104 protein-coding genes and 1 tRNA gene (2 of these 105 only partly in view) are annotated in these 114,601 nt (G+C 68.5%); 48 read left to right on the top strand and 57 right to left on the bottom strand.

Going from position 1 to position 114,601, the window contains the following annotated elements; all coding sequences use genetic code 11:
- The 7 genes from ACQEV1_RS45965 to pglX all read right to left on the bottom strand — a co-directional run.
- Positions 1-856, bottom strand: partial view of a hypothetical protein gene (locus ACQEV1_RS45965; protein ID WP_433403629.1) — the 5' portion only. It extends 74 nt beyond the left edge of the window; 856 of the gene's 930 nt are visible here — the first part of the coding sequence; it begins with the start codon at positions 854-856; its stop codon lies beyond the left edge, outside the window.
- 14 nt (positions 857-870) lie between these two features.
- Positions 871-1,773 (bottom strand): hypothetical protein, encoded by a 903-nt coding sequence (locus ACQEV1_RS45960; protein ID WP_433403627.1) that lies wholly within the window; start codon positions 1,771-1,773, stop codon positions 871-873.
- Between the two features lie 320 nt (positions 1,774-2,093).
- Entirely contained in the window at positions 2,094-4,193 is a 2,100-nt protein-coding gene (locus ACQEV1_RS45955) for a DEAD/DEAH box helicase (protein WP_433403624.1), read from the bottom strand.
- On the bottom strand, positions 4,190-5,515 hold the full coding sequence (brxD, locus tag ACQEV1_RS45950; RefSeq protein ID WP_433403621.1) for a BREX system ATP-binding protein BrxD: 1,326 nt from the start codon (positions 5,513-5,515) through the stop codon (positions 4,190-4,192). The genes ACQEV1_RS45955 and brxD overlap by 4 nt, the downstream gene beginning before the upstream one ends.
- Entirely contained in the window at positions 5,512-8,244 is a 2,733-nt protein-coding gene (gene pglZ / locus ACQEV1_RS45945) for a BREX-2 system phosphatase PglZ (RefSeq protein ID WP_433403618.1), read from the bottom strand. The genes brxD and pglZ overlap by 4 nt, the downstream gene beginning before the upstream one ends.
- Positions 8,241-12,074: a PglY protein gene (locus ACQEV1_RS45940; RefSeq protein ID WP_433403615.1), complete on the bottom strand. Its 3,834-nt coding sequence runs from the start codon at positions 12,072-12,074 to the stop codon at positions 8,241-8,243. The genes pglZ and ACQEV1_RS45940 overlap by 4 nt, the downstream gene beginning before the upstream one ends.
- Positions 12,071-15,718 (bottom strand): BREX-2 system adenine-specific DNA-methyltransferase PglX, encoded by a 3,648-nt coding sequence (pglX, locus tag ACQEV1_RS45935; protein WP_433403612.1) that lies wholly within the window; start codon positions 15,716-15,718, stop codon positions 12,071-12,073. Before pglX ends, ACQEV1_RS45940 begins: the two co-directional genes overlap by 4 nt.
- 354 nt (positions 15,719-16,072) lie before the next feature.
- Here pglX and ACQEV1_RS45930 point away from each other — a divergent pair, with 354 nt between their 5' ends.
- On the top strand, positions 16,073-16,282 hold the full coding sequence (locus ACQEV1_RS45930; RefSeq protein ID WP_433406117.1) for a helix-turn-helix domain-containing protein: 210 nt from the start codon (positions 16,073-16,075) through the stop codon (positions 16,280-16,282).
- 19 nt (positions 16,283-16,301) lie between these two features.
- Here ACQEV1_RS45930 and pglW read toward each other — a convergent pair whose 3' ends face one another.
- Positions 16,302-20,741 (bottom strand): BREX system serine/threonine kinase PglW, encoded by a 4,440-nt coding sequence (gene pglW, locus ACQEV1_RS45925; protein ID WP_433403609.1) that lies wholly within the window; start codon positions 20,739-20,741, stop codon positions 16,302-16,304.
- Positions 20,742-21,380: 639 nt separating this feature from the next.
- Between pglW and ACQEV1_RS45920 the strand changes: the two genes are divergently transcribed.
- Together ACQEV1_RS45920 and ACQEV1_RS45915 are read left to right on the top strand one after the other, a co-directional pair.
- Positions 21,381-21,740: a MazG-like family protein gene (locus ACQEV1_RS45920; protein WP_433403606.1), complete on the top strand. Its 360-nt coding sequence runs from the start codon at positions 21,381-21,383 to the stop codon at positions 21,738-21,740.
- The gene (locus ACQEV1_RS45915) at positions 21,737-22,246 is read left to right on the top strand and encodes a flavoprotein (RefSeq protein ID WP_433403603.1); all 510 of its coding nucleotides are present in this window, start codon (positions 21,737-21,739) and stop codon (positions 22,244-22,246) included. The genes ACQEV1_RS45920 and ACQEV1_RS45915 overlap by 4 nt, the downstream gene beginning before the upstream one ends.
- 30 nt (positions 22,247-22,276) lie before the next feature.
- On the opposite strand, the gene ACQEV1_RS45910 is transcribed toward ACQEV1_RS45915, so the two are convergent.
- The 8 genes from ACQEV1_RS45910 to ACQEV1_RS45875 all read right to left on the bottom strand — a co-directional run bounded on the left by ACQEV1_RS45910 (position 22,277) and on the right by ACQEV1_RS45875 (position 29,521).
- Positions 22,277-22,768, bottom strand: a complete 492-nt coding sequence (locus ACQEV1_RS45910; protein WP_433403601.1) for a hypothetical protein — start codon at positions 22,766-22,768, stop codon at positions 22,277-22,279.
- On the bottom strand, positions 22,765-23,727 hold the full coding sequence (locus ACQEV1_RS45905) for a nucleoside 2-deoxyribosyltransferase (protein ID WP_433403598.1): 963 nt from the start codon (positions 23,725-23,727) through the stop codon (positions 22,765-22,767). The genes ACQEV1_RS45910 and ACQEV1_RS45905 overlap by 4 nt, the downstream gene beginning before the upstream one ends.
- A gap of 16 nt (positions 23,728-23,743) precedes the next feature.
- Entirely contained in the window at positions 23,744-24,559 is an 816-nt protein-coding gene (locus ACQEV1_RS45900; RefSeq protein WP_433403596.1) for a PfkB family carbohydrate kinase, read from the bottom strand.
- Positions 24,560-24,565: 6 nt separating this feature from the next.
- The gene (locus ACQEV1_RS45895) at positions 24,566-25,378 is read right to left on the bottom strand and encodes a hypothetical protein (RefSeq protein WP_433403593.1); all 813 of its coding nucleotides are present in this window, start codon (positions 25,376-25,378) and stop codon (positions 24,566-24,568) included.
- Positions 25,375-26,106: a maleate cis-trans isomerase family protein gene (locus ACQEV1_RS45890; protein ID WP_433403591.1), complete on the bottom strand. Its 732-nt coding sequence runs from the start codon at positions 26,104-26,106 to the stop codon at positions 25,375-25,377. The genes ACQEV1_RS45895 and ACQEV1_RS45890 overlap by 4 nt, the downstream gene beginning before the upstream one ends.
- Complete coding sequence (locus tag ACQEV1_RS45885) at positions 26,075-27,622, bottom strand: hypothetical protein (protein WP_433403588.1); 1,548 nt, start codon at positions 27,620-27,622, stop codon at positions 26,075-26,077. The genes ACQEV1_RS45890 and ACQEV1_RS45885 overlap by 32 nt, the downstream gene beginning before the upstream one ends.
- Positions 27,595-28,155, bottom strand: a complete 561-nt coding sequence (locus ACQEV1_RS45880; RefSeq protein ID WP_433406115.1) for an ATP-binding protein — start codon at positions 28,153-28,155, stop codon at positions 27,595-27,597. The genes ACQEV1_RS45885 and ACQEV1_RS45880 overlap by 28 nt, the downstream gene beginning before the upstream one ends.
- Positions 28,156-28,300: 145 nt before the next feature.
- Positions 28,301-29,521 carry a helix-turn-helix domain-containing protein gene (locus tag ACQEV1_RS45875; protein WP_433403585.1) on the bottom strand — a complete coding sequence of 407 codons (1,221 nt, stop codon included), beginning with the start codon at positions 29,519-29,521 and terminating at the stop codon, positions 28,301-28,303.
- A 353-nt stretch (positions 29,522-29,874) separates the two neighbouring features.
- Here ACQEV1_RS45875 and ACQEV1_RS45870 point away from each other — a divergent pair, with 353 nt between their 5' ends.
- Both ACQEV1_RS45870 and ACQEV1_RS45865 read left to right on the top strand, forming a co-directional pair.
- On the top strand, positions 29,875-31,179 hold the full coding sequence (locus tag ACQEV1_RS45870) for a helix-turn-helix domain-containing protein (RefSeq protein ID WP_433403583.1): 1,305 nt from the start codon (positions 29,875-29,877) through the stop codon (positions 31,177-31,179).
- A 17-nt stretch (positions 31,180-31,196) separates the two neighbouring features.
- On the top strand, positions 31,197-31,757 hold the full coding sequence (locus tag ACQEV1_RS45865; protein WP_433403580.1) for an N-acetyltransferase family protein: 561 nt from the start codon (positions 31,197-31,199) through the stop codon (positions 31,755-31,757).
- Between the two features lie 73 nt (positions 31,758-31,830).
- Here ACQEV1_RS45865 and ACQEV1_RS45860 read toward each other — a convergent pair whose 3' ends face one another.
- The 4 genes from ACQEV1_RS45860 to ACQEV1_RS45845 form a co-directional block, all read right to left on the bottom strand.
- Positions 31,831-32,832, bottom strand: a complete 1,002-nt coding sequence (locus ACQEV1_RS45860; RefSeq protein WP_433403577.1) for an RNase H family protein — start codon at positions 32,830-32,832, stop codon at positions 31,831-31,833.
- Between the two features lie 93 nt (positions 32,833-32,925).
- Positions 32,926-33,282, bottom strand: coding sequence for a helix-turn-helix domain-containing protein (locus tag ACQEV1_RS45855; protein WP_378194261.1), 357 nt, complete (start codon positions 33,280-33,282; stop codon positions 32,926-32,928).
- A gap of 117 nt (positions 33,283-33,399) precedes the next feature.
- Positions 33,400-33,915, bottom strand: coding sequence for an ATP-binding protein (locus tag ACQEV1_RS45850; RefSeq protein WP_433403575.1), 516 nt, complete (start codon positions 33,913-33,915; stop codon positions 33,400-33,402).
- Between the two features lie 188 nt (positions 33,916-34,103).
- Positions 34,104-34,538, bottom strand: a complete 435-nt coding sequence (locus ACQEV1_RS45845; protein ID WP_433403573.1) for an ATP-binding protein — start codon at positions 34,536-34,538, stop codon at positions 34,104-34,106.
- Between the two features lie 390 nt (positions 34,539-34,928).
- Here ACQEV1_RS45845 and ACQEV1_RS45840 point away from each other — a divergent pair, with 390 nt between their 5' ends.
- From ACQEV1_RS45840 to ACQEV1_RS45830, 3 genes are all read left to right on the top strand, one after another.
- Complete coding sequence (locus tag ACQEV1_RS45840) at positions 34,929-35,741, top strand: helix-turn-helix domain-containing protein (RefSeq protein WP_433403570.1); 813 nt, start codon at positions 34,929-34,931, stop codon at positions 35,739-35,741.
- 17 nt (positions 35,742-35,758) lie between these two features.
- Complete coding sequence (locus tag ACQEV1_RS45835; protein ID WP_433403567.1) at positions 35,759-35,965, top strand: DUF397 domain-containing protein; 207 nt, start codon at positions 35,759-35,761, stop codon at positions 35,963-35,965.
- Between the two features lie 493 nt (positions 35,966-36,458).
- On the top strand, positions 36,459-36,698 hold the full coding sequence (locus tag ACQEV1_RS45830; protein ID WP_196204854.1) for a hypothetical protein: 240 nt from the start codon (positions 36,459-36,461) through the stop codon (positions 36,696-36,698).
- 87 nt (positions 36,699-36,785) lie between these two features.
- On the opposite strand, the gene ACQEV1_RS45825 is transcribed toward ACQEV1_RS45830, so the two are convergent.
- Positions 36,786-37,319: a hypothetical protein gene (locus ACQEV1_RS45825; RefSeq protein ID WP_433403564.1), complete on the bottom strand. Its 534-nt coding sequence runs from the start codon at positions 37,317-37,319 to the stop codon at positions 36,786-36,788.
- Between the two features lie 118 nt (positions 37,320-37,437).
- Between ACQEV1_RS45825 and ACQEV1_RS45820 the strand changes: the two genes are divergently transcribed.
- Entirely contained in the window at positions 37,438-38,358 is a 921-nt protein-coding gene (locus tag ACQEV1_RS45820; protein ID WP_433403561.1) for a tyrosine-type recombinase/integrase, read from the top strand.
- A 216-nt stretch (positions 38,359-38,574) separates the two neighbouring features.
- On the opposite strand, the gene ACQEV1_RS45815 is transcribed toward ACQEV1_RS45820, so the two are convergent.
- The 10 genes from ACQEV1_RS45815 to ACQEV1_RS45770 form a co-directional block, all read right to left on the bottom strand.
- Entirely contained in the window at positions 38,575-39,234 is a 660-nt protein-coding gene (locus ACQEV1_RS45815; RefSeq protein WP_433403558.1) for a hypothetical protein, read from the bottom strand.
- The gene (locus ACQEV1_RS45810) at positions 39,231-40,469 is read right to left on the bottom strand and encodes a hypothetical protein (protein WP_433403555.1); all 1,239 of its coding nucleotides are present in this window, start codon (positions 40,467-40,469) and stop codon (positions 39,231-39,233) included. Before ACQEV1_RS45810 ends, ACQEV1_RS45815 begins: the two co-directional genes overlap by 4 nt.
- A gap of 835 nt (positions 40,470-41,304) precedes the next feature.
- On the bottom strand, positions 41,305-41,535 hold the full coding sequence (locus tag ACQEV1_RS45805; protein WP_433403552.1) for a hypothetical protein: 231 nt from the start codon (positions 41,533-41,535) through the stop codon (positions 41,305-41,307).
- A gap of 177 nt (positions 41,536-41,712) precedes the next feature.
- Positions 41,713-43,659, bottom strand: coding sequence for a UvrD-helicase domain-containing protein (locus ACQEV1_RS45800; protein WP_433403549.1), 1,947 nt, complete (start codon positions 43,657-43,659; stop codon positions 41,713-41,715).
- Positions 43,656-45,839 carry an ATP-dependent endonuclease gene (locus ACQEV1_RS45795; protein WP_433403546.1) on the bottom strand — a complete coding sequence of 728 codons (2,184 nt, stop codon included), beginning with the start codon at positions 45,837-45,839 and terminating at the stop codon, positions 43,656-43,658. Before ACQEV1_RS45795 ends, ACQEV1_RS45800 begins: the two co-directional genes overlap by 4 nt.
- Positions 45,840-46,382: 543 nt before the next feature.
- A complete protein-coding gene (locus tag ACQEV1_RS45790) occupies positions 46,383-46,778 on the bottom strand; it encodes an integrase core domain-containing protein (protein ID WP_433403543.1) in 396 nt (131 codons plus the stop codon).
- Complete coding sequence (locus ACQEV1_RS45785; protein ID WP_433403541.1) at positions 46,754-47,329, bottom strand: helix-turn-helix domain-containing protein; 576 nt, start codon at positions 47,327-47,329, stop codon at positions 46,754-46,756. Before ACQEV1_RS45785 ends, ACQEV1_RS45790 begins: the two co-directional genes overlap by 25 nt.
- Before the next feature lie 520 nt (positions 47,330-47,849).
- Positions 47,850-49,646: a prolyl oligopeptidase family serine peptidase gene (locus ACQEV1_RS45780; RefSeq protein ID WP_433403538.1), complete on the bottom strand. Its 1,797-nt coding sequence runs from the start codon at positions 49,644-49,646 to the stop codon at positions 47,850-47,852.
- 45 nt (positions 49,647-49,691) lie between these two features.
- Complete coding sequence (locus ACQEV1_RS45775) at positions 49,692-50,303, bottom strand: LuxR C-terminal-related transcriptional regulator (protein WP_433403536.1); 612 nt, start codon at positions 50,301-50,303, stop codon at positions 49,692-49,694.
- A gap of 698 nt (positions 50,304-51,001) precedes the next feature.
- Positions 51,002-51,073 (bottom strand) — tRNA-Arg (locus ACQEV1_RS45770).
- A gap of 210 nt (positions 51,074-51,283) precedes the next feature.
- Here ACQEV1_RS45770 and ACQEV1_RS45765 point away from each other — a divergent pair.
- From ACQEV1_RS45765 to ACQEV1_RS45730, 8 genes are all read left to right on the top strand, one after another.
- Positions 51,284-51,673 carry a response regulator transcription factor gene (locus tag ACQEV1_RS45765; RefSeq protein WP_285579612.1) on the top strand — a complete coding sequence of 130 codons (390 nt, stop codon included), beginning with the start codon at positions 51,284-51,286 and terminating at the stop codon, positions 51,671-51,673.
- Positions 51,674-51,710: 37 nt separating this feature from the next.
- Complete coding sequence (locus tag ACQEV1_RS45760; protein WP_433403532.1) at positions 51,711-52,469, top strand: DALR anticodon-binding domain-containing protein; 759 nt, start codon at positions 51,711-51,713, stop codon at positions 52,467-52,469.
- Between the two features lie 16 nt (positions 52,470-52,485).
- Positions 52,486-53,865, top strand: a complete 1,380-nt coding sequence (gene lysA / locus ACQEV1_RS45755; RefSeq protein ID WP_433403530.1) for a diaminopimelate decarboxylase — start codon at positions 52,486-52,488, stop codon at positions 53,863-53,865.
- Positions 53,862-55,163 carry a homoserine dehydrogenase gene (locus ACQEV1_RS45750; protein WP_285626389.1) on the top strand — a complete coding sequence of 434 codons (1,302 nt, stop codon included), beginning with the start codon at positions 53,862-53,864 and terminating at the stop codon, positions 55,161-55,163. Before lysA ends, ACQEV1_RS45750 begins: the two co-directional genes overlap by 4 nt.
- A gap of 280 nt (positions 55,164-55,443) precedes the next feature.
- On the top strand, positions 55,444-56,484 hold the full coding sequence (gene thrC / locus ACQEV1_RS45745; RefSeq protein WP_433403527.1) for a threonine synthase: 1,041 nt from the start codon (positions 55,444-55,446) through the stop codon (positions 56,482-56,484).
- Positions 56,481-57,380 (top strand): homoserine kinase, encoded by a 900-nt coding sequence (thrB, locus tag ACQEV1_RS45740; RefSeq protein ID WP_433403524.1) that lies wholly within the window; start codon positions 56,481-56,483, stop codon positions 57,378-57,380. The genes thrC and thrB overlap by 4 nt, the downstream gene beginning before the upstream one ends.
- Positions 57,381-57,743: 363 nt before the next feature.
- A complete protein-coding gene (gene rho, locus ACQEV1_RS45735; RefSeq protein WP_433403521.1) occupies positions 57,744-59,699 on the top strand; it encodes a transcription termination factor Rho in 1,956 nt (651 codons plus the stop codon).
- A gap of 219 nt (positions 59,700-59,918) precedes the next feature.
- Positions 59,919-61,220, top strand: a complete 1,302-nt coding sequence (locus ACQEV1_RS45730; RefSeq protein ID WP_433403519.1) for a sensor histidine kinase — start codon at positions 59,919-59,921, stop codon at positions 61,218-61,220.
- 42 nt (positions 61,221-61,262) lie between these two features.
- On the opposite strand, the gene ACQEV1_RS45725 is transcribed toward ACQEV1_RS45730, so the two are convergent.
- Both ACQEV1_RS45725 and ACQEV1_RS45720 read right to left on the bottom strand, forming a co-directional pair.
- Positions 61,263-61,694, bottom strand: a complete 432-nt coding sequence (locus ACQEV1_RS45725; protein WP_433403516.1) for a PPOX class F420-dependent oxidoreductase — start codon at positions 61,692-61,694, stop codon at positions 61,263-61,265.
- Positions 61,691-62,284, bottom strand: a complete 594-nt coding sequence (locus tag ACQEV1_RS45720; RefSeq protein ID WP_433403513.1) for a dihydrofolate reductase family protein — start codon at positions 62,282-62,284, stop codon at positions 61,691-61,693. Before ACQEV1_RS45720 ends, ACQEV1_RS45725 begins: the two co-directional genes overlap by 4 nt.
- Positions 62,285-62,375: 91 nt before the next feature.
- Between ACQEV1_RS45720 and ACQEV1_RS45715 the strand changes: the two genes are divergently transcribed.
- Positions 62,376-62,831: a winged helix-turn-helix transcriptional regulator gene (locus ACQEV1_RS45715; protein WP_285626398.1), complete on the top strand. Its 456-nt coding sequence runs from the start codon at positions 62,376-62,378 to the stop codon at positions 62,829-62,831.
- 34 nt (positions 62,832-62,865) lie between these two features.
- Entirely contained in the window at positions 62,866-63,513 is a 648-nt protein-coding gene (locus ACQEV1_RS45710; RefSeq protein WP_285579626.1) for a response regulator transcription factor, read from the top strand.
- A 15-nt stretch (positions 63,514-63,528) separates the two neighbouring features.
- Here ACQEV1_RS45710 and ACQEV1_RS45705 read toward each other — a convergent pair whose 3' ends face one another.
- Positions 63,529-64,176 carry a LuxR C-terminal-related transcriptional regulator gene (locus ACQEV1_RS45705; protein ID WP_285579627.1) on the bottom strand — a complete coding sequence of 216 codons (648 nt, stop codon included), beginning with the start codon at positions 64,174-64,176 and terminating at the stop codon, positions 63,529-63,531.
- A gap of 16 nt (positions 64,177-64,192) precedes the next feature.
- Positions 64,193-65,461, bottom strand: a complete 1,269-nt coding sequence (locus tag ACQEV1_RS45700; protein WP_433403509.1) for a sensor histidine kinase — start codon at positions 65,459-65,461, stop codon at positions 64,193-64,195.
- A 186-nt stretch (positions 65,462-65,647) separates the two neighbouring features.
- On the opposite strand from ACQEV1_RS45700, the gene ACQEV1_RS45695 reads away from it, so the two are divergent.
- The 5 genes from ACQEV1_RS45695 (at position 65,648) to ACQEV1_RS45675 (ending at position 71,157) form a co-directional block, all read left to right on the top strand.
- Positions 65,648-67,861 (top strand): MMPL family transporter, encoded by a 2,214-nt coding sequence (locus tag ACQEV1_RS45695; protein WP_433403506.1) that lies wholly within the window; start codon positions 65,648-65,650, stop codon positions 67,859-67,861.
- Between the two features lie 175 nt (positions 67,862-68,036).
- Entirely contained in the window at positions 68,037-68,261 is a 225-nt protein-coding gene (gene rpmE / locus ACQEV1_RS45690; protein WP_285579632.1) for a 50S ribosomal protein L31, read from the top strand.
- Between the two features lie 91 nt (positions 68,262-68,352).
- Positions 68,353-69,408, top strand: coding sequence for a peptide chain release factor 1 (prfA, locus tag ACQEV1_RS45685; RefSeq protein WP_433403503.1), 1,056 nt, complete (start codon positions 68,353-68,355; stop codon positions 69,406-69,408).
- A gap of 11 nt (positions 69,409-69,419) precedes the next feature.
- On the top strand, positions 69,420-70,283 hold the full coding sequence (gene prmC, locus ACQEV1_RS45680; protein WP_285579636.1) for a peptide chain release factor N(5)-glutamine methyltransferase: 864 nt from the start codon (positions 69,420-69,422) through the stop codon (positions 70,281-70,283).
- A 43-nt stretch (positions 70,284-70,326) separates the two neighbouring features.
- Positions 70,327-71,157: an L-threonylcarbamoyladenylate synthase gene (locus ACQEV1_RS45675; protein ID WP_433403499.1), complete on the top strand. Its 831-nt coding sequence runs from the start codon at positions 70,327-70,329 to the stop codon at positions 71,155-71,157.
- Here the strand turns inward: ACQEV1_RS45675 and ACQEV1_RS45670 are convergent.
- A complete protein-coding gene (locus ACQEV1_RS45670) occupies positions 71,151-71,552 on the bottom strand; it encodes a hypothetical protein (RefSeq protein ID WP_433403496.1) in 402 nt (133 codons plus the stop codon). The two genes, ACQEV1_RS45675 and ACQEV1_RS45670, sit on opposite strands and share 7 nt — an antisense overlap.
- Before the next feature lie 236 nt (positions 71,553-71,788).
- On the opposite strand from ACQEV1_RS45670, the gene ACQEV1_RS45665 reads away from it, so the two are divergent.
- The 14 genes from ACQEV1_RS45665 to ACQEV1_RS45600 all read left to right on the top strand — a co-directional run bounded on the left by ACQEV1_RS45665 (position 71,789) and on the right by ACQEV1_RS45600 (position 82,725).
- Positions 71,789-72,049 carry a hypothetical protein gene (locus ACQEV1_RS45665; RefSeq protein WP_285626415.1) on the top strand — a complete coding sequence of 87 codons (261 nt, stop codon included), beginning with the start codon at positions 71,789-71,791 and terminating at the stop codon, positions 72,047-72,049.
- A gap of 153 nt (positions 72,050-72,202) precedes the next feature.
- Positions 72,203-73,351 (top strand): glycosyltransferase family 4 protein, encoded by a 1,149-nt coding sequence (locus ACQEV1_RS45660; protein ID WP_433403494.1) that lies wholly within the window; start codon positions 72,203-72,205, stop codon positions 73,349-73,351.
- A gap of 107 nt (positions 73,352-73,458) precedes the next feature.
- Positions 73,459-73,887 carry a hypothetical protein gene (locus tag ACQEV1_RS45655; protein WP_285579646.1) on the top strand — a complete coding sequence of 143 codons (429 nt, stop codon included), beginning with the start codon at positions 73,459-73,461 and terminating at the stop codon, positions 73,885-73,887.
- A gap of 150 nt (positions 73,888-74,037) precedes the next feature.
- The gene (locus ACQEV1_RS45650; RefSeq protein ID WP_349497992.1) at positions 74,038-74,166 is read left to right on the top strand and encodes a hypothetical protein; all 129 of its coding nucleotides are present in this window, start codon (positions 74,038-74,040) and stop codon (positions 74,164-74,166) included.
- A gap of 82 nt (positions 74,167-74,248) precedes the next feature.
- Positions 74,249-75,037: a F0F1 ATP synthase subunit A gene (atpB, locus tag ACQEV1_RS45645; protein ID WP_285579649.1), complete on the top strand. Its 789-nt coding sequence runs from the start codon at positions 74,249-74,251 to the stop codon at positions 75,035-75,037.
- A 67-nt stretch (positions 75,038-75,104) separates the two neighbouring features.
- Positions 75,105-75,344, top strand: a complete 240-nt coding sequence (gene atpE / locus ACQEV1_RS45640; RefSeq protein WP_285626421.1) for an ATP synthase F0 subunit C — start codon at positions 75,105-75,107, stop codon at positions 75,342-75,344.
- Positions 75,345-75,382: 38 nt separating this feature from the next.
- Positions 75,383-75,940, top strand: coding sequence for a F0F1 ATP synthase subunit B (locus ACQEV1_RS45635; RefSeq protein WP_432705982.1), 558 nt, complete (start codon positions 75,383-75,385; stop codon positions 75,938-75,940).
- Positions 75,941-76,756, top strand: coding sequence for a F0F1 ATP synthase subunit delta (locus ACQEV1_RS45630; protein ID WP_433403487.1), 816 nt, complete (start codon positions 75,941-75,943; stop codon positions 76,754-76,756).
- A gap of 35 nt (positions 76,757-76,791) precedes the next feature.
- The gene (gene atpA, locus ACQEV1_RS45625; protein ID WP_285626430.1) at positions 76,792-78,429 is read left to right on the top strand and encodes a F0F1 ATP synthase subunit alpha; all 1,638 of its coding nucleotides are present in this window, start codon (positions 76,792-76,794) and stop codon (positions 78,427-78,429) included.
- Positions 78,430-78,432: 3 nt separating this feature from the next.
- Positions 78,433-79,356, top strand: coding sequence for a F0F1 ATP synthase subunit gamma (locus ACQEV1_RS45620; RefSeq protein WP_285626433.1), 924 nt, complete (start codon positions 78,433-78,435; stop codon positions 79,354-79,356).
- Between the two features lie 8 nt (positions 79,357-79,364).
- Complete coding sequence (gene atpD / locus ACQEV1_RS45615; RefSeq protein WP_285626436.1) at positions 79,365-80,804, top strand: F0F1 ATP synthase subunit beta; 1,440 nt, start codon at positions 79,365-79,367, stop codon at positions 80,802-80,804.
- Positions 80,805-80,830: 26 nt separating this feature from the next.
- A complete protein-coding gene (locus tag ACQEV1_RS45610; RefSeq protein WP_285626438.1) occupies positions 80,831-81,220 on the top strand; it encodes a F0F1 ATP synthase subunit epsilon in 390 nt (129 codons plus the stop codon).
- Between the two features lie 34 nt (positions 81,221-81,254).
- Positions 81,255-81,692 (top strand): DUF2550 domain-containing protein, encoded by a 438-nt coding sequence (locus tag ACQEV1_RS45605; protein ID WP_285579657.1) that lies wholly within the window; start codon positions 81,255-81,257, stop codon positions 81,690-81,692.
- Between the two features lie 52 nt (positions 81,693-81,744).
- Positions 81,745-82,725: a HEAT repeat domain-containing protein gene (locus ACQEV1_RS45600; RefSeq protein ID WP_433403482.1), complete on the top strand. Its 981-nt coding sequence runs from the start codon at positions 81,745-81,747 to the stop codon at positions 82,723-82,725.
- Here the strand turns inward: ACQEV1_RS45600 and ACQEV1_RS45595 are convergent.
- Together ACQEV1_RS45595 and ACQEV1_RS45590 are read right to left on the bottom strand one after the other, a co-directional pair.
- Positions 82,722-83,315 carry a cob(I)yrinic acid a,c-diamide adenosyltransferase gene (locus tag ACQEV1_RS45595; protein WP_285626442.1) on the bottom strand — a complete coding sequence of 198 codons (594 nt, stop codon included), beginning with the start codon at positions 83,313-83,315 and terminating at the stop codon, positions 82,722-82,724. The genes ACQEV1_RS45600 and ACQEV1_RS45595 overlap by 4 nt on opposite strands.
- Before the next feature lie 204 nt (positions 83,316-83,519).
- Positions 83,520-85,019 (bottom strand): M20/M25/M40 family metallo-hydrolase, encoded by a 1,500-nt coding sequence (locus ACQEV1_RS45590; RefSeq protein ID WP_285626444.1) that lies wholly within the window; start codon positions 85,017-85,019, stop codon positions 83,520-83,522.
- A gap of 196 nt (positions 85,020-85,215) precedes the next feature.
- On the opposite strand from ACQEV1_RS45590, the gene ACQEV1_RS45585 reads away from it, so the two are divergent.
- Positions 85,216-87,054 (top strand): GMC family oxidoreductase N-terminal domain-containing protein, encoded by a 1,839-nt coding sequence (locus tag ACQEV1_RS45585; RefSeq protein ID WP_433406111.1) that lies wholly within the window; start codon positions 85,216-85,218, stop codon positions 87,052-87,054.
- 335 nt (positions 87,055-87,389) lie between these two features.
- Here the strand turns inward: ACQEV1_RS45585 and ACQEV1_RS45580 are convergent, their stop codons facing one another.
- Positions 87,390-88,271, bottom strand: a complete 882-nt coding sequence (locus ACQEV1_RS45580; protein WP_285626448.1) for a LysR family transcriptional regulator — start codon at positions 88,269-88,271, stop codon at positions 87,390-87,392.
- Between the two features lie 83 nt (positions 88,272-88,354).
- On the opposite strand from ACQEV1_RS45580, the gene ACQEV1_RS45575 reads away from it, so the two are divergent.
- Positions 88,355-89,080 carry an SDR family oxidoreductase gene (locus tag ACQEV1_RS45575; RefSeq protein WP_433403477.1) on the top strand — a complete coding sequence of 242 codons (726 nt, stop codon included), beginning with the start codon at positions 88,355-88,357 and terminating at the stop codon, positions 89,078-89,080.
- 59 nt (positions 89,081-89,139) lie between these two features.
- Positions 89,140-90,054, top strand: coding sequence for an SDR family oxidoreductase (locus tag ACQEV1_RS45570; protein WP_433403475.1), 915 nt, complete (start codon positions 89,140-89,142; stop codon positions 90,052-90,054).
- Here the strand turns inward: ACQEV1_RS45570 and ACQEV1_RS45565 are convergent.
- Together ACQEV1_RS45565 and ACQEV1_RS45560 are read right to left on the bottom strand one after the other, a co-directional pair.
- The gene (locus tag ACQEV1_RS45565) at positions 90,045-91,028 is read right to left on the bottom strand and encodes a helix-turn-helix transcriptional regulator (protein WP_433403472.1); all 984 of its coding nucleotides are present in this window, start codon (positions 91,026-91,028) and stop codon (positions 90,045-90,047) included. The genes ACQEV1_RS45570 and ACQEV1_RS45565 overlap by 10 nt on opposite strands.
- 112 nt (positions 91,029-91,140) lie before the next feature.
- Complete coding sequence (locus ACQEV1_RS45560; protein ID WP_433403469.1) at positions 91,141-91,740, bottom strand: DUF4126 domain-containing protein; 600 nt, start codon at positions 91,738-91,740, stop codon at positions 91,141-91,143.
- A 178-nt stretch (positions 91,741-91,918) separates the two neighbouring features.
- Here ACQEV1_RS45560 and ACQEV1_RS45555 point away from each other — a divergent pair, with 178 nt between their 5' ends.
- The gene (locus ACQEV1_RS45555; protein ID WP_433403466.1) at positions 91,919-92,896 is read left to right on the top strand and encodes an SGNH/GDSL hydrolase family protein; all 978 of its coding nucleotides are present in this window, start codon (positions 91,919-91,921) and stop codon (positions 92,894-92,896) included.
- A 17-nt stretch (positions 92,897-92,913) separates the two neighbouring features.
- Here ACQEV1_RS45555 and ACQEV1_RS45550 read toward each other — a convergent pair whose 3' ends face one another.
- Both ACQEV1_RS45550 and ACQEV1_RS45545 read right to left on the bottom strand, forming a co-directional pair.
- Complete coding sequence (locus ACQEV1_RS45550; RefSeq protein WP_433403463.1) at positions 92,914-93,957, bottom strand: LLM class flavin-dependent oxidoreductase; 1,044 nt, start codon at positions 93,955-93,957, stop codon at positions 92,914-92,916.
- Positions 93,924-94,298, bottom strand: a complete 375-nt coding sequence (locus tag ACQEV1_RS45545; RefSeq protein ID WP_433403460.1) for a VOC family protein — start codon at positions 94,296-94,298, stop codon at positions 93,924-93,926. The genes ACQEV1_RS45550 and ACQEV1_RS45545 overlap by 34 nt, the downstream gene beginning before the upstream one ends.
- Positions 94,299-94,410: 112 nt before the next feature.
- Here ACQEV1_RS45545 and ACQEV1_RS45540 point away from each other — a divergent pair, with 112 nt between their 5' ends.
- Positions 94,411-95,043: a TetR/AcrR family transcriptional regulator gene (locus ACQEV1_RS45540; RefSeq protein ID WP_433403457.1), complete on the top strand. Its 633-nt coding sequence runs from the start codon at positions 94,411-94,413 to the stop codon at positions 95,041-95,043.
- Positions 95,044-95,318: 275 nt separating this feature from the next.
- Here ACQEV1_RS45540 and ACQEV1_RS45535 read toward each other — a convergent pair whose 3' ends face one another.
- Positions 95,319-96,818: an aldehyde dehydrogenase family protein gene (locus ACQEV1_RS45535; protein ID WP_433403455.1), complete on the bottom strand. Its 1,500-nt coding sequence runs from the start codon at positions 96,816-96,818 to the stop codon at positions 95,319-95,321.
- A gap of 327 nt (positions 96,819-97,145) precedes the next feature.
- Here ACQEV1_RS45535 and ACQEV1_RS45530 point away from each other — a divergent pair, with 327 nt between their 5' ends.
- The gene (locus tag ACQEV1_RS45530; protein ID WP_285626468.1) at positions 97,146-97,814 is read left to right on the top strand and encodes a CHAP domain-containing protein; all 669 of its coding nucleotides are present in this window, start codon (positions 97,146-97,148) and stop codon (positions 97,812-97,814) included.
- Here ACQEV1_RS45530 and ACQEV1_RS45525 read toward each other — a convergent pair.
- The 10 genes from ACQEV1_RS45525 to ACQEV1_RS45480 form a co-directional block, all read right to left on the bottom strand.
- Positions 97,811-102,613: an HD domain-containing protein gene (locus ACQEV1_RS45525; RefSeq protein WP_433403451.1), complete on the bottom strand. Its 4,803-nt coding sequence runs from the start codon at positions 102,611-102,613 to the stop codon at positions 97,811-97,813. The two genes, ACQEV1_RS45530 and ACQEV1_RS45525, sit on opposite strands and share 4 nt — an antisense overlap.
- A 10-nt stretch (positions 102,614-102,623) precedes the next feature.
- Positions 102,624-102,971, bottom strand: a complete 348-nt coding sequence (locus ACQEV1_RS45520; protein WP_433403448.1) for a Pepco domain-containing protein — start codon at positions 102,969-102,971, stop codon at positions 102,624-102,626.
- 82 nt (positions 102,972-103,053) lie between these two features.
- Positions 103,054-103,680: a response regulator gene (locus ACQEV1_RS45515; RefSeq protein ID WP_285579697.1), complete on the bottom strand. Its 627-nt coding sequence runs from the start codon at positions 103,678-103,680 to the stop codon at positions 103,054-103,056.
- Entirely contained in the window at positions 103,677-104,840 is a 1,164-nt protein-coding gene (locus ACQEV1_RS45510) for a sensor histidine kinase (protein WP_285626474.1), read from the bottom strand. The genes ACQEV1_RS45515 and ACQEV1_RS45510 overlap by 4 nt, the downstream gene beginning before the upstream one ends.
- Complete coding sequence (locus ACQEV1_RS45505) at positions 104,837-105,649, bottom strand: ABC transporter permease (protein ID WP_285579699.1); 813 nt, start codon at positions 105,647-105,649, stop codon at positions 104,837-104,839. Before ACQEV1_RS45505 ends, ACQEV1_RS45510 begins: the two co-directional genes overlap by 4 nt.
- Positions 105,646-106,491 (bottom strand): ABC transporter ATP-binding protein, encoded by an 846-nt coding sequence (locus tag ACQEV1_RS45500; RefSeq protein ID WP_433403443.1) that lies wholly within the window; start codon positions 106,489-106,491, stop codon positions 105,646-105,648. Before ACQEV1_RS45500 ends, ACQEV1_RS45505 begins: the two co-directional genes overlap by 4 nt.
- Positions 106,492-106,569: 78 nt before the next feature.
- The gene (locus ACQEV1_RS45495) at positions 106,570-107,364 is read right to left on the bottom strand and encodes a site-2 protease family protein (protein WP_285579703.1); all 795 of its coding nucleotides are present in this window, start codon (positions 107,362-107,364) and stop codon (positions 106,570-106,572) included.
- 11 nt (positions 107,365-107,375) lie between these two features.
- Complete coding sequence (locus ACQEV1_RS45490) at positions 107,376-107,948, bottom strand: TetR/AcrR family transcriptional regulator (protein WP_285579705.1); 573 nt, start codon at positions 107,946-107,948, stop codon at positions 107,376-107,378.
- A 283-nt stretch (positions 107,949-108,231) separates the two neighbouring features.
- On the bottom strand, positions 108,232-108,630 hold the full coding sequence (locus ACQEV1_RS45485) for a DUF3224 domain-containing protein (RefSeq protein ID WP_285626479.1): 399 nt from the start codon (positions 108,628-108,630) through the stop codon (positions 108,232-108,234).
- A gap of 52 nt (positions 108,631-108,682) precedes the next feature.
- The gene (locus ACQEV1_RS45480) at positions 108,683-109,486 is read right to left on the bottom strand and encodes a TetR/AcrR family transcriptional regulator (protein WP_285626481.1); all 804 of its coding nucleotides are present in this window, start codon (positions 109,484-109,486) and stop codon (positions 108,683-108,685) included.
- A gap of 71 nt (positions 109,487-109,557) precedes the next feature.
- Between ACQEV1_RS45480 and ACQEV1_RS45475 the strand changes: the two genes are divergently transcribed.
- A complete protein-coding gene (locus tag ACQEV1_RS45475; protein ID WP_285626484.1) occupies positions 109,558-110,427 on the top strand; it encodes an NAD(P)H-binding protein in 870 nt (289 codons plus the stop codon).
- Positions 110,428-110,453: 26 nt separating this feature from the next.
- Here the strand turns inward: ACQEV1_RS45475 and ACQEV1_RS45470 are convergent, their stop codons facing one another.
- The 3 genes from ACQEV1_RS45470 to nucS are packed head-to-tail and all read right to left on the bottom strand — an operon-like array spanning position 110,454 to position 111,993.
- Positions 110,454-110,609 (bottom strand): hypothetical protein, encoded by a 156-nt coding sequence (locus tag ACQEV1_RS45470; RefSeq protein ID WP_433403438.1) that lies wholly within the window; start codon positions 110,607-110,609, stop codon positions 110,454-110,456.
- Positions 110,609-111,298: an NAD(P)-dependent oxidoreductase gene (locus ACQEV1_RS45465; RefSeq protein WP_433403435.1), complete on the bottom strand. Its 690-nt coding sequence runs from the start codon at positions 111,296-111,298 to the stop codon at positions 110,609-110,611. Before ACQEV1_RS45465 ends, ACQEV1_RS45470 begins: the two co-directional genes overlap by 1 nt.
- Positions 111,299-111,333: 35 nt before the next feature.
- Positions 111,334-111,993, bottom strand: coding sequence for an endonuclease NucS (gene nucS / locus ACQEV1_RS45460; RefSeq protein ID WP_433403432.1), 660 nt, complete (start codon positions 111,991-111,993; stop codon positions 111,334-111,336).
- 255 nt (positions 111,994-112,248) lie between these two features.
- Here nucS and ACQEV1_RS45455 point away from each other — a divergent pair, with 255 nt between their 5' ends.
- The 3 genes in view from ACQEV1_RS45455 to ACQEV1_RS45445 are tightly spaced (at most 35 nt apart) and all read left to right on the top strand, a layout consistent with a single transcriptional unit that may run on beyond the window.
- Positions 112,249-113,889, top strand: a complete 1,641-nt coding sequence (locus ACQEV1_RS45455; protein WP_433403429.1) for a 3-hydroxybutyryl-CoA dehydrogenase — start codon at positions 112,249-112,251, stop codon at positions 113,887-113,889.
- A 35-nt stretch (positions 113,890-113,924) separates the two neighbouring features.
- Entirely contained in the window at positions 113,925-114,236 is a 312-nt protein-coding gene (locus ACQEV1_RS45450) for an ATP/GTP-binding protein (RefSeq protein WP_285579718.1), read from the top strand.
- A 10-nt stretch (positions 114,237-114,246) separates the two neighbouring features.
- Positions 114,247-114,601 carry the start of an alpha/beta hydrolase gene (locus tag ACQEV1_RS45445; RefSeq protein ID WP_285579719.1) on the top strand. The gene runs 356 nt beyond the window's last position, so only the first 355 of its 711 coding nucleotides appear in the window; its start codon is at positions 114,247-114,249; its stop codon lies beyond the right edge, outside the window.

The following is a 114,601-nucleotide window of genomic DNA, read 5'->3' as shown; positions in this document are numbered from 1 at the left end:
GACACCGAGATGGGACGGATTGCGCCATCATTAAAACGCTCCGCCGCCGGCGGGTCATAGAGTACTGGATTTTTCTCCAGTGTTTGCAGCAGTTTTTGCATTCCGGCCGCGCCGTTGTTGCCCCACCAGAATCGGTCGAGGAACAGCCGCCGCTTCTCGCGGTTGCCGAGCGGGACCGCCATGTTCCCCAGGCTCGGGCGCCGAGCAGCATGGTGGCCTGCTCCAGGAAATGCGATGTCTCCCCGTACCACTCTTCACCGATCGCACCGAGCGCGGGAAGCTCTGCGGTGATGTTCTCGACGGCAGCATTGTTGGACGAAGCGACGACGATCTCAAAACCGGTCAGGTTCGGGTCAAGTGCCCGTACGCTCCGACTCATCCCATCGTCGGTCGACCACGAGAAGCGATTCTCAAATGCCTGGTCGGGGCTGGCGAATTCGGACATGCGTACGGCGCGTTCCATCACGATCGCGGCGATCAGATCGCGAAGAAGGGTGGTCTTTCCGGTGCCGGGTGGGCCGTTTACGGAGAACAGCCCGGCGTCGTGCATCAGTTCGGCGGCGATGCCGTTGACCGCGAACTGCTGGCTCAGAGCAAGAGGCTGATCAATGCTGGCCGGCCAACGGCCGAGTGTTAACGCCGAGGGGCTCACTCCGTCGAGCACCACGTCGGGCCTCTCGCGTACGTCGATGCGGTCGTCGGCCGGTACGGCCGAGGGTGCGGTGAGGTGACGCGTCAGGGCTGCACCGTATCCATCGGAGGCCGCGGTCACGACCCGCTCGAGATCGTCAGGGAGAAGGCTGTTAAGGAACGGTGGTTCGGGGTCGGGCAACGAGCCGTCCTTTTTCTTCGACACCGGCCAGCTGTGGATCAGGAACCGCCGATGGCTACCAGGTGCGACACGCCGCATACGTCAGCCACGTGAGCGGCAAAGGCGACCAGGTCCGGGATCTGCAGTGGCCGCCCCGGTCCGCTACCTTGCTCCTTCTCTTCTTCCTGACGCTTGTCCTCCTCCTGCGCCGGCTTCTCGCCCTTTGCGCCGGCCTCGTCATCCTTTCCGGCGAGATGCTTGTTGACTTTGCTCATTACGGGCTTAGCCGCACCGGCGAGCGCGCCGACGCCTACGGCACCGACCACCCCGGTCAGCGAGGCAATCAGCGCGTTCACCGCGCCCTCGGCAGCCGATCCGAGGATCTCGCCGACTGGCTTTCCTCCGCCGCCCGATGCAGGCGAATCCGGGTGTGGCTCATAGGGGATGTACCGGTGTGTGAGGTGGCTGATCGCGATCGCGCATGCCCTCGCGAAGGCTTCGAATCCGTCGAGCCAGCCGCTTTCTCCTGGCCCGGGATCGAGTAGCCGGCCGGTGGCCCATGCGCAGGAGGAGGAAACTACGGTGTCTTCGAGAAGGAGGCCCCGTTCATTGACGGTGAAGGCGAAGATGGCCGTATCACCGGCCTTGCGCTTCCCGCTGTAGTCCTTTTCCTGCGGGAAGCCGAACCTGTCGGCCAGCGTCTTGCGGACGATGTCGAGCGGGAATACGCCACCGTAAACAGTGTGTCGCCACGATGCGCCGTACCGGCCGCCCTTGGGTCGCTCCTCGGACAGTAGGTGACCTGGCTGCCATGGCAGTTCTGGGAAAGGCCTCCCGTCGCGCACAAGTACGGGCTGGACCCACTCCGTGCCCGCTTTGCGCTCGCTGATCTTCGTCGGCCTGGCAAGCGCAGGTGGCGCGAACAGCTCGACGGTGCGCCAGTACTCCACAAGGTCCGCCATGCGCCGCTGCTCTCGCCGCACCGAGCCCCCTCCGTGTCGACCAGCGATCGGCAGCCCATCACGATACGGGGAGAACTCCCGTTAGGTGCCCAACTTCCGGCAGCTCCCGGTGCGGGTGCATCACGCCGACACATTCCCTGAGTACGGAAATCGCTGATCATGCCCGTAGTTCATCGAGCGGCTGGTCGTCGGCTGTACACATGCCGGTCACGACCGTCTGACAGTGAAGACAACTCCGTCACTCCGGAGCCGTAATCGTCACGGCCGGTCGCGCGGTCCGCTGATCGGTCACTGCCGTGTCCGGGCCCTGTGTCGGAGTCTCACGTCTCGTGGGTGAGGAACCTGACTAGTTCGGAGAGTGTGGCTGCGGCGCCGTCGAGGTCGGCGAGTCTGGCGGCGAGGGTGGCGATTGCGAGCCGATCGGGCAGTGCCTCGTTGAACTTCAATCCTCGCAGTGCTCGGTCGTCGATGTCGGGGAGACAAAGACGGTCGCTGGCGTCGGTGGTTCCCTCGCGCCACATGTCCGGTGTGAGATCGCTGCGCAGGCGCACCCATTCGTCAGTGAATCGCTGTTTTTCGTCCGCCAGACCCGACAGGGTGGCCGCTAGGGTTGCGTTGGCGCGGAATCCTGCCCACGTCCACCAGCGGACGTCATCGCCCTTGCGGACGATGACGGTCCCTCCCGGATGTACCGTGCCGACGTTGGCCTCCCGGGCCTCGGCGAGCGCACGAATGGCCCGCCGCGTGAGCCGGACCGGTGGGTCGGCGCCCAGCAGTACATCGCGGCAGGCACGAGTCAGGGCGAAGTCAGCACCGGAGTAGGCCACGGTGAGCCAGCGGGCCTTGCCGTGTAGGTCCGAGGGCTCGACGAAGCAGCGCCGTCGCTTCCAGTCGATCCAGGTAACCTTCCAGCTACGGCCGCCGAGTAGCAGGACGCGTGGTCCGTCGATCTTCTCGGTGAGCAGCATCGGGTCCGCCCGGCCGATCTCGTGTCTGCCGGACAGGACGGTGAACTGCGGTGGGGAGGTAAAGACGGACGTCATCTCCATGAAGTGGCGGCGGCCGAACTTGGCTTCGGCCTCGGGCCCGATGAAGAGGAACTCGCCGTCTTGGTCCACGAAGCCCTTCTCGACCAGGAACGCGACGATGGGCGCAGCGCTCTGGCCGAATGGTGCGAGCCCGTTCCACTGCTCGACCCACAATCGGCTTCCTACCTTGTGCTTCTGAAGGCACAAGGCGAGGAACTGCTGCGCCACGATATGCCTCGGCTCCGGTGGCGCGTCGACCGGTTCGACGTAGCGGCGGCTCCACAGAAGAAGCAGGCCAGCGGCCCAGACCAGGGAATCGCGGTCGAGAGCGAGAAACAGGCAGTTACGGGTGCTTCCCGGCCGCCGGCCGGTCCGGCCGAGGCGCTGCAGAAACGCGGCGACCGTCGCTGGGGCGTTGATCTGGATGACGCGGTCCAGGTCTCCGACGTCGATGCCCAGCTCAAGCGTGCTGGTGGAGACGATCACGCAGTCTCGGGCTTCGGCGAACGCCTGCTCCGCGCGTCGGCGTTCGTCCAGGGACAACGACGCATGCGACAGGAACGTGGTCACCCCGCGCGTCCGAAGAGCCGCCCCGAGCTCTTCGACGACCTGCCTGGAGTCGCAGAAGACCAGTCGTTTCTCGCCGCGATGCAGCCCGGCGATCACAGTAGCCGCGTTGGACACCGATCCCACGTAGTCGACTTCGATGTCTCCGGACGGTGCCGCAGAACCACTTATCCCAGGGGCCACGACCTCGGCGGACCGGCGCCCGGCATTGGAGCCTTGTAGCCACTTCAGCAGGTGAGATGGATTACCGACGGTCGCCGAAAGCCCGACGCGCTGGACCGGACGGCCGGCGATCCGGGTCAGGCGTTCGAGGACCGCGAGGAGATGCCATCCGCGGTCGTCCCCCGCGAAGGCGTGCACCTCGTCGATGACGATCGCCTGGAGACCGGAGAAGAGCAGCTTGTGATCGACATTCGCGCTGACCAGCATCGCCTCGATCGACTCGGGAGTGGTAAGCAGGATGTCGGGCGGATCTCGGAGAATCTTCTGCCGCGACCGTTGGGTGACGTCGCCGTGCCACAGGCCGACGCTGCGGCCCAGCCATCCGGCGTAGGACTCCAACCGGGGCAGCAGGTTGTTGAGCAGCGCCTTAAGCGGGCAGACGTAGAGCACCGACAACCCGGTCCAGCGCCGCTGTTCCATCGCCGACAGCAGTGGGAAGGCTGCGGCCTCGGTTTTGCCGCCGGCCGTCGGCGCGAGCAGGATCGCGTCCGCCCCGTCCATCAGCGGCCCGATCGCCTCTTTCTGAAGCGGCCGCAGCGACCGCCAGTTCAGGGTGTTGACGATGTGATGGATCACGACGGGCGAAAGGCGGTCCAGGTTCACGAGATGTCCAGGTCGATGTCCCCGGCGGAAGCGGCGTTGCGCTCGGTCTCACTGAGTTCGGCGCTGGACAGTGTCAGGGCGTAGTGCAGCCGAGGGTCGAAGTCCTCGAAGGCGTCGACACGGTCCAGGACGTCGGCGACCAGCTTCCGCAGGAACAACCGTGGCGCGATGCCCACCTTGCCCCCGAGCCCGCCCGTGACAGCGGTGGCCAGCTCCGCGACATAGGCGTCGTCGACCCGCTCGACGATCCGCGCGGATTGCCGCGTGGCACCGGCGTACAGGTCGCGTACGGACCGGCCCAGCTCGCCCAACCGCGCAAGGTCGAATCCGTTCAGGCGTAGTTGCACGGCTCGTGGTGAATCGAACCGGGGATCGGTGGTGAAGTCGGTGGCGAGCCGTTGCGCGAGCGGAGGAAGCCGCTGGACGCCCTGCTGCCCGTCGTAGAAGGCGGGCGTTCCGGTGATCACGAGGAACAGTCCGGGGAACCGACCGGTGTCGATCTCGTCGAGGAGCTGGCGAAGTGCGTTGAGCCCCTTCTCTCGTACGTCACCGCGGACCCGTTGCAGCGTCTCGATCTCGTCCAGTACGACCAGCAGCCCCGGATGGCCGCAGTCGCGCAGCACGGTCAACAGCCCTTGCAGGAATCCGAGGGCGCCGAAGTGGTCGAGATCCCCGCGTACTCCCGCCGAACGGCGCGCTGAGGCCGCCACTGACTTCTGCCCGCCCAGCCATGCGATCAGGGCCTCGGCCGTCGCGGTGTCCCCGGTTGATCTTGCCTGGTGATAGCCGCGCAGGGCCGCCGAGAAGGCAGGCGTGGTACGGGCGACGTCGGCCAGCCGCTGCTCCATCAAGGTGTCGACGGCCGCCGTCAGGGCTGTCTCGTCGGACTCGTCGACCTCACCGGCGTCGAGGACTTCTTCTTCCAGCGTGTAGAACCACGAGTCGATGACCGCGCGCAGCGCGCTCGCCTGATGGGTGGCCGTGGTGAGGCGTTCGGTGAGCCGCCGGTAGACGGTCTCCAGCCGGTGCAGTGGCGTCTCGGTCTCAGAGATCTGGATCTCCGCGGTGGCCAGCCCCATCCGCTTGGCGCGTTCGCCGAGCCAGCGTGCGAAGAACGTCTTACCCGATCCGTACTCGCCGCGGATGGCATGGAACGCGGCGCCACCCTTGCTGACCGTGGTGAGTTCCTCATCTAGCGCGTCGGCGAAGCGGTCCAGCCCGACCGCGAACAGGTCGAGCCCGGACTGCGGCACCGTGCCCCGGCGCAGCGCGTCGATGACCTCCCGCCGCCGGGCGGCGCTGACCGGCACGGCCCCAGTCATGAGTTCACTCCGAACTGCTCCCGCAGCAGGGCCACGTCGAGTTCGACGGTACGGCCGGAGTCGATGAGCCCGAGGACGAGGTACCCCTCGACGTTGAGCAGACGCTGCAACATGGTGACGAACAGGTCCGGGTCCCGGGGCGCCCGGCCGCCGGCTTCAGCGGCGGCGGAATTGACCGCCGCCGGGGAAAGCCGCGCGTCAGCGGCGGCGAGCGCGTCGATCACCGCGGCGACCTGCGCGGCGTCCGGTGCCTTGCGGACGTACTTCTTCTGCTCGGCGTAGATCGGTGACCCGACGACCTTCATGCCGAGGGTCGATGGAGCGGGCGTCGCGACGGCGAACAGCGTCTCTTTTTGCTGCCGTCCCCGGGCCGGTGTGGGAGAGGGCAGCGGAGCGGACTGGACGGCGTCGCGCCCCGTCCACCACGCCGGTGTGACCTTTTCGGGTGGGAGCACCGTCCATCCGCTCGGTAGCAGATCGATGCCGGGAAGCATGACGAGGACGGGCACGGTCATCTCGGCGAGTGAGGCACCGCCGTGATAGCCGGCTTTCCGAGGGGTGTAGCGGATGTCCTCGCGCCACGGCACGGTGATCCGCCCGGCGTTTTCCAGCACGCGGGCACCGGAGAGTTCCACTTCCCCTTCCACCGGGGTGCCGGTTCGCCAGCGCGACGACTGCGCACCGGGGACGTCCAGGGGCTTGGATCCAGAGCCGCCGAGTTCGAGGACGTGCCCGTGGTCGGAGACGAGAACGACGGGACGCCCTGCCCCGCGCGCCGCGGCCAGAAGGTCCACCAGGTGCGTGATGTCCTCGACCTGCCAGTCGATCCTGGGCCCCTGGCGCCCGTGGTCAAGGGCGTCGTCGATGGTGTTGAGAATGACGCCGACGACTTGTTCTCCGGCCAGGGCGTCGAGGAGCGGTTGTGCCAGCCGGCGCCCGGCGGCACCGGGGATGTCTGACTTGTGGACGAGCAGCGCCTCGTGGCGGTGCCGAGCCCAGAAGGTCGTGAATCCTTCGGTCTCGAGCGTCTGTCCGCCGGAGACGGGCTTGCCGGAGAGCAGCGAGGCACGGCTCGCCGTCGTCACCGAGGGGATCATCGAGACGGCGGCACGGCGGCCTCCCGGCGCGGCGGTGGCCTCGATCCAGCCTTGGCGTGTGAGCTGCTCGCCGAGCTGGGTGGCGACGGCGCCGCTCATGCCGTCCAGTACGACGATGAGCGGGGCTCGTACTCCGGCTAGAGGTACGGCGACCTGCGCCAGCACCTCTTCGATGAGGAGGCAGCCTTCCGGCGCCTGGGCACTCGCCCTCGGCGTCCAGGTCGCCAGCCGATCGGCGAAGACACGGTCGAGTTCCGCGCGCCGCGCTCGCACCTGTTCGAAGATCGCGTGATACGCCTGGCCCACGACCGGATCACCACCCGGGTCACCGGACCACAGGACCGCTTTGGCACGGTCCACCCATCCGAGCGAACCCAGATGTTCTCGTACGCCTGCGGCGACCGACTCGGGGACTTCCAGCGGGGTGGCGAGCCAGCGGCGCAGGCACACGGCCATTCGAGCCACGTGACAGCGATCGCCGTACAGACCGGCGAGTCGATGGTCGGTGAGCCGTTGCAATGCTTGCTCGGCGGCCTGCGGGGAGACTGAGAGCGCGGCGGCCAGGCTCCGCAGCCGTTCCTCCAGCGCGGACGGCAGGAACGGGTCATCGGCCAACGCTGCGCTCAGGCCCGCACCGGAAGCCAGCTCGTCGGCCCGGTCGAGTACGGCCATGACGCGGGCCCGGGCCGCCTCGTGACCGGATCGCCCCGTCTCCGCCTCGGTGATCCAGCGGGCAAGAGTGCCGTGCACGGCGGCGGTGAAGGCGCGCAGTTCGTCGGGCCGGGCGGAGACACCTGCGAACAGGCCGCCGACCGCCAGCGCGGCGTCGGCGGAGGCGTGCGGGTCGGTGAGGACGGCACCGACGACACCGAGCGCCATCGCGTCCGTGCCGCGCCCGGCCGCCGCCAGCGTCAGCAGGACCGTCACGGCTTCGCCGACGGTCTCCCGTAGCCAGGCGGTGAGACCCTCGCGTTCGGCTGGCGGCAACTCGGCGAATCGGGAGGCCCCGGCAGGCGTACGCGACCATGCAAGCAGCGTGTCGGCGTCCAGACTGCGTTCCGGGGCGGCGTCGGCGGCGAAGAGTCGGGCCTGGATCAGGGAACGTACGGCGGCGTCGCGCGTCAGGACGGCACCGCCGCTGCGCCGCCAGGCGCCGGCTGCCGGCGCCGTACGCCATCCCTCGGCGGGCTCGGCGTCCAGCAGCGCATCGATGAGCCAGCTCTCCCGGCGAATGCGGGGGTCGAGGTCGGCGGCACCGAACCGTTGCTTGACGATCTCCCCGCGGTCGACGCTCAGGACCCGGCGTTCGAGGGCGTGCCCGCGCAGGTCGACACCCAGCAGTTCATCGTCGACCCCCGTCGTCACGACGAGTACGGCCGTGTCGTCGGCCCCGGCTGAGGCGCGATGGCTCTGCCAGGCATCGACGATCCCCAGCACTGACGTCTGATCGCTGACCCGGACGCTGAGCTGGTCGGCGCCGATCCGGGTGGTGAACTCCGGAGGCGCGACCGGGTCGTACCTTCCGTGGACGAGCACCAACCGGCGTTCCCGGCCGTGCTCCCGCGCCTCGGGCAGGCGGTTTTCCAGCAGCGCCTCCAGGATCCGCCGGTTGACGAGAGGGGGAGCACTCATCGCGTGTCGCCTTCACGGTCCGCCTCGGCGGCACGCCAGATGATGTCGAAGACAGCGCCCGGATGCTCTTCGGCGTACCGTCGCATCTCCTCCCGTACCAGTGCGAGGGTGCTCTCCACCTGGCTCGACGCGGCGCGTCGTTCCCCCTGTGCGGCGGTGGTGATGCCGGAGTTCTCCGACGACGATCGGGGCTGTGGTGTGGAGGGGACTCTCGGTTCGCCGGTCTGGGTCAGGCTCACCTGTTCGGCGCTGCCACGCGGTGTATCGGGTTGAGCCGGCCGTTCCGGAGGTGTCGGCGGTGTCTGGGCGGCGAGCCGACCAGCCTCGGAGATCAGGTCCACGGCCTGGCTCCTGACACTGGTGAGCACCGGGGCGAGCCGCCGGGTGAACTCGTCGTCCTTCGCGGCCTCGGCGAGCTCGGAGAGGAGCCGCTCGGCCCGTTCGCCGATGACGTCGGTCCGGCCGACGAATCCGCGCACGCTCCGCAGCAGCGACCAGTCCGCCACGTCGAGCGCGCCCAGCACCTCGGCCGCGGAGCTGATCGCGGCGCCCAGCACCTCGTCGGACACGTCGTACGCGGCGGCGGCCAGGGCCGTTACCAGCTCGGTCGGAGACGCATCTGCCCGTGACAGCCGGGCGAGAAGGTCGGAGGCATGCCGTACGGAGCGGGCCCGAGGCGTCTGCTCGGCCACCCCCAGGTCCGTCGCGTGACGACCCAGTGCGTGGCGAAGCCCGTTGACGGCGGCTTCGCGCGCGGACGCCGCGTCCCGCAACTGGGCGGCGAGCTTGGCGACGTTTCCCGCCGACACACCAGCCGGGACGGCCATGCCGAAGATCCTCGCGGCGCGGTCGCGGGCCGCCGCGAAGTCATCCTCGGTCGGCATCGGCTGCGCGCGCAGGGCCCAGCCGGTGCCGATGCGCTCCAGCTCGGGCGGCTCGGCGACGGGCGAGCCGTTGAGTACCCAGGCACGGTTGGACAGCAGCGCGTACGTGGCGATGATCAGATTGGCGACCGGCTTGTCCAGACCGGTCCAGCCGAGTTCCTCGATCCAGCTGCGGATCTCCTCGACGCCGTAGTCGGGACCGCTGTTCCGGTGGGCGGCGGCCTGCTGGTCGATGCGGCGCTGCCACTCGCGTGAGACGTTGAGCGGTCCGTCGTGGACCTCACCGAGTTCGAGGGGATGCACGATCTGCCGGAGCAACGCCAGCTTGTCGCGCTCGACGACGGTGCGCAGCGAACCGTCCTCCGTCGCCTTGGTGATCCAGGCCAGGACGGTCTTCAGCTCGCCGGTTGTCACGGCCCGGCCTCGACCGGCGAGGTCGAGGTCGGGGTGTTTGGGATAGATCTGCTTCAGGAGGCCGTCGGCCAGCGCCTTCAGGTTGTACTCGAAACCTGCGCCCCCGTGCAGCCGGGGACGCTGGTAGTCGAGGTTGAAGGAGAAGATGTGCCGTCCTTCGGGCACCTCGGCCGACACGTTCCCCTCGTCACCGCCTGAGATCCCGTACAGCTGCTGGAGCACGCTGGTGAGCTCGGAGGTGAGCGTGTCGAGCTGGGCCTGAAGCTGATGCTGAACACGGATGCGCTGATCTTCGGCCAGGTGACTGGCGTAGTCGGAGAGCCGGTCGCGCTCCAGCAGATACTTGATCTTCAGGAGCCGCCCGAGCTGGGTCGATCGCTGGCCGGACAGGAAGTCGGGAAGCCAGACCAGGGTGTCGGCGGTGAAGCCGTCCCGGCGCATGCGGTCCACTCGGCCGAGGTCGTCGCTCGGATACTTGTCGGGGGCGTCGAACGGGTAGTCCAGAACGAAGCGGATCCGGCCTTCAACCCCTGGTCTGAACTGCACCTCCGGAAGCGCGGACTCGTCCCGTACGTTCTCGAAGACGAACTCCGCCGTACGCCGGCTGCCCCGCCACACCAGCTCACGCTCGCATACGAACGCGCCGCTGTCCTTGACGCCGAGGGCCTTCCAGAGCAGGTCCTTCACCCAGATCCGGCGAGCCCCCATGTTGTCTTGTTCGCCGACCCGGTCCAACAGCGGTTCCACATCCAGATCGGTCAGGTGGAGGCTGAACACCGGGTCGACGTCACCGTCGGCGCGGATCTCCCCGAACCCGGCACCGATCAGCTCCCGCAGCCGAGCGCCGACGACCTTCCCGGGCGTGACCGTGCGGGACCGGATCGAGCCGAGGTTGAGCGCGGCCAGCCGGTCGCCGGTGAGCCGGGCCAACGCCGACACGTCGGGAGCCAGCGCCGACAGGATGAGCGTCTTGACGATCCGCTCGTCGGCGCGGAACCGCTCGTCGGTCTCGCTGCCGTACTTCTCCAGGAGGTACGCGCGAACCTTGGCGTACAGCCGGGTCGCGGCCTCCGACTCCTGCCGCAGCTCGTTGGTGAACGCCTCGCCGATGCCGGTGGACAGCACATCCCACAGGTCGCCCAAGGGAATGATCTGCCCGATCTTCATGTCGTCGCGGCGTTGCCGCAGCATCTCGCTGAGCAACTTGAGACCCGTACGCTCGCGCTGGAGCGCGCCGGACAGGGCGACCAGGACGTTGAGAAGCGCGGGCGACAGGGGGTAGACGTCGCGGAAATCGCTCCAGTCGGCGTGCGTGGCGCCGTGCACGTCCAGCAGCACGTCTTTCACCCGCGCGTTGCTGGACTCCACGCCCTTGAACGCCTCGTCGAGGACGGCCTCCTGCCCGGGCTTGGGCTTGAGGACCCGCTTCTTGATGATCTCGGGGAGGTTCGTGTCCTCCAGCTCGATCACGGTGAATCGGCCGGCGAGGTATTCGACCTGGGTTTCGAGGTTCTTCGCGTCCGCGCCGATCACGTCGGCGCCGACGAGCTGGGAGAGGTTCCGCTGCCGGGAGATGAACGACACGATCGGGACGGGACGGTCGGTGTCGCCTGACTCGATCAGCTTGACCAGCTTGCCGACCTCGTTGTTCACCATTTCCTGGTTCGACATGTGCGCCTGGAGCCACAGGATCAGCTCGTCCAGGAAGAGGATCAGCCCGTCGTAGCCGTTTTGCTGGGTGTGCCGGCTCATCACGGCGAGGCCGTTCTCCAGCGGCAGGAAGGCGCTGGAGGCCCCTCGCGTGCCCGTGGCGTAGGAGCTCATCGGCCCGTCGAGCAGCGCCGACTCCAGCGCCGTACGGAGCGGATCGCCGAACGGCGCGCTGAGTGCCTGGTCCAGCTTCGCGCCGCTCCAACCGCCGGGGCCGAGGCTGTCCAGGTCCTCTAGATCGTCCTCGTCGGGCTGTGGAGCGCTTCCTTCGGCGCCGAGCCACGCGACGAACTTCGCGTCGTCGGCGAGGAACTCTCGCTGTCGACGAGCGTCCGCCAGCATCGCGTCGGACCGGTAGACCGGGGGAGTGGACAGGCCCAGGCGGCGGGCGGCGGCGACGTAGCCGCCGAGAATGGCCGAGTCCAGGTCGGCCGAGCCGACGAGGTGGAACGGCACCATCATGAACCGGCGGCCCCGCAGCCACTCGTCGTGCGCGGCGATGACGTCCTGAAGCTCCGGCTTGCTCCGCGCCGCCGGGTCGTTGTCGAGCACGGCGTGCAGCACGGTCATGAAGTGGCTCTTACCGGAGCCGAACGAGCCGTGCAGGTAGGCCGCCTCGGACTTGCCGTCCCGTACGCCGGCCTTCACCATGTTCAGCGACCTGCGGAAGGCTTCCTTGAGCTGCGGCGTGACGACGTACTCGTCGACCCGCTGCCGCGCCTCGCCGAACCCACCGGAAAGCTCGATCTTGAAGTCACCGGCGTGGACGTCCTCGGGGATGTCGAAGACGTCACGTAGGTAGAGCTCGGCGGGACTCGTCATGACCTCTTCTTCCTCCCACGACCGGCGGCCGGCCGCCAGGCGCGCAGCTTCTCCTCGGTCAGCCCGTGCCTGCCGCGCTGGTCGTCCAGAAACGCCTGGAACTCTTCGGCGGGCACGCCCTCCCAGTCGGCATCGTATTCACCGTGCCACTGATGCACCCAGGGCATGACCTCAAGCAACCCGGCGAGAATCGGCGTCAGCCGCTCGGTGTCCCAGGCGGCCTGCTCGGTCCGGTCGTTGACAAGGTTGACGAGCGCCTGCGCCTGATCCTTGTGATCCCACCCGGCCCAGCCGAGCAGCAGCGTGTCGTCGGCGTCCGGGCTCGCGCCGGGGTAGGAGATGAACCGCTCCTTGGGCACGTCCAGCTTCCCGCGGTTGCTCCAATACGAGGGTTTCTTGAAGTCGGCGCTGGTGTACTTCGGCGGTATGGCGATGTCGAGCCGCTTCCCGGTACGGTCCTCCTCGCGCTGAAGCTCCCAGACCTGCTCCCAGTCGGCGCGCTTGCTCAGCCCGGCGTCCTTGTAGCGGAGGGCGGCGAGGTACGGGACGTGCTCATCCTTGATGACCTCCTCCAGCACCTCGACCAGAGGCATGTCCCGCTTACCGAGATGGTTGGTGGCGTAGAGGTCGGCGACGCTCAGCATGTCCTCGTCGTTCCGGAATTGGTCGGCGAGCTGGCTGACGGTCAACGTCCGCGGATGCCTGAGCCCGTCCCGCAGCCCAAACCAGAGGTTCCCCCGCTCACACTGATTGAGCAGCCAGGTGCGCAGCGCTGCTTGCTCTCTCTTCTCCCACGGTTCTGTTGCCCAGCGACGTTTAAACTCCGGCCGTTCAATTAGGCCAATATCGCGTTTGCGCTTTTCGATTATAGCGACTCGAGATTGAACTATTCGCTGATATTCATATGGCCATTCTGTCGGAACATATCTGATTGGCTTTGAGTCGTGTCGGTCAAACCATTCACCGGCCGAATCGTCGTCATCGAGTGTTCGGGCGAGAGATATTTCGAATGCGCGTTCGCCAAGCTGTATATCAGGTATTGCCCCGATGTTTGAGGCGGTCAATTTAGCGGCGTCTTCTTTGGAGATCAAAGCATAGGCGGCATAAATCTGCCAATCCAATTCTTCTTGAAGTGAAATCATGCGGGACCGTATGGCTTCTTGGTGCTCACGCGCACTCGCAAGGCTCTTGCGTGTGGGTATCGATGACATGAAGTAGACGGCGGGCTCATATTTTACGTATTCTTCGGCTAGTGCGTCGATGACCCGACTGCATTCTAGGGGCAATCGGCCTGGAATTGGAAACCGATGAAGCTTTGTAGTATTGAATTGATAGAATCGCTCCCAGCTGTTGCTGGTGAAGCCGCCTCCTTCTCCGCGAATTCCTTTATCGTGACTGACTTGCTTTAGCCAAAAGCATCCGGTGGATGAATTGAGCAATCCCAAGAGTTTTAGATGGTCATCCTCTGTGGAACTCTCCGGCAAGTTGATGACGGGTGCGGTGCGAATATAGACAACTCCACCGCGATCGAGTTTGAAATGATTATGAGTGGAAACTTCTGCGTATGATATTCTGAGATTAGAAGTCCAACGTTCCGGGTAGAAGTCGGAGTATTCGTACCAAGTTAGACCTCGGTCTTCTTGTGTTCCCGAGAGCGCTCGACGGTCGGCTAGCAGGCGACGATATCTCCAGAGGTGGCGCAGAACGCCTGCCGACGCACGAGCTACTGTTCCTTCTGTATTGTATGGAAAGATAGTAAACGTCTCTGGTGATATACTCCAGTCTCGTAGTTTTGCGCCTCCGCCGACGGGCAGTATCTCTGATTCGGGGAGTCCTAGTCTCCGTGCCGCATCACCTCCGATGAAATATGCTTCATCCTCTCGCGTAACTGCCATAAATCCTGCAGAGATAATATGGGCTGACAAATAATCGGCGGCACTATCTTCGAGTTGACTCGTCAGGTCGCTAGCCCCACCTCCACTAAGACTCCATGGGAATGATGCCAAGCGTTGGCGAGGCAAGTCGTCAACGCTTATCCAGTTGGATTCACTTCCGGGTAGGTTAATCTGTTCCTTTATGGCCGACCAGACATGGCCATTAGCCGCGATTGCAGGCTGAGATGGCTCGCCGCGAACGCCCAGCACGGCGCGAATTGGGTCGCTCTGATATGGGGTTCGATGCCGACCAATGAGAATCACTGTAGGTGTGCCATGGCCAGGAATATAGGCGCCTGAGGTATCAATGACATGAGTCAAATCTACAGAGGTGAAGAACGGGTTTATTAGCTTCTTTCCGAACTCTCGCTTCATAAAAGAATTCGCGGTAATCTGGCCAGTGAAACCGGCTGACCGGTCAGCTCCTCCAGTTTTGATCGCAAGCTCGAAAATGCGCTGAGCGAATGGTATCGACAGTGCATATGCTCCTGCGCAAGCGTCGTAGATTCGGTAGTTCTCTTTCTCCTGCTTATCTTTAACCGTTATGTAGGGGGGGTTTCCGACCACCACGTGATACGAAGCTTTGCCGAGGAGGTCGCATCGAGCGGTGAAATCGTATATATCCTCGGTGGCGTACGTGAAGGGCTCATTTGCGGAAAATAGGCCCTCGGAGACTGATTCAGCACCGCGGCCGTGCAACAACGAGTCGCCGACGGCGATGTTGATAGGGAAGATGGGAGCTCGATCGAGTCGAATTTCGTCTGCTGCTCGGAGGGCGGCGAGGAGTAGGCGGAAGCGGGCGATGGCGACGGCGAAGGGGTTCTTATCGCAGCCGTGGACGGACTCCAATGTGCGGCGGATGAGTTCCCAGCGGTCGGTTCCGGGCTCAGTCTCCTCCCATTTCGCGAGGAGCCGGTGGAAGATGCCCAGGAGGAAGTGGCCGGAGCCGCAGGCCGGGTCGATGGTGCGCAGGCCGGTCGGCATCTCGCCCTCGGGGCCGGGCCACTTCGACGGCCGGTACCGCCACTCCGGCGACAGGCCGAACTCCTTGATCGCCGGCTTCAGCGTCAGGTCGAGGATGAACTCCTCAACGAACTCCGGAGTCTGGAGCAGTGCATAGGTCTTGCGAGCGCTCTCGCTGAGGTTCTGGTAGAGGTCGCCGAGGAAGCGGGTGTTCCACTCGCGGTCTGTGAAGCTGTGGACGGTCTCGCCGTCCGGGCCGATCCGACGCCAGAAGGCCAGCAGAGCGCTCGCCGCATCGTAGGAGATGTCCATCTCCCAGAGCGGGTTGTGTGCCTCGTCGAACAACCCGGCTACGGTCTCATTCGTCGAGGCCAGGTGCCGGATCGCGGCGATCAGCCAGTCCCGGTCGTTCTGCTCGGGATGCTGTTGGAAGTGGGCGTTGTGTCGGTCCTCGGCCTCACGGAGCCGCTCGCCAGGGCCGGCGATCCACGCCGCCTCGATCAGCTCGTTGTCCTCACAGAACCGCACGAAGACGGTGGCCAGCACCCAGGCCACCGCGATCTGAGTGACCCGCTCGTCACGCCAGGCGGTGTACGTGGCGGCGATCCGCTGTGCTTCACGAGCCGCCGCGTACTCTGCCGTAAGCGCGGAACGGTACTCCTCGACCGTCTCGCTTCGCTCACGCAGATCAGCCTCAAGAGCAGCGACCTGCCCACGAAGATCCTTCAGCAGTGCCGCCTGATTCATTCCGCGCCCCCATGGTGCCGCCCGTAACCGCCTGCAGATACTGGCCGATCGTAGTGTCGGCAGCGGGAAGAAAAGACCTTAGACGACGCACGACCGCAAGTGGTCGTCTGTCCGGTGTACGGGTGGCACCCCCAGCACGCCGGCGGCCTGGCAACTCCACGCGAAAGCGTCGGCGCTGCAAACCGGCATGAGGATCCCCTCGGATGCAAAATGATCAATTACTAACCCTGTGAAGCTTCTCGGTACCTCGCTGTCACCGTTACGACGTTGGCGAGTGGGCATGGGCCAGACGCCTGCCAGCGACATGTACTCCCGGTGGCCACTGTCGCTACTGTCTGTCCGATTTAGACGGACCTGGCCGAACGCGCACGTGAGCGCTCCGAGCCAAAGAACTGGGAGTACGACGCCGTAAAGCTCTACGCGCAAGGCTGGTCGATTCGGCAGGTAGCCCAGCGGATCGGCTGCGATTACGGCACGATACGGCGCGTGTTGATCTGGCCAGCCACCTTACGGACTCGTGGCAGCGTCCCACGCAGGACGGCCGCGCTCGCCTTCGAGATATAAGCCTCGGCGCATCACAAGATCAGCCTGACCGGGGAAGACTCTCTTCTCTGAGCTGCGCAAGGAAGGACCGGCTCAGCACGACCCACTCCGCGTCGCCGCCGATCGCCTCGACGATCCTGCCGTCCAGGCTGGGGGCGGCCCTAGCGTTTTCGGATGGGCACAGCAGCCAGAGCCCGTGCGGTTCCTCGTCAGGCCGGCGGGCGGCCTGCTGCAACCGCGTGAGCAACTCATGCCCACCCACGTCGAAGTAGCGCGCGAGCGGTCCCGCGTTGTGCAGCAACAGCACAGTCTTCTCAGACCCCTCTGAGGACAGCAGGCGCTCGGTCACCCGGGGGAACACGCGGGTGACGTACGAGCGCAGCCCGCCAGGCATCTCGCCGGTACGGGTCAGCTTCTCGTCGGCCTTCAGTACTTTCTCCCACGCGGTGCCGTGCTCGGCAGCCAGCGACCGGAACTCCTCCAGGAACATTGAAGTGACGTCTACCGGGACGACCGGGTACGCCGTCGCCAGCAGCTGCGGCGCGTCCGGCAGATAACGCACGTGCAGGGTCAGGGCGACGAATCCGCCCTGCTGGGAAGCAGCGATAAGCCTGGCGTCGATCGAGTCGGCGGGGGTCTGGGCACCGGGAGCGGCCTGTGCGCCGAACAGACCGGTGAGCGTTCCGGTGGAGGACTTCCACGACGTCGCCGACGCCGGCGGCCGGAAACGCTGGTCCTCGGTGTCGTAGTCGAACGGGAAGCCCGCCTCCTTCAGCGCCTCCTCGACCACCACGTACGTCGGCGTCGGCCGGTACACGGCCAGGTCGGGGAAGCGGGCCTGGACGCGGGCGAGCAGGTCGGCGACCGTAATGCCGTGGTCGGCCCGGACGCCCGCGGCGGCCTGGGAGATCCTCAGTGCCTCGGCCAGCGACAACCCGCGCGGGTAAAGCTCCAGGCGTGGCGAGGCCACAGCGTCCTGGGCGACGGCGGAGGCGAGTGCCACCAGCCGGGTGTCGGCCAGCGGCGTCATCCCGTGCGGCGGCGTGACCGATCGCAGTTCCCGGATCACCTCCGCTCTGCCCGGCAGGGGTTCGCGGGTCGCGAGGATGTCGGCTCGAGCGCCGAGAGCGAGAGCGTAGTCGGTCAGCTCGCGCGGGACTGGGTCGTCGGTGCCGGGCAGTGACTCCAGGGCGATGATGACCCGCGAGCCACGCCGCGAGACAGCCAGTCGGGGTTCGTGGCCCTCGGCCTGACCGGGTCCGATGAACGTCTCGGTGTCCACGGCCGCGCGTACAACGGCCAGCGCCTTGACCAGCTCTTGTCCGGGCTCCTGGTCGGCGGCGCCGCGCCGGGCGCGCAGATCGGCCGCGAGCTCGGTAGCCGTCATCACCCGGCCCGCACCAGTGAGGGTCGCGACCAACTCGTCCCGTACGGCGCCGAGGCGGGGATCGGCGATCCACATCTTGATCGCATCGATGTGGTGGCGGGACACAGTCGATTGCTTGACTTCGAGCCTGCGCGCGATCTCCGTCTGCGTGGGCCAAAGGTCAAGGTCGCTAGGGTCCCCGGCGTCCGGGTCGGCCATACCCAGGGTCAGTCGTACGACGGACGCCTTGCTGGAGTTCCTGCGTCCGCTGGCCGGGATGAGTAGCGCGGCGAGCTCGTCTACCCGCAGCCAGCCTGGGGCGTCGGCGTCACCCGGGGCCTCGGACGCGTTCAGCACCTCACCCGGCTCGGCCCGCCGGGTCCCGCCCGGGCCGCGCAGCGCGGCCGTCCACTGCTTGTGCCGGCGGTTGAGCTCCTTGCGTACGACGGCCCCGGCGCCGCGAGCCCGGGCGATCAGGTAAAGCGGCACGTCGATGAGCTGACCGACGGTAGCCGCCTGGAACGACGCCGCCACCGACACCGCCCGTGGAGATAGACCCGCGGCGTCCAGGTTCGTTTCAAGCTGTGCCTTCGAAGCGGCCTCGTCCCGACGCCGCTCCAGTTCCGCCGGATCGAGGTCGCCGTCCGCCTGGACGGACGCCGTCTCCTGGGTGCTCGCCGGAGCCGTGGCGTCGGCGCTGCGGAAGATCTCCCGCCACGCCTCCTCCATGAGCCGCAACGTGTCGAAGCGGCTGGCGACATCCGGATGCAGAGCCTTGGTGAAAAAGGCGGTCAGGCCCTCGCGCAACGCCGGCTCGAACAACTCCACGGCCAGGTACAGCGGAGGGTCCGCGACGGTGCGCGGGTCGGTGGCATCGTCACCCCAAACCGGCCGCTGCCCCGACGCCATCTCGTGCAGCGTCACCGCGGCGGCGTAGCGTTCGGCATGGTCGTCGAAGTCCGGCCGCCGTGATGTGCCCAGGAACGGGTCGAGGTAGCCGCGCGTGCCCGTCGTGACGTCCCGGTCGGAGACGGCCGCGTGGGAGAAATCGAAGAGCTTCAGCTCCCAGGTCCGATCATTCCGTCGCAGGACGCCGAAGTTGTCCGGCTTGAGGTCCCGGTGGCGAACCCCCTTCCCGGACAGATCCTTGAGCGCGCGGAACAGATCGTCTCCGAACTCCGCGAGCTGGTGGTAGGTGAGCTTGCCCTCGGCGCTCAGCAGCGCCCGCAGCGAACGGTCCCCGGCGAACTCCAGGTCCAGAACCGTGCGCTCGGCCAGCGTCCGCGGCCCGGCCAGTAGCCGTACGATCGCCCCGCCACCGACCCGCTCCAGGATCTGAGCCTCGCTGCGGAGTTGCGCGGCCCTCCTTTCGTCGAGCGCGACCTTGAGAACACGGTCCTGGCGAGCCTTTGTACCGTCTTCGTTCTCGACCATACGGGCGACCAGCAACGCCCGCGCGGTGGCACCCGTACCGAGGACCCGCTCCACCATCCACGTGCCGTCGGCGTCGCCGTCCACGGCTTGCCCCGGAAGCACGGAGAGCGGGTCGACGCCGACCCAGGAGTCCTCCGGACCGGCGCCCTCCGCCGCGGCGATGTCCTGCTCGATCCGGTCGAGGGCCGCGAGGAAGCTGTCGGCGGACGCCAGCCGGTCGTTGGTCTCACCGCGTGTGGCCTGGAAGACGAGGTCGTCGAGGTCACCTGCCAGCCCGTCGGCCACGCCGATCGGATGGAGCCCGCCGTGCCTCTGGACCTGGTCGATCAACCCCGACCGGTTCGCCGCCGGCGGCTGACCGGTGAGGACCAGGTAGGAGACGGCTCCCAGGCCGAACACGTCCATGTCCACCGGGTCGGCGTGCGGCATGTCGAATTCTGGAGCGAGATACGCCTGCGCGCTGTCCTCTAGGTGTTCCGCGTTGGCCGGGCTGTTGCCGATCGTCCGGCCGCCCGTGGTGTCGAAGTCGCGGGCGGCGGTCTGCCAGTCGGTGATCCGGAGCACGGGCTGTGAGCCGTCGTCCCTCGCCGAGACGTAGACGGATCGGGCCGCCAGTGCCCGGTGGTACAGCGACCGGTTGTGGGCGTAGCGGACGGCCTCTGCGAGCTGCCGGACCATGTCCAGCCGCACTTCCGGGGTCAGGCTTGGCGAATCGGCGTGCACGTCGAGGTAGGAGTCCAGCCGCAGGTCGTCATGGCGATGCCGGAACAGGATCGCCGGGCCGCCCTGGTGCTCGCGGATCTGTACGGCCTCGGCGATGCCGCGGTGATTGATGCCCTGGAGCACCTGGTACTCGCGCCGCGCGGCTCGGTCCACCGACAGCCGGATCGTCTCGGGTGCGGTGTGGTCGACGAGATAGACGCGGACGCGGCCTTCCTCGCGCACGATGTCGTCGCGCCGGGCGAGGCGGTCTTCCCACGTCGGCCCGGCGTCCATCGGCCGTGGTTCGAGCTTCCAGCCGTCGCCGAAGTCCAGATGTGCCTGCGACTGGGAGATGCCGATCCGGCGCATCAGCTCGGGGAGTAGCCGGGAGAACTGCGGGGTGATCCGCCGGTTTTCGCGCTGCGGGGCCCTGCCGAGCAGGTCCGTCCAGATCTGGCTCAGGCCGGTGTCCACGTCTTCCCGGCCGTACACATTGATTCGCTGGATTTCGTCCAGCTCGGAGACCAAATGGGGATCGCTGAGGAACACCGCGGGCTGGATCCGGGGTATCTCCATTCCGCGCGCGGCCGCCATTTGATCGGCCGCCCACCTGAGCTGGCTCCTGAGCTCCTTGGACTTCAGATCGGTGAGATTCAGCGGGTTGTTGATCGTCCGGACCCGGTCCCGACCATGAAAACGCCAGGTCGAGCCGTTGTTGACCACCCTGCCGGGGTGTCCCTTCAGCTCGACCAGGTACAGGCCTCCCGGCGTGACCATGAACAGGTCACACTCGTTGACCCGGCCGGACCTGGCCGTGAAGGAGAAGGTGGCCCAGGCGCGATACGGCTCGTTCTTGGGCATGAGCTTCTCGACATGGTCGAGAGCGTCCTGCTCCCATGGATACGGGGACCGGCGTGACTGGAACCAGCGCCGCGCCGAAGGCGGCGGACCCGGCCTCGGCCTGTCAGATGCCGGCACTCTCCGCCCCCAACTCACACGCTCGCAACCAATCCCCGAAGGGGTCGATGGTACCGGGAGTTCTAGTCACTTGATAGGCACGGGTTATCCCCAATCGGACTACATCCTACTGCGAAGCTTTTCGCCAGGTTTGGGCATCACGCAGCCTGACGGGGCGGGGTAGCCGCAGCGGCGCTGCGGTGGCCGGGCGGTAACGCATTTCAGGAGAATCTGCTGGACCGAATTTAGGGATCTGGGCGATGACAAGGTGGGATCGTATGCGGTAGCGCAACGAGGTCGTGGGATAAGCCTGGTAGCTCAGTGGCTGGCGCCAGCACCGATCGCTTATAAGCCCTGCCGTGGACGCAACCCAGGTCGTCGGCGGAGTTCCGAGGATCGCGGGGTGGTCTCCCGAGCCATCGTACGTCTCTGAGGTCGGCTGGTCCGGTGCGGGACGGATGCGGCGAACGTTTAGACGGTGGCCCTCCCGCCGCCGCTCCCGGCCAAGGTGTGGATCAATCAGCCACTTCCAGCACTGCAGACCGACAGTTCACCTCAGTAAGAACTCTAGCGATCCTTGTCTATAGCCTCCCACGTGACCGATAGGCTCGGGCCTCGAAGCATGGCCCATCTTCATCGGCAGTCACGTATGTCCCGCAGATGACGACGAACGGGTGCGGAGGAGCGGTGGACGTCCGGTCAGCGCAAAAGCTCGTGATGGAGAACAAGCACGTCAAGGGCTTCAACACCACCGATGTCCCGTTGGAGTTCTGCCTGCTGCAAGGCGAGATCGCCGAGGCGTTCGACGCGTGGCGTAAGGATCGCCCAGATGTGGGCGAGGAGTTGGCGGACGCCGCGATCTACCTGTTGGCGCTGGCTGACATGATCGGGGTCGACCTCCAAGACGAGGTCGAGGCGAAGATGGTTAAGAACGCTGGGCGGTCGTACCGCCGGTTGCCTAACGGTGTTCTGGTCAAGGCTGGTGATTCGGGCCGGATCGAAGATGGCCCAAACGCGTGAAGGAGGGCGTCGTCTACGTCGTTGCATGCGCGGCGCCGGCCGCCCTGCGTATCCGTACCTTGATCGACAAGGTCCACGATCGCGGCTTCGATGCCTGTTTGATCTGTACTCCGACCGCCGCGCGCTGGATCGAAGCAGACGTTGAAGCGCTGGCTGAGCTGACCGGGTATCCCGTCCGTAGTACCTACAAGCTGCCGACCGAACCGGACGTGCTGCCGCCAGCTGATGCGATGTTGGTGGCGCCGCTGACGTTCAACACGTTGAACAAGTGGGCGGCCGGTATCAGTGACACTCTGGCCCTTGGGCTGATCAATGAGGCCATTGGCAAGCGCATTCCGATCATCACCGTTCCGTACATCAATGACGCCTTGGCCGCGCATCCCGCGGTGGCGCCCAACATCGGGTCACTACGCGCGGCCGGGGTCACGGTGCTTGACGGCGATCGCCGCCACGCGGCTGAGGCATATCTGTGGGATCTGCTTCTCGACGTCCTGGCTCGGGCGTAGAACCACGAGGTCGCCACGGCTCGATGGCGGTTAGGCCGCTGCGGCGGCAGGCACGGTGATGACCGGTGCGCAGGTCGCGAGCCAGGCGAACACTTCGCTATAGCCGGCGATGAGGGCACCGATTTCCATCAGCGAGGGGGCGTGACCGTCGCGGGCCGTAAGCCGGGCGGCGATCTGTTCGGGGGTGCCCGTGAGATGTACGAAGACGCCATTGCGTGCGGTCACGATGGCCGCCAGCTTGGCGGCTTGGGTGCGGTTGAGTCGGGACCGGCCGTGTCGCAGAGGGCCGTAGACCAGTTCGCTGACGAAGCTGCGATCGAGCACCAGCCGACCGGGCCGGGCGAGGATCGTGCGGTATCGCTCGGCCAGATCCGTTCCTTCGGGAGTGCGGGCGGCGTGCACCATCGTGTAGCCGTGATCGGTGGCGAGTGCGACGGCCTGGGTGGTCTTGCCTGCTCCGTCGCATCCCTCTAATACGACGATGTCGTAGCGCGTGGCCCAGGCCGTTAGATCGGCGGTCATCGTGCTTGGACCAGGTTGGTGAATTCGCCCAGATTGGTGAATCGTCCGTGGACGGCGTATTGGATCATCAGGTTTCTCCAGTTCGGCTCCCGGCCATCGGCGAAGGTCCACCAGCCGTCGGCGGCGGCTAGGACCGGTTGGCCGGTGGCGGCGCTGGCACCGATCAGGAGCGCGGCTCCAGGCGGTGTCTCCGGTCCTCGGACATCGACGACGGTCAGGCTGGCGCGGCAGAAGGCATTCCAATCCGATTGGGCGGTTTTCAGCGGGTCATCCTGATCGCGGAACCTTCGAGAGACATGGACCCGCCATCCCGCAGCAAGCAGGTGATCGACGACCTGAGACCAGAGATCAGCGGGCAGGTACGGCGAGGGCTCAATGAACGCCAAGCGCTGCCCGTCGACCGCGTCGGGCAGAGGCGCCGGAACCTCGATGGGACGGGCTGCAAGTAATGCCTCTGCGGCGTGTTCGGCGGCGGTGGCGATCGTCCGCAGGTTCTGGTTCAAGAACACGCTGAGGCGGTCAGGCCCGTCGACCGGCAGCTGGGGCGCACTCAGCCTGTGTTGGCGCACAATCGTGGCGGCGACCGTCTCGATCAGGGGATCCGGGAACGCCATGGCCGACGCCTCTGGGCCAGGGCTGTAGGTCTGGAAATCGGTAGTGAGGATGACGGTGGGCACGCCGAGGGCGGTGGCGTAGCCGATCTCCATGCACACGCCGTCGTCCAGGCTTGGCCCGTGCAGTACGGCGATCATCCCGTCGATGCGGCGCAGTCGCATCGCATCTAACTCGTACAGGCGCCGACCTTTGACGTCGGCGATCAGGTTCTCCTCGTCGGTATCGCAGAACGGCAGGAACACGGCCTGGTCGCCGACTCGTTCGGTGAGCTCATGTGCGACGTAGGCGCCCAGGGCCCGGTCGTGCGCCGCGAAAAGCCGGTGTGCGACGTAGTACAACGGCATGGCGTCGCTCCTTCCCTCATCGGTGAGATCCGTCGGTTGAGATGTTCAGATCAGCGTGTCGGGTGGTCTGGCTGGCGGCGGCTACGGCTGCGGGCAGGGCTTCTTCGGCGCGTTTTCCATGAGCGAGGTGAGCGAGGAAGGCGCCGGCGAGGGCGTCGCCGGCCCCGGTCACCTCGACCACAGGTCCGGGGGGTGGCTGCGCCGTAGCGACGGGGCGCCCGTACCGCAGCAGGGTGGCCTGGCGGGGGCCATTGGAGACGACGAGGTTCGCGAGCTGGGACGGCTCAATGTGATTGGTCAGGGTGGTGAACTCGACGGCGTTGACGAAGACCACCCTTGCCTGCGGTAGCGCCTCGGCCGCGGCTTGAATGAGTTGCTGGGCGCTGGCGAGATGGAAATCGACGCTGAAGGCCCGCCCGGCCGCTGCCAAGCGGCGTAGGACGCGGGCGACATCCAGCGGACGACGGCAACACACATGCAGGGAGGCGTAGCGGTCGACCACGGTGAGGGCGTGCTCGGTAAGACCCATGGCGGCACCGAACTCGCACTCGATGCCGTCGAGGTCTCCGTCGGCGGTGTAGGCGAGGCGGAAGACGCATGAGGGCTGGGCGTCGATGTGCACGGCCGTCAGGTCGAGGCCGGTCAGGCGTGGATCGTGGTGGATCGGGGCGAGGTCGGTTCCAATGACGGAGACGGGGGCGGCGGACAGCCCGGCGGCGGCTGCGGCTCGGGCGACGTGCAGTGCGGCACCGCCGAGCAGTTCATAGTGGCGGCCGTCGGCGTAGACGGAGATATCGCGGGAGATGTTGCCGATTACGCCAAGCGGGCCCATCTTTGCCTACTCTCGCCGGAGATGGTCGCAGTCGAGGACGTGCGGGCAGACCGGCCGCAGCGGGCACAGGCGGGCGCTCACGGGCCGATTGAGGTAAAGGCGCTTGAAGTAGATGAGGACCAGGTGCAGCCACCAGCTCGGGGCGGCATGGCCTGGGATGGTGACGCGATAGCCGTAACTGTCGATCAGGTCTCGGTATGGCGTGGGGTCCGCGGTCACGCAGTTCTCCAGAAGGCACCGCATTCGCTCGTGGGCCGCCGGGCCACGGTCGAGCGTGAGGCCGAGGCAGGGGGCGAGCCGGGTGACCATGCCGGAATCGACTGGCATGATGCCGCAGTGGTAGCCGCGGGCGTACAGGGCTGCGCACTGGGCGACCTTGAAGGAGGCACCGTCGACGCGGGCGGCGAAGTTGGTGATCAGCTGTGTGGCGGGCATGGTCAATACATCCCCGCCGGCCGCGTCAGGTTCGGAGAGGAACGCTTGCAGAGAGCGGAGGTACCGGATCCGGGCCTCGGCCAAGCCCAGCGGACGGATCAGGCTGGCAAGCTCGCTGTCGTCCATTCCGATTAGAGCGTCCCAGCCGTGGGCGTCGGCGGTCTTCACCACGTTCGCGTAGGTGTCGACCATCGCGTACGAAACTCGCGTGCTCCAGCCGGCGACCGCCATTCGGACCCGCCAGTCGGCTACATACCCCGGCCACCACTGGTTGTCGTCGTGGTTGGCCTCCACTGCCGCCTTCACATCGCCCTGTTCGGCCACGACGGTGGTGAGACCGAGCAGGGTGTCGACCAGGTCGGAGTTGAAGGTCGTGGGTGTCATCGGCGGTCCCGGGAGCAGAGGGCGTGTTGTGCGATGGCGAGATTGGAGGTGATAACCGGCTTACCGATCTGCCGTCGCAGCCTTCGTGCCACGGCGCTGGTCGGCCAGCCCGTGCACGACAGTACGACGGCGTCCGCCTCCCGGAGCGCTTTCTTGCCGAGTCCGGTAACCAAGGCGGCGACCTGGCCATCCGGAATGTCGGCGTAACCGTCCGCCAGCCCGAGACAGCCCAGCGCGATCACGCCGATACCCTCAGCGTCGAATTGGGTCGCTTCGCAGACGGTGACCTCGTCGGGGTACGGCGTCGCCAGCACAGTCCGGGACGCGCCGATGCGGCGCAGAGCCACCACGATCGCATCGAAAGCGGTCACGATCGGCACCGGCATGGTGGCCTCAGCCTCGATAACGATGTCGCGGACTCGGTCAGGGCGGGTGAACGCAGCTGAGGTGCACGCCAGGTAGATCTGCTCCAACGGCAGCTTCGAGAGCTGGTGGACGGTCTGCGGCACCGCCTCGACGAGTCCGGCCAGGAAGTTTTCGGTGAGCGCGGTGTCCTGGCTGGCCGGCACCAGCCGGGCGTAGTGCCAGGCCACAGCCTCGCCGGCGAAGGAAGGTAGTTCGGCCTCGACCACCGTGTTCGCCCACGGCACCAGCACTCCGGCGTGTGCGGCCGTACGCGCCAGGCGGTGCCGATGGTTACGCCGGGCTGGTCGCATCAGCAGACTCATCGCGTTCTCCGTAGATGAAGCGGGGCGCGTGATCGGTGACCACCATGTCGACGGTCTCCGACAGCGGTCGGGCCGTGCCGCGTTCGACGATCTGGATCGGATACGAGCCCAACCTTCGGTGCCAGGTGCCACGGCTGGTGACGAAGAACGAGTGCACGCCACGGATCCGGTGTCCGGTCGGGTAGACGCGGCGTTTCATCGGCTCGTCGAACACGTGTGCCACGTCCGCCTTCCAGGAGGCGAAATGCTCCGCCGAGGGCGGTGGGGCTGCTTCGGCCATCGCCGCCAACGGCGTGCCGGGGTAGGCGCGGGCTTGCCTGACGTTGATGCGGTGACATAAAAGGCCCTGGTCCAGGATCTGCACCAGGTGGGTGAGGTTCTCGAAATGGGTGCGGTGGGTTTCGCCGGGCAGCCCGTAGATCAGGTTCAACCCTGGCAGGAGCACTGGCAGTCCGCCAGGTCCGATGTCGGCGCCAGCCTCGTTGATGTTGGTGACCGCGCGCAGCAGCACTTGAGGTGTGCAGGTCAGCGCATTGGCGGCGATCACTGCCGGATCGAAGCTTTCGATTCCCATCGGGGCGCAGTTGCCCTCGGTGCAGTACCGCGCGACCAGCCGGGCGATTTGCGCGCCGGTGTTGGAGGCCACCGCAAGGGGATCGGCGTTATCGATGTGCAGGACGTCCAGCTCCGGGCACGCCTGACGGATGCCGCCGAGTAGGTCCTCGATCGCGGCGGAATCGCGATTCATGTAGGAAAAGAAGCAGGTCTGCTGCCCGAGTCGCAGATGCCGGACCCCGGCCGCATACAACTCCGCCGCCTCAGAAATGACGTCACCAGTGTCACGGAAGTCCACGGCGGCGCTCTTGATCGGTTCGTTGCAGAACGAGCAGAACCGTCGGCGGGTGCAGCCCCGATACAGCTCGATCTCCGCCATCGGCCGCCAGGCGAGTTGGCTGATCAAGTCCTCAAACGGTCGGCGGTCGGCGGCCAGCCGTTGATAAGTCGCTGCGGATCGGCTGCCCAGCAACAGGTCACCAGAGGTGATCGTGTGGGTGTGCACCGCATCGAACAGGCCCGCGTAGGTAGCGGGATCGGCGAGTGCGTACGTGCTGAGCGGGCCGAGAAGTATCGTCCGGCCGCGCGTACACGCCAGCGCTCGCGTGATCTCGTCCACCGACCCGTTGATCGCTTGGAGGTGAACAGAGGGGACGGCATCGCCGGCGATCACCACGACCACGTACGCGTCGGCGAGGAGTTTTAACGCCTGCTCGCGGTTAGTGGTCGCCGAGTACGTCCGCGGATCACTCAGCGGAGGCTCGACGCTCGGTGTGCCACCGGACAGGCACCAGCGCACGTCATCGATCGTCAGGTAGCGCACGTCCGCCTGCGGGTACGCCGTAGTGAGGGCGCCATGGGCGGCGCGGACGTAGGTGGATAAGTACGGGGGGACCCCCAGTCCACTCGGCTCGACGGTGTAGCAGTCCAAAATCACGACCGTTGACGACACGATGAACACCTCCTTCTTCGGAGTCCGTGGCGGCGCAGACAGACTCCGAGCGCGTTGATGCGGAAATCGACGACCAGCGCCGCCAGGGACCCATCGCCCCGGCCAGTACCAAGACGTGCCGACCGGGAGCCTCGATCTTTCGCTGTGGACTCATGAAGCCGCCCGTCCTGCGCGAAGGGCATACCTGAACCACACGACTTTGCCGCCTCTCGTGGGGTGGGCACCGAATGCGTCGGCGAGTACTCGACGATCCACAGTCCACGGCCGTGCTCGTCGCTCTCCCGAGCCGGCGCGCCCGGCTGCGTCGGCATCACCGGGCTGGTGTTGGCTACCTCGCACACCAACACCCCATCAGGGCGGTCTGCCGCCGCATCCACACGAAGCGATAGCCGGATCAGACACTGTCCGTGCACGATGGCGTTCGCGCCCAGTTCATCCACCATGAGCTCAACATCGTCGGTTAACGCGGTCAAACCCCAGGTTGGGAGAATGTCGCAGGTCGTCTCGTGGACCTTGCCGACGATAGAGGGCTCTGCTGGCAGGTCCCAGCTGTCGCACCGCTCTTGCCATCATGCGCTACTCACCGTCGCGTCACCCCGCCCTCACTGTGAGCGTGACCTTACGTGCGGTGAAGTTGACGGATATCAGTGGCGCTGATATCGATGCGCGTTGGCCAGATTGTGCCAGCTACAAAACATTCATCCGCGCACCCAGGCGTCGGACGCGCTCGCGGTAACCGCGCACTTCAGCGTCCAGCAGCGTCCGTACGGTCTTTTGCGCCATCGGGTGATTGCGCACCAGGGCCGGCGCGATTCGCTCGGCCTTCTCCATCGCCGCCAGAGCACGATCCCGGTTTCCGTAGAACAGCCATCCACGCGACAGATCCAGATAGTGGTGACCGGAACGGGATGCGGGCATGTCGGCAGGAATCCGCAGTGTGGTGCTCCGCTTGATGGCCTCGACCCCGTCACCGAGCTCGACCGCGACCGCGACATCGTGGATGGCCACATTCGGGCGGGTGAACACCAGCTTGTAATAGTCGTTGCGATCGTCGTTGCCGAGCCGGTCGACGGCCTCGTGTGCCAGGTGCAGCCGAGCGTAGGCTTCGTCGGCGTCGAGTTTGCGGGCCGCGGTAATACTCGCTCGGAGCTGGAGCCCGCCCCAGATCGCCAATGCCGGCCGATCGCCGGCATCGCACGGCCCTTGGACGCTGGTGATCGCGTCGTCGATGACGGTGAGGGCGTCATCCCATGAGGCGGTCGACCACAGCTCCCGTACCCGCAGATAGTTCCCGACCGTCACCAGATAGGGATCACCGGAGCGAGCTGCCGCCCACCGCATACAGCGTGTCGCCAGGACCGATAGGTCCTCGTATCCCAGCCCATAGATGAAGGCATCGGTTTCCCGATAGGCGACCGCGAGCAGCCCGAAGCAGGCTTCTTTGTCTCGCCCGGCATACATGGCGGTGGCGGCCTGCAACTCAGCCAGCACCGCAGGCGCCTTCTCACCCAGAGCGATATAGCTGGCCTTCTGCCGCAGCTCGGTCAACTCTTTGACGGCGCCCTTGAGCTCCTCGACGTTGCGGACCGCGCCGTTCCAGTCAGGAACAAGGTCATAGCGCTGGATCTGACGGCGGATCTCCCCGATCGAGGCGTGCCCGCGATCTTCGGCCGGGGTTCGGCCGTGCCGGTAAGGGCGGCCCGTCAGCTCGTTAGGGTGCACTCGCAGCTCCCGGGCGATCGTGTTGATCAAGCTGATGGAGTCCAGAACAATTTCATCGTTCTCCAGCATCGACACCCAGCCTTGGGTGCGCCCAACGCGCGCTCCGAGCTCTGCCTGCGTAAAACCAGCACGCCGACGGAATCTCCGTACACGAGCGCCATCACTTTCCTGTACGAAGTGCACCATGCGCTACCTCACTGGTTCGATGGTGTCAGATCCCATATTCACGGTACGCGCCGCCACCACACACCCGATGGCGGCAGGCCCAACATCGAATCGGCATGGAACAACGATGACGGGCATGACACATTGGAATAGCCCGCGCCGTTGGGCGTGGTTACGGTGGCTGCGGTAAGACCGTGTCCTTGAGGAAGCCGGCCGAGATGGAGGGCCGCTGGATGGCCCGTGACCAGATTTGCCCGTCCTGCCGATTGGCGTCGTTGAGCAGGTACAGCTCGGACTTACTGTGCGCCGCATGCCTGCGGGCCTCGCGGGGGACCGGTACGTCGGTGCCAGGGTGGTTGTGGGATTCGGAGCCGATGCGGCGCGCGCTCGCGCGTCTTGACGTCGGGGCGGTCGTGGCGATCATGCGCGCTGCGACGGGTCTTTCCCAGCTCGATTTCGCGAACATCGTGGAGGGTTGGTCTCAGTCCACGGTGAGCCTGATCGAACGGGGTCGGCGGGACACGCTGTATGACCTACGTGAGCTGCTGCGTTTCGCGGACACCGTCGGCATGCCTCGCGAGGCGCTGCTGCCGCTGATCCTTGGCGATCCAGATGCGATCCTGCGTGATGAGAGTGGCTGGAAGCTTGCGGAAGGACTCGAGGTGGATCGGCGGTCTTTCAACGCGATGGCGGCAGGCCTGACGATGGGCGTGGCCTTGCCATCGATTCCGGTGCCGACTCGTGTCGACGCTGCGCACGTGCGTTATCTGCGGGCATGCCTTGACCAGATCCGCAGTCGCTATCGAGACGCCGGTGGAGGCGCCGCGCTGGAGGAGGCGCTCCGGCATTTCGCGCGGGCTCGGGCGATGTTGGATGAGTCCGACTACACCACCAGTATCGGCAGGGAGTTGCTTGTGGTGACGGCTGAGCTGGGGGAGGCGGCCGGCTGGGCGGCCTACGACCGCAACGATCAAAAGCTCGCTCGACAACTGTACGGGGAGGCCGAGCTGCTGGCCGGCAGCGCCGAAGACGCCGTCGTCGCGGTGCACGTGTACACGAACCTTGCCCAGCAGTCGACGTACCTGGCGCGTGTGACGGGCCGGCGTGGGATCGCCCGAGAGTCCCTGCGGTTCGCGAGCAGGGCCGCCGAGCTCGCTCGGCATGAACCCTCACCGCGCCTGCACGCCCTGATCGCCTTGCGACAGGCGCTCGCGCACGCGGAACTCGGCGACGAGATCGCGTTCCGTTCGCAGATCACCACCGCACGCCGAGAGCTGGAACGCGGTTCCCACGCCGCAGATCCGGCCTGGGCGATGTTCGTCAGTGATTCGGAGATCACTGGATACGAAGCCCTGGGCTACGAGGCGATCAGCCGCGTACAGCAGGTGAACAACGGGCGGGCGACCGCGCTGTATCGCACGGTCCTGGACGACCCGGACCGGTCGACCTGCGACAAGGCGTACTACCGCGCGCGCCTGGCCGACGCACTGCTGAACGACGGCGATGTCAGCCTGGCCATAACCGAAGCGGCCGTAATCCTGCCTTCGATGACCGGCGGGCAAATGACCTCGGCGCGTTCGCTCGCCGAGCTGCGCCCGCTGCGGGCAGCGGCTGAACAAGCCTCCGCCGAGGAGTTCTGCGTCCGCTTCGACGCGGCCGTGCGCGCGCTGGCCGCTTAGACCGGGTAGGGAGAGCGATGGTGCCCGAGCTGACGTTCCGCCGCTATGACGCTGCGGGAGCCAAGACCATCAGGGACACGGTAGAGCTGATCCACCATGAGGCGTATGCGGCCGCGATCGAACGGGGAGACCCCTTCGAGTCCGGTGACGCGCCGATGAAGCGTTTCGACATCTACACCGGCCGTGAGGGGTTCGACCTGGTCGTCGCGTTCCGGGATGGTCAGCCGGTCGGGCAGGCATGGGGATGGGCGCTCGGCCCGGATAGTGCCTGGTGGAAGGGGCTCATCGGCGACGTCGAGCCGGGGTTCACCGACGAGGACGGAACGCGGACCTTCGCGTTCAGCGAGTTCATGGTCCGCGCCCGCTATGCCGGCCGGGGCATTGGTCATGCCCTCCACGACGAATTGCTCGCGTCGCGAAAGGAACAGCGAGCGACTTTGCTCGTGCGCCCGGAGAACACAACCGCCTACCAGAGGTACACCCGGTGGGGCTGGCGCAAGGCGGCCGAACTGCGTCCCGCCATGCCTCATGCTCCGCTGATGGATGTGCTGATCCTTTCGCTACCGCTGGGACGCTGAGCGGTTCGCGGAGTCCCTGTCTACAGGGCGCGGCCGGGAACCGGCCGTGACCTCGAATCGGCTGCCGGGTGGCTCACTCGATGCCGAGAGTCGCGACCAGGCGCGTGAGTGCGTCGGTTTTGGCTGCGGCTTTTGAGCTGCCCGTGCCGGTGGTGGTGAGGTGCTCTCCGATGTGGTTGTCGACGGTTGCCGCGGTGGCGATGTGTGTCGGCCGGTGGAGGGGTCCGATGGTGGAGAACTCCCATGTGAGATGTCTCAGCCGGCCGATGTGGACGAGGTGGTTCACGGCGTTCGCCACGCGCCCAGCCCGGAGGTCCTCGCGCCAGCTTTTGCGGAGTCGAGAATCTTTCCGGACGGCGCGTGCGAGTGAGTCTGCGTCGCGGTTCCCTCGGCTCGTACGATGCGCGCGAACCCACAGCCAGGTGATGTGATGGCTCGCAGAGGCCTCCCGCAATTCGTCCCACAGGTCGAGGTGGGCGCGCGGTGTCGCCTGCCCGGTTGCGCCGTCGACGACGGTGTCGTGATCGCAGTGCAGCGTGACGCATGCGGGCCGATGCAGAGCTCGTAAAGCGTGTATAGCGGCGGCTAGTTCGGCCCGAGCACTGTTGGATTCTGGCAGGCGTCCGCCCAGCTTCCGTACTTCCGCGCTCGGGTCGGCTCCCCATCGGATGATGGCCGCCCAGGCGGAGGGGCCGTAACGGTTACCTCCGGGTGCGGATCCGTCAGTCCATACGAAGACGAGCGGTAGCCCGCAGTCGCTTCGCTGGTCCATGCGGGCGCGCATGCCGGGTGGGATCTCGCCGAGCAGCTCAGCGGTACGGAGCAGCCCATAGACGCGACGCTTACCGATTCCGAGCTCGTCAGCAATCGCCTGTTTAGAACTGTCCGGGGCACGCATGAAGATCGCGACGGCGGCCGAACGCAGTCCTCGATCGGGGTCCTCGGCAGTGGGCGGGATACGACCGTTGCGGCGGGCGGCCCACAAGAGCCGCCTAGCCTGTTTCGGAGGAACGCCGAGCTTCTCCGCGATGACCTCGTCGGTGACGTCGGGCTCAACGGTCGCTGCGGCGATCACGGCGGCAATCCGAGATGGGGTTTGTTCCGGACGCCAGGACAGGGCAGGACCGCCAGGGCTTTTTTCTAGTGCGGGCATCATCGGCGCCCTCGGCTACTCGGCGGTCGGGTAGATGCCGCCGCGGGTGCGCAACGTGACGCGGGTCATCAGAATTCGGCGCATGGCGCCGTAGCTGCACTCGAACTGGTCCGCTACCTGTCGGATGCTCCACCCTTGCTCATAGAGCCGTACGGCGTCTTGGGTCATCTGTTGCCAGTCCGCGTTGGACTCAGGGTTGTCGGCCAGTAGCGCGTGTATCGCGGTTCGGCTGTAGCGGCGGTGGCCGCCGGGGGTGCGAAGCGGTGTCAGTTTCCCTTCGCGGGCCCAGCGGGCGATGGTCGTCGTGCGGACGCCGAACAGTTCGGCGGCCTCTCGCGGTTTGAGCAGGTCACTAGGTTCTTGGGCGAGCATGATGTCTTTCTTTGTCAGCGCCCGGCCCTGAGCCGTCTCGCTTCCCCGGGACGCGCCGTGCGGGGGCTTCAGCGGCGTCCACAGTGGCTCAGGGCCGGGAGTCGATGGGTGCCTTGATCAGATGCGCGCGAGCGAGTGCGGCATCGCGGATGAGGTGTCTGGAAGGTCGATGGCCGCCCAGACGGTCTTGCCGCCTTGGTCCTCCAGGCGCCAGCCCCAGTCCCTTGAGCAGGCTTCGACCAACAGCAAGCCACGCCCGTCCACGCGGTCGACGGACTCTCGCTGGCGATCGGGGGCTGCTTCGCTGCTGTCCCAGACTTCGATCAGCACGGTTCCTGCCTGCCGGGAGACAGCGACCCAGAACACTTCTCCGATCTTCAGGGCATTCGTGACCAGCTCGACCGTGACGAGTAGGACGCTGTCGACGACGTCGCCGAGCTTCCAGCTGGTACATGCAAGCCGCACCAACACACGCGCCTGTTCGGCTGCGATCGGATGCGGAGCAAGAGGCAATTGGTACGCCGTGTTCTCGGCGATCTCAGGCGGCGCTGAGCTATGTCGAGGATCGACTAGTAATTCACGTGATGCGCACACTTGCCCTCCATTGGATTTGACCGAGCCGCCTGCTTCCATGCGACCGCGCAATTAACGGCGGTGGGTCTGTCACCTTGCCGGGAGGGTTTTCGGCACCTCAACGCTGATACGTCATGCGGTGCACTATGAGGTCATGACACATCGGAATATTCAACGACGTGCGCAGACTCGCAGATAGCGAATGGGTGATGGCGCTATGCGGTAAAACTAAGAAGTGGGTATATGACCTAATTAGCTATATTGAAGACTGCGATGACCGTCCGTCCGTTCGCGTCACCGGTCCAGTCCCAGCGGCTGGCCAGAGCCGCGACGGCCTTCAGACCACGTCCGGACTCTTCCATCGGGTCGGGTTCGCGTGCTGCGGGCTCGCTTGTCCCACCTTGGTCGGTTACGCCGATGGAGATGCCGGAGGGCCACCGCCGTACCTCCACGGTGAAGCGGCCGCCGGGCAAGGCGGAGTGTGTGTGCCTGAGCGCGTTGACGACGAACTCTCCCACTGCCGAGACGGCGTCGTCGGCGAGCGCGCAGCCGCTTAGGAGGTACGCGACGAACTCGCGGGCCGGTTGAGCCTGCTCCGGACGACCCGGGAAGGTGCGCCGCCAGCGCATGGCGTGGCGGTCGTCCCCGAGGTCATGACTGGCGTCGGTGAGTGGCATGGACATGCGAACGCTCCTTTATGGTCGGCTGCGGTCCCGGCCTGGGGAGGCTGCTCGATGAGCGGCAGCCGGGACCGCAGCTTCCTCACCGGCGGAGCAGCTCGGGGGAACCGCCCCGCCGGGAGCCTGGCAATCATGCGTCGCAAGGACAGTGGTCAGTCGCCGAGATCACCCGCCCGCTCGTGACCGGTTGACCGGCCAAGACCTGCGCTGACCTCACGCTTCGTCCTGCTTGCACTACGCATCGTGCAGGGCGTGAGAAGGTATCCGCAACTGTTTCAAGAAACATTTCAAGATCGATCTCGGCTGTGAGGCTCAAGATGGTTGCCGCCGCGGTCCCTGCTGGGCAGACTGCTGCGGGTGTCGACGAGGCAACCCACAGTGCGGGAACGCCGGTTGGCCGCTGAGCTGCGCCGTCTCCGCGAATCCAGTGCGGTGACCCTTGAGGAGGCAGCCGAGCGGCTTGGCTGGAGCAAGACCAAGCTGTCGCGGATCGAGAACGTCCTACGGCGTGTCGCCGTCCCGGAGGTCCAAGGCCTCCTTGACCTCTACGGAGTCGCCGGCGGCCGCCGCGATGCGCTGATCGCGTTCGCGCGGACCGCACGTCAACGTGACTGGTGGGACACCGAACCGCTGCGCACCGACTACGCGACCTACATCGGGCTGGAGGCCGAAGCCGAAGCGCTGAGCTGCTACAGCATGGGAGTCATCCACGGCCTCCTGCAGACCGAGGAGTACGCCCGCCACGTCATCCGGGCGGCCCTCATGCGCTTCAAGCCTCCCGCCGAGGTCGACAGGAGAGTGGCCGTACGCGCAGCGCGCCAAGCCGTACTGACCGAGCGAGACCAGCCCCTGCGGTTCTGGTCGATCATCGACGAAGCGGTGCTCGATCGCGAGATCGGCGGGAAAGAGGTCATGCAGGCGCAGTACGAGCGCCTGCTTGAGCTGGCAGAGCTGCCGAACGTGATGCTCCAGGTGATGCCGGCCAGTGTCGGCGCCCATCCGGGCGTCATCGGCTCGTTCTCGATCCTGCAGTTCCCTGAGCAGTACTTCCCGAACGTCGTCTATGTCGAGAGCATGACCGGTGCTCTGTACATTGAGGACGAGGGCCAGGTGCACACGCACACCCTCGCCTTCGAGCAGATGCAGGCCACAGCGCTCAGCCCGGACGATTCGACGGCGTTGCTCGCACGACGGGCGGGACGCTGACCGCAGAGAGGGACCGCATGCCCGACCGTGACATCTCCCGGGTGGTCTTCCGCAAGAGCACGCATAGCGATGGCGGGGAAGGCTGCGTCGAGGCGGCGACGCTGAACGGATCTCGGCTCGTACGCGACTCCAAGGACCCTGACGGCCCGACGCTAACGTTCACGCCGTCAGCGTGGGGCGCGTTCATCGACAAGGTCAAGCAGGGCAAGCTCGACCTGGACTAGCGTCGGCTGGCACGGTCCGGTCTGCCGGAACCGATGTGATTCAGGGCCTCGGCCGACGCCGCCTACGTGGCTCGGCGGCGAATTCCGACCGCACGAATCGACGTTGTGCTATCGCCGGACGTGGACCGGACTGCGTAGTACGGTCCGGGGCGCTTCCGCAGAGGGTGGGCGAATGTCGCAGGTTGTGCAGGGCTGGGCGACGGAGCATTCGGAGGTGGCGCTCCGATGGGCGGCGCCCGGGAATGCGTCCACGTCGCGGGGGCGGTACACACTCGCCCTGTCATGCCGATGAGCGGGCGCGTCCTCGCCTAGTAGCCCAGACGGACCCGGGTCATTGGTTTGGGCGTTCCTATGTGCGAGAGTCGCGGTCTGGGTAGCGTGCCGAACGCCTCGCGTCGGTGCACCGCGTTGGGCGGCAGCCGTCGTCTGGCTTAAAGGTGGGACCATTGCGACCCCGGCATCAACAAGTTCCGAACGAGAGCGGGCGAAACCTATGGCAAGCGAGTCCTGCCCAATATGCGGCGAAGAGGCCGACGCCGACGAAATCGACCCGCACGGCCACTTCTCCGGGGATGACGAGGGCGACCTCGACGAGGACGTAGTCGTTCACCTGCTTATCCTCGGATCGCGACGGGACAGGACCGGCTGCGGCGAAGACATCGACAACAGTAGCGACGGGGCAAGCACGGACGAGGGTAGCGTGAACTGCCCCGAGTGCCGCGCCGTCATATAACCCGACGGAGACCGTGAGGGCGCCCGCTCATGCCGCATGTAGAGCTGTAAAGTGCATGATCAAGGTGGCGTCGGGGGCCGGATCGATTCAGAGGGAAGGGGCCGCGATCGCGTTGCGGGCGGCTTCGATGAAGTGCTCCAGGCTGGCTCGGAAGAACCGATGGGCGTCATCGAAGCGTTCGCGTGCATCGCTTTGACCTTGGGAGATCGATGACAGCGCCCGGTTGGTCCTCATCGTCGCCTGCCTGAGGTGTTCTGCGGCGTCGGCGACTGTCGGTGGGCCCTCAAGGACAACGACTCTGACGCAGCGGCTCAGGGGATCGAATGCGTTGCGTAAGTCGGCTCGGAGCTGCTCGATCCGGGCCAGTTGATCGACCGGATCAGTGAGCTGGGCGTACACGTCACCGAGCCTCCAATAAAGCTCGCCCACGAGATGGGCTTGCTCGATGAGCTGCAGGTAGGCAGTTCGTCGCAATTCGTGGGCTTTGATGCGGTGTTGAGCGTGCGCTGAGGCCTCCGCTTGGACCCGGGCGGCTCGTGTGTTGCCCCGGCTCGTCACCCAACTCGCCAGCACGGCCGTGCCCCCGGTCAGCGCCGCGATCCACAGCGCGCCATCTCCCATGAGGTCAGTGTCATTGAGGGGTCCGTGGTTCGTCGAGAGACCAGTTGCGGCGCACTCGTATGCACCGCCTTGTCTTTCGGATCTGGTCACCGCCGGGCGCCGGGCGCAACGTCGATGCATGACCCGCTTCGAGGAACTGGCGCCGAACCCGGTCGGTGCTACACCAGCCGGGCCGTTGCAGTTGGCGGCCGCGGCCTACCTGGCCCGCTACAAGGGCACATCCCGCATGCACACGGAATCCGATCTTCGCATCTACATCAACTGGTGTACCGACCATGACTTGAACCCGCTGGAGGCCCGGCGGGTCGATGTTGAGTTGTACGTGCGCTGGTCACAGGAGATCCGCCGCTTCCGCCCATCGACGGTGTCGCGCCGGCTATCGGTGGTCGCCGGGTTCTACCACACCTGCGTGATCGACGGGCTGCTCGAGCACTCACCCGCCGACCATGTCCGCCGCCCGCACGTACCAGCAGACTCACCGACGCTGGGGCTGTCGCATCTGCAGTTCGAAGCACTGCTGACCGCTGCCCGCCAGTCACCCAACATCTGCGATTTCGCTCTTGTCGCCATGCTCGGCCTCCTGGGGCTGCGCGTTTTCGAAGCCACCGGCAGCGACATCACCGACCTCGGTGAAGAACATGGGCACCGCGTCCTGCGGGTGGTCGGCAAAGGGGATCGGGTCGCTCTGGTGCCGCTCCCGCCGGCGGTCGGGCGGGCGATCGACCGCGCCATCACCGACCGGATGAGCGGACCGATCCTGCTCAACGGCCGCGGAGCACGGATGGACCGGCACGCCGCGACCCGCCGGCTACGCCGGCTCGCCGAGGCGGCGGTCGTCAAAATGCCGAGACTGCATCCGCACATGCTGCGGCATACGTTCGTCACCACGATGCTCGACGCCGGTGTCGACCTACGGGACGTACAGATCGCCGCACGGCACGCCGACCCGCGTACGACGATGCGCTATGACCGAGCACGCAACAACCTCGACCGCCACCCCAACTACATCCTCGCTGCCTACATGGCCTCCGGAACCTGACCGGGCGAACTCGCTCGTCTGCCGATGTCCGGAGGTTGACCGCCAGATCATCGGGCCCTGCTGTCCGACTTGTGAAGCGTCCTAATCCCAGCCCTTCGTTCGGAGTAATGGGACTGGAGAGGCTCGATCGAGGGGTGTCTGAGTGCATCTTGAACAACATGCAGCAGTACGCCTGTGTCGGTCGGCCTGGTGGCGCCGATGTACCGAAACCCACGCCTACGATGAGGTGAGGCGAGCCCGCCAGTAGCTGGCGGCGTCCTGACCTGCCTGCATTGCGGTGAACTCATCAGTCCGTTTCGCGAACGTGGCAGTGGGCACTGTGCCGTCGACGTAGGACTCGAGAGCAAGGTTGAGTGCGCTGCCGCTCAGGAACTCGGCGTAATCGCGCACGGACTCAACAACCGCGAAGGTGACGGGGTTGCCGTGCGCCAAGGCATTCCGGACACGACGACGTCTGGCCTCCAACACGGCACCTTCGGCGGTGTAGTAGTCCACCAGGGCATGGTATTTGGCGAAGTCACTTACGCTTGCGAACATTCGCCTGACCCAGGCGCGCTCGGATTCCACACGGCAGAGTGAGAGCAGTTCAGCAGAGCGATCCGCGACGAACAGGATCCACGGGCGCGACGGGTTGCTCGCGAACCATGCGCGGGTAAGTTCGTCGAGCAGTTCGTCCCGGCCTCCACCGCCGAGCAGACACATATGAACCGCTCGCCGCACATCGATGAGCCATCGAGCATGTGGCCAGCGCTCGCCGAGGATGTCGAACAACTTGTTGGGGTCGAGCGCTGCGTGCGCCGCGATGTGTTGCACGACGCGGTCTGAGAGGGGGATCACGCTGCTGATGTCTGCTTCGGACGGTTTGCGTAGCATCATGTCGCGGCTGAACGGGTAGTCGGCGGTGGTCTGAACCTCGAGTGCGGCCGCGAGAAAACGGGGTAGCTCCTCGCGGGCAAGCGCCGAGGCGATGCGTGGTCCGTGCTTCTCGCGGCTTTTGCGGTGATGTCCGCGCCGTAGTGATCGTCAGGGAAGCCGGTCTCGCGCCAGGAGGCCATGAAGCTGGAGGAGCTGGCCTGACCGGAGCGCAGGAGCCCGTGCTGGACGAGGTGCGGACGGATCCCTCCGGACGCGTGAAGCGATACGTTGAGGATCGTGTTCACAATGCGAACGGCACGGTCGAAGGCACTGGCTGCCGTGGTTTTGCCGAGGTCGACGCGAACCAGGAAGTCCACGTCGGACTCCTCGCCGACGAGCTTTGCGACCTTGAAGAGGTAGCCGCCCTGCGTTAGTTCCCACAGCTCTGCCTTGTGCTCGAAGTCCTGTCCCTCGGGCTCCGCGTTGGGCACCGCCCAGTGGGCGTCCATGAAGGACACTTGCCCAGCGGAGAAGTGCAGAAGGGGCACTCGGCCCTGGTAGCCGAGCCACACCACGATCGGCTCGATTTTCGCTGGAGTACTGACGTGGGTCCGGGCGATCGCGATTCGCTCGTCCAACGGTACGTTCGTCTCACCGATGGGAATATCGCTGTGATCCCGGCCGAACGCGACGATCGATACGAGGTCGCGGAAGGTCCATTCCGCGCTAAGACCACGCCTTCGCAACTGCTCGAAGAGCAGTTCAGCGATCGGGCGGTATTCCCGGCCTTCCAGGGTGCGGTCCTGAGCTGTGGCCACGAGGTCGTCCCAGCTGGCGCGGACAGCGTCGTCCATTTCGAGCGCATCGAGGAGATCCTTCGCGGCCCTGGTGACGTCGGTCCAGATGGAGCCGGTACGGGTGCCCGGTGACTGCGCCAGAACGGTCGCGGAGCTACCGGTGAGCTGTGAGAAGGCGTCTTGGAACTGTGTGAGTGGTGCGGCGATACGTGCTCGAAGGGAGGCACCAAGTGCGCCTATAGACTCGTCGATGTCGAGCCGTAGCGACGTTCGGTTGGCGGGCTTCTTCCAGGCGTCGACGCCGCTGGCAAGCTCCAGCCACTCCAGGACCTCCTCTACGATCACGGTAAGCGGCAGAACGGTGCTAACGCCGTGGTGACGGTCAAGTGACGAGACAAGGGACTTCAGCCAATCTGGATCGTCAGCCGACCAATGGTCGCTGACGTTATAGTCCCTCATCACCTTGGGTCTACCTCTCGTGCGGTCCTGGTGACAGCCTGGAAGGGCTGTTTCGTCATATCCCTCTCAGAATACGGAACGGATGGGTCGACCGCCTTTGAATAATCCTTGAGCTCATCGAGTATCCGTTGTAGCCGCTCACTGTCACTCATGACCAAACCGTGCCGCCATGAACGGGCGCCGGGCAACGTCCTCACATGCCGCGAAGCGTGTTGTCCCGACCGGCCGCCGCGAGCATGAGCAACCGTGGACCAACGGCCCGGTGACCTGTTCGTCCGCTCCGCCTTCCGCAGGCTGCCCAGGAGCCGCGTTACGGTAGCCGAATCGTCGAGCGGAATATGGGCGGCGGCCCAGGGAGCGGATCGCTGGTCGGTTGGGTGCAGGGCGTGTAGGTGGACGAGAGTGATTCTGGCGTTGTGGTTGCCGTGCGTGGTGGCGTGTTTTTGTGGACAAGGCGTCAAGGTCAGTGCGGGTGAAGATGTCCGGGACAGTGATCGCATGCCCGTCGAGGAGGTCCCGGGCGTGGACGTCGAGCGCGGTGCGGGTGGTCAGGGTGTTCCAGTACTCCGGCCATACAGTGGTCAGGACCAGAATGGGCCTCGGCATCGCGCAGCAGGGTCCCCAAGTTTCGCAGCGAGGCGTTCACCGAGGCCGCTGGCGTGGGTGTCGAGGCAAGACTGGGCCTCGTCCAGACAGACGACCGTATACGGGCCGACGCGTGCCAGGTAGGCGAGCGCGGCATCGAGTCGGGTCGGGCGGATCGGGTGCCACAACCGCCGTGGTTTCGGGCGCCTTCCCACCCGCGTCGATTTCGGCGCTGGCCTCGCCCCTGGGATTAGGTGAGAATCACATCCGGTGATGCTTCGAAACGCCAGGCCTCGCGTCGGAGGACGGCGGCGCCGGAGTCGGAGCCTTCAGCGTCAATGCCGCCGGCCAGACTGTCCCAGAAAGTGAACTGATGGCTGGCAGAGATCGCCGCGGCATCAGCGGATCGGATGCCCAGATCACAACCTCGCCTGCTGGAATCTTCGCTGGCAACCGTCAACCGGCACTGTGCCTCGTGCATTTTCTCGACGCCATCTCGGATGAGGTCATGCGGCTACCTGCATTTAGAGTGGCGTGCACCCTGAACCTCGTCGACGCAGAGTTTAAGTTGACCTCATTTAGGGGTTCCGCCTGCGTGCATGGGATCTTCGGCAATGGTAGGGTTGTTAGGACGTAGTCTCTTCCGAGACGATGAATTCTAAAACAATGTGTCCGAGTCTGAAGCCGCAACCGATTCAGAGTTGTTCGGAGTCGAGGTTACCCTGCTGCCCTGCTCGATTTCCATGAGGCCGAAGATTGCCCCGGTAGTAGCAAGCGGAGACTCTTTTATGGCGTTCAGGGCTGCGGTGACATCGTCCGAATACAGCAGGATCGTGAGCGACTCGGTCGCCCGGGAGCAGCATACGTAGAGCAGTCGTCGTGTTCGCTCCAGGACACTGTCGCGCCCCTCTTTAAGTGCTGCTTCGTCAGCCTTGGAGAGTTCTTGCAGGCCGAACAGCTTGTCGTATGAGAAATGAGAATGGGTGCCCTCCTCGTCGTCCAAGACGACCAGGACGTTGGGGAACTCGGTGCCCTTCACGCCCTGCTGAGTGGAATAGGGCGACTCATGGCCCGCGTAGCTGAAGTAGCCGGTCAACTCGCGGATGTCGCAAGCCATGAAAGCATTGAGTACCTGCTTGTCATCGTCGGAGGCAGGGGAGATGTCACCGTCGTTACTAGCGGCTGGATGATCGACCCACCGCTCGTCCAGTTCGATTAGGCCGTAGCTGGAGACGATTCGCAGCGTTTCCCCGATCGACCCCGGGCCTCCCGCGGTTACGATGCTCGCGAGCTCGGTAAGGCCATGTTTGAGAGAGTTGAGGACGGTGGCGAGGTCGTCGCCGACCCTAAGATTCTGGAGGCGGGGTGAGTGGGCACGAAGCAGAGTCATGGCAGCGGAGGAGCCTGCCGAGGTAGCTGCCATTGGTAAGATCGCCGTCCGGAACGGAGTGAGAGGCCAAGCCGTGCCCTCGTCAAAGGCTTGGCTCAGGCTGGCCGAAGCGCCGTCGTGAAAGCAGGCGTAGAGGTTTTCGAAGCCGAGGCGACGGGCAGCCATGCGGTGCGTGATCACAAGCACCTTGAGCGCCGATTGTGCGTCATCGCGCAGCCAGGCGCCGGAGTGATGCCGGTCGGCCAGCCAGCGCCGTACCTTACTCAGGGTCGCCAGGCTGTCCGGAATGCGTGGGGCGACGATGATGGTGACATCGCCCTCGCGCTGCTTGTCGATGGGCAGCCCCGACTTCTGGACCAGGCTGTCACCGCCTGAGCGAATCGCGTTGATTGCTGCCAGGACCTTCGAGGGAGAGCGGAAGTTCTCAGGCTTTTGGATGTCCTGCCAGCCGACACCAAGATCGATCGAGCCGACGCCCGTCGCATAGATCCGCTGCATGGGATCGCCGAAGAACCCCAGGCAGAGCTTGCCCGCCTGCTGGCGGGCGAGCGTCCTGAGAGCGTCAGCAACGATAGGGAACGTGTCCTGGCTCTCGTCGACAAAGATGTAGGGATACTCGGCGACGGTCATCTGGGCCAAGAGAGAGTGACGCTCAAGCATCGCAGCCGCCAGCTTGATGACGTCGTCGTGTCCGATCACGCCCTTGCCATAACTACTGCCTGTGCCGTAAACGAAGCGGCGGACGGATGTGACTTCATTGGCCTGGCGCCGATAGCGCTCGATGCGCTCCCTCGTCCGTAGGCGCCGCTTGTCCCCGACACGGTTGCTGAACCCCTGCTCCTCCTCAATCTCCGCCTTCAGCCTCTCCTGAATCCGCTCAGAGACCCACGTGCCGATGTCGCGCTGGAACGGGCTGACCAGGGTCCAGAGGAAGTTGTGGATGGTGGAGACGTGGAAGTTGGCGCCGTGCTGGACGTCGGAGCGGATCTCTTCGGCCGCGATGTCCGTATACGTGATACAGGCGATCTTCTGTGATCTGGTGCGTAGGGTCTTGCCGTGTGAGGCGGCCACGTGAGCCAGTGCCTTAACCAGGGTGGTGGTCTTACCGGAACCCGCGCCGGCGACAAGTCGGAAGCACCGGAGCGGCCGCTGGTCGAGCAGCGCGCGCAGCTCCCGGTCGGCGGGTGTGTCCGGCGAGGCGATCCGGGAGGTCATGCGTCAGAGCCCGCTCTCAGGCCGGTGGCTACCTCGAGAGCTTCCACACGCAACTGCGACGACAGCCAGCGAAGTCCCTCGACAATGTAGGTCGGCGTCACCCACGCATCCGTATCGGCGGTCAGGAGCCCCAGGGCGAAGCGGGTCTTGTCCATGTTGCGGACCCGGCTGAAAATCCGCTTTCGCATCTCGCTAATGTCGGGCGGCGTCGCGCTAGGCCTGACCACGCGGAGTCCGAGGTACGCCTGGTCGTCTTCCTGCGTCCACGGGAGATTCTGCAGGGCGAATGCCTCCTCCAGGGTGCGACCCGTAGTGATCGTGGTCTTGCCTTGCCACTTCGTACTGGCGGACGTCTGGTAGGCGACCCGCACGTGCGTCAAGGACTTGGCCAGCTTCTCCTCCTCGGTGGCCGCCAAAAGGTCGGCGACCGACGTCCGGCCGGGGACCCACGAGGTGAGGATCGGGTTGTCAGTGACGGCATCCGGGGCCGTGGCGGGGCACACTTGACCCGAGGAGTGCGAGGGCCGGGTGGCGACTTCCGGATCATCATCGTCCGTCTCGTCGGCGGACAGCGTCGTCTTCGGGAGAACGCTGTCGAGGTCGGTGACGATGAGCGTGGTGAGCCCCAGGAACTCGATGAGGTGCTGAAACTTGTGAGCGAAGGCGCCGCCAACCTCCAGAAGCGTCAAGTGGCACGACTTCAGTTCAGGGGCCTCCTTCTCGATCATGAGAGGTATCAGCAGGCGCTCTACGTTCCCCTCGATGAAGACGGCTGCATCCGCGAAGAACAAATCGCAATGTGTGAGCTTGAAGTACTGGAGCAGAAAGGTGCGGGAGGCCTCTGGCTCCTGGTCATGAAAGACCGAGAGATTCTTGACATCGGTATCGGAAACGCCAGAGGGCGCGTCACGTCGCTGGAAGTAGCGAATGGGCCGGAAGCTGCTCTCATAAACAATATGTGCTGAGTGTGTTGAGATGGCCAGCTGTGTGCAGCAGTCAGGTTCGTCGCGCAAGATATGTCTGATCTTGCGGATAAAGACCTGTTGCAGCTGTGCGTGCAGGTGTGCCTCTGGCTCCTCGATCATGACCAGGTGCACGGGCGGACGGTCGTCCTCCATTTCACGCCACGCAGTGTGGAAGTCGAGTACCTCGACCACCATGTAGATGAGGTTCTTGAAACCCAGGCCGTTGTACCGATCCGGCAGCGTCGCCCGTTGACCGTCACCATCTGGTGGCAGCCCGGGCAGGACGTAGTGCACCCCAGCGTTCTCGTATACCAGCGTCTCGGGCTTGAGAGAACTCTTGACCACGATCTCCGGGTTGGAAAACCCAGGGTATCCAAGCGTGCGAATGTCGCTCAGAGGGCCGGCGAAGACCGTGGCGAAGTGGGCATTAAGGCTCGCCTCGGAGGCAGCGAGTGTACTGAGTGCTTCTAAGTCCATCTGGTATTTGTCGAGGTTGCGCTTGTAGAAGGCGCTGAGCTTCTTGGACAGGTTCTCGGCGCGGCCTTGCGAAGTCGCGTCGGACAGATGGCGCTGGGCATCCATGAAGTCGACCCGAACCAGCGACGCCAGCACGCGCTGGCCCTCCGCGGTTGAGGCGAACGATGCGGGACGGTAGTCCTCGGGGAACTCGTGATCGTTGCCGAGTTTGGTGTAGTCGAGGATGAGGTAGCGGATCTCGTACTCGGTTCTCAGGCGTCTTTCCAGATAGGCCGTCATGCACTGCGGCCATGGCTTGTAGGCATTCCCCTTTGCTCCGGCCGCCGCGTGCACCTGAGCCTTGCGGTAGTTGGCGAGGAGAGACGCGTCGTCCTTGGGGGCGTATTCCAGTCGGATACCAACGGGCGTCTGCGCCCAATCGAGCGTGGGAATGAGGTGCTTGACGCGGTGCAGGTTGTCAGCGTCGACAGCGAACCAGATGTCCAGTGAGAGGCGAGGGAAGGCCTGCGACTCAGCGTGCCTCTGCTCACCTAGGCGATTGAAGATCGGCCAGCAGTCGGCTGTGAAGTCATATAGAGAGAAGTTCTCTTTTTTGCTAAGGAAGCACTGAAGGGCATGCGAGACGGATGTTTTCCCACTGTTATTGGCGCCGACGAAGATGGTCGTGTCTGCTTCGAGGTCAACGCGGACGTGCTTGAGGCGACGAAAGTTATGGATGTGAAGTGACTGGATGTGCACGTGCCGCCCTTCGCCGCGCTCTGCTCTATCGCCGTGGCAGCCGGTGTGAGCGAACTCATGGCTCTATGCGAAGAGCTGGCAACCGACCGGAGGGGATCGTACACGCTGCGGCGTGCCAGGCGTGTCACTATCGCCACAATAGACTCGCTTGGAACTGCTTCCTCATCTTGCTAAGGAGTCCGGTAAGTAGGTAGACGGCGATCTTGTGGGTGCGGGATGCGGATCGCCTCTACCAGCGGAATGAATCGCGGGAAGTCGCGGTACTGGCCCGGGGCGGTCAGCTCGGTGACCGGGCGGCAGCGCCGGTCGGCGACCAGGTGAGTCTTGGTGCTGCGGCATGAGATCTCCGTGCTGCAGGCGGCAAATCTTCCAACGACGACCGGACTGGGCTGACAGGGCAGCCCTGTCCGCGCTCACTCGCGTCCCGCCGCCCTGGCTGCGAAACCATCGGATCGTGCCGCCGGGCACGCTTTTGGCCCGGCACTGCCAGCTGGTTAAACAGGGATCTGCAGGTTGAATGTCAATGTGCCCGACGAAGATCGTTTACGCCTGGGCCTGAGTCTTCTGCTTGAGGCGTTCGTAGGGGGTTTGGCCGCCGAGGCCGCCGTGTGGGCGATCGTAGTTGTAGTAGTCCTCCCATTCTCGGAGCTTGTCGTTGAAGACCTCGGCGTCGTCGATGAGGATGCCGTCGAGCATGCTGTAGAACTCCTCGGCGTCGATCCGATGTGAACGTTCGACCTTGCCGTTCAGCCGCGGTGTCCGTGGCTTGATGTAGGTGTGGGCGATGCCCTTGTCCAGCACGTGCCAGTGGAACGCCGACTGGAACTCTGAGCCGTTGTCGGTCTGGATGACCTCGACCTGGAACGGGAGCCGCGATAGCACGTAGTCCAGGAACTGGATGGCGGTCTTCTGATTCAGTTGCGGATAGATCCGCAGCACACGCAGGCGGGTGCAGTCGTCGATCGCGTGAACTGGTAGTACTTGTTCCGCCCACCACGGCGGCCGGTGATGCCGGCGATGGGCTCGATGAACTTCACATCGATCTGGACTCGGTGGCCCGGGAGCTGCTTCTCGTACCGCTTCCAGCGGCGGTCGTGGCGCTTGTAGCGCTGCGAGGCGGGCAGCCGGCCCATGTCCAGGCGTTTGAGGATCCGCCATACGCCGGACTTGCTGATGGTGACGTCGTGGTACCGCTTGAGGTACATCGCGATCTTCTCGGGACCGAAGTGGTAGTTCTGCCGCAGGTAGATGATCTTCCCCACCACCTCGACGTGCGTGGCGTTCGGGCTGTGCTTGGGCCGTTTGGATCGGGTGCGCAGACCCTCGATGCCCTCGGCCTGGTAGCGGCGGTACCAGATGTAGTAGGCCTGCCGGCTGATGCCGAAGTGCCGGCACGACATGGCGACGTTGCCGGTGACCTCTTCGACGTGACGGATGACCGCCAGGCGCCGCTTGGCCTCACGGTCGAGCGGGGGGTTGGGGTTGGACACAGATGATCTCCCTACTGGTCGGAGACCCAGGTGTCAACGATGATCGTCAGTTTTAGATCGACAGGTTGAAATGGTGTGCGATGGCCTCGCCAACGCCATCGCGCTCCATGCGGATGGTGGGAGCGCCTTGATGCCAACAAGATGTGAATCGCCGCGTATAGCGCGGAGGAATTACTCTGAAAGTTCGTCGGCCCTGCAGGCAGCCCATTCACAGCAACTCGATGCTGTTGTCCGGATCATGATCGCTGATGCACTGAAGACCGCAGGCAACCAGGGACCCTGGCACCCATTTACCAGTGCCCTGAGGCCGGGACGTTTCCATTCACACGCACTCTCAGGTCGAGTGCCGGCATTGTGGCCTGGAGAATCCGAGGTTCGTTCTGCTGTGCAGCCTCGCTGGCTCCAGATGTGAATGACCAGCCGAAGAGCGAACCACCTTCGGTTTGGCGTGGGTGTGCCAGCGGAGCGCCGGTGATCAGCTCATCTCAGTCGCTCTTGGGACCGGGCTTGTGTCGGTGCTTCAGGGCTCTGGGTTGAGGCGGCTGATGAGGAAGTCACCGACCTGTTTGTAGGCCGCGATCTCGTTGTCGCGGTTGGTGAAGCCGTGGCCTTCGTCCTCGTAGACGATATAGCGCACATCGACGTCACGACCGCGGAGCTTGTCGACGATTTGGTCGGCCTCGTCTTTGGGGACGCGGGGGTCGTGGGCGCCCTGGACGACGAGCAGGGGAGCAGTGAGCTGGTCGACGTAGGTGATGGGGGAGCGTTCGGTCAGAAGCTGTGCGTCGGCGACGGGGTCGCCGAGGACGATGTTGACGAAGGCTCGCCAGGTGGGTGGGCAGGCGGCGGCGAGGGTTACCAGGTTGGATGGGCCGTACAGCGATACTCCGGCGGTCCAGAGGTCGGGTAGCTGGGTCAGGCAGGAGAGCGCGCCGAATCCGCCGTACGACGCGCCTGCCACGGCGAGACGGTCGGAGTCGGTCCATCTCAGGGAGGAGACGTAGGCCGCGGCATCTTCGAAGTCGCGGAGGTCGACGCCGCCCCAGTCTCGATAGATCAGGGTGCGGAAGGTGACTCCGTACCCGGTCGAGCCGGCGGCGTTGGGGGCGTAGATGGCGATTCCCTGGTTCAGCAGGTACTGGTAGAGGCCCGATCGTTCGTAGGTGAAGCGCTCCTGGGCCTCGGGGCCGCCGTGGATCCACATGACGACGGGGAACGGGCCCTCGCCGTGCGGGCGGTACAGCAGGCCGTGTACGTCTCGGCCGTCTCGTGCGGTGAAGGTGACCGTCTGTGGTTCGACGGGCTCGATGACGGCCAGCGCGGGTGGGCGGCTTTCGGTGAGGTAGGTGAGGTCGCCGCCGGCCAGGTCGAGGACGGCGATCTCGGCCGGTCGCGTCGCGGTCTCGAGGTGCAGGGCGGCGATCGTTCCGTCGCTGGAGAGTTCGATCGCGTTGATGACGCCTGGCGGGAGTGGCGGCTGCGTCGGTGCGTTGTCGCCTCGTCGGACGTTGAGGACCGATCGGCCGTTGTCGTTGACGATCCACAGCAGCGTTTCGTCGGCCTCCCGTACGGTCTCGATGTCCCAGTCGGCGGTGACGGCAGGCTGCAGGCTCTGGTCATCCAGTGAGTAGCGAGCGCCGGCGATGAACTCGCCCCAGACCGTGGTGAGCAGGTAGAAGGCGCGCGAGTCCGCGGTCCAGCCGACCGGATCGAAGTGGGCACTCCCATCCGTCACCTTCACCGGGTCCGCGTCCGGCTTTGCGAGGTCGACGAGATAGCAGTCGGAGTCGATGTTGGAGTTGAAGCCCTCCACCACCAGCCATCGGCCGTCCGGAGAGATGCGACCGGCTTGGTAGGAGGCCTTCCCGACGGGGATGTGGCGGTGTTCCTGGCCGTCGTGGAGGTCGCGGATGATGAGGTCCTGGACGGTCTCGTCGCGGTCGTTCGCGGCGTAGATCAGGTAGCGGCCGTTCGGGTCGTACGGGTCGGCGGCGAGTCGGTACTGGCGGTCGTCGGCCGCGGAGAGCTTCTCGGGTGTGCCGCCGTCGGCCGGGATTCGGTAGAGCTGGTACTGCTCGTCGCCGTCGCGGTCGGCCGTGAAGACGAGGGACCGGCCGTTGGGCGCCCACGCGATCTGCCGTACGGCCTGGTCGGGGAACTCCACGAGACAACGAGGTTCCCCTCCTCGTACGGGAGCGATCCACAGCCCGTAGTGGCTGGAGACGTTGCTGGAGTAGGCGACCTTGGTGGCGTCAGGCGAGAGAGCGACGCCTGGCTGGAAGCGGGCTTTGGGGACGAAGGCTGTCAGGTCGAGCATCACTGTCCCGGGGGTACGGCGCGCCGGACCGGCCGGTGCGCGGGGTCACTGAATCCAGCCGCGGCGCATGGCGGCCACGACGATGGCGATGCGTGTGTCGACTGCGAGACGTTTCTTCAGGTTGGCGAGCCGGCGTTGCACGGTCGGCAGGCTCACCTTCAATCGGTTCGCGATGGCCTCATCGGTCAGTCCCTGGGCGAGCAGGGGAAGGATGCGCTCTTCGACCGGGGGCAGTCCCGTGCTCGACTCCGGTCGCGTGTCCACGGGCATCGCGCGCTCCCACAGCAGCTCGAAGTACTCGCGAAGCGCACCCGCGACGACCGCCGAGCGAATGACCATCGCGCCCTCCATCCCGGTGGGCGTGAGCGGCAGCATGGCAACCGACTCGTCGGCGAGCTTCAACTTCATGCTGATCCGGGGAAGAAGGCGTGCCTCCTCGCCGTGTCGTATCGCCTCCTCGACGGTGCGCCTTCCGATGGTGTTGTCCAACAGGGAGGCCTCATAGGTCGCCCGGCATCGCAGGCTCCGCTCGAACGCCGGCGGCGGGCTGTAGCCGGTGGCTTCGTCCAGTGGTGTCTCAAGACGAGGGTTCTCCAGGCTCATCCAGTCGTCCTGGGCGATGTTGACCAGCGCGTGCGACAGGCGCGTGATCTCCACGCGATCCGTGACGATCTCAACCAGCCTGTGGCGGAACTCGCCAGATCACGGGTGGTCATCGGCGTTACCGTCCAAGCGACATCCGCAAAGTCCTCGCCAGTGAAGCCTCGGACTAAGAAGAAACGGTACGGCTGTATGAGCAGGGATGAAGCGTCCGCCAGGTCGCCGATCGGTTCGAGCACAGTTCGGAGCCATGCGCCAGATCCTGATGAGCCGGGTGAGGCTGCGGAACCGCGGCAGGCAGACGGTTGATGGTCCTGACCTCTAGGGAAGGACACTCAGCCGAGATCCTGCAACAGGTCTACGCGCACCGCCTCGACAGAAACGACGAATGATGGTTCGAGAAGATCGACGCCGCTTCGGTCGGCCGTCTCAAGAGATGGCGGGATACGCCGGGGCCCTCGCCTTAGGTGCTGCTCCGGAAGATGCCCCGTATTCGAATACGCGCATAGTACGCGGTTGCTGACAACGAGCCGCCTCGGACGGCATACGTCTGCACATGTACAAAGCCCCAGCAATCAACGTCTCCGCTGGTGACAAGGCGTGTCCTCACTCGTTGAGGAAGGACTGAGCGCGCGGCTGGTCAACGGAGTCTGTGAAAGGAAGAAACCATCTTCCGGCAGCAACCCGTGGGGGGCGTGGGGGGCGGAGCCCCTCACAGCGGGGGTTCCAGGGGGTCGCCCCCCTGGGTCAAACGGCGCCCCCTGCAGGATTCGAACCTGCGCACCCGGCTCCGGAGGCCGGTGCTCTATCCCCTGAGCTAAGGGGGCTCAGGACGCCTAGAGATTATCAGTATCTCGGCACCGCTCGCGCCGGTCCCGGGTGTCGGACGCCCGTACCGGCGGTTCGGCGGAGGGGGCGTTGGCTACGCGGTGGTTTCGGTCGGTCGTCCCCCCGATAACGATGATGCCGCACGTTGTCGTTCTCCGCGTGTCCGGGGCCGTGAACCCGCTAGCTTGGCGGCCGTGACCCTTGGACGCGTGCTGGTCGTCGATGACGACGAGGTGATCCGGCAGCTCATCGCCGTGAACCTTCAACTGGAGGGGTTCGAGGTGGCGACGGCTGTCGACGGTCAGGACTGTTTGGATAAGGTGCGCGAGGTCGATCCCGATGTGATCACGCTCGACATCATGATGCCCCGGCTCGACGGCTGGGTCACCGCGGTGAAGCTCCGTGAGGATCCCGGCACGCGGGGCATCAGGGTCGTGATGATCACGGCGCGGGCGCAGGAGCATGACATTCGCCGGGGGCACGAGATCGGGGTGGACGCCTATGTCACCAAGCCGTTCGATCCCTCGGAACTTATCCGTACCGTCCGGGAGCTGGCCGGTGCCGGGCCCAGCCCGGACGACGCGAGCGACGCCGGATGAGGTCTCGTCCACATGCTGGTCAGATAGTCTCGTACGCGTGACCCCGGGTAGCCTCGCGCACGTGAACCCGGGTGAGTTGAGCAGTGCCGTCATCGACGCCGTACGTGACGCGGTGGCCGATGGCGACATAAGCGTGCCCATTCCGCAGATGGCGCCGGTCGAGGCGACCGCCACGGGGGACTACGCCACGCCGCTTCCGCTGCGTCTCGCCAGGGCGGCGGGGCGGTCCGCGCCCGAGGTGGCGGCGATCCTCGCCAAGCGTCTCGCCAAGCGGCCCGGGGTCCGTACCGCCAGGACGACCGGCCCCGGTTTCCTCACCATCACCATGGACACGCCGCTCACCGCCCGGATCGATGAGTCGTACGGCCTGATGGCCGTCCCGCCGGCCGAGCTGTGGCCTACACGGCCGCTGACGTTCGACAACCCCGGCTTCCGCGTCCGGTTCGCGTACGCGCGTGCCTGCGGGGTGCGGCGGCACGCCGCCGACCTGGGGATGCGCGAGACGGACGGGCCGCTGGACGATCCTCGTGAGCGGCTGCTGATCGGGCTCCTCGCGGACTTTCCCGGCCGGGCGGAGCAGGCGGCGCGGCAGAACGACCCGCGCCCCTTCACCCGGCACCTCGAACGGATCGCCGACGCCTACCACGACGTCCACGAGCAGTGCCCGGCGCTGCCCAGGGGCGACGAGTCCGTCGACATACGGCACACCGCGCGGCTGGGTCTGGCCCGTGCCGCGCGGATCGTGCTGGGAAACGGCCTGCGGATGCTCGGCGAGATGCCGGAAGACCGCCTGTGAGCGTTACGGAGAGATCATGAGTCGAGTGCACCCGGCCGGTCCCCGCCATGCCGACGTGCTGCCGGAGGACCACCCGCTGCCCCCGCCGCGCGACCTCAACGCGCTCGCGGCCGGTGTCTGGCCGCGCAACGCCCGGCGTGACGACGGCGCCCTGACGATCGGCGGGGTGGACGTCCGCGATCTCGCGGGGGAGTACGGCACGCCGCTCTACGTCTACGACGAAGAGGACTTCCGGTCGCGGTGCCGGGAGTTCGCCGGCGCCTTCAGCGACGGCGACGTCTACTACGCGGGCAAGGCCTTCCTGAGCACGGAGATCGCCCGCTGGGTGGCCGAGGAGGGCCTGGGCCTGGACGTCTGTACGGGCGGGGAGCTCGCGGTCGCGCTGCACGCCGGGTTCCCGGTCGAGCGCATCACGTTCCACGGCAACAACAAGTCCACCCCTGAGCTCACGCGTGCGCTCGAGGTGGGAGTGGGCCACATCGTGCTCGACTCCTTCGAGGAGATCGCGCGGCTGGGCTACCTCGCCGCGGAGAGGCGCGTACGGGCCAAGGTGATGATCCGCGTCACCACGGGGGTCGAGGCGCACACGCACGAGTTCATCGCCACCGCGCACGACGACCAGAAGTTCGGGTTCGCCCGGGAGACGGCGCTGGAGGCGGCCCGGCGCGTCCACGACATCGACTCCCTGGAGCTCGTCGGCCTGCACTCCCACATCGGCTCGCAGATCTTCGACACCGACGGCTTCGAGCTGGCCGCCCACCGCGTGGTGGACCTGCTGGTCGCGATCCGCGACGAGCACGGCGTCGAACTCCCCGAGCTGGACCTCGGCGGCGGTTACGGCATCGCCTACCTGGAGGGCGACGACCCGCTCGACCCCAAGCACATCGCCGACAACCTGCGCGGCATCATCACCCGTAACTGCCGCGAGCGGGGCCTGACGGTGCCGCGTCTGACCGTGGAGCCGGGCCGTACGATCGCCGGGCCGGGCGGCATCACGCTGTACGAGGTCGGCACGGTCAAGCCGCTCGACGGGCTCCGCACGTACGTCTCGGTGGACGGCGGCATGAGCGACAACATCCGCACGGCGCTGTACGGCGCGGAGTACACCAGCGTGCTCGCCTCGCGGCATTCCGACGCGGCGCCGATGCTCAGCCGCATGGTCGGCAAGCACTGCGAGAGCGGCGACATGGTCGTGCGCGACCTGTGGCTGCCGGCGGACCTCGTTCCCGGCGACCTCGTCGCGGTGGCGGCCACCGGCGCGTACTGCCGCTCGCTCGCCAACAACTACAACCACGTGCCGAAGCCGGCGGTCGCGGCCGTGCGCGCCGGACGTTCCCGGCTCATCCTCCGCCGCGAGACCGAGGATGATCTGTTGCGCCTGGAGGTTTCGCCGTGACGGCTCTGAGAGTGGCGTTGCTGGGGTGCGGCACCGTCGGCACCGAGGTCGTGCGCCTGCTGCGCGAGCAGGCCGACGATCTCGCCGCCCGGGTCGGCGTCCCGCTGGAGCTGGCCGGGATCGCGGTGCGGCGGCTCGACAAGCGCCGTGAGGGCGTTCCGGCCGAGCTGCTCACCACCGACGCCATGGGCCTGGTGACCGGCGACGACGTGGACATCGTGGTGGAGGTGATCGGCGGGTTCGAGCCCGCGCGCGGGCTCCTCCTCGCCGCCATGAAGGCCGGAAAGTCGGTCGTCACGGCGAACAAGGCGCTGCTGGCCGAGGACGGCGCGACGCTGTTCGGTGCGGCGCGGGAGTACGGCGCCGACATCTACTACGAGGCGTCCGTCGCCGGGGCGATCCCGCTGCTGCGCCCGCTGCGCGAGTCGCTGGTCGGTGATCACGTCCACCGGGTCATGGGCATCGTCAACGGGACGACCAACTACATCCTCGACCAGATGGACACCTCCGGGGCCGGGTTCGCCGAGGCCCTGAACGAGGCGCAGGCGCTCGGCTACGCCGAGGCGGACCCGACGGCCGACGTCGAGGGCTTCGACGCGGCGGCCAAGGCCGCGATCCTGGCCCAGCTCGCCTTCCACACGCGCGTCACGGCCGCCGGTGTGCACCGGGAGGGCATCGCCGACGTGACCTCCGCCGACATCGCCAGCGCCAAGGCGATGGGCTGCGTGGTCAAACTTCTGGCCATCTGCGAGCGCGTGCCGTCGGAGGAGCACCGGGCCGGCCGCGGCGTCTCGGTCCGCGTGCACCCGGTGATGATCCCGCGCTCGCATCCGCTGGCGAGCGTCCGCGAGGCGTACAACGCCGTGTTCGTGGAGGCCGAGTCGGCCGGTTCGCTGATGTTCTACGGCGCGGGCGCCGGCGGGGCGCCGACCGCGAGCGCCGTGCTCGGCGACATCGTCGCGGTCGCCCGCAACCGCGTGTACGGCGCGCGCGGGCCGGCGGAGTCGACCTACGCCGAACTGCCGGTGCTCCCGATGGCCGACACGGTGACCCGCTACCACGTGGCGCTGGACGTGGCCGACCGCTCCGGCGTGCTCGCCCGGGTCGCCGACGCGTTCGCCGAGAAGGACGTGTCGATCCAGGCCGTACGCCAGGAGGGGCACGGCGATGAGGCGCAGCTCGTGATCGTCACCCATCGAGCGCCCGACGGCGCCCTGTCGGCCACCATCGAGCGCCTGCGCGACCTGGAGATCGTCCGCGCGGTCGCCAGCGTGATGCGCGTCGAGGGCGACGACTGAACACACGATGGCCGAGAGCGGGGCGGCACCGGTTCCGGCGTGCGCTCGATGACGGTTCGATCTTTCCGTTCCGCACGAACGGCCCGTACGCCCGGTCGTAGCTCCAGCGCACGCGGCCACACACGATGGCCAGTGGGGCGGAGGCGGCGACACGCCCGGGGACGCAGGGGACACAATGATGAATATCCCCCCTTGATCCCAGCATCTGGAACGACGTGAGACGCGCGGCCCGTCGCCCGTAGACTCGGCGTACGGTCATCGCAGGTCAGGAGGGAACACCGTGACCAAGGCATGGCGGGGGATCATCGAGGAGTACCGTGATCGGCTCCCAGTGACGGTCGACACGCCCGTCATCACCCTGCTCGAGGGCGGCACGCCGCTGCTGCCCGCACCACGGCTGTCCCAGCTCACCGGCTGCGACGTCCATCTCAAGGTCGAGGGCGCCAACCCGACCGGCTCCTTCAAGGACCGGGGCATGACGGTGGCGATCAGCCGGGCGGCGCAGGACGGCGCCAAGGCGATCATCTGCGCCTCGACGGGCAACACCTCCGCCTCGGCCGCCGCGTACGCGGTGCGCGCCGGCATGGTGTGCGCGGTGCTGGTGCCCCAGGGCAAGATCGCGATGGGAAAGCTGGCCCAGGCGCTCGTGCACGGCGCCCGGCTCCTGCAGATCGACGGCAACTTCGACGACTGCCTGGAGCTCGCGCGCAAGCTGTCCGCCGACTACCCGGTCGCCCTGGTCAACTCGGTGAACCGCTACCGGCTCGAGGGGCAGAAGACCGCCGCGTTCGAGATCGTCGACACGCTCGGCGCCGCTCCCGACGTGCACTGCCTGCCCGTCGGCAACGCCGGGAACATCTCCGCGTACTGGATGGGATACCAGGAGTACGACGCGCGTCCGCGCATGCTGGGCTTCCAGGCCGCGGGCGCGGCGCCGATCGTGCGCGGTGAGCCCGTGCTGAAGCCGCAGACCATCGCCACCGCGATCCGCATCGGCCACCCCGCCTCGTGGGACCTCGCCGTACGCGCGCGCGACGAATCCGGCGGCGCGATCGAGGCCGTGACCGACCGGCAGATCCTCGCCGCCTACCGCCTGCTCGCCCGCGAGGAGGGCGTCTTCGTCGAGCCCGCGTCCGCGGCCAGCGTCGCCGGCCTGCTGCAGGCTCGCCAGGAGGAGCTCGTGTCCGCCGGTAGCCGGGTCGTCTGCACGGTCACCGGCAACGGCCTGAAGGACCCCGACTGGGCGATCTCCGGCGCGCCCGCGCCGATGACCGTGCCGGTCGACGCCCACGCCGCGGCCTCCGCGCTGGAACTCACGTGACGCAAGCCGTACGGGTCCGGGTGCCGGCCACCAGCGCCAACCTCGGACCCGGCTTCGACGCGCTCGGACTGGCCCTCGGGCTGTACGACGACGTCGAGGTCGAAGTGGCCGGATCCGGCCTGTCGATCGAGGTCAGCGGCGAGGGGGAGGAGACCGCCGGGCGCGGCGCCGACCATCTGGTCGCGCGCACGTTCCGCGCGGCGTACGACCGGCTCGGCGGCGAACCCACCGGGCTGCGGATCCGCTGTGTCAACCGCATCCCGCACGCGCGGGGGCTCGGCTCGTCGTCGGCGGCCACGATCGCCGGCATCCTCGCCGCGCGCGCCCTGCATCCCGCCGGGGAGAAGTTCACCGACGACGACGTCCTGGCGCTCGCGACGCGCATCGAGGGGCACCCCGACAATGTCGCGCCCTGCCTCGCCGGCGGCCTCACCATCGCCTGGGAGACCCGCGGGGGAGCCCGGATGACCAGGATGGATGTGTCCTCGCGCGTACGGCCGGTGGCGCTCGTACCCGACGTGCGGCTCGCCACCGAGCGCGCCCGCGGGCTGCTGCCCGACACGGTGCCGCACGCCGACGCCGCGGCGAACGCCGGCCGCGCGGCGCTGCTCGTCGCGGCGCTGACCGCGACGCCCGAGCTCCTCCTCGACGCGACCGAGGACCGGCTGCACCAGTCGTACCGCGCGCCCGCCATGCCCGAGTCGCTCGACCTGGTGAAGCGGCTGCGCGCGAACGGCGTGGCGGCGGTCGTCTCCGGCGCGGGCCCGACGGTCCTCGCGCTCGCCTTTCGCGACGGCGAAGTTGATTCAATCGGCGCCGAAGTGGGTACTTCGTGGCACATACACCCGCTGGATGTGGCCCCCCATGGCGCATGCGTTCAGCCGATTGATCAGTGACACGCGACATCGACCTCTGGGGAATAGCAGTGTGCCCAGGTGATGTTAGGCTAAGTGCCGCACCAGATGCCCCGCTCGGGGGCGTGGGCTCGTCGGCCACTCCGGCTTATGCCGGCCGCGTGACGCGGATGTGGTTCCCCGGCACCGAAACCGCTCGTCGTTCATTGTTTCGGCAAAGCTTCGGACGTAACGGGATCGGGGATCAGATCCGGCGACCTGCCTCCACCATCTGGCTGTGGCCAGAACTCTTCGCCGATCAACATCAGATCAGCAGAGCTCGACTGATCCGGCGCCCCCGCCGGCTCGCACTACCGGGTTGCCTGGCCGACGGCGGCCACACCCGCTCCCTGGGAAGGACCCTTAGTGAGCGAAACCACCGAACTCCTCACGGACGCAGCCACCACAGCGCCTGAGGCCACCCCTGCCGAGCAGACGGCTCCCGCTCCGCGGCGTCGCCGCAGCGGCACGGGCCTGTCGGCCATGGTGCTTCCCGAGCTGAAGGCGCTCGCCTCCAGCCTGGGCATCAGCGGCACGGGCGGCATGCGCAAGAGCCAGCTCATCGCTGCCATCCAGGAGAAGCAGGCGCAGAACGCCGGCGGCGGTGACCAGGCAACGGCGCCCAAGTCGGCGCCCAAGGACGAGGGCGAGGCCGCCAAGGCCGCCGCCCCGGCGAAGACGGCCCCCGCGGCCGAGACGGAGCGCGGCGAGTCCCAGCAGCCCCGGCGTGAGCGCGCGCCGCGGCGCGACGACGCCGCCCCGCAGCAGGGCCAGCAGCAGGAGATCAAGACCGACTCGGCGGAGTCCGAGGGCGGCCGCGACGGCGGGCGCGAGAGCGCCGGTCGTGACGGCGGCAACCGCGAAGGCCGCCAGCGGCAGCGCGGCAACCGCAACCGCGACGGCCAGCGTGATGGGCAGCGCGACGGCCAGCGTGAGGACAGCCGTGGCGGTCAGCGCGACGACAGCCGTGGCGGCCAGCGCGACGACAGCCGTGGCGGTCAGCGCGACGACAGCCGTGGCGGCCAGGAGGGCCGTGGTGGCAACCCGGGTCAGCGCGGCAACCAGGGCCAGCGGCAGAACGACGACGACGAGGACGGCGGCGGCCGGCGGCGGCGCGGCCGGTTCCGCGAGCGCAACCGCGGCCGCGGCGGCCGGGAGCGCTACGGCGACGCCGACCCGGTGATCAACGAGGACGACGTCCTGATCCCGGTTTCCGGCATCCTCGACATTCGCGACAATTACGCCTTCGTCCGCACCACCGGCTACCTTCCGGGCCCGCAGGACGTCTACGTCTCCCTCGCCCAGGTCCGCAAGTACGGCCTGCGCAAGGGCGACGTCATCACCGGCGCCGTCCGGCAGCCGCGCGAGGGCGAGCGGCGCGAGAAGTTCAACGCGCTGGTCCGCCTCGACACGGTCAACGGCATGGAGCCCGAGCAGGCCAAGGGCCGCGTCGACTTCTCCAAGCTCACCCCGCTGTACCCGCAGGAGCGGCTGCGCCTGGAGAACGACCCCGGCCAGCTGACCACGCGGATCATCGACCTCGTCAGCCCCATCGGCAAGGGCCAGCGCGGCCTGATCGTGTCGCCGCCGAAGGCCGGCAAGACGATGGTGCTGCAGGCGATCGCCAACGCGATCACCAAGAACAACCCCGAGTGCCACCTGATGGTCGTCCTCGTGGACGAGCGTCCCGAAGAGGTCACCGACATGCAGCGGTCGGTGAAGGGCGAGGTCATCCACTCGACCTTCGACCGGCCCGCCGACGACCACACGATGGTCGCGGAGCTGGCGATCGAGCGCGCCAAGCGCCTCGTCGAGCTCGGCCACGACGTCGTCGTGCTGCTCGACTCGATCACCCGCCTGGGCCGGGCGTACAACCTGGCCGCTCCGGCCAGCGGCCGCATCCTGTCCGGTGGTGTCGACTCGACGGCGCTGTACCCGCCGAAGCGGTTCTTCGGCGCCGCCCGCAACATCGAGAACGGCGGCTCGCTGACGATCCTCGCCACCGCGCTGGTCGAGACCGGCTCGCGCATGGACGAGGTGATCTTCGAGGAGTTCAAGGGCACCGGCAACATGGAGGTCCGGCTGCGCCGCGAGCTCGCCGACAAGCGGGTGTTCCCGGCGATCGACGTCGACGCCTCCAGCACCCGTAAGGAAGAGATCCTCATGTCCGCGGAGGAGCTGCGCATCGTCTGGCAGCTGCGCCGGGTGCTGCACGCCCTGGAGATGCAGCAGGCGCTGGAGCTCCTCCTCGAGAAGATGAAGGAGACCAAGTCGAACGCGGAGTTCCTGCTGCAGGTGCAGAAGACGACGCTGAACGACTAATCCCGGAGCGGCGAGCCGACGAGGCGAGCGCGACCGGCGAACCCGAGCGCGACCGTCGAAACGCAGAAGAACGCCCCGTGGCCTCGCGCCCGGGGCGTTCTTTCGTGTCGGGGGTGGGGATAGCCCCACCCCCATGAGGCTGGGACGCTCCATGGCACGCGGAGCTCCCGTCCGTGAGGCTGGGGCCGTACGGTGGATGCGGCGCGAAAGGGACCCGCGGTGAACAGCACGCTTGAGATGACACCCTCCCGGCGGCGGTCCGGCCCGCTGCGGCTGGCGGAGGAATCGCTGACCTGGCGGTCGGCCGCCTACCTGCTGCTGCACTTCCCGTTGGGACTGGCGTACTTCGTCGGTCTCACCGTGCTGCTGTCGGTTTCCGTCGGCACGGTGATCATCTGGGTGGGCGTGCTCGGGCTCGCCCTCGCCATGATCCTCTGGCGGGGCGCCGCGATGTTCGAGCGGCGCCTGGCGAAGGCGGCCTTCGGCGTCGACATCCCCGACCCGTACCGTCCGCTGCCGAAGGGCACCAATCTCTTCGCCAAGTGGAAGGCGATGGCCGTCGACCCGGCGACCTGGAAGGACCTGGTCTACCTGTTCCTGGTCTTCCCGCTCGGAGTCGTGGAGTTCGCCCTGTCGATCGGGATGTGGTGTGCCGCCCTCGCGCTCATCGCGATGCCGCTGACGATCAACTGGCAGGACGGCGGTTTCCTCTACCTCACCGTCGGCAGCCACGAGATCTGGTTCGACAACACCCTCACGACCCTGCCGGCGGTCCCGCTCGGCATCGCGCTGGCGTTCGTGGTCATGTACGTCGTGCGCGGCATCGGCTACGCCCACGGCGCGCTGGCGCGCTTCCTGCTCGGCCCGAACGAGACCCAGGCGCTGCGGGCCCGTACGGCCCAGCTTCAGGCCAGCCGGGCGCGGGGCGTCGACGCGGCGGAGGCGGAACGCCGCCGCATCGAGCGTGATCTGCACGACGGCGCCCAGCAGCAGCTCCTCGCCGTGGCGATGGACCTCGGCCGGGCCCGGGCCAAGCTGGAGACCGACCCGGCCGGCGCCCAGGAGCTGATCCAGCAGGCTCACGCTGGTGCCAAAGAGGCCATCGCCGAGCTGCGCAACCTCGCCCGCGGCATCTACCCCGCGATCCTCACCGACCGCGGTCTGGACGCCGCGATCTCCGCGGTCGCCGCCCGCGCCCAGGTGCCGGTGGCGGTCGAGGTGGACCTGCCCACCCGCCCGCCCGCGGCCGTCGAGAGCATCGCGTACTTCATCGTCTCCGAGGCCCTGACCAACGTCGCCAAGTACGCCCGCGCGACCCGCGCCGCGGTACGCATCACCCGCGACCAGAACTGGATCGTGGTAGAGGTGTCCGACAACGGCGTCGGCGGCGCGGAGGCCACCCCGGGGGGCGGCCTGGCGGGCCTGGCCGATCGCGCGGCCGGAATCGACGGCATCCTCACGGTCAACAGCCCTCCAGGCGGCCCCACCGTCATCCGGGCGGACCTCCCGGCGGTCTGGTAGCCGGTCCACCCGGACGCACGCGGGCATCGAGGACAAGGCGTCTCAACCCACGCTCTGGGTGTCGGGCTCGATGAGCGCGACGACGCGTTCCACGGTGCGTGTGTAGGGGCGGCCGATGTACTTCATCGCGATCCGGTCGACGATCTCCCAGGCCGCGTCGCCCTCGATCCACTCGACGACCCGGCCGCGGACGATCACCGGCTGGAACGGGTTGTCGGGCGGCGTCAGGGAGAGTGCGATCCGCGGGTCGCGCCGCAGGTTGCGGGCCTTGCGGGAGCCCGGCCCGGTGATGATGACGACGTGGTCGCCATGCGTGCCGATCCAGACCGGCACGGAGTGGGGAGCGCCGTCGGGCAGGACGCTGGCGAGGTGGGCGATCGGGCTGCCGTCGAGGACGCGGCGTACGTCGGTGTCGAGCATCGGGGTCATCTCCTGGTCATCGGGGTTCATCGGGTCGTCAGGGGAGTGGATCATCGCTCGACCGCGTAGTGGAGGTGAGTGACGCCCGGCGCCGGGACGGCCTCGATGAGGCGGAGCCGTACGTGCTCGGGGAGGGTCTGGAAGAAGGGCCGGCCGCCGCCGAGCAGGACCGGCACCTGGTGGAGGACCACCTCGTCGACGAGCCCCGCCTTCAGCGCCTCGGTCAGGACGCCGCCGCCCATGAGGCCGACGTCACCGTCGCCGGCGGCCTCGCGAGCCGCCGCGATCGCGTCCTCGATGCCGGTGGTGACCAGCGTCTGCCGCTCGGAGATCTCAGGAACGGGCCGGTGGCTCAGCACGACCAGGCGGGCGTTCGGGTGCGGGCTGCCGCCTCCGAAACCGTCGGAGTCGTCGTAGGTGTTGCGCCCCGCCACGATCGCGCCCACGCGTCCGGCGAAGGCGTCGAAGACCCGGGCGCTGGGCTCGCTCAGCTTGAATCCGTCGAACACCCGGCTGGGCGTGTCGCCGGCGAAGTACCAGTCGAAGAGCGTCGTGCCGTCGCCGAGCCCGCGCCCGGCGCCGGGGTCTCGGCCGGTGATGTAACCGTCGACCGACACCGCGTGGGCGCTGAGGACCTTGCTCATTTTCTCGATCCTTTCGGAGTTCCTTGAGGAGACGCCATGACCGTAGCAGCTCGAAGTTCCCTTAGGGAACCCTGATTGCTAAACTGATCCCATGCAACGCACGAACTTCGCGGAGATGGCGTGCTCGATCGCGCGCACGCTCGACGTCATCGGGGAGCCCTGGTCGCCGCTGGTCCTGCGCGACGTGTACGCCGGGGTCAGCCGGTTCGAGCAGATCCAGGCGGACCTCGGCATCTCGCGCAAGGTCCTGACCGAGCGGCTGAACCACCTCGTCGAGCAGGGCGTGCTCGAACGCCGGCCCTACGACCGGCGACCGCGGTACGAGTACGTCCTGACGGAGAAGGGCGCCGAACTCGTCGACCTGCTCATGGTCATGATCGGCTGGGGGGACAAGTGGCTCGCGGGCGAGGCCGGCCCGCCGGTCCTCTACCGGCACCACGCGTGCGGTGAGATCAGCAGCGTCGACCTGCGCTGCGCCCACTGCGGCGAGCCGATGCACGCGGGCGACGTCGACCTGCTGCCCGGCCCCGGTGCGGCGGCGACCTGAGGCCGCGCGCGGATCTCCTCTAAGCTTGGCGACCGTGCGGGTCGTGATCGCGGAAGACGCTGTGATGCTGCGCGAAGGCCTGATCCGCCTTCTCGCCGATGAGGGCATCGAGACGGTGGCCACCTCCGGCGACGGCGCCGGGCTCATGGCGCTCGTCGAGGAGCACCGGCCGGATCTCGTCATCGTCGACGTCCGCATGCCCCCGACGTTCACCGACGAAGGGCTGCGCGCCGCCCTGCAGGTGCGGGAGCGGGTGCCCGGCACGCCCATCCTCGTCTTCTCCCAGTACGTCGAGGAGCGCTACGCCACCGACCTGATCGGCGGCGGCGCCGAGGGCGTCGGTTACCTGCTGAAGGAGCGTGTCGCCGACGTCGCGGAGTTCCTCGGCGCGGTCAAGCGGGTCGCCGAGGGCGGCACGGTCATCGACCCCGAGGTCATCGCACAGCTCCTGGGCCGCCGGCGTCGCGGCGACCGGCTGGAGGCGCTGACGCCGCGGGAACGCGAGGTGCTCGGCCTCATGGCCGAGGGCCTGTCCAACGCGGCGATCGCCCGCAGGCTCGTCGTCACGGACGGCGCGGTGGAGAAGCACATCTCCAACATCTTCCTCAAGCTCGGCCTCCAGCACACCAACAGCACCCATCGCCGGGTGATGGCGGTGCTGGCCTTCCTCGGCCAGAGCTGACCGGCCGGTCCGGCTTCAGGAGCCGTTGAGGTAGGCCAGTACGGCGAGGACGCGGCGGTTGTCGTCGTCGGAAACCGGCAGGTCCAGCTTCAAGAAGATGTTCGACGTGTGCTTGGCGATGGCGCGCTCGGTCACCACGAGGCGCTGCGCGATCGCCTGGTTGGAGCGGCCCTCGGCCATCAGCGCGAGCACCTCGCGCTCGCGTGGCGTCAGGTCGCCCAGCGGCTCGTCGCGGGACTTGCGGACGAGGAGCTGGGAGATCACCTGGGGGTCCATCGCCGTGCCGCCGGAGGCCACCCGGCGTACCGCGTCGATGAACTGGTCGGCGTCGAACACCCGGTCCTTGAGCAGGTAGCCGATGCCGCCGCTGCCGTCGGCCAGCAGCTCGCGGGCGTACAGCTGCTCGACGTGCTGCGACAGCACCAGCACCGGCAGCCCGGGGATCTCGCGCCGGGCCTGGAGGGCGGCCTGCAGGCCCTCGTCGGTGAACGTCGGGGGGAGGCGTACGTCGACCACGGCCACGTCCGGCTTGATCGTGACCAGGGCCCGGTTCAGCTCGGGCCCGTTGTCGACCGCGGCCGCGATCTCGAAGTCGTACGCCTCGAGGAGCCGGACGAGGCCGTCCCGCAGCAGGAACAGATCCTCGGCGAGGACGACGCGCATCCCGGCTCCTCCAGCATCAACGCCGGGGCGTGGTCAGCGCGCACGGCAGCTCCATGGTCACGATCGTGGGGCCTCCCGCCGGACTGTTCAGCGCGAGGACACCATCGAATGTACCGAGTCGCCGCTCGATTCCGCGAAGTCCGGTGCCGCCGGACATGTCCGCGCCACCCTGGCCGTCGTCGGTGATCATGATACGGAGCATGCCGTTCTCGTGCCGGAGATCCAGCCAGACGCGCTGCGCGCCGGAGTGCTTGGCCGCGTTGGTCAGCACCTCCGAGACCGCGAAGTAGGCCGCCGACTCGACCGGGGCCTCCAGAACGCCGGGAAGGTCGACCGACACCTCGGTGGTGAGCGGGCTCGCCATGGCCAGGGCCCGTACGGCGTCGCCGAGCCCGCGTTCGGCCAGGACCGGCGGGTGGATGCCACGGACCAGGTCGCGCAGCTCGGTGAGGGCCTTGGAGGAGGACTCGCGCGCCTCGGACAGCAGCTTCCTGGCCTTCTCCGGGTCGCGTTCGAGCAGGTGCTCGATCGCGCCGAGGTTCATGCCCATGGCCACCAGGCGGGCCTGCGCGCCGTCGTGCAGGTCGCGTTCGATCCGGCGCAGCTCGGCCGCCTGCGTGTCGAGCGCGTCGGAGCGGGTCTCGGTCAGGCGCTCCACACGCATCTCGAGCTCCCGCTCGTGCGTCGGGCCCAGCAGGGAGGCGTCCAGCCGCGCGTGCGCCTTCATGATCAGCGGGGTCAGCCAGATGCCCAGCCCCGCGTACACGAACCCCATCAGGCCGGCGAGCATCGCGCTGCCGAAGCCGGTGACGTGCACGAAGGTGTACCAGTCGCCGCCGTCCCCATGCACGATCGGGTACCAGAGCCCGGCCGCCAGCACCCAGCCGTACGGGCCGTAGAAGAGCAGCGCGAAGGCGAAGATCGCCATGGCGAACCCGGCGGTGGCATCCGTGATCATCCACAGCAGGTCGCGGTACGTCGCCGGGTCCTTCATGATCCACCGGTAGCGCTCCAGCACGCCGAGCACGCCGCTCTGGAACTCCGGCCTCCGCCGGTACGGCGTCTGGATCTCCACGCCGAACCAGTCGCGGGCGAGCCGGCGGCGCAACCCCATGTAGGACCGGGCGGCGGCCGTCACGACCGGCGTCACGAACAGCCCCACGCCGACCAGGGACAACGCCATGAACACGACCGAGAAGATGAAGGACACCAGCGATCCGAGCATGGCCAGCAGGGCCAGGCCCAGTCCGCGTACGGCGGCGAGCGCCGCCCTCCCAATGTTCATCGTTCCTCCCGGTCTCCGTCCTTATCTTGCCGTCTCGAGTCTCGCGAGCGTGCCGTCCGCGGTCACTGGGGCCAGGGACCGGCCGGGGGTGTCACTGGCACCACCCCGGGAGGGGGTCTGAGCGGCTGGGGCGGGCCATCGCGGATTCCTAGCGTCTTCGGCGAAGCCCAAAGTCGGGAGACGCTCATGAGAAGCCACGTTCGCGGACGTCATGCCCCTCCGTCGTCCTTCGCCGCCCGGATCGGCGGCTGGAGCGTGCGGCACCGCAAGACCGCGATCATCGGCTGGCTGCTGTTCGTGATCGCCGCCAGCGTGATCGGCGGAATGGCCGGCCAGGCCAACATGAAGCCGTACGAGAACGCCGCAGGCGACTCCGCCCGCGCCCAGAAGATCCTCTACGACGCCGGGATCAAGGACCCGGCCGGCGAGATGGTGATCGTGCACAGCCGTACGCCCGGCGCCTGGCGTGACGCGGCGAAGGACGTCTCGGCCGCGGTACGGGCCACGGGCCTCGTCGGTACGGTCGCACCCGCCGTGACCTCCGCGGACGGGCGGGACGGCCTGGTGCGGTTCACCATGACCGGCGACCCGGAGACGGCGGCCGACCGGGTCCAGCCGGTCCTGGACGCCGTCGGCCGGGTGCGGGCCGCCCACCCGGAGGTGACGATCGGCCAGTTCGGCGACGCCAGCGGGGGCAAGTGGCTGAACGACGTGCTCAGCAAGGACTTCGCCCGCGCCGAGTGGACCGGGGTACCGCTCGCCATCGGCATCCTGCTCGTGGCGTTCGGTGCGCTGCTGGCCGCCCTGCTGCCGGTCGGGCTCGCGCTCACCGCGTTCGTCGCGGCGAACGGGGTGCTGGCCGTGGCCAGCCACGCGTTGCACCTGTTCGACACGACGAGTTCGGTGATGCTGCTCGTGGGGCTGGCGGTCGGCGTCGACTACTGCCTGTTCTACATCCGCCGGGAGCGCGACGAGCGCGCCGCGGGCCACGACAGGCAGACCGCGCTGCGCATCGCCGCCGCGACGTCCGGCCGGTCGGTGCTGATCTCCGGTCTCACGGTGATGCTGGCGATGGCGGGCATGTTCCTGTCCGGGCTGCTGCTGTTCAACGGCTTCGCGCTGGCCACGATCCTGGTCGTCTTCATCGCGATGCTCGGCTCGGTGACCGTGCTGCCGGCGCTGCTGTCTCTGCTCGGCGACAAGGTCGAGCTCGGCCGCATCCCGTTCCTGGGCCGCCGCCGCGGCCGCCGCGCCACGCGCGGAGGCGTGTCGGCGGCCGTCCTGCGGCCCGTCCTCGCCCGTCCGGCGATCTTCGCGGTGCTGGCGGCGGTCGTCATGCTCGTCCTGGCCGCGCCGACCCTCGGCATGCGCACCCAGCAGCTCGGCCTGGACCAGGAGATGCCCAAGGGCACCCCCACGCTCGAGGCCTACCAGCGCATCTCCACGGCGTTCCCCGGTGGACCGGCGCCCGCCAAGGTGGTGCTCAAGGCCGCCGACATCCGCTCGCCGGAGGTACGGAAGGCCATCTCCGCGCTGAAGAGCCGGACCGGCCACGACGGGGAGTTCCGCGCACCGGCCACCGTGACCACCCATGCGCGGCAGAACGTCGCCGAGATCGCCGTGCCGCTCGCCGGCGACGGCAGGAACGCGACCTCCCGGCACGCCCTGAAGACGCTGCGGGAGCAGATCGTGCCCGCGACGGTCGGGGCGGCCGGGACGGCGTACGTGACCGGTGAGCTCGCCGACTCGGTCGACTTCAACGACCAGCTGAACGCCGACATCGTGCCGGTCTTCGTGTTCGTGATGATCGTGACGTTCGTCCTGATGCTGATCTCGTTCCGGTCGCTGACGGTCGCGATCACCTCGATCCTGCTCAACCTGCTGTCGGTCGCGGCGGCGTACGGCGTCATGGTCGCGGTCTTCCAGCACGGCTGGGGCGCGGGCCTGTTCGGCACCGAACCGGTGGGGGCGATCGAGGGATGGATGCCGCTGTTCGTCTTCGTGGTGCTGTTCGGCCTGTCGATGGACTACCACGTGTTCGTGGTGTCGCGGATCCGCGAGGCGCGCGACCGGGGCCTGCGGACCCCGGACGCGGTGGCGCACGGCGTGCGTTCCAGCGCGGGCGTCGTCACCTCCGCGGCGGTGATCATGGTGGCCGTCTTCGCGGTCTTCGCGACGCTGTCGATGCAGGACATGAAGCAGATGGGCGTGGGCCTGGCGGTGGCCGTGCTGCTGGACGCGACCGTCGTACGCGCGGTGCTGCTGCCGTCGGTGATGGCCCTGCTCGGCGAGCGCAACTGGTACCTGCCGCGCTGGCTCGGCCGGCTGCCCCAGGTGTCCCACGGCGAGGAGCCGGCGCCTCCCCGCGCGGAGCGCAGCGCGGTGCCGGTGGGGCGCTGAACCGGCGGGTCCCGGCCGGGCACGGGGGCGCCGGCCGGGCCGCGTCGGGCGGGGGAATGCGCGGTGGCCTCGGCATGTTGTGCTATCTGGCACACTGGTACGCGCTGCGGTACCGGTTCACATCCCCGGATCCCCCGGGTGATGACCCGGCGACCGCCTGAAGCGAGGAGAAGTAGTGAAGCCTGACATCCACCCGAGCTACGGCGTCACCACCGTGACGTGCACGTGCGGGAACACCTTCCAGACCCGGAGCACCGCGGAGAACGGCGCGATCCACGCCGATGTCTGCTCGAACTGCCACCCGTTCTACACGGGCAAGCAGAAGATCCTCGACACCGGTGGCCGCGTGGCCCGGTTCGAGCGGCGGTTCGGCAAGAAGGCCGCGGGCAACAAGAAGTAGCCAGACGTCCCACGCCGGCCGGAGAGGCATTTCTCCGGTCGGCGTCGGCCTGTCTGCCCCGTGCCCGTCCAGCGCCTGACCAGGACATGACGTGAACCTCGACGATCTGACCAGCGAATACGCCGACATCGAAAAGCGGCTCGCCGACCCGGCCGTACATGCGGACCAGGCCGAGGCGCGCCGTCTCGGCAAGCGCTACGCGGAGCTTCGGCCGGTCGTCGAGGCGGCACGTGACCTGACGGCGGCCCAGGACGACGCGGAGACCGCGCGCGAGCTGGCGGCCGAGGACCCCGCGTTCGCCGAAGAGGCGATCCAGCTCGACCGGCGCATCGAGGAGCTGGAGGAGACCCTCCGGCGGCTGCTCGTGCCGCGCGATCCCAACGACGACAAGGACGTCATCCTCGAGATCAAGGCCGGTGAGGGCGGCGAGGAGTCCGCGCTGTTCGCCGGCGACCTCCTGCGGATGTACCTCCGCCACGCCGAGCGCATCGGCTGGAAGACCGAGATCATCGATGCCCAGCCCTCCGATCTCGGTGGTTACAAAGACGTCACCGTGGCGGTCAAGTCCCGCCCGTCCACCGAGGGCGTGTGGGCCCGCCTGAAGTATGAAGGCGGAGTGCACCGCGTCCAGCGCGTTCCCGCGACCGAGTCCCAGGGCCGCATCCACACCAGTGCGGCGGGCGTGTTCGTCATGCCCGAGGCCGAGGACATCGACGTCCAGATCGACCCGAACGACCTGCGCATCGACGTGTTCCGCTCCAGCGGCCCCGGCGGCCAGAGCGTCAACACCACCGACTCCGCGGTCCGCATCACCCACCTGCCGACCGGCATCGTCGTGTCGTGCCAGAACGAGAAGAGCCAGCTCCAGAACAAGGAGCAGGCGATGCGCATCCTGCGGGCCCGGCTGCTCGCCGCCGCGCAGGAGGAGGCCGACGCCGCCGCGGCGGCCGAGCGCAAGAGCCAGGTGCGCACGGTGGACCGGTCCGAACGGGTCCGCACCTACAACTTCCCGGAGAACCGCATCTCCGATCATCGTGTGGGCTACAAGGCCTACAACCTCGACCACGTGCTCGACGGTGACCTGCACAATGTCATCCAGGCACTGGTGGACGCCGACATGGAGCACAAGCTCGCCCAAGCGACCTGACCTGACATGACATGAGCCATCTGCTCTCTGACGAGATCGCCCGCGCGACGGCACGCCTGGCCGCCGCGGGGATTCCGTCGCCCCGGGCCGACGCCGAGGAGCTGGCGGCCTTCGTGCACGGCGTCAAGCGCGCCGAGCTGCACACGGTGCCGGACGCCGCGTTCGACGCGCGGTACTGGGCGGGCATCGCCCGGCGCGAGGCCGGTGAGCCGCTGCAGCACATCACGGGCCGGGCGTTCTTCCGCTACCTGGAGCTGCGGGTGGGGCCGGGCGTGTTCGTCCCCCGGCCCGAGACCGAGGTCGTCGCCGGCTGGGCGATCGACACGCTGCGCACGATGGACGTCGGCGACCCGCTCGTCGTGGACCTCGGTACGGGGTCGGGAGCCATCGCCCTGTCCATCGCCCAGGAGGTCCCGCGAGCGCGCGTCCACGCGGTCGAGAAGGACCCCAAGGCCTATGTCCACGCGACGCGCAACGTCGAGGAGCTGGACGAGCGCGGCCGGGTCCGGCTGCACCTGAGCGACTTCGCCGACGCGCTGCACGATCTCGACGGCACCGTCGACCTGGTCGTCAGCAATCCGCCGTACATCCCGATGTCGGAGTGGGAGTACGTCGCGGAGGACGTCCGCGACTTCGACCCGCCGTCCGCGCTGTGGGGCGGCGGCGACGACGGCCTCGACGCGATCCGCGTGGTCGAGCGCACCGCGCGGCGGCTGCTGCGCCCCGGCGGCTGGGTCGCGGTCGAGCACAGCGACCTGCAGGGCAACCCCGTCTACTGGATCTTCGCCGAAGAGCACGGCTGGCGCGACATGCGCAACCACAAGGACCTGACCGGCCGCGACCGCTTCGTCACCGCCCGCCTGGGTCTTGACTGAACCCCCGTGAGTAGGACTCCGCGGCGGTGGGAGAATGGCGGCCGTGAGCCGAAGCTATGACTGCTCAGAGCCGATGGAACGCACCCGGGGGATCGCCGAGGCCGTCTCGGCGGTACGGCGCGGCGAGCTGATCGTCCTGCCCACCGACACGGTCTACGGGATCGGTGCCGACGCCTTCACGCCCGCGGCGGTGAACGCGCTGATGGAGGCCAAGGGGCGTGGCCGCGACATGCCCTCCCCGGTGCTGGTCGGCTCGGTGCGCGCGGCCCAGGCGCTCGTGGAGGACTTCGGCACGTACGGGCAGGACCTCGTGGACGAGTTCTGGCCGGGTGCCCTCACTCTCGTCTGCCGGGCCAACAGCACGCTCGCCTGGGACCTCGGCGACGCCAAGGGCACGGTCGCCATCCGCATGCCGCTGCACCAGCTCACGCTGGAGCTGCTCAAGGAGACCGGGCCGATGGCGGTGAGCAGCGCCAATCGCTCCGGCGCCCCGCCGGCCCGCACCGTGGCCGACGCGGAGGCGCAGCTCGGCGACTCGGTCGAGGTCTACCTCGACGACGGGCCGAGCGGCGATGGCGCGCCCTCCTCGATCGTCGACCTGACCGGAGCGGTGCCGCGCCTCCTGCGCGCCGGCGCCATCTCCGAGGCACGGCTCCGCGAGGTGTGCGGCGTCCTGCTCAGCGACGAGGACGAGCCCGAACCGACCGAGTCCGCCGAAACGTCCGACAAGACCGACGAGCCCGCCAAGGCCGAGGAGCCCGCCAAGGCCGGTGATCCGGTCAAGGACGGGGAGCCCGCCAAGGCCGACGAGCCGGTCAAGGAAGAGACGGCGAAGGCGGAGCGGTCCGGCGACGCGGACAAGCCCGCTCAGTAGCGACGGCGCCAGCCGCCGCACTTGCCGATCCGGAATCTCTTCTTCCGCCAGCGGCCGACGCACTCCTGGGCGTACAGGTGGCCGGTGTTCGCCGAAACGACGGTGTGCCACCGCCGCCTCGGCCCCCCGTGGCGCAGCGCCACGACCCGTACGGCGGCCCGGTGGCGTCCGGTGAAGGTGAGGCGTACCGCGGGGTCACGGCCGGCCTTCTCCGGGCCTCTGAGGAAGAACGACAGGGTCACCTTCGCCGGGCGCCTGCGGTAGACGCCGAAGGCGTCCACGCCGGGCAGGCCGGCCGAGCGCCAGAAGCCGCTGTCGGCGCGGGCCGCGGGCGTGACCGGCGGGAGCGTGGTCAGCAGCACGCCGGCCACGAGAGTCATCGCGACACGCCGCATCGGCCCCCCAAGGTCGTCTCCTCCGGGCGGAAGACGGCGGCCCGGGCACCCCGGTTTCTTCCCGCGGAAGACGCCGGTCAGCGGCCGTGCGGGACACGACTGGGCGGCACGTGACGCATTCGTGACCACCGCGCACAAACCAATGCGGTCGCGCACGGATCTAACCGGTCAGGACGGCGCCTTCCCCGACTCCCGTCGCGGGAGGGAGCAGGAGCGCCGACGCGTATGGAGGAGCGATGTTCACCGTGAAGCCGAACCCTCAGCCGGGCGACGGTGCGCTCGCCCGCCACCGCGAAGGCGCGGAGCCGGTACGTGAGTGCCGGTGGACGCCCGGGCCCGCGGCGGCGCGCTCGCGCGAGGCCGGCCGGGACGTCGGCCGTGTCGTCCAGCTCGACGCGTGGATCGGTCCCGCGGCGGAGCTTGATGGCGCCGGGCGCGGAAACGAACGCGCCGACCAGCCGGATTCCCGTCGCCGCTCCGGCGAACACCCGCGCTGAGCTGCGGCGTCGCCTGTGATATCGCCGAAACGTGACGAGGCGGTCGCGCACGGTGATACCTGTGGGACGGCGCTCCCTGGTGGGCCGGGAGCAATAGAGTTGGTGCCCGGTCGGTAACGGGTGGCAAGCAGCGCGTCGCATGGAGGTGGACGAGTGAGGGAGTACATCCTCACCTTCCTGACGGGCGCGATCGTCACCTACCTCCTCGTGCCCCTGGTGCTGAAGATCGCCATCTGGTTCAAGGCCATGACCCCGGTGCGCGACCGCGACGTCCACGCGATCCCGACGCCCCGGATGGGCGGCCTGGCGATGTTCGCGGGCATGCTGGCCGCCCTGCTCATGGCCTCGCGCCTGCCCCACCTGCACAAGGTCTTCACCGAGAGCCCGACCTGGATCGGCCTGCTGTCGGCCGGCGGCCTGCTCGTCGTGGTCGGCATCGCCGACGACCGGTGGGAGATCGACGCGCTGACCAAGATGGCCGGTCAGGTCGCCGCGGCCGGCCTGCTGATCATGAACGGCGTCCAGATCTCCTGGATCCCGCTGCCCGGCGCGACCTTCGTGCTGCCCCCGTCGTACGGGGTGCCGCTGACCATCATCGTCGTGGTCGCCACGATCAACGCGGTGAACTTCATCGACGGGCTCGACGGCCTCGCCGGGGGCATCGTCGGCGTGTCGGCCATGGCGTTCTTCCTCTACGCCTTCCTGGTCACGGTCGTCGTCCACCTCGACCACCAGTCGGCGCCGGCGCTGATCGCGGCCGTTCTGGCCGGCATGTGCGCCGGCTTCCTCCCGCACAACTTCAGCCCGGCCCGGATCTTCATGGGCGACACCGGCTCGATGCTGATCGGGCTGCTGCTCGCCACCTCGATGATCACCGTCTCCGGGTTCGACCCGGTCGCGCTGCGCGGGTCGATCAACCGGTTCCCCACGATCCTGCCGCTGATCCCGATCGCGATCCTGGTCGTGCCGTACGCCGACATGCTGATGGCCGTGGTCCGGCGCTCCTACGACGGGCGGTCGCCGTTCGCGCCGGACAAGAAGCACCTGCACCACCGGCTGTTGGACCTCGGCCACTCGCACCGGGGCGCGGCCCTGGTCATGTACCTGTGGACGGCGCTGTTCTCGTTCGGCGTGGTGGCGCTCTCGGCGGTCAAGTCACCGCTGATCGTGCTCAGCGTGGCGAGCCTGGTGGCGATCGCGGCGCTGGTCGTGATGGCCTTCCCCCAGCTCCGGCCGCACGGGCGCCGACGTCGCGGGACCGCGGAGCGGCAGTCTGATCACCGACCGCGACAACCTGCCTGAACTGCGCACTTTGCCATAACTTGACGCGGAAACCAGGGTCTGAGAAGCTTGTGATATCTTTCACGAGCGGCAAGTAGCCAACACAGTGTGAACACCCCGGAGCACTCATGCAGTCCACCGACGCCCGGATCCTCCGTGGCGCCGCGATCCCCACAGGCCTCGCAGGGCTCGTCGCGATCATCGCCGGCCTCCTGTTCGCAGGAGGCAAGGGCGCGTTGGGCGCGGCCATCGGGGTTGCCCTCGTACTCGTATTCTTCACCCTCGGCATGCTCGTCGTCAGCTATGTCTCGAGATTGTCGCAACAACTTGTGATGATGGCCGGGCTGCTGGGTTATCTCGTCAAACTGGTGGCGGTGTTCGCGCTGGTGGCGGCGCTCAACCATGTGACGGTATGGAACGCGCACGTCTTCGGCTGGACTGTGCTCTCGCTCACTATCGTCTGGCTCGCCGCCGAGGTGAATGCCACGATCAACGCCCGCACGCCGTACGTCGAATCAGGCCACGCATCCCGTGACCTCGGCAAACCGGGCACATGATGACATTGGACTACTCCAATATGACTATGCGGCGGGTAGCCTGCTATCGTCCGGAGCGCGATGACTGGAAATGGGCGTCTGCCCACCGAGTCGGAAGACCGCGAGTTCGCGAACGCCGTGTCGGCCGCCCCCGCCACTATTCTGGCTGGGATGCTGGTCTTCGGCGGCGTGGGCTGGCTCCTCGCTCGCTGGCTGGACGTCACGGCGCTGCTACCCGTCTTCCTGGTGCTGGGCCTGGTCTTCGCTGGATACCTGGTCTACGTCCGCTACGGCCGCTGAGCGCGCCGAGCGGAGCCGTGGCCCACCGAGACGACAGCAAGGTTGCCGCCTTGATGAGCTACGACCGCGAAAGGAAAACCGGGTGAGTGCCCCGCACATCCTCGCCAAAGACTTCGAAGCCCCGGGACTCGGCCTGTTCCAGTGGAAGCCCCTCTTCCACATAGGTCCGTTCGCCGTCGCCAAGCCGATCGTGCTCTGCGCCCTGGTGATGATCATCGTCATCGCCTTCTTCTGGGCCGCCTTCGCGAAGCCGAAGCTCGTGCCCCGCGGCTGGCAGAACGTCGGCGAGGTCGCGTACATGTTCGTCCGCGACGAGATCGGCCGGCCGTTCCTGGGCAAGGACTCGGAAAAGTGGATGCGTCTGCTGATCCCGGTGTTCTTCTTCGTGTGGCTCGGCAACCTGATGTCGGTGGTGCCGGTGGCGCAGTTCCCGGTCAACTCCCGCATCGCGTTCCCGCTCGTGTTGGCGGTCCTGATCTACCTGACCTTCTGGGTCGTGGGAATCAAGAACCAAGGCTTCTTCGGCCTGCTGAAGAACGCGACGATGCCGCCCGACCTCCCCTGGGCGCTCTACATCATCGTCATCCCGATCGAGTTCGTCTCGACGTTCTTCATCCGGCCGTTCACCCACGCCGTGCGGCTCTTCGCGAACATGTTCGCCGGTCACCTGCTGATCGCACTCTTCGCGACCGTCGGCTTCCACTTCCTCTGGGAGAAGGTCACCCCGCTCGGCTTCGGGGTGGGCGTCCTGGGTGCGGTCCTGACGATCGTCATGACCGCGTTCGAGCTGTTCATCCAGGCGGTGCAGGCGTACGTCTTCACGCTGCTCGCCGCCTTCTACATAAGTGCCGGACTCTACTCCGACCACTGAGACCCGACCGCGAACGTCAACACGTGACCGGCGGAGACGACCGCCGGCCTAGCGAAAAGGAATCCGAATGTCTTTCCTCGCCGAAGCCACCACCAACATCAACCCCGGCCTCAAGGCGATGGGCTACGGCCTGTCCGCCATCGGCCCGGGCATCGGCGTCGGCATCGTCTTCGGTCAGGGCGTCAACGCCATCGCCCGCCAGCCGGAGCTGACGAGCACCATCCGCACGAACATGCTGCTGGGCTTCGCCTTCTCCGAGGCGCTCGCCCTGATCGGCCTGGTCGCGCCGTTCATCTACACCTCCTGACCGAGGTCCGACTCTGACGGAAGGCTGTGCACGCCATGATGTTGGCCGAACACGCCGCCGGGTTCGTCGCCGCCGCGGAGAAGAACCCGAACCCTCTGCTCCCCGACGCGGCCGAGCTGATCTTCGGCACGATCGCGTTCCTCATCGTGCTCTTCGTCCTCGGCAAGATGCTGATCCCGCGGATCCAGCAGACCCTCGCCGAGCGCACCGACGCGATCGAGGGCGGCATCAAGCGGGCCGAAGAGGCGCAGGACGAGGCCCAGCGGGTGCTCGAGCAGTACAAGGAGCAACTCGCCGAGGCGCGGCACGAGGCCGCTCGTCTCCGCGAGGAGGCCCGCGAGCAGGGCGCGCAGATCATCGCTGAGATGCGCGAGCAGGCTCAGACCGAGGCGCAGCGCGTCATCGACCAGGCGCACGCCCAGATCGAGGCCGACCGCCAGCAGGCCTTCACGCGGCTGCGCACCGAGATCGGTGAGCTGGCCGTCGACCTGGCGAGCCGCATCGTGGGCGAGTCCCTTGAGGACGAGGCCCGCCGGCGCGGCACCGTCGACCGGTTCCTCGACCAGCTCGAGGACCGGGCACGGGCGGAGGCCTAGATGAGGGGCGCGAGTAGGGCTTCGCTGGCAGAGGCCGGTGAGCGGTTCGAGGCCGTGCTGTCGGCGGGTGACGCCGGCGCGATCGGCGACGAGCTGTTCGCGGTGCTGCGGCTGCTCGACCGTGAGCACGTGCTCCGGCGGGCGCTCGCGGACCCGGCCCGGCCGGCCGACCAGCGGGCCGGGCTCGCCTTGGCGGTGCTCGACGGCAAGGTGTCCCGCCCGGTCGCCGAGTTCGTCGCCGAGCTCGCACGACTGCGGTGGGGACGCTCGATCGACCTCACCGACGCGATCGAGCGGTTCGCCGTGGTCGCGGAGGTGGCGAGCGCTGAGGCGGCGGGCCGGCTCGACGACCTCGAGGACGAGCTGTTCCGCTTCGGCCGCATCGTCGAGGCGCAGCCGGAGCTGCGCGGCGTGCTCGTCGATCATCGCGTGTCGGGTGAGCGCAAGGCCGTGCTGGTGACCGAGCTGCTGGAGGGCAAGACGACCCCGGCGACGTTGCGGCTGGTCACCGAGGCGGTGACACATCCGCGAGGACGTAGTCTGGAGCGTGTGCTCGCGGAGTTCGGCCGCATCGCCGCCGAGCGCCGTAACCGCTTGATCGCGGTCGTCCGGACCGCGGTGGACCTGAGCGAGCAGCAGAAGGCGCGGCTCAACGCCGTGCTCTCGGCGCAGTACGGCCACGATGTTCAGCTGAACATCGAGGTTGATCCCTCCGTTTTGGGTGGAATGTCCATCCGAGTGGGGGATGAGGAAATCGACGGCACCATCGTGCGCAGGCTGGGCGACATCCGCCGGCGCATCGAGCGGGCGAGCTGACCAAGCATCGAACTCACGGAGAGAGACGAAGAAGAATGGCGGAGCTGACGATCCGGCCGGAGGAGATCCGGAGTGCGCTCGAGCGCTTCGTCCAGGCGTACGAGCCGGAGGCGGCCGCGAGCGAAGAGGTCGGGACCGTCGTCGAGTGCTTCGACGGCATCGCCTTCGTCGAGGGTCTTCCCTCGGCCATGGCGAACGAGCTTCTTGAGTTCGAGGACGGCACGCGCGGCATCGCGCTGAACCTTGACGTTCGGCAGATCGGTGTCGTCATCCTGGGCGATTTCTCCACTATCGAAGAAGGCCAGCAGGTCCGCCGCACCGGCGAGGTCCTGTCGGTCCCGATCGGCGACGGCTACCTCGGCCGCGTCGTGGACTCCCTCGGCAACCCCATCGACGGCAAGGGCCCGATCGAGACGAGCGGTCGCCGCGAGCTCGAGCTGCAGGCGCCCGGCGTCATGCAGCGCCAGCCCGTGAGCGAGCCGCTGCAGACGGGCATCAAGGCGATCGACGCCCTCACGCCGATCGGCCGTGGCCAGCGCCAGCTGATCATCGGTGACCGGCAGACCGGCAAGACCACCGTCGCGATCGACACGATCCTGAACCAGAAGCAGGCGTGGGAGAGCGGCGACCCGAGCAAGCAGGTGCGCTGCATCTACGTCGCCGTCGGCCAGAAGGGCTCGACGATCGCGCAGGTGCGGGCCACGCTGCAGGACGCCGGCGCGCTGGAGTACACCACGATCGTGGCGGCGCCGGCCTCCGAGCCCGCGGGCTACAAGTACATCGCCCCCTACACCGGCTCGGCCATCGGCCAGCACTGGATGTACGAGGGCAAGCACGTCCTGATCGTGTTCGACGACCTGTCCAAGCAGGCGGAGTCCTACCGCGCGATCTCGCTGCTGCTGCGCCGCCCGCCGGGCCGCGAGGCGTACCCCGGTGACGTCTTCTACCTCCACTCGCGTCTGCTGGAGCGCTGCGCGAAGCTCTCCGACGACCTGGGCGCCGGTTCGATGACGGGTCTGCCGATCATCGAGACCAAGGGCAACGACGTCTCCGCCTACATCCCGACCAACGTCATCTCCATCACGGACGGGCAGGTCTTCCTGGAGACCGACCTGTTCAACCAGGGTGTCCGCCCGGCCATCAACGTCGGTATCTCGGTGTCCCGCGTCGGCGGCGCCGCGATGACCAAGGCGATGAGGAAGGCCACGAGCAACCTGAAGCTGTTCCTGTCGCAGTACCGCGACCTGGAGGCGTTCGCGGCGTTCGCGTCCGACCTCGACGCGGCCTCGCGCGCCCAGCTCGACCGCGGCGCCCGCCTGGTCGAGCTGCTCAAGCAGCCGCAGAACGCCCCGTTCCCGATGGAGGAGCAGGTCGTCTCGATCTGGGCCGGCACCACCGGTGAGCTGGACGAGGTGCCGATCGAGGACATCCGCCGCTTCGAGGCCGAGTTCCTCGACTACATCAAGCGCACCGACAGTGGCCTGCTCGAGACGATCCGGGAGACCGGCAAGTTCGAGGACGACACCGCGACGAAGCTCAAGGACCTCATCTCCGAGTTCAAGAAGGGCTTCGAGACGACCAGCCACGGTCTCCTGGTGCAGGAGGAGACGGTCGAGGCGATCGACGCGGAGGACGTCGAGCAGGAGAAGATCACCCGCGTGAGGAAGAAGTAGCCGATGGGTGCCCAGCTTCGGGTCGTACGGCGCCGCATCGCCTCGACGAAGTCGATGGCGAAGATCACGCGTGCGCAGGAGCTCATCGCCTCGTCGCGGATCGTCAAGGCACAGCAGCGGGTGCGGGAGTCGGGGCCGTACGCCCGGCAGATCACGCGGGCAATCTCCGCGCTGGTCAGCCACAACGTCGGCGTCAGCCACCCGCTCCTGGCGGAGCGGCCCGAGAGCAAGCGGGCCGCGGTGCTGCTGATCACGAGCGACCGCGGCTTCGCCGGCGGCTACAACGCCAACGTCATCCGTGAGGCCGAGGGTCTGATGACCCTGCTGCGCGAGCAGGGCAAGGAGCCCGTCCCGTACATCGTCGGACGCAAGGGTGTCGGCTGGTACCGCTTCCGCGAGCGTGAGTACGCCGAGGAGTGGACCGGGTTCAGCGACAACCCGCGGTTCGAGAACGCCGAGACGATCGGGCGCACGCTCGTCGAGGAGTTCGGCAAGCCGGTCGAGGAGGGCGGCGTGGGCGAGATCCACGTCGTCTACACCGAGTTCGTGTCCATGCTGACGCAGACCGCCCAGGTGCACCGTCTGCTGCCGCTGGAGATCGAGGAGGCCGAAGACCTCCCCGAGGAGCAGCGGAGCCACGGCGCGCTGCCGGCGTACGACTTCGAGCCGTCGGCCCAGGCCGTCCTCGACGCGCTCCTGCCGAACTACATCGAGAGCCGGATCTGGCACATGCTGCTCCAGGCGGCCGCGTCCGAGCACGCCCAGCGCCGGCGGGCCATGAAGTCGGCGACCGACAACGCCAACGATGTGATCCAGAACCTGACGCGGGTGGCCAACCAGGCTCGCCAGGCCGAGATCACGCAGGAAATCAGCGAGATCGTCGGTGGCGCGAACGCGCTGGCCGAGACGTCCGCGGGGAGTGAGTGAGAGCCACCATGACTGCTTCGGTTGAAGAGACCGCCACCTCCACGGCGACGGGTCGCGTCGCCCGTGTCACGGGTGCCGTCGTCGACGTCGAGTTCTCCGTCGACACGATGCCCGACATCTACAACGCACTGCACATCAACGTCACGCTCGGCGGCCAGGAGCGCAAGCTGACCCTGGAGGTCGCCCAGCACATCGGCGACAACATGGTCCGCGCCATCTCGCTCCAGCCGACCGACGGCGTCGTCCGCGGCGCCCCGGTGATCGACACGGGTGCGGCCATCTCGGTGCCGGTCGGCGACGGGGTCAAGGGCCACGTCTTCAACACGATCGGCGAGTCCCTCGACGTGCCGACCGCCTCGCTGGAGGTCACCGAGCGCTGGCCGATCCACCGGCACGCGCCGGCGTTCGACCAGCTCGAGAGCAAGACCGAGATCCTCGAGACCGGCATCAAGGTCATCGACCTGCTCACCCCGTACGTCAAGGGCGGCAAGATCGGCCTGTTCGGCGGCGCGGGCGTGGGCAAGACGGTGCTCATCCAGGAGATGATCACCCGTGTCGCCCGTAACCACCGGGGCACCTCGGTGTTCGCGGGCGTCGGCGAGCGCACCCGTGAGGGCACCGACCTGCTGCTGGAGATGGAGGAGGCGAACGTCCTCAAGGACACCGCCCTCGTCTTCGGCCAGATGGACGAGCCGCCGGGCACCCGTCTGCGGGTCGCGCTGTCCGCGCTGACCATGGCGGAGTACTTCCGCGACGTCCAGAACCAGGACGTGCTGCTGTTCATCGACAACATCTTCCGGTTCACCCAGGCGGGTTCGGAGGTCTCCACGCTGCTGGGCCGTATGCCCTCCGCGGTGGGTTACCAGCCGACCCTCGCCGACGAGATGGGCGAGCTGCAGGAGCGGATCACCTCGACCCGCGGTCACTCGATCACCTCGATGCAGGCGATCTACGTGCCCGCGGACGACATCACCGACCCGGCGCCGCACACCACGTTCGCGCACCTCGACGCCACCACGGTGCTCTCGCGTGCGATCACGGAGAAGGGCATCTACCCTGCGGTGGACCCGCTCGACTCCACGTCGCGGATCATGGACCCGGTCATCCTCGGCCAGGAGCACTACGACGTCGCCCAGGAGGTGAAGCGGATCCTTCAGCGCTACAAGGAGCTGCAGGACATCATCTCCCTGCTCGGCATCGACGAGCTCTCCGAAGAGGACAAGGTCACGGTGGAGCGGGCGCGCCGCATCGAGCGGTTCCTGTCCCACCCGATGTACATGGCCGAGGCGTTCACCGGCCAGGTCGGCGAGAACGTCCCGCTGAGCGAGACGATCGCGTCCTTCAAGGCGATCACCGAGGGTAAGTACGACCACCTGCCGGAACAGGCGTTCTTCATGGTCGGCGGCATCGAGCAGGCCGAGAAGAAGGCCCAGGAGCTCCAGAAGTAGCTCAGAGCCGTTCGGAGGAGAACGAAGTGGCAAAGCTACGCGTGGAGCTGGTCTCGCCGGAGCGCGAGATCTGGGCCGGCGAAGCCGATATGGTCGTGGCCAAGACCATCGAGGGTGAGATGGGCATCCTGCCCGGCCACGCGCCGGTCCTCGGCGTGATGGTGGACGGCAGCGTGGTCCGCATCCACCCGTCCGACGGCGGTGATCCCGTCGCGGCGATGGTCTCCGGCGGGTTCTTCTCGGTCGCCTCCAACGAGGTGTCGGTACTCGCGGAGTACGCCGAGCTGGGCGGCGAGATCGATGTCCGCGCCGCCCGCGAGGAGTACGAACGCGTGTCGGCGCAGGAGGGCGAGGAGGCCGCCGCGGCGCAGCGCCGGGCGCGGGCGCGGCTGAGGGCCGCCGGCCAAGAAGTCTGATCGGCACCGATCTCCGCGGGGGAAGCAGGGGGGAGTGGGCGGGCACCTGGCACTCGATGTGGGGGCGGCCCTTGCCGCCGCCCTGCTGGCGGTCATCGTCGTGTTCGCCATGCTCTCGGTACGGCGCTGGCTGCTCGAACGCCGTGGCGGCACGGTGGAGTGCAGCCTGCGCGAGCCGGACGGCCGTGGCGTGTGGCGGCTGGGCATCGGCCGCTACAACGGTGACGAGTTGCTCTGGTTCGCGATCTTCGGTTTTCGGTTCAGGCCCCGGCGGGTGGTTCACCGCCGGGGCCTCGTCGTCGCCGGCCGCCGCACGCCGAAGGCCGAAGAAGAGGCCGCTCTCCAGCCGGACACGGGCATCGTCGAGGTACGCGACGACGGGCTCACCGTCGAGCTGGCGATGAGCGGCGCCGCCCTGACCGGCTTCCTGGCCTGGCTGGAGGCCTCCCCGCCGGGCTCGTCGCTCAACTGAGACGCCGGAAAACCGCTGGCATCAGGGCGCCCGGCCGGGTGAGGATGCCGGGGTGGAGGATCTGGTCGGCCGGGCCGTCGAGCTGGCCCGAGACGCCGGGGACGACGACTACACGCCCGTCTGGGCGGTCCTCGGCGAGATGGCGCAGGACGGGCCGGCGTCGCTCCTGGCCGGCGTGGACCTGCTCGCCTCACCCGATCCGGTGGTCCGCGCGGTCGGGTGTGACCTGCTGGGCCGCGCCAGTGAACGGCACGAGACGGTCCGCGCGGACGCCGCGTCCGCACTGCTCACCCTCGCGCCGTCCGAGACAGACGTCGACGTGCTCTGGTCGATCGCGCAGGCCCTCGGCAGCACATTCGACCACCGGGCCGAGCCCGTCCTGGTCTTCCTGTCCGCGCATCCGGACCCCGACGTCCGCCTCAAGGCGGCCCAGGCACTGCCCTCGATGCCGGCCGGAGAGGCGGTGGCCGGCGCGCTGATCCGGCTCACCGCCGATCCCGATCCGCGGGTACGGAACTGGGCGACCTTCGGCCTCGGCAGCCAGACCGACGCCGACACGCCCGCCGTACGGGAGGCGCTCTGGGCACGGGTCGGCGACGACGGCGAGGACGTGCACGCCGAGGCGGTCTTCGGACTGGCGCGGCGGCGCGATCCCCGGGCCACCGCCCTCGTCATCGAGCTCCTCGACGCGGAGCAGGGCATCTATTCGTGGGGGCTGGAGGCCGCCGCGTGCCTGCGCGACCCGGCGCTGCTGCCGCACCTGGCCGGGTACGACGCGGCCTCTGCTCCGGTCGCGACGGCACTGCGGGAGTGCGACCCGGCGGCACGGCTGCGGCGGGACGACTTCGCCGCGGCGCTGCTCGACGCCGTGTACGACCGGAGCCCGGCGGCGGACCCCACGGTGTTCTCCACGCTGCTCGAGACGGGGCTCACGCTGCGGACGACCGGCGCCGGAGGCACACTCATCTGGTCGGTGGAGGCCCTGATGGAACGGGCCGGAGGCGACCCGCACCGGGCGGCGGGCGAGCTCTAGCGTTCGCCGCCGGGTTTCCAGAGGATGTCGCCGGTCTCGGCGTTGGCGAGGCGGCCCAGGATGAACAGCAGGTCGGACAGGCGGTTGAGGTAGCGGGCGGTCAGCGGGTTCATGTCGTCGTGCGCCTCGAAGGCCGCCCACGTCGAGCGCTCCGCCCGCCGTACGACCGTGCGGGCCACGTGGAGCAGCGCGCCGCCCGGTGTGCCGCCCGGCAGGATGAAGCTGCGCAGCGTCGGCAGGCCCTCGTTGTGCTCGTCGCAGTCCGCCTCCAGCCGGGTGACGTACTCCTCGGTGACCCGCAGCGGTGGGAACTCCGGGCTCTCCACGACCGGCGTGCACAGGTCCGCGCCGACGTCGAACAGCTCGTTCTGCACCCGCCGCAGGACGGCGGCGATCGCGCCGGGCAGGCCGCCGAGGGAGATCGCCGCGCCGATCGCGCTGTTGGCCTCGTCGACGTCCGCGTACGCGACGAGCCGTGGGTCGGTCTTGGCGGTACGGCTCATGTCGCCGAGGTTGGTCGTGCCGTCGTCACCGGTGCGGGTGTAGATCTTCGAGAGCACGACCGGCTGGTCGTCGCGGTCCTTGGCCATGTCACCCACCCTAGAGAATCGATTCGCCGGTGTAGGCAACGTCGGGTGGCGTCTGGTGCGTCTTCCCAGGTGACAGCCGTTCCGTAGCCGTTCGCGCGGGCCGGCCTGACAAGTGGCGCCCGGCGGACCTCGGGGGCGTGCCGGGCGCCACGATATCGCGTGCCCCCGGCCGCACCGCGCGGAGCGGCCGGGGTACGCCCTCGCTCAGCCGGTGACCAGGTTCGCGGGCGCGCGCTTCGCCTGTGGCAGCAGGGCCGTACGGGCCGTGGCGTGGTCGCCGTTGACCGGCAGCGTGCTCTTGGCGAACACCTGGACGGCGTGCGCGGCGCCGTCGGCGAGCTGGTCCAGGATCGTGTCGTTGTTGTTGGCGTAGGTGTCGCAGGCCTGGTGGTAGCAGCCGTCGTACGGCTGGCCGGCCTCGCCGCCGTAGATCTTGGCCTCCTCGGCGGTCTTGAGCTTCTCGGCGCCGGAGTCGAGCCCGCCGGCCGGGATCCCGTTGTCGATGAACGGTCCGTAGTCCGAGCGCCCGTCGAACGTGCTCGGCGACGTCTGCAGCTTGCGCGCGCCGAAGTACTCCAGGAAGACCTTCTCGATCGCGCCGGAGCCGGCGGGCGGGTTGGTGCCGGCGCCTTCGGAGTCGTCACCGTCGTAGACGCCCCGGCGGCCGTTGGGCGAGCCCAGCATGTCGAAGTTGAGGTTCAGCGCGATCGTGGCGCGCTGGGCGGCGGTCAGGTGCGTCACGTAGTACGTGGAGCCGAGCAGCCCCTCTTCTTCGGCGCCCCAGAACGCGAACCGGACCTTGTTTTTGATCTGGTCGCCGAGCCGGCCGATCTGCTCGGCGACGGTGAGCGCCGTGGCGGTGCCGCTGCCGTTGTCGTTGATGCCGGGGCCCTTGGTGACGCTGTCGAGGTGGGCGCCCATGACGACCACGTTGTCGTCGCGGCCGCGTTCGGTGTCGGCGATCACGTTGTGCGCGATGCGCTGCTCATTGATCGTGCTGGTCTTGACGTGCAGCGTCAGGGTGCCCGCGGCCGCCGCCTTCACCAGGTCGGTGCCGAGCTGGAAGCTCGGGCCGATGACCGGGATCCGCCAGGCCTGTCCCGCCGTGCCGGAGACCGGTCCCGTCCGGTCCGGTGCGGTGCCGTCGTTGTAGATCGCGATGGCGGCGGCGCCGGCGGTCTGCGCGTTGCTGGCCTTGTCGGCGAAAGTGCAGCCGCCCCGCTTGACCAGCGCGATCTCGCCCTTGGCGAGCCCGGTGAAGTCGGCCGGCTCACAGCCGCTGCCCACTCCGGCGCCGTCCGGGTCGATGGCGCGGGCCACCGCGGTGACGTCGCCCGAACCGGAGTAGTCCAGCGTCTCGAAGTCGGTGCCGTACTTGTAGGTCGGCCCGCCGGGGCGCTCGAAGACGGCCGGGGTCTTCTCCTTGTAGTACGCGAACGGGAAGTCCTGGACGGTGGGCTGGTAGCCCGCCTTCTTCAGCTGCTTGACGACGTACTGGGTCGAGACCTCGAAGCCGGGCTCGCCGGCGGCGCGGGTGCCGCCGTTGTACGTGGCGATGGTCTGCAGGTCGTGCTGGTGTCTGCGGATGTCCTGCAGCTTGACCAGCCGGTCCAGGCGGGCGTGGCCGGCCGCGTCGGCGGGAGCCGCGGTGGCGACCGAGACGGCGGCGAGGCCGATGAGGGTACCGATGGCGATTGTGCGCACGAGCGCCCCTTCTAACGAGTAAAGCGGAGGTAATGCACCTGAGATTGACACGGCAGTCATCCCCCGGCCAGATGCCGTGACCCACTCGTGCTGCGGATCTAAGTCTGTTTCTCTAGAATCGCGTTCGGTGCACTGACCCCGTACGTCCCGATATCGGTATGGTTTGCCGAGGTTCCCCCACGCCCCGGAGGCGGCCGTGTACGACTACATCATCGTCGGTGCCGGCAGCGCGGGCTGCGTGCTCGCCAACCGGCTGAGCGCGGACTCCAGCGCGCGTGTCCTGCTCCTGGAGGCCGGACCGCCGGACGACGCAGCCGAGATCCACATCCCGGCCGGGCTGCAGACCCTGTTCAAGGGCCCGTACGACTGGGACTTCACGACGACACCGCAGGAGAACGCGCACGGGCGCGGCGTCTACTGGCCGCGCGGCCGCACGCTCGGCGGCAGCTCGTCGACGAACGCGATGATCTACATCCGCGGTCACCGGCACGACTACGACACCTGGCGCGACGAGTACGGCTGCAAGGGCTGGGGGTACGCCGACGTGCTGCCGTACTTCCGCCGTGCCGAGGACCAGCAGCGCGGCGAGTCGCAGTACCACGGCGTCGGCGGACCGCTGCGGGTGGAGGACCTGCGGTACAAGCATCCGCTGACCCGCTCGTGGGTCGAGTCCGCGCAGGCGTTCGGCCTGCCGGCCAACGACGACTTCAACGGCGCCGAGCAGGACGGCGTCGGCCACTACCAGGTGACCCAGCGGCGCGGCCGGCGCTGGTCGACCGCCGACGCGTACCTGCGGCCCGCGCTCGACCGCCCGAACCTCACCGTGCGGACCGACGCGCTCGCCACGAAGGTGCTGGTCGAGAAGGGTCGGGCGGTCGGCGTACGGTACCTGACCGGCGGCCGCACGGAGGACGCGCTCGCCCAGCGCGAGGTCGTCCTGTGCGGTGGCGCGGTCAACTCGCCGCAGCTGCTGATGCTGTCCGGCCTCGGCCCGGCCGACCATCTGCGGTCACTGGACATCGACGTCGTCGCCGACCTGCCCGCCGTCGGCACCGGCCTGCAGGACCACCCGATCGTCCCGGTCATGTGGCACACGCCGGGCACGAAGGCGTTCTGGGAGGGCGCGAACCTGCGGAGCCTGCTGCTCTGGCAGTCGCTGGGCCGCGGGCCGTACGCCTCGAACGTCGCCGAGGCCGGCGGTTTCGTCCGGACCTCGCCGAGCCTGCCGGCGCCGGACCTGCAGTACCACGTGCTCGGCACCCCGTACGTGGGCCAGGGCCTGGTCGAGGTGGCGGAACGGATGATCTCGGTGTTCGTGACGGCGGTCGCCGTGGCGAGCCGCGGCACGATCACGCTGAGGTCGGCCGATCCGCGCTGGAAGCCGCTGATCGATCCGGCGTACCTTCGGGAGACCGCCGACCTGGAGGTGCTTCTCGCCGGCGTCCGTCAGGCGCGGGAGATCGCGGGCAACCGCCCGTTCGCGCGGATCAGCGGCGGCGAGGCGAGCCCGGGGGAGGGCAGCGACCTGACCGACTGGATCCGGCACGAGGTCGTGACGCTCTACCACCCGACCAGCACGTGCGCGATGGGCGGGACCGACGACGCGGTGTGCGACCCGGAGCTGCGCGTCCGCGGCGTCGACGGACTGCGGGTCGTGGACGCCTCGGTGATGCCGGCCGTGCCGCGCGGCAACACCAACGCCCCGACCATCGCGATCGCCGAACGCGCCGCCGACCTGATCATCGGCGGCCCGCTTCTGCCTCCCGCCGACCTGACCGCCGGAGCGGCGGAGGCCACGGCGTTGCTGGAGCCGGTCGGGACGGACGCGCAGCCGACGACGGTGCTCGCGCCGGCCGAGGTGGACGCCGAAGAGACGACGGTGATGAAGCCGGTCGGCGCGGACGCCGAGGAGACGACGGTGATGAGGCCGGTCGAGGCGGGTCCCGAGGAGACGACGGTGCTCGAACCGGTCGAGGCGGATCCTGAGCCCGCTGAGCCGACCGCGCCGGCGAAGCCCGTGGCCGACGAGGACTGAACCGGGTCATACGAGAAGTCCCGCCGGGTCCGGAGAGATTCCGGACCGGGCGGGACTCGGTGTTCAGACGGCCGCGGCGTCACCGCGCCCGGCCCTTGCGGGCCCGGCGGGCGTCCTGTACGTCCGCGCTGAGGTCGCGAACGTGCTCGTTCATGATCGCCTTGAGAATCTCGGGGTGCATCGTGGCTCCTCGTGGTGCGAACCGGTCGGTCCGGCCTCGCACTCTCAAGATTCGGGCTAAGAGGGGTACCGGCACATCGGGACGATGCACTATCCGCGCCCCCCGGTGAGCCCCCAGCCGCCTTAGAAGGTCTTAGGGCATGCGCGGCCGGGTCTTACCGGCCCGTGGACGAAGACGGTGCGGCGTCGCGCAGCCCGGCCGCCGAGCGGACGAGCGATGCGACCGCCGGGGAGCGGCTGCTCGGCGGCCATGCGATCACCGTGGTCACCTCCGGCGCGTCGACGACGGGCACCGCGACGTGCTCGGGCCACTGCCAGGCACGGCTGGAGGCGGGGATGACCAGCAGCGTTCTGCCGAGCGCCACGAGCTGAGCGAGCTGCGACTGGGTGCGCACCTCCGGTCCGGGTCCGTCCGGGTAGGACCCGTCGAGCCGGGGCCATCGAGCGATCGGCAGGTCCGGCACGTCGCGGACATCCGCCAGCGTGAGCCGATCGCGGGACGCGAGCGGATGCGCCGCGGGCAGGATCGCGACCTGGCCTTCGACGCAGAGGTCCTCGGTGTCGAACCCGGCGAGGTCGTCGAACGGGCGATGCATGAGCGCCACGTCGGCGTGCCCGTCGCGGAGCAGCCGTGCCTGCTCGCCGACCTCGCACAGGAGGACCTCGACCGGTGCCGCACCGGGTTCGCTCGCTTGCGCGTCGAGGAGCCGTCGCAGCAGCTCGTGGGACGCCCCGGCCTTCGTCACGAGCACCAGCGGCCGCTTCGGGTCTCCGGCCCGTCGCGTCCGGCGCGCAGCGGCCGCGACCGCGTCGAGGGCCCCTCCGGCCTCCCGGAGCAGCACTCCGCCGGCGTCGGTGAGCGCCACGCCACGACGGTTCCGGTCGAAGAGCTGGACGCCGAGCCGTCGCTCCAGCCGGCGGATCGCGCGCGAGAGCGGCGGTTGTGCGATTCCGAGCCGATCGGCGGCGCGTCCGAAGTGCAGTTCTTCGGCGACGGCGACGAAGTATCGGAGCTCGCGGGTCTCGAGGTCGTCCACGCGAGCAGCCTACCGAGTGATACCCGGTGAGTATCACAGCGGATCGAGGCGGTGTTGGACGATGAGCGCGCGGCTCGCCGAGCATGGATCGAGTGAACGACACGAAGACCGCGCTGGTCACCGGCGCGAACAAGGGAATCGGCTTCGCCGTCGCGCAGGGTCTCGGGGCGCTCGGCTTCACGGTCGCGGTGGGGGCTCGCGACGACGCCAGGCGCGAGGAGGCCGTCGAGCGACTGCGCGCCGCGGGCGTCGACGCGTTCGGGGTCGCCCTCGACGTCACCTCCGACGACAGCGTCGCCGCGGCGGCGGCGACGATCGAGCAGAGGGCAGGGCGGCTCGACGTGCTCGTCAACAACGCGGGCATCTCCGGGCGGACCGACGGTGGCGCGCAGGATCCGACGACCCTCGACCTCGACGTCGTCCGCACCGTCCTCGACACGAACGTGTTCGGGGTCGTCCGGGTGACGAACGCGATGCTTCCGCTGCTCCGCCGCGCGGGCTCCCCACGCATCGTCAACATGTCGAGCAACATGGGCTCGCTGACGCTGCGGACCGGCCCGATCATGGCCGCGTACGCACCGTCGAAGTCGATGCTCAACAGCGTCACGGCACAGTACGCCCGCCGGTTCGCCGAGACGAATGTCATCGTGAACGCCGCCTGCCCCGGCTACGTGGCGACCGACTTCACCGGCTTCAACGCGCCGCGGACGCCCGAGCAGGGGGCCGCGATCGCGATCCGGCTCGCCACGCTGCCGGATGACGGTCCGCGCGGCGGCTTCTTCGACGACGAGGGCGTCGTCCCCTGGTGACGCCGGACGCGCGAAAAGTCAGACGTTCGCTGTCAGGTATTTCTGTGAGCATTCCTGCCATGAAGAACACGTTGACAGGGAAGGTCGCTCTGGTCGCGGGGGCGACACGGGGCGCGGGCCGGGGCATCGCCGTCGAGCTGGGCGCGGCGGGGGCCACGGTCTACGTGACGGGCCGCAGTACACGAGAACACCGCTCGGAGATGGACCGGGTGGAGACGATCGAGGAGACCGCCGAGCTCGTGACCGCCGCCGGCGGTCAGGGGATCGCCGTCCAGGTAGATCATCTGGAGAAGGACCAGGTGAAGTCCCTCATCGAGCGAATCGATCGCCGGCACGGGCGGCTGGACGTCCTCGTCAACGACATCTGGGGCGGCGAGCTGCTGTTCGGCTGGAACGAGAAGGTGTGGGAGCACTCGCTGGACAAAGGCCTGCGCATCCTGCGCCTGGCGATCGACACCCACATCATCACCAGCCACTACGCCCTGCCGCTGATGATCCGGGAACCGGGCGGTCTGGTCGTCGAGGTCACCGACGGCACCACCGCCTACAACGCGGAGAACTACCGCATCTCCGTGTTCTACGACCTGGCCAAGACCTCGGTGAACCGCTTGGCGTTCGCGCAGTCGAAGGAGCTGGCGCCGTACGGGGTGACCGCCGTTTCCCTGACACCGGGCTGGATGCGCTCGGAGATCATGCTGGACGCGTTCGGCGTCACGGAGGCGACCTGGTGCGACGCGCTGGACAGACAGCCGCATTTCGTCATCTCGGAAACGCCTGCCTACGTGGGGCGTGCGGTCGCGGCGCTCGCGGCCGATCCCGAGGTCGCGCGGTGGAACGGGGAGTCGCTGTCCAGCGGGCAGCTCGCCGGTGTCTACGGCTTCACCGATGTGGACGGAAGCCGGCCTGACGCGTGGCGCTACCTCGTCGAGGTACAGGACGCCGGCAAGCCTGCCGATGCGACGGGTTACCGCTGAGCCCGGTACATCCGGGCGAGCCGGTCCGCCGCCTCCGCCATGCGGGTGCGCAGTCGCGGAGGGTCGAGGACCTCCACCTCGGGGCCGAGCCGTAGCAGCATGTCATAGGCGACGTCGAGGGATTCGACGGGCAGCCGGGTGGTCACCCGCCCCTGCTCGTCGGGACTCCCGGCGGCCTCGTGTGCCTGTTCGAAGGCGGGTGGTTCGACGGCGAACCGCAACGTTCGCATCCCCCGCGGACTCAACCGGATGGTGACGTGCTCGGCCAGCAACGAGGCGACGAACCGCGCGGTGTGCTCGGCCCAGAACCCCGGTAGGTCGAAGGACTCGTCACGGTCGAACGGCGTCTGAGCCGACTCGACGGCAACGATCCGGTCCACACGGTAGGTCCGGTAGTCCGTCCCCACCCGCCCCACGAGGTACCAGACACCCGCCTTGAGCACGAGCCCGTACGGATGCACCGTACGGGACACCTCACGGCCGTTCTCCTGGCCCCGGCGGTAGCGCAGCTCGACGGCCTGGTCCCGCCAGACCGCCTGGGCCAGGTCGGCCAGGAGCGGCGGCGGATCGGCGGCGGCGAACCAGCCGGGAACGTCCAGATGAAACCGTTGCCCGGCCCGCGCCGGGGCGTCGTGCAACGCGGCCGGCAGCGCCGCGATCACCTTCAGCCGCGCACCGGCGACGGCATCGGCCAGCCCCATCTCCTGGACCGGACCGGGAAGCCCGGAAAGGAACAGCGCCTCGGCCTCGGCGCGGCTCAGCCCGGTCAACCGGGTCCGATAGCCGCCGACCAGGCGATAGCCGCCATTTCGGCCCTGCTCGGCGTAGACGGGCACGCCCGCCGCGGAGAGCGCCAGCACGTCCCGATACACCGTTCGCTCGGATACTTCCAGCTCGCGCGCCAACTCCGCGGCCGTCATCGCCTCACGAGACTGAAGCAGCAACACCAAGGAGATCAGCCGAGATACCCGCATCCCCTCATCTTGTGAGATGAGGGGATGCGGTACTCGTCCGGGCCGGCGGAACCGGCAGCCGTACACGGCGGAAGGCGTTGACCAGTGCCGGCGCGTACCGTCCCTCCACGGGTCAGCCGATCCGCTCCGGCGAGCGGCGTCCGCGGCGCCATCTGCGGACTCTTCGTATCAGCCGCCATCCGATCAGGGCGAACACGATCAGGACCAGGACGACGAGCGCCGGGACCAGCACCGCGATGAGGCTCATCCCCAGTGACATCGCGTCTTCCGCCGCGCTCACGAAGGGCGTGCCGAGCCCGACCGTGCCGGCGTTGATGACGGGACGCGCACCGGCCTTGGTGAGGTGCACGCACAGTGCGACGACGATGCCGAGCACCCAGCCCACCCAGGGATGACCGGCCATCCACGCGGAGTGGTCGACCTTCGCCGCCGCGTCCGAGGCGGCGAAGACGGCACCGCCGGCCGCGGGCCGTACGAACGTCTGGATCGCGTCGTTGACATGGTCGACGACGGCGACCTTGTCGAGCACGACCTCCGCGGCGAGCAGGATCACCACGGCCGTGAGCGCCCATCCGTTGCTCATCCACGCGAACTGGTGCGGCAGCGCGATCGCGTCGGTGAAGCGGGCGAGCAGACCGACCACCAGGATCGGGATATAGGCGTTCAGACCGGCCGATGCGGACAGGCCGAGCCCGGTCAGGGTCGCGAACATGCCAGTTAAGACGTCGCCGACAGGAAGGAAGGTTCCTCCGGGAACCCACAGCCCTGTCACGAGCGTCGATCTAGCGGGCGTACAGGACTATTTTTCGTGTCGGGAAGGCAGGGGTATGGCAGCGCTGTGGCGCCGGATTCGTACGCGGCGTGGAGCCCTTGTCGCCCTTCCTCTCGCATTGACGCTGCTGGCCGCGGTCGTCGCGGTGCCGGTCGGGCTGTCGCAGCGATGCCGGGTCTTCGGGCAGGGCTGCCGGACGCCGCGCCCGCGGCCCAAGCCGCAGCCCCGGGCGCTCACCCCGCTGGAGGCCGCCACGCGCGGCGGGTACGTCGCTCTCGGCGACTCCTATTCCTCCGGCGAGGGCGCCTGGAATCCGAGCTCCGACCGCGCGTACGTCAACGGTGGCGCGGAGAGCTGCCACCGCTCGCGACAGTCCTACTTCCCGACGGTCTCGCAGGCGTACAGGTTCGCCAAGATCGGGGGCTTCTGGGCGTGCAGCGGCGCGCGCACCGAGAACCTGCTGAACGTCGGGGAGCGCGGTGAGCCCCCGCAGCTCGACCGGCTGACGGCCGACACCAGCCTCGTGACGCTCAGCATCGGCGGCAATGACATCGGCTTCTCGGAGATCGTCGAGAGGTGCGTCGTGAAGCTGCCCTGGTCGTCGGCGTGCCGCGCCCAGGACACCGACATCCGCACGCGGATGGCCGCGTTGCCCACGTCGCTCCGCTCGGCCCTCGACGGAATCGCTCAGCGGGCGCCGTACGCGCGGGTCCTCGTGCTCGGCTACCCGCGGCCGTTCCCGGTCGCGCCGCAGCGGTCCGTCGACAACATCGGCGCCGCCGACCAGGGGTTCCTCAACGGGGTCGTGCACGATCTCGACAACACGATCTACCTCGCCGCGCGGGACGCCGACCGGCGTCTCGTCGCGGCGCGGAAGCCGGGCAGCGTGGAGTTCGTGGACACGTACCAGGCGTTCACCGGCCACGAACTCGGCACCGGGCAGCCGTACCTCAACGCGCTCGACCTCAGCGTCAGCGAGTTCGTGGCGACCCGCAGCTTTCATCCGAACCCACTCGGATACCAGAGGTTCGGGGAGCTGACGAACCGGCAGATCCAGGCGGGGCCGGGCCGGCAGATCTACCAGTGGCGGCAGTGACTCCGTCGCGGTCCGGCTTACGAGCAGGCCGCCTCGGCGAACGCCTCGAGCTCGCCGGGGACGTCCGGACCGGCCGGGACGTACACGACCTCGGTGACGCCGGCGGTGCCGACCTCGTCGAACCGGGCGGCGATGGACGCGGCGTCACCTGTCCAGCCGTACTTGAGGATCGCCGGTCCCGCCGCGGTGACGAGGGGATGGTCGCGTTCGGTCAGCCGGGAAAGGTGACCCTGATGGGCGATGAGGTGGCGTTGGCCCTCGGGCCGCGCGGCTTCGATCGCGGCACGCCACTCCTTGCCGCCGGGCATGGCGTCGACGGCCTCCCCGGCGCTCTGCCACGTGGCGTGAACGATGCTGGCATAGCCGGGGCCGGCGGCCTCGATGACGCGCGGGCTGGTGTGATCCTCACCCGGCCGCAGGACCGTGCCGAACCTGAGCAGCGCGCACTCCGTCCAGTCGAGGCGGGAGCCATGATCACCTTCCGGTGGCATGCCGGTCATGACGACGCGTGGCACATGGAGGTCCCGTGCGGTGGCGAATCCCTTCGGGCCTGAGGCCGCCACCCACAGGGGCACGTCGATCGGCCGCGGAGGTCCGAGGCCGGGAAGGTGCATCATCTGCCCCGGCCGGCCGTCGATGTCGACGACCTCGCCGCTGAGCAGCGCCCGCACCTGCCGGACATGGCGGGCGAGGTCGGCCCAGGTGATGGGCTTCGTTCCCAGAGCGTGCCGGGCCGTGTAGCCGGTCCCGAAGGCGACGGCCAACCGGCCGGGCGCGAGCTCGTGAACGGAGCCGATGGCCGACGCGGTCACCATCGGGTGCCGCAGGCTCGGTACGGCCACACCGGTGGCGAGCCCGATCCGATCGGTCTCGGCCGCGATGCGCGCGAGCGCCACCCACATGTCGCCGTGAAGCGCCGGTGAGTCGAACAGCCAGACACGCCGGTAGCCGAGCCGCTCGGCGAGCCTGGCCCGGCCGACGACATCGGCCGTCGGCGGGAGCGCGCAGGAGTAGCCGGGGCGGTGCGTCATGACCTGCTCGCGGCGGGAGCGTGTTCCCACAGGGCGATCGTGGCGCCTTCGGGATCCTCGATGACGATCACGGAACCGGCCGGGAGGTCCACCCGCGGCCGCACGATGGTCGCGCCGAGCTCCGTCGCGCGCTCGACGGCGTCCTTCAGGTCGGTGACCAGCGCGTACGGGATCCACTGCGGCCGGCGATCGTCGCCGTCGGCGAGCTGCGTGACGCCTCCCCACGGGCCGTCGGCGTCGACGAACATCGGAACGGTGACGGGTCCGGCCGGGACGTCGGCGACCGTCCAGCCGAACAACTCGGCGTAGAAACGCCGCGAGACCTCAAGGTCGCCGGTCCGGAGGTCCATGAAGAAGAACGGTTGGGCCACGACTGCCTCTCTTCGTCGGTGCGGTGGCGTCCGCACACGTAAATCAGGACGCGCGTCCCGAACATTAGGACACGCGTCCTGATAATGCAACGAGCGAGTACGCTCCTGCCTCATGGGGTCATCCTCGGAAAACCGGGCGAGGCGGTGGTCGCCGAATCAGCGCGCCAAGCAGGAGCAGATCATCGAAGCGGCCAAGGAGGTCCTGGCGCGCGACGGCCTGGCCGCGTGCACGGCGCGCGCGGTGGCCGACGCCAGCCCGCTGACCAAGAGCGCGATCCACTACTACTTCGATGACATGGACGAGATCATCGACGGTGCGATGGCGCGTCACATGAGCGGGTGCCTCGACCGCATCCGCGCGGCCGCGGACGAGCACGAGCGGCCGGTCGACCGCTTCTGGGCCGCTGTCCGGACGTACCTGGAGATATTCGCCGAGCGGCCGAACGCGGCACTGCTGTGGTTCAGCTACTGGGTGGACGTGGGACAGAAGTCCCGTCTCGAGCCGATCGACCGGATGCACCAGGCGATGATCGGTGTGCTTCGCGACCTGCTGGCCGACATCCCGGTCGACGACCCGCCCGGGCGTGCCCACGCGCTGTTCTCGTACCTGCTCGGCACCCTCATGCAGCAGGCCGTACGTCCGCTGCCGTTCGCCGAGTTGATGCCGGAGATCGCGAGCGTGTGCCGCCTGGACTCCGCCGGTTCCGGAGAAGGCCGGGCCGCGCAGGTGCCGCCCGAGCGCTGAGTTCCGCGTGGGAGCGGACGATCGGAACGCCGGGCTCGCGTACGGAGCTGCGCACCGGCGACGAACCCCGTCCGGCCGGAGGGCGTCCCAACCAGAGCGGGATTCGACGGCGGTGCGCAGACCTCGTCCGGTGCCCGCCCTGCAAGCGTCGGGCTAAGGCGGCCACTCCCACATGGGGACTATGCACTATCCCGGGGCCTCAGGTGGGGCCTTAGACCAAGACATGGGACAAAAGTGCCGGGGCCGCCGCGTCCGAAGGCACGGCGGCCAGGGCGTCACTTGTAGCGTTTTCCGTGCAGCAGGTTGACCAGCTGCAGCGCCCTGGCCATGTCCTTGTCGCTGCGCTGGAACGAGGTCAGGTTCATCGACGAGAACCGCTGCCGCGTGATCGACTTCGCGCGGGCGAACTCGCGGAGGCCGTCCGCGCCGTGGATGCGGCCGAAGCCCGAGTCGCCGACTCCGCCGAACGGCAGCGCGGGGATGGCCGCGAAGGCGATCACCCCGTTGATGGAGGTCATGCCGCTGCGCAGGCGCCGTGCGGCGTTCATTGCGGCCGACCTGCTGCCCGAGAAGATCGTGCCCGCCAGGCCGTACGGGGTCGCGTTGGCGCGGGCGACGGCCTCGTCCACGCTCTTGACCCGGTGCACGGTGATGGTCGGCCCGAACGTCTCCTCGCACACCGCCGACGAGTCGTCCGGCACGTCGAGGAGGATCACCGGCTCGACGTACGGCTCCTTCACCGACGAGGGGCCGCCGACGACGGCCTTGCCGCCCTGGGCGACCGCGTCGTCGATGTGGCGCTTGATGATGCCGAGCTGGCCCGGCATGGTGATCGGTCCGTACGACGCGCCGCGGTCCTCGCCGGGGCGCAGGGCCCGCGCCTGCTCGGTCAGCCTGTCGACGAACGTCTCGTACACGCTGTCCACCACGTAGACGCGTTCGACTCCCACGCACGTCTGGCCGGCGTTCGACATCGCGCCCCACAGCGCGGCGTCCGCGGCGCCGTCGACGTCCGCGTCGGCGTCGACGATGAAGGCGTCCTTGCCCCCGCACTCGGCCACGATCGGGGTGAGGCGCTCGGCGCAGGCGGCCATCACCTTGCGAGCGGTCGGCGTCGAGCCGGTGAAGGCGATCTTGTCCACGGCGCCGCCGGCCAGCGCCGCGCCGGTCTCGCCGAAGCCGGTCACGACCTGCAGGACCGGCTGCTCGGGCACGATGCTGGCGACGATCTCGGCGAGCAGCGTCGCGACACCGGGGGTGTACTCCGACGGCTTGAACACCACGGCGTTGCCCGCCGCGAGGGCGTACCCGATCGAGCCCATCGGCGTGAACAGCGGATAGTTCCACGGTCCGATGACGCCGACGACGCCGAGCGGCTGGTACTCCAGGACGGCCTTCTGGTTGATCGACAACAGGCCGGGGAACAGCCGGCGCGGCCCGAGGACCTTCTCCGCCTTCCGCGCGGCCCAGTCGAGGTGGGTGATGGCCAGCACCACCTCGAGCTGCGCGTCCTCGATCGGCTTGCCGGTCTCCCGGTGGATGAGGGTGGCGACCCGGTTGAGCGACCGCGTGAGCGCGCCCTTGACGTTCAGCAGGCGGACCCGGCGTTCCTTCCATCCCAGGCCGGCCCACCACACGGCCGCGTCGCGAGCGCGTTCGATCGCGGCGTCGACCGCCTCCTTCCCGTGGACCGGATGCTCGCCGACGATCTCGCCGGTCGCCGGGCTGAGGGACTGGAAGCTCTCCGTGGTCTCGGCATCCATGGTCGCTGTCATCGCCACCACCCACTAGAAGGAGATTCTGTTGTTCGTAAAATTACCGCAACCGATCCGGCCTGGCCTGGCTGTTCCGGGCCCCGGCCGGAGCAACGTACGCCCCAGGCATCACGCGTTTCCCCACCGTGACGGCGAGAAGCGAGAATGTGGCCCGTATCACATCCCAGGGCCGCTGACCAGGGCTTTTGTCTTGCTACGTTGCGATAAATCTTGCGGTTCACCTCCGAGTCACCCGCAAGTCCTCGGTTGAGCACATCCCTCGTGCCGTAGATCGTCTTCTCTCCGTCCCCTGATCCCGGATGCGGCGGGAAGCCAAGGAGTGCCCTCGTGTCCCTTTCCCCCCGATACGCAGCGATCCCCCTCCGCGAGCGTCTCGCGGACCCGTTCCGCGGGCGTCTCGCCATGCCGCTGCGCGGGCGCCTCGCCGTCGTCGTCGCCGGCGTCATGGCGTTCGTCGCGGCCGTGACCATCGTGATCGCGGCGGTCGTCGGGATCCAGCGCCCCCTCCCCACCGCCGCCGACGCGCTGAAGGTCGCCGTCTCCCAGGTCGGCACCACGGAGAACGCCGCCGGCGGCAGCAAGTTCAACGAGTGGTTCATGTCCTCGCCGTACGCCCGCGCCGGCGTGGAGCGGGACGGCGGGTCGGTCGGCGACTACGCGAACGCCAGCTGGTGCGACATGTTCGTGTCCTGGGTGGGAGTCCAGGCCGGCGTCAAGGGGATGGGCGGCGACGCGTTCACCCCGTCGCACGCCCGGTGGTTCCAGGACCAGGGCCGCTGGGGGACCGTCCCCAAGCCCGGCGCGGTCGTGTTCTTCTCCTGGAGCGGGAGCAGGTCGATCGGCGACATCGACCACGTCGGCATGGTCATCAAGGACAACCACGACGGCACCATCCGCACCGTCGAGGGCAACACGGACGACGCCGTGAAGATCCGCACCCGGAGCACCGACAACGTCGTCGGCTACGGCTACCCCGAGTACGGCCACCAGAGCTAGCCGCCGGGAAAGGACCACACGTCCTCGGGGAAGGGCGTCTCCGGAACATCGAAGCCGAGCGACCGCAGACGATCCCGGATATCCGGGATGGGGAGGTTCGTCTGGGCGGCGCCGGCGACCAGGTTCCAGAGCGGTACCGACGCCTCCTGGCGCAGCCACCAGCCGCAGTCGCTGTTACGGCGTGAGTGGAGCGCGTCGGGCGACGGCAGAACGGCGAGTTCGCGGCTGATCAGGATGAGGTCGTTCGTGTCGACCCGTCTCCCCGGAAGAGGCGGAAGCGCGAAGCCGAGCTCCTCGAGACGGAAGGCCACCTCCGCCGTCGTCCGGCGCGACCGCTCAGCGGCCGTGACCAGATGGCCCACCGGGACGACCTCGTCGGGGAGCCAGGGCCATTCACCGGTCAGGTCCCGGCTGATGAGCACGCGGTCACCGGGTCGCAGCGCGCCGAGGTCGAGCAGGTGCGGCGGCACCAGGTACCCGAGCTGGGCGAGCCGGCGCGCGGCCGCTCCGATGGAACATTCCAGCCGCTCGGCCGCGGCGACGGCGTGGCCAGCGGAGACGGGAATGGGGACACCGTCGTCGTCCCACTGGCGCAGAACCGGGCCGTCTCCCGTCAGATTCCGGGTGACGATGAGGTGGTCTCCCGGCTGGGTTTCTCCGGCGTCCGGCAGCCCGGCGGCGACGTGGACTCCCAGCTCCGCGAGACGTCCCGCGACCTCGCCCACCGGACGTTCGGTACTCCTGGCCGCTTCGATCACCTGCCAGGAGAGGACCCGGTGCTCCATGGACAGCCAGGGCGCCTCGCCGTCACAGTTCACGCTGACGATCGCGAGGTCGGGCACGCTCGCCTGGTCGAGCGACTCCGGGACGTCGAATCCGAGTCCGGTCAGGCGCCGGGCCACCTCGCCGACGCTCAGCCCGAGCCGTTGCGAGGCGAGGATCACGTGCCCGATCGGGACGATCGCTGTCCCGGACCGCATCGGGGGGCGCCCGTCCAGGCTCTGGCTGATCAACCGGCGATCCTCCGGTGGGACCGGTCCGCCGTCCACCAGGTCGTCGGGGACGGTGAAGCCGAACTCCGCCAGACGCGCGGCGACGCGGCCGACGTCGCGGTTCAGCTGTGCCGCGGCGGCGATGACGTGACCCGCGGGTACCTGGATCGGCCGGCCCGCTTCGTCGTACCGCCTCAGCCAGGGAGCCCCGCCCTCCAGATGCCTGCTGAGCAGGATGCGGTCCGCCGGTTCGGCGTTGTCGGTGCCCGGCGGCTCGGCCGGCATGGTGAATCCGAAGGCCTCCAGCCGGTCGGTGACCTGGCTGATCGGCCGGCCCAGTTGTGCGGCGGCGGCGATGATGTGTCCGATGTCGACGGGAATCGGGGTCGCGTCGCCGTCGTGGGTGCGTAGCCATGGCCAGACGCCGTCGAGGTCGCGGCTGAGCAGGATGAGATCGGCCGGCTCGGCGTCTCCCATGGAGTCGGCGATGGCGGGGACGTCGTATCCCAGTTCGCCGAGACGACGTGCCACCTCGCCGATGGAGTACCCGGTGTGCGCCGCCGCCGTGACGATGTGATGGGTGGGAACGGGGGCGTCGACGGGCAGCCAGCAGTGTTCCCGCCCATGCGCGAGGTAGCCCTGTCGCGGCTCGGTGTCCAGGATGTTCGCGTCCGAGGGGCGCGCCCGTACGCCCGGCGCGGAGGGTCGGGTGCCACGCGCCGACTCGATGGCCGCCACCCGCCACGCGACCAGGTGGTCCGGCAGGGGCTCCGCGCCCCGCGTCTCGCGGCGTCGGGCCTGGCTGCGAAGGGCGTACTCCGGCCTGCGATAGGAGCGGTGCGGCCGCATGAGGTGCCGATCGGGAGCGAACAACCCGAGTGCGGTGGTGTCCAGGTCCCAGCCGCACGGGGTGAGCGCGCGCCCGGACTCGACGATCGTGTGAAAGGCCAGGTCGGCGACGACCGGCTGCTCTTCCGCGAACTCGCAGAGCCAGTCGAAGGTGGGGAAGGCGCGGTCGGGCTCCGCGAAGACGTGGACCGCGCCTGACAACACGCGGGTGAGGATCTTCCGGTTCCGCGCGGATTCGAGGAGCCGCGTGCGGTCGACCGAGAGCTGCGGAGTGTTCTCGCCGGTCAGGTTGACGATGACACCGAAGCAGTCCTCGAGCGTGTTCAGCCCGTCGGCCAGCACGGCGCCCTGGCCGTCGCACCACCACACGGACGTGCCCTCCACGGGATGGAGCGCGTCGTCACGTGAGTCCCGCAGCCGGCGGGGTTCCCACCGCTCGACGAACGCTCCATCCGCCGCGTCCGTCCGGAACTCCGAGTAGCGGAGCACCTGGCTCAGGATCACGGTGCATGACACGGGGCTCTGGTCGCCGGTGGTGCGGAGGTGGAGCCGTACGACGGTGCCGGCGTCCGTGCCCGGGCCGTGGGACTGGATGTGGAAGAGGGTGCCCGGTCCGGCGATGGAGACCCGCAGGCGGCGGCCCGGGGTGCCGTCCCGGCCGAGGCGGCAGGTGGTCACCGTGATCTCGTCGGCGAGCATGAAGTAGCTCAGCACCCCGATCCCGAACTGGCTGTTCGGGTAGAGCCGCACCGGATCCTCCAGCGCCTCCCACTCCGCCTGCTCCTCGATGAACTCCGGAAGCTCGGCGAACCTGCCGCCCGCCTGCGCGAAGACGTCGCGGAGTTCGCGGACCTCCATGCCGATGCCGTTGTCCTCGCAGTCGATGTACGGGCGGCCCTGGTCGTCGATGCCCTGGGTGAACCGGATGCGCGGCGTCCACTCGGGCAGGTCCGTTCCGGTGCGCCCCAGGTACTCGGTGCGCGCCTGCCGGTAGCGGCAGGCGTCGAGGGCGTTCTGGTAGATCTCCCGGATGGCCAGGTTCACGTCGCCGTACAGCTGCTCGCCCATGAGGAGTTCCTGCACGCGTTCCTCGTCGAGCTGGAACCGGATGCCGGCCGAGGTGTAGGCGGCCGTCCCGTCGACCTCGGCCGCCCGTACCTGCGCGGCGTCGACGTGGCCGGGCAGGCCTTCGAGGGTTCGGAGGGACGGGTCGTCGGAGTTCTTGATGTCGGTGAGGAGCCGCTCCAGCGCGGTGACGTGCTCTCTGAGCGCGACCTCGACCGCGGGATGCGGGCAGGCCGCCCGCAGCGCCCGCCCGGCGCCCCTGGGCTCCCAGCGCGCCTCCTCCAGCGCCTGCTTCACGGCCGCGGGTACGACCGGGTGGGCGATTCCGGCGTGCTCGATGACCACGGCGGGCAGGCGCGTGACCTCGATCGCCAGGCGGTGCGCGACGACCAGCAGGTAGCTCACCATGCGTTCGCGGAGCCGCTGTTCGCCGATGCGGCCCGGGGCGATGACGAGGGTCGAGGACAGCCCCTGCGGCCGGTCCGTGCGGGCGATGAAGCCCGGATCGGCGTACAGCATCCGGATCATCTCGCTGAGCCGGTCGGCGGACAGCACCTCCTTGGCGAGGGGGCCGCCCGCCGCGCCTCCGGGGAGCGACGCGCCGACCGCCCGAGGCGTGAGCGCGTCGGCCCGTCCGGTGATCCAGCGGTGCAGGAACCACCAGCCGATCTGGCCCGCCACCTCCCGATCGCCGGTCTGGGCGGCACCGGCCGCGCGGCGCAGGAGGCGGGGATGCTTCCGCGCGTAGGCCTCGAACGCCTCCCGCTCCGGGACCGGCGCGGCGCCGTCCGTCAGGTCCGCGGGCCGCACCGCGCTCGCGCCGGCCGCCACCCGCGCCCAGTGGGCGTCATGGACGAACGGCAGGGCGACGAGCAGGGCCGCCTCCGCCGCCGACAGGCGCAGGTCCGTCAGCAGCGAGCCCAGGATGAAATTCATCCGCTCGGTCATCCGCAGGGCGAACCGCGTGTCGTCCCACGGGTCGGCCGTCAGCCGCGCCCCGGCCGTCCGGCGTTCGGCCGCCAGCGTGCGCACCAGCGCGATGACGTCGTCGCGGAGCGACTCGTACCCGTGCGCGCCGTCGGCCTTCTGCCACGCGACGTGCGCGGTCGCCGCCGCGACCCAGTCGTCGGCCTCGTGGTCGGCGGAGGGCAGGCCGGGGAGCAGTACGAACGCGTCGTGGTCCGCCTCGCCGGCCAGCCGGATCCGCTGGGGCGGGAGGCGGTGCTCGGTGGTGAGCGCGGTCATGTGGTCGGCGAGCGCGTCGGCGAACCGCGCCAGGGTGGTGGACGTCGATCCTTCGGCGACCGTGCGTTCGACGGCGCGCGCGAACAGGCTGAACGGCTTGCCCTCCGGCTCGTCCGGGACGTACCGGGCGACCTCGCCCGGTGAGCAGGGGAACAGCCAGGCGACGCTCCGCCGGGCCGATCTCGCGATCTTCTCCGGGGCCCACGCGGTGCGTGCCGCGACCGACTTGGTGTTCTCGTGAAAACCCTCCCGGCAGGCGTCCACGAGAAAGACGATGCCGGCCGCGGGACTGCCGTCGATCGCGGATCCCCACGCGGTCAGGGGGACGGCCACGTCGGCGAGCCGGAGCCAGCGCAGGTCGGCGTCGCTGGGGAGCAGGTAGTCGACGCCGTCGCCGTGGGCGCCGTGACCGCTCAGGTAGACCAGGAGCGTGTCGCCCTCGCGGGCGGTGGCCAGGAAACGGCTGACCTCGGTCCTGATCCGGATCTGGCCCAGCCGGCCGCCGTCGCCGGGGATGTCGGTGGAGAATCCGCGGGACTCCAGCGCCATCGCGACGTTGACCAGGTCGTCCGTGACGAAGGGGAGGTCTTTGATGCCCTGGTCGTCGTACTCGGCGACACCCAGCAGCAGCGCGCGGAACCGGTCCATCGCGCCGGTCTCAGCGGCCGAAGACCAGAGTGATCGCGGCCTTGGCGCCGACCTTGGCGGTGCCGACGAGCTGGACGCCGCCCTCGGCCGAGACCTCCAGCCCGATCTGGGCCTCCTTGAGGGGCAGATCGCCCGCCTCGGCCGCCAGCTCGTCGAAGACGGCCCGCAGGGAGCCGATGGTGCGCCGGAGGTTCTCCTTGAGCGCGTCGACCGGGATCTGCCGCAGCGCCGCCGCGCCGTCCGCACCGGAGAACAGTCCCATCGTGTGGCCGTCGTCGTCATCCACGGCGACGATGACGGGCAGCGTGTCGATCACGTCGGCCGACGAAAGCTCGTGAAAGGGCTGTTCTCCAGTCATGACCTCGCCGTCCGCATAACCGTGAATGCCGCGATCCGAAGGCTGATGTTAGCGTCTCGGCGGCCGGCGTGCCGGTCGCCGTTCACCCGCCTGGCGGGGGCAGGATGCCGCGTGCGAGCGCGGCGGTGACCGCGGCCGTACGGTCGGACACCTCCAGCTTGCCGAACGTCCGCAGGAGATGGGTCTTGACCGTCGCCTCGCTGATCAGCAGTTCCCGTCCGATCTCGGCGTTGGTGCGGCCGCGGGCGACCAGCCGCAGCACCTCGATCTCGCGCCGCGACAGCTCCACCGGCGAGCGCATCCGGGACACCAGCTTGGCCGCGACCGACGGCGCCAGTACGGTCTCGCCCCGCATCGCCGCGCGGATCGCCTGGGCCAGCTCGGTCCGCGACGCGTCCTTGAGCAGGTAGCCCGCCGCGCCCGCCTCGACGGCGCGCAGGATGTCCGCGTCGGTCTCGTACGTCGTCAGCACCACGACCCGCGTCCCCGGACGCTGGACGAGCACCCGCGAGGTCGCCTCCACCCCGTCGCCGCCGGGCATGCGCAGGTCCATCAGCACCACGTCGGGCTCGTGCGCGCGCACCGCCGCGACCGCCTCGGCGGCGCCGCCCGCCTCGGCCACCACCTCCAGGTCGTCCTCTGCCGCGAGCATGCCGCGCAGCCCCTCGCGTACGACCGGGTGGTCGTCCACCAGCAGGATCCTGATCACGCCGGTACCTCCACGCTGATCGAGGTGCCCTCGCCGGGCCGGCTGACGATCCGTACGGTGCCGTCGACCTGCCCGGCGCGGTCCCGCATGCCGCGCAGGCCGAAGCCGCTCGCCGTCGCCGGGTCGAAGCCCCGGCCGTCGTCGCGGACCTCCAGGCGTACCGCCGTCTCGGCGTAGTGCAGCGTGATCTCCACGCGACCGGCCTTGGCGTGCTTGCGGACGTTCGCCAGGCCCTCCTGCGCGGCGCGCAGCAGGACCACCTCCGTCCGGGCGGCCAGCCGGCGCGGCTCGCCGGAGACGACGCACTCGGTGTCCACGTCCAGTTCCTCTCCCAGGCGGTCCGACAGCCGGCGTACGGCCTCGTCCAGCGACGAGTCGCCGAGGGCGGCGGGCGGTACCGCGGCCACGAGGGCACGGGCCTCGGCGAGGTTCTCCCGCGCGGTACGGACGGCCAGGCCGAGCTGCCGCCTCGCCTCTTCCGGGTCGGAGTCGATGCGCGGCTCGGCCGCCTGCACCAGCATCAGGATGCTGGTGAAGCCCTGCGCGAGCGTGTCATGGATCTCGGCGGCGAGGCGTTCGCGCTCGGCCATGGCCCCGGCCTCCCGGCTCACTTCGGCCAGCTCCGTACGGGTCGCCTCCAGCTGCTCGATCAGCTCCCGGCGTTCGGTGCTCTGGCGGATGATGCGCTCCACCCAGAGGCCGAAGAACACCGAGAAGGTGATGCTGACGACCGTCCAGGTCAGGAACGAGGCGAAGGAGCCGCCGCTGTGCACGTCCCGCAGGAACCGTACGGCCGGAGCGGCGTTGAGCAGCATCACCGCGATGCTCGCGCGCCACCACTCGCCGATGATGTAGCACTGCGGGCAGAGCGCGAACAGGATCAGCGCGCTCTCCGGCACGGCCGACGACGCCGCGGAGGACAGGACGACCAGCCCGGCGACGTACACGTACGGCAGCATCCCGCCCCGCTCCGCGCCGAGCAGCCGCCGGCCGAGGAAGAGGTACCACGGGACCATGGCGAACAGGAGAGCGACCGCGATCGGGCCGTCCGGCCACGAGCCGTTCTCCGTCGTCACATAGAGGACCGTGGAGGCCAGGACCAGGGCGAAGTACGCCTCCCACCGCCCGAGTCCCAGCTCCCACGCGTCTTCGCCGCTCATCCGTCGTCGCGTCGCTTCCAGCGGAAGGTCGTCAGGCACAGTGCGAAGCCTGCTACAGCCCAGGCCGCCAGCACCAGTGCGATTCTGCCGTGCTCCCACGCGTGCGCGGGCTCGACCGGCAGCAGGGTGTCGGGCAGCAGCGCCGACCGCAGGCCCTGGCAGATCCACTTCAGCGGGAACACCGCGCCGGCGTCCTGCACGCCCTTCGGCAGTTCGGTGAAGGTGAAGTACACGCCGGAGATGAACTGCAGCACGAGGTACGGCACGTTGAGCACCGCCGCCGCGCCCCGGCCCGAGCGCGGCACGCTGCTCACCGCGATGCCGAGCAGGGTGCAGACGGTCACGCCCGCCACGAACACCCAGACGAAGGTGAACCAGCGCTCGGGCGTGCCCGGCGGGTTCAGCCCGAACATCACGTGGCCGAGCAGGAAGAGGACCACCGTCTCGGCCACCGACAGCACCAGCGCCGTGATCGTCTTGCCGATGAAGTACGCGGCCGGCGGCATCGGCATGCCGTACAGGCGTTTGAGCGTGCCGTCGTCCCGCTCCTGCGCGATGCCGACGCCGAGGCTGATGAACGTGGTCGAGGCGATCCCGCTCGCGATGATGCCGGCGGCGAAGTACTGCCGGAAGTCCACGCCCGTGCCCTTGATCTCGCCCTTGAAGATGGTGCCGAAGATGAGCATGAGGACGATCGGCATCGCGAAGGTGAAGGCCGCCGCCTCCCGGTCGCGCATGAAGGTCCTCAGCTCCAGTGCGCCGCGCGAGAGCCCGATCCGCAGGGTGGACGGCATCGCCTGGGCGGTCATCGCGCCGCTCCGATCATGGTGAGGTAGGTGTCCTCCAGGGTGGGCCGGGTGACCGTCAGCTCCGGGACCTCGCCGTCGAACTTCTGGCTCAGCTCGGCCACGACCTGGGTGGGGGAGTGGGTCTCGAGCGTCCGCGGACCCTCGGGGCTCGTCCAGCTCACGTGCGCCTTCGCGGTGGCACGGCCGCCCAGCTCCCGCGGCGTGCCGACCTCGACGAGCCGTCCGCGCGCGATCACGCCGACCCGGTCCGCGAGGGCCTCGGCCTCGTCCAGGTAGTGGGTCGTCAGCAGGATCGTCGTGCCGTCTCCGGCGAGGCTCTCGATCAGCTTCCAGAACTGCCGGCGCGCGTCCGGGTCGAAGCCGGTCGTCGGCTCGTCCAGGAAGAGCAGCTCGGGGTCGCCGACGATGCCGAGCGCGACGTCGACGCGCCGCCGCTGTCCGCCGGACAGCCGCGCCAGGCGCGCGCCGGCCTTCTCGGTCAGCCCGACCGCCTCGATCACCTCGTCGGGATCGCGTGGGGCCGGGTAGTAGGCGGCGTAGTGCCGCACCGTCTCCCGTACGGTGAGCTGGGGCCGCTCCTCCGAGGTCTGCGACACGATGCCGATACGGGCCCGCCAGCGCCGCGTCGGCCGCCCGGGGTCGGCGCCGAGCACCGCGACCTCACCGCCGGTCCGCCGCCGGTGTCCCTCGAGGATCTCGACCGTCGTACTCTTGCCCGCCCCGTTCGGTCCGAGCAGGGCGAACACCTCACCCCGGGGAATGTCCAGGTCGACGCCGTCCACCGCGTCGACGTCGCCGTACCGTTTGCGCAGACCGCGGATGCGCACCGCCGTTTCGTCCATACCGCCAGCGTCGCGGCGGCCGGCGCCTCACGCGATCGACGAACCGGTCATTCCGGTGTCCACCGAACGACGGACACCTCAGCCCAGCCCGACCTTCTGCCAGAACTGGAACAGCGCGTGGCCGACCGTGGTGAGGTCGGAGTTGATGCCGAACAGGTCGGTCAGGTGGTAGATGACCGAGAAGAACGCGCGGTTCACCGGGCCGATCCACAGCAGCGCCATCAGGGCGATGAACGCGTAGCCGCCGACGCGGTTCGCCTGGGCCACCCAGCTGCGCGGCAGGTACGGCTCGACGATGCCGAAGCCGTCCAGGCCCGGCACCGGCAGGAGATTGAGCACCGCGGCGGTGACCTGCAAGAACGCCAGGAACGCCAGACCGCTCCAGAACAGGGCGTGGTCCAGGCTCGTCGCGAGCTGTGTCAGCACGACGCCCAGGACGATCGCGAAGGCGAGGTTGGCGAGCGGGCCGGCCGCCGAGATCAGGCTGTGCCGCAGCCGGCCGCGGATCGCCCCCCGGTCGATGTAGACCGCGCCGCCGGGCAGGCCGATGCCGCCGAGCAGCAGGAACAGCACCGGCAGCAGGAAGCTCAGCGCCATGTCCGTGTACTTCAACGGGTTGAGCGTGAGATAACCCTTGGTGGCCATGCTGCGGTCGCCCGAACGCCAGGCGAAGAACGCGTGCCCGAACTCGTGCAGGCACAGGGACACGATCCAGCCGGACACCACGAAGACGAACAGCAGGAACCGGGCCGCGTGCCCCACGTCCGTGCCGTACCGCCAGGTGGCCAGGCCGGACAGGGCGAACAGGCCGACGACGAACAGGAAGATGGGGCTGGGCCGCACGGAGGACCGCAGGGCGGTGACGTTGCTCATCGGTGAACTCTTCAGCTGCTCTCTGCCAGGGCGGGCACGACGTAGGTGCGGAGGAACTCGCGCGGCTCATCCTCGCGCGGCATGACGATCATCGAGGAGATGATGCGGAAAAGGAACTCCACCGCTCCTTCAACGGTGATGTCCGCCCGGAGGGTTCCCGCCCGCTGAGCGGCGTCGAAGTGCGGCCGTACGTAGTCGGAGCACAGGTGCAGCAGCCGCTCGGCGCCGCCGACGACCGCGGCCTGCGTGTGCCCGGCCGCGTCGGGCGCCAGCAGCGCGGCGACGTGCGGCTCCCCGCGGATGAACGCGACGGCGTCCACGACGCCTTCGACGATCGCGTCCGGCACCGACCGCTCATGCCGCAGCCGCTCCGACAGCCGGTCGAGGAAACGGCGCAGGTCACGCAGGACGACGGCCAGGATCACCTCGTCCCGCCCACCGGCGAAGCTGCGGTAGACGGTGGCCCGGGAGAGCCCGGCGGACGCCGCGATGTCCTCGACCGTGGTCTTGGCGACGCCGTACCGCGCGAAGCACTCCTCGGCGGCGTTCACGATCCGTTGACGGACCTGGGAAGCCTGCGGCATGCCCCGCAGGTTACCCGGCCGTACGCACGCCAGAGGTTTTCCACAGGTGGCCCCGCCACCTTCCTACGGCGAGCCCGAGCACTGGACAATGGAAGTGGGCTGGAGCCCCAGGGCGGGCGGGGCGTGTCCCGGGCGGGCCGTGTCCCGGGCGGGCCGTGTCCCGGGCGGGCCGTGTCCCGGGCGGGCCGTGTCCCGGGCGGGCCGTGTCCCGGGCGGGCCGTGTCCCGGGCGGGCCGTGTCCCGGGCGGGCCGGGTGCCGGGCGGGGCGGGTTGTCCGCTGGGCTCAGGCGATTTTGTAGTCGAGGGTGTAGGAGTGGCCGCCGTCGGGGCCGATGACGATTCGGCCCTCGCCCGTGATGCCTGCCAGGTCGCCGGTGCCCGTGCCTTCGGTGATCTTCCAGGAGAGCCAGGGTTCGCCGTTCTCGCCGCCGGCGTTGTGCTGGAGGACGAATCCTCCCTTGCGCCCGTCCAGCGTGCCCTCGAACCGCTCGATCGCCACGTACGCTCGCGGGGTCTCTCCCGTGGCCACCGTGAGTAGTTCGGCCGTGCTGGTGCCGGTGAGATCGCCGCTGAAGGTCTTCTCGACGTGCACCCGGGCGATCTTGGTCTCCTGGTGGACGTCGTACGGCTCGCCGGCGTCGAAGGCGTCGAGGACGAAGGTTCCCGCTGCGTGCTTTGTCATAGGTGACGATCCTGCTGGAGATTCCTGACGGCTGACGGCAGGTATTCCGCCGTCAGGGGCGGGCGGGCTCGTCGCGGGCCTGCTCCACGGCCGCCTGGATGCCGGACAGCAGCCGCCGGAGGCCGAACTCGTACGCCTCGGCGTTCGCGCCCTTGGTGCCCGCGTCGAAGCCGCCCTCGCGCCAGAGCCTCGCGATCGTCGGATGCCGGGTCACGTCGAAATAGTCCTCCCAGAACGACCCGCGCGCCGCCCACCAGTCGGCCGCCGACTCGCCCGTCCGCTCCAACTGCTCGTACTCCGCCTCGGCCGCCGCGGCCGCGTGGACGAAGGTGACGATCGTTCCGGCCGCCGCCGTGATCTGCCGGGGTGACAGGCCGATCCCGGACAGCGCGGACAGGAGGTACTCCTGCTGGGCCATCAGGCCGGGGCCGAGCGGAGGCCGCACCGTGGAGATCTCCCGCAGCCAGGGGTGACGCCGGTACGCCGCGCGGGTGCGCTCCGCGTACAGCTCGATCTGCTCCAGCCACCCCTCGGGCCGCTGATCGCCCGGGCCGGGCAGGTCGCGCTCGGTGAGCACCGCGTCGACCATCAGGTCGATCAGTTCCGCCTTGCCCGGCACGTACGTGTAGAGCGACATCGTGCCGGCGCCGGCCTCGTCCGCGACCCGGACCATCGACATGGACGCCAGGCCCTCGCGGTCCGCCACCGCCAGCGCGGCGCGGACGATCTGGTCGACCGTCAGCTTGGGCCGGCGTCCGCGGGGCGGCCTGCCGTCCGTCCGCCCGGCGGCGCGGTCGCGCCACAGCAGCGCCAGCGTCCGCTCCGGGTCACCGCCGCCGCTGTGTTCCACCGTCATGACTTGATCCTAATTTCTCGTATGCCGTACGGTTAATATTCCCGTAGGGCATACGAGAATGAGGAGGGGTCATGACGATCCTGGTCACCGGCGGCACCGGGAACATCGGGCGGATCGTGGTCGAGCGGCTCGTGGAGGCCGGGGAGCGGGTGCGAGTGATCACCCGCCGCCCGGACGAGGCCCGGTTCCCCGAGGGCGTGGAGGCCCGGTACGGGGACCTCGCCGATCCGGCGACGCTGGCCGGGCCGCTGACCGGTGTCGAGCGCCTGTACCTGTTCCCGCACCCCGAGACCGCCCAGGACGTGGTCGACCGGGCGAAACGCGCGGGAGTACGGCGGATCGTGGTGCTGTCCTCGGGAGCCGTGACCGCCGGCCTGGACACGGGCTTCCACCTGCCGGTGGAGCGGGCCGTGGAGGAGTCGGGGCTGGAGTGGACCCACGTGCGCGCCGGTGAGTTCATGCTGAACCGGCTCTGGCTGTGGGGCGAGTCGATCCGCGCGGAGAACGTCGTGCGCGACCCGCTCCCCGAGCAGGGCGGGATCCCCGTGCACGAGCGGGACGTCGCCGACGTCGCCGTGTGCGCGCTGCTCCACGACGGCCACGCCGGCGCGGCGTACACCGTCCTGGGGCCGGAGTGGATCACCCGGCGGGAGCAGGTCGCCGCCATCGCCGCCGCCGTGGGCCGCGACGTCCGTCTCGACCGGATCGGCCGGGAGGAGGCGCGGGAGCTCTACCGGGCCATGGGCGGGTTCGCCGCGGCGAACGCCGACTTCCTGCTCGGCTTCACCGACTACGAAGGCCAGGAGGTCGAACCGGACGCGGCACCGCGCGGCGACGCCTCCGAGTACCCCCCGATGCCGACCGCCGAGGCGGTCACCGGCCGGCCCGCCCGTACGTTCGCCCAGTGGGCCCGCGACCACGCGGCCGACCTCACCGCCTAGACCGGAGCCGGGATCCGGGGGACGGCTCAGCGCAGCAGCAGGTCGACCACGCCCGTGGTGCCCTCGTCACCGTGCCCGTCGGCGAGGCGGCGCTCCATCAGCGTCAGGAACGGCCTGAGCAACTCGGGGCTGACGCCCTGTTCCTCGGCGGTGCGAAGCAGCGTCTCGTTGGCCCGCACCATCATGGCGAGGTTCGAGGTGCCCCCAGGGGGTAGTCGCCGGTCTCCAGGTGCACGGCGACCCCGTTCGCGTAGCCGGCCATGGCGGTGAGCCATTCGACGAGAAGGGCCGCGAACTCCTTGGGCGCGACCCGCGTCCCGCGCATGAGCGCGAAGGCGTGTGACACCCCGGCGAACATGCCGGTCATCGCGCTCAGCAGCGCCACGTCGTGGAGGGCGGCCGCGCCGGGGTCCGCGCCGACGTACCGGGTGGCCGCCGGGACGGCCAGCGCGTCGTGACGGTCCGCGAACAGCTCCGGCGAACCGCTGTAGAAGACGTAGGCGCCGGATTCCGGGGCACCGATCATCGGGGGGACGGCCATGATCCCGCCGGCCAGGTAGCGGGCGCCGCGTCCGGCCGCCCACTCGGCGCGGTCCCGCGCCGTACCCGGGGTGCTGGTGGTGATGTTGACCAGGTCCTTTCCGGCCAGGTCGGCGTCGGTGAGGGCCGTACCGACGGAGGCGCCGTCGAGGAGGCAGGCGACCACGAGGTCGCTCGCGGCGACCGCCTCACGAGCCGTCGCGGCGACCTTCGCGCCTTCGGCGGCGAGAGGCGCGGCTCGGCTCGCGGTGCGGTTCCAGCCGGTCACCTGGTATCCGGCGGCGTGCCATGCGCGAGCGATCGCGGTGCCCATCGTGCCGAGACCCAGCACGCTGATCTTTTTGTCGGAGACTGACCGACGCCGGCTCAGAACAGCGTGTCGTCGCGCTCGATGCCGCGCAGGGCGTCGTAGTCGAGCGTCACGCAGCCGATGCCGCGGTCCGCGGCCAGCACGCGCGCCTGCGGCTTGATCTCCTGGGCGGCGAACACGCCGCGGACCGGGGCCAGGAGCGGGTCGCGGTTGAGCAGCTCCAGGTAGCGGGTCAGCTGCTCGACGCCGTCGATCTCGCCGCGTCGCTTGATCTCGATGGCGACCGTGGCGTTCGCCTCGTCGCGGCAGAGGATGTCGACCGGGCCGATCGCGGTCGGGTACTCCCGGCGGATCAGCTTCCAGCCGTCGCCCAGCGTCGTGATGTGCTCGGCGAGCAGCTCCTGCAGGTGGGCCTCCACGCCGTCCTTCTGCAGCCCCGGGTCGATGCCCAGCTCGTGGCTGGTGTCGTGCAGGATCTCCTCGATCGTCAGGATGAGCTGCTCACCGGACTTGCCGTGCGTGACCGTCCACTTGCCCTCCTCCTCCTTGAGGACGCAGGGCGGGTTCATCCAGTTGAGCGGCTTGTACGCCCGGTCGTCGGCGTGGACCGAGACGGATCCGTCGGCCTTGATGAGGATCAGCCGAGGGGCCATGGGCAGGTGGGCGGTGAGCTTGCCGGCATAGTCGACACTGCACCGGGCGATGACGAGACGCACGGTCGCCCACCTTAGCCGCCCGGCGCCCGCCCCTCAGGCCCCTCGGACAATCCGGCCCCCGATACAGGCGGGCGCCGGTCATGGGCCCTCCTTCGTCGGAAGGTGTGACCACAGGACCGCGCTTTTTGATTCCCTCGCTGCGCTCGGTCATGGGCCCTCCTTCGTCGGAAGGCGTGACCACGGGACCGCGCTTTTTGATTCCCTCGCTGCGCTCGGTCATGGGCGGCATCGCGCCGGTCTGGAAAACTGCGGAGCATGAGTGCAGCGGTGAGCAGGGTCGGAGTCGTCGGGCTGGGCACGATGGGCGCGGGCATCGCCGAGGTGCTGGCGCGCGGCGGCCACTCCGTCGTCGGCGTCGAGGTGAACAACGACGCGCTCCAGCGTGGCCGGGACAACCTGGAGAGGTCGACGGGCCGTGCCGTACGCCGCGGCCGGCTGTCGGAGGAGGACAAGGCGGCGATCCTCGGCCGGATCGAGCTCGGCACCTCCTTCGCCGGGCTCGCCGAGTGCGACCTGGTGATCGAGGCGGTGCCCGAGCGGCTGGACCTGAAGCGCCGGGTGTTCGAGGAGCTGGACACGGTGTGCCGCCCCGACGCCGTACTCGCCACCAACACCTCCTCGCTGTCGGTCACCGAGATCGCGGCGGCCACCGGCCGGCCCGAGCAGATCGTCGGCGTGCACTTCTTCAACCCCGCGCCGGTCATGAAGCTGGTCGAGGTGATCCACACCGTCCTCACCCGGCCCGAGGCGCTCACGGCCGTGGAGGAGCTGGTCGGGAGCCTCGGCAAGGTCGCCGTCACCGTCGGCGACCGGGCCGGGTTCATCGCGAACCGGCTGCTCTTCGGCTACCTCAACCAGGCCGCCGGGATGTACGAGGCCGGGTACGCCACGCGTGAGGACCTCGACGCGGCGATGACGAGCACGGGCCTGCCGATGGGCCCGCTCACGCTCATGGACCTCATCGGCCTCGACGTGTCGCTGGAGGTCTGCGAGGCGATCTACCGGGAGACCCGCGACCGGCGGCACGCGCCCGCGCCGATCCTGCGGCGGCTCGTCACCGCCGGCCTGCTCGGCCGCAAGACCGGCCGCGGCTTCTACACGTACGACGGGCCGGAGCAGGCCGCGGAGCCCGGCACGGAGCCGGGGGCCGCGCCCAGCGTCGGCGTCGCCGGGTCCGGGCCGCTCGCCGTCGCCGTCATCCAGGCGGCCGAGCGCGCCGGGGCGGACGTCCGCTTCGTCGCGGGCGACGACGACAAGGCGCGCGCCGTACGCGACGCCGTCGGCGAAGGCGTCACCGGCGGCACCGACCTGTCCCTGCTCGCCGACCGCGATCTGATCGTCGAGGCCGTGGCCGAGGACGTCGCGGTCAAGCGGTCGCTGCTCGCCGCCGTCGACGACGTGGCGCGGAAGGGCGCGGTGCTGGCCACCACCGGCGCCACCGTGCCGGTCATCGAGCTGGCCATGGCCACCGACCGGCCGCAGGACGTCGTGGGCCTGCACCTGCCGGACCCCGAGGGCGGGCTCGCCGAGCTGGTGAGCACCGTCGTGACCGACCCGGAGATCGCCGAGCGGGCCGCCGCGTACCTCACCCGGCTCGGCAAGCGTCCCGTACGCTCCGCGGACCGGGCCGGCTTCATCGTCGACGCGCTGCGCGTGCCGTACCTCAACGACGCCGTGCGGATGCTCGAGTCCGGGTACGCCGACGCGGACGCGATCGACGCGGCGATGACGCACGGCTGCGGGTACCCGATCGGCCCGATCGCCGACCTCGACCGCATCGGGCTCGACCGCGCCGTGGAGGTGCTGCGCGCGCTGTACACGGAGTACCGCGATCCCGCGTTCGCGCCCGCCCCGCTGCTGGACCGGCTCCGTACCGCCGGGGCCACCTTCCGCTGACGGGTGTGTCCGGCTCAGCCCGTACCCTGATCGGCATGAGTCCGCGCAAAAACCGCCGCACGCGCGACATGCCCCGGGAAACCGGGCAGGGTGCGTTCGGCGGTCCGCAGCGGATCGAAGAGGGGCCCGACGGTGACTGGATCGTCCGGCCCGCAGCCGGCGCCGCGAAGACCTACCGCTGCCCCGGGTGCGACCAGGAGATCCCCCCGGGCGTCGGGCACGTCGTCGCGTGGCCGGCCGAGGGTGGCGGTCCGGAGGACCGGCGCCACTGGCACCGGCCCTGCTGGGAACACCGGCTGCACCGCGCGCCCAAGATCCAGCGGTCCCGCCGCGGCCCGCGCTACTGAAAGGACTGCGATGGCGGAGATCCGGGCGAGCACGGTGCTGCCCGCGCGCCGTACGGACATCGAACTGCAGACCGCCGACGGCCTGAAGCTCGTCGGCGAGCTCGCGGTGCCGGAGGACCGGCCGCCCGTCGCGACGCTCGTGTGCCTGCACCCGCTGCCCACGGCCGAGGGCATGATGGACAGCCACGTGCTGCGCAAGGCGTCGTACCGGCTGCCCGCGCTCGCCGGTCTGGCCGTCCTGCGGTTCAACACGCGCGGGACGAGCAGCGATCGCGGGACGAGCGAGGGTGAGTTCGGCGAGGGCGAGGCCGAGCGGTACGACGTCGCGGCGGCCCTGGAGTGGGCGGAGTACCACGACCTGCCGC

Source organism: Actinoallomurus sp. CA-142502, from assembly GCF_050936355.1.
Classification (GTDB): domain Bacteria; phylum Actinomycetota; class Actinomycetes; order Streptosporangiales; family Streptosporangiaceae; genus Actinoallomurus; species Actinoallomurus iriomotensis.
This window is presented reverse-complemented; position numbering and strand designations above follow the sequence as displayed.

Coding starts and splice junctions, on each gene's coding strand:
- ACQEV1_RS45960 (WP_433403627.1), bottom strand. CDS start 1,773: ATGGCGGACCTTGTGGAGTACTGGCGCACCGTCGAGCTGTTCGCGCCA.
- brxD (WP_433403621.1), bottom strand. CDS start 5,515: ATGACTGGGGCCGTGCCGGTCAGCGCCGCCCGGCGGCGGGAGGTCATC.
- pglZ (WP_433403618.1), bottom strand. CDS start 8,244: ATGAGTGCTCCCCCTCTCGTCAACCGGCGGATCCTGGAGGCGCTGCTG.
- ACQEV1_RS45940 (WP_433403615.1), bottom strand. CDS start 12,074: ATGACGAGTCCCGCCGAGCTCTACCTACGTGACGTCTTCGACATCCCC.
- pglX (WP_433403612.1), bottom strand. CDS start 15,718: ATGAATCAGGCGGCACTGCTGAAGGATCTTCGTGGGCAGGTCGCTGCT.
- ACQEV1_RS45920 (WP_433403606.1), top strand. CDS start 21,381: ATGACGACGAACGGGTGCGGAGGAGCGGTGGACGTCCGGTCAGCGCAA.
- ACQEV1_RS45910 (WP_433403601.1), bottom strand. CDS start 22,768: ATGACCGCCGATCTAACGGCCTGGGCCACGCGCTACGACATCGTCGTA.
- ACQEV1_RS45905 (WP_433403598.1), bottom strand. CDS start 23,727: ATGCCGTTGTACTACGTCGCACACCGGCTTTTCGCGGCGCACGACCGG.
- ACQEV1_RS45900 (WP_433403596.1), bottom strand. CDS start 24,559: ATGGGCCCGCTTGGCGTAATCGGCAACATCTCCCGCGATATCTCCGTC.
- ACQEV1_RS45895 (WP_433403593.1), bottom strand. CDS start 25,378: ATGACACCCACGACCTTCAACTCCGACCTGGTCGACACCCTGCTCGGT.
- ACQEV1_RS45890 (WP_433403591.1), bottom strand. CDS start 26,106: ATGAGTCTGCTGATGCGACCAGCCCGGCGTAACCATCGGCACCGCCTG.
- ACQEV1_RS45875 (WP_433403585.1), bottom strand. CDS start 29,521: ATGGTGCACTTCGTACAGGAAAGTGATGGCGCTCGTGTACGGAGATTC.
- ACQEV1_RS45870 (WP_433403583.1), top strand. CDS start 29,875: ATGCGGCGCGCGCTCGCGCGTCTTGACGTCGGGGCGGTCGTGGCGATC.
- ACQEV1_RS45865 (WP_433403580.1), top strand. CDS start 31,197: ATGGTGCCCGAGCTGACGTTCCGCCGCTATGACGCTGCGGGAGCCAAG.
- ACQEV1_RS45855 (WP_378194261.1), bottom strand. CDS start 33,282: ATGCTCGCCCAAGAACCTAGTGACCTGCTCAAACCGCGAGAGGCCGCC.
- ACQEV1_RS45850 (WP_433403575.1), bottom strand. CDS start 33,915: ATGGAAGCAGGCGGCTCGGTCAAATCCAATGGAGGGCAAGTGTGCGCA.
- ACQEV1_RS45845 (WP_433403573.1), bottom strand. CDS start 34,538: ATGTCCATGCCACTCACCGACGCCAGTCATGACCTCGGGGACGACCGC.
- ACQEV1_RS45835 (WP_433403567.1), top strand. CDS start 35,759: ATGCCCGACCGTGACATCTCCCGGGTGGTCTTCCGCAAGAGCACGCAT.
- ACQEV1_RS45830 (WP_196204854.1), top strand. CDS start 36,459: ATGGCAAGCGAGTCCTGCCCAATATGCGGCGAAGAGGCCGACGCCGAC.
- ACQEV1_RS45825 (WP_433403564.1), bottom strand. CDS start 37,319: ATGGGAGATGGCGCGCTGTGGATCGCGGCGCTGACCGGGGGCACGGCC.
- ACQEV1_RS45820 (WP_433403561.1), top strand. CDS start 37,438: ATGACCCGCTTCGAGGAACTGGCGCCGAACCCGGTCGGTGCTACACCA.
- ACQEV1_RS45815 (WP_433403558.1), bottom strand. CDS start 39,234: ATGATGCTACGCAAACCGTCCGAAGCAGACATCAGCAGCGTGATCCCC.
- ACQEV1_RS45810 (WP_433403555.1), bottom strand. CDS start 40,469: ATGAGGGACTATAACGTCAGCGACCATTGGTCGGCTGACGATCCAGAT.
- ACQEV1_RS45805 (WP_433403552.1), bottom strand. CDS start 41,535: ATGCACGAGGCACAGTGCCGGTTGACGGTTGCCAGCGAAGATTCCAGC.
- ACQEV1_RS45800 (WP_433403549.1), bottom strand. CDS start 43,659: ATGACCTCCCGGATCGCCTCGCCGGACACACCCGCCGACCGGGAGCTG.
- ACQEV1_RS45780 (WP_433403538.1), bottom strand. CDS start 49,646: ATGCTCGACCTGACAGCCTTCGTCCCCAAAGCCCGCTTCCAGCCAGGC.
- lysA (WP_433403530.1), top strand. CDS start 52,486: ATGAGTCGAGTGCACCCGGCCGGTCCCCGCCATGCCGACGTGCTGCCG.
- ACQEV1_RS45725 (WP_433403516.1), bottom strand. CDS start 61,694: ATGATCCACTCCCCTGACGACCCGATGAACCCCGATGACCAGGAGATG.
- ACQEV1_RS45720 (WP_433403513.1), bottom strand. CDS start 62,284: ATGAGCAAGGTCCTCAGCGCCCACGCGGTGTCGGTCGACGGTTACATC.
- ACQEV1_RS45715 (WP_285626398.1), top strand. CDS start 62,376: ATGCAACGCACGAACTTCGCGGAGATGGCGTGCTCGATCGCGCGCACG.
- ACQEV1_RS45705 (WP_285579627.1), bottom strand. CDS start 64,176: ATGCGCGTCGTCCTCGCCGAGGATCTGTTCCTGCTGCGGGACGGCCTC.
- ACQEV1_RS45700 (WP_433403509.1), bottom strand. CDS start 65,461: ATGAACATTGGGAGGGCGGCGCTCGCCGCCGTACGCGGACTGGGCCTG.
- ACQEV1_RS45695 (WP_433403506.1), top strand. CDS start 65,648: ATGAGAAGCCACGTTCGCGGACGTCATGCCCCTCCGTCGTCCTTCGCC.
- prmC (WP_285579636.1), top strand. CDS start 69,420: ATGAGCCATCTGCTCTCTGACGAGATCGCCCGCGCGACGGCACGCCTG.
- ACQEV1_RS45670 (WP_433403496.1), bottom strand. CDS start 71,552: ATGCGGCGTGTCGCGATGACTCTCGTGGCCGGCGTGCTGCTGACCACG.
- ACQEV1_RS45665 (WP_285626415.1), top strand. CDS start 71,789: ATGTTCACCGTGAAGCCGAACCCTCAGCCGGGCGACGGTGCGCTCGCC.
- ACQEV1_RS45655 (WP_285579646.1), top strand. CDS start 73,459: ATGCAGTCCACCGACGCCCGGATCCTCCGTGGCGCCGCGATCCCCACA.
- ACQEV1_RS45650 (WP_349497992.1), top strand. CDS start 74,038: ATGCTGGTCTTCGGCGGCGTGGGCTGGCTCCTCGCTCGCTGGCTGGAC.
- atpE (WP_285626421.1), top strand. CDS start 75,105: ATGTCTTTCCTCGCCGAAGCCACCACCAACATCAACCCCGGCCTCAAG.
- ACQEV1_RS45635 (WP_432705982.1), top strand. CDS start 75,383: ATGTTGGCCGAACACGCCGCCGGGTTCGTCGCCGCCGCGGAGAAGAAC.
- ACQEV1_RS45630 (WP_433403487.1), top strand. CDS start 75,941: ATGAGGGGCGCGAGTAGGGCTTCGCTGGCAGAGGCCGGTGAGCGGTTC.
- atpA (WP_285626430.1), top strand. CDS start 76,792: ATGGCGGAGCTGACGATCCGGCCGGAGGAGATCCGGAGTGCGCTCGAG.
- ACQEV1_RS45620 (WP_285626433.1), top strand. CDS start 78,433: ATGGGTGCCCAGCTTCGGGTCGTACGGCGCCGCATCGCCTCGACGAAG.
- atpD (WP_285626436.1), top strand. CDS start 79,365: ATGACTGCTTCGGTTGAAGAGACCGCCACCTCCACGGCGACGGGTCGC.
- ACQEV1_RS45595 (WP_285626442.1), bottom strand. CDS start 83,315: ATGGCCAAGGACCGCGACGACCAGCCGGTCGTGCTCTCGAAGATCTAC.
- ACQEV1_RS45575 (WP_433403477.1), top strand. CDS start 88,355: ATGGATCGAGTGAACGACACGAAGACCGCGCTGGTCACCGGCGCGAAC.
- ACQEV1_RS45570 (WP_433403475.1), top strand. CDS start 89,140: ATGAAGAACACGTTGACAGGGAAGGTCGCTCTGGTCGCGGGGGCGACA.
- ACQEV1_RS45565 (WP_433403472.1), bottom strand. CDS start 91,028: ATGCGGGTATCTCGGCTGATCTCCTTGGTGTTGCTGCTTCAGTCTCGT.
- ACQEV1_RS45560 (WP_433403469.1), bottom strand. CDS start 91,740: ATGTTCGCGACCCTGACCGGGCTCGGCCTGTCCGCATCGGCCGGTCTG.
- ACQEV1_RS45540 (WP_433403457.1), top strand. CDS start 94,411: ATGGGGTCATCCTCGGAAAACCGGGCGAGGCGGTGGTCGCCGAATCAG.
- ACQEV1_RS45535 (WP_433403455.1), bottom strand. CDS start 96,818: ATGACAGCGACCATGGATGCCGAGACCACGGAGAGCTTCCAGTCCCTC.
- ACQEV1_RS45525 (WP_433403451.1), bottom strand. CDS start 102,613: ATGGACCGGTTCCGCGCGCTGCTGCTGGGTGTCGCCGAGTACGACGAC.
- ACQEV1_RS45520 (WP_433403448.1), bottom strand. CDS start 102,971: ATGACTGGAGAACAGCCCTTTCACGAGCTTTCGTCGGCCGACGTGATC.
- ACQEV1_RS45510 (WP_285626474.1), bottom strand. CDS start 104,840: ATGAGCGGCGAAGACGCGTGGGAGCTGGGACTCGGGCGGTGGGAGGCG.
- ACQEV1_RS45505 (WP_285579699.1), bottom strand. CDS start 105,649: ATGACCGCCCAGGCGATGCCGTCCACCCTGCGGATCGGGCTCTCGCGC.
- ACQEV1_RS45500 (WP_433403443.1), bottom strand. CDS start 106,491: ATGGACGAAACGGCGGTGCGCATCCGCGGTCTGCGCAAACGGTACGGC.
- ACQEV1_RS45495 (WP_285579703.1), bottom strand. CDS start 107,364: ATGAGCAACGTCACCGCCCTGCGGTCCTCCGTGCGGCCCAGCCCCATC.
- ACQEV1_RS45490 (WP_285579705.1), bottom strand. CDS start 107,948: ATGCCGCAGGCTTCCCAGGTCCGTCAACGGATCGTGAACGCCGCCGAG.
- ACQEV1_RS45485 (WP_285626479.1), bottom strand. CDS start 108,630: ATGACAAAGCACGCAGCGGGAACCTTCGTCCTCGACGCCTTCGACGCC.
- ACQEV1_RS45480 (WP_285626481.1), bottom strand. CDS start 109,486: ATGACGGTGGAACACAGCGGCGGCGGTGACCCGGAGCGGACGCTGGCG.
- ACQEV1_RS45475 (WP_285626484.1), top strand. CDS start 109,558: ATGACGATCCTGGTCACCGGCGGCACCGGGAACATCGGGCGGATCGTG.
- ACQEV1_RS45470 (WP_433403438.1), bottom strand. CDS start 110,609: ATGGTGCGGGCCAACGAGACGCTGCTTCGCACCGCCGAGGAACAGGGC.
- ACQEV1_RS45455 (WP_433403429.1), top strand. CDS start 112,249: ATGAGTGCAGCGGTGAGCAGGGTCGGAGTCGTCGGGCTGGGCACGATG.
- ACQEV1_RS45450 (WP_285579718.1), top strand. CDS start 113,925: ATGAGTCCGCGCAAAAACCGCCGCACGCGCGACATGCCCCGGGAAACC.